The 114,753-nt window shown below is 57.8% G+C and carries 106 protein-coding genes and 4 pseudogenes (1 of these 110 running past the window's edge); 87 read left to right on the top strand and 23 right to left on the bottom strand.

Features of this window, described 5'->3' with window-relative positions:
• Window positions 1-465 carry the 3' portion of a LysE family transporter gene (locus ACKPCU_RS13825; protein WP_321347546.1) on the top strand. 165 nt of this gene lie to the left of the window's left edge, so 465 of the gene's 630 nt are visible here — the last part of the coding sequence; the start codon falls outside the window, past its left edge; the stop codon is at window positions 463-465.
• A 12-nt stretch (window positions 466-477) separates the two neighbouring features.
• Here the strand turns inward: ACKPCU_RS13825 and ACKPCU_RS13820 are convergent, their stop codons facing one another.
• Complete coding sequence (locus ACKPCU_RS13820; RefSeq protein ID WP_321347544.1) at window positions 478-1,365, bottom strand: AraC family transcriptional regulator; 888 nt, start codon at window positions 1,363-1,365, stop codon at window positions 478-480.
• A 176-nt stretch (window positions 1,366-1,541) separates the two neighbouring features.
• Between ACKPCU_RS13820 and ACKPCU_RS13815 the strand changes: the two genes are divergently transcribed.
• From ACKPCU_RS13815 to ACKPCU_RS13800, 4 genes are all read left to right on the top strand, one after another.
• A complete protein-coding gene (locus ACKPCU_RS13815; RefSeq protein ID WP_321347542.1) occupies window positions 1,542-2,441 on the top strand; it encodes a DMT family transporter in 900 nt (299 codons plus the stop codon).
• A 42-nt stretch (window positions 2,442-2,483) separates the two neighbouring features.
• Complete coding sequence (locus ACKPCU_RS13810; RefSeq protein ID WP_104737581.1) at window positions 2,484-2,735, top strand: hypothetical protein; 252 nt, start codon at window positions 2,484-2,486, stop codon at window positions 2,733-2,735.
• A 60-nt stretch (window positions 2,736-2,795) separates the two neighbouring features.
• Window positions 2,796-3,029, top strand: coding sequence for a DUF2789 domain-containing protein (locus ACKPCU_RS13805; RefSeq protein ID WP_104737580.1), 234 nt, complete (start codon window positions 2,796-2,798; stop codon window positions 3,027-3,029).
• A 170-nt stretch (window positions 3,030-3,199) separates the two neighbouring features.
• Window positions 3,200-4,405: a multidrug effflux MFS transporter gene (locus ACKPCU_RS13800; protein WP_321347539.1), complete on the top strand. Its 1,206-nt coding sequence runs from the start codon at window positions 3,200-3,202 to the stop codon at window positions 4,403-4,405.
• Window positions 4,406-4,415: 10 nt separating this feature from the next.
• Here the strand turns inward: ACKPCU_RS13800 and ACKPCU_RS13795 are convergent, their stop codons facing one another.
• From ACKPCU_RS13795 to ACKPCU_RS13765, 7 genes are all read right to left on the bottom strand, one after another.
• A complete protein-coding gene (locus ACKPCU_RS13795) occupies window positions 4,416-5,870 on the bottom strand; it encodes a methyl-accepting chemotaxis protein (RefSeq protein WP_321347537.1) in 1,455 nt (484 codons plus the stop codon).
• Window positions 5,871-6,083: 213 nt separating this feature from the next.
• Window positions 6,084-7,301: a beta-ketoacyl-ACP synthase I gene (gene fabB / locus ACKPCU_RS13790; protein ID WP_104737576.1), complete on the bottom strand. Its 1,218-nt coding sequence runs from the start codon at window positions 7,299-7,301 to the stop codon at window positions 6,084-6,086.
• 11 nt (window positions 7,302-7,312) lie between these two features.
• Window positions 7,313-7,828, bottom strand: coding sequence for a 3-hydroxyacyl-[acyl-carrier-protein] dehydratase FabA (fabA, locus tag ACKPCU_RS13785; protein ID WP_321347534.1), 516 nt, complete (start codon window positions 7,826-7,828; stop codon window positions 7,313-7,315).
• A gap of 343 nt (window positions 7,829-8,171) precedes the next feature.
• The gene (locus ACKPCU_RS13780; protein WP_321347532.1) at window positions 8,172-9,731 is read right to left on the bottom strand and encodes a class I adenylate-forming enzyme family protein; all 1,560 of its coding nucleotides are present in this window, start codon (window positions 9,729-9,731) and stop codon (window positions 8,172-8,174) included.
• Between the two features lie 148 nt (window positions 9,732-9,879).
• The gene (locus tag ACKPCU_RS13775) at window positions 9,880-11,808 is read right to left on the bottom strand and encodes an ATP-binding protein (protein ID WP_321347531.1); all 1,929 of its coding nucleotides are present in this window, start codon (window positions 11,806-11,808) and stop codon (window positions 9,880-9,882) included.
• Window positions 11,805-12,689 carry a hypothetical protein gene (locus ACKPCU_RS13770; RefSeq protein WP_321347529.1) on the bottom strand — a complete coding sequence of 295 codons (885 nt, stop codon included), beginning with the start codon at window positions 12,687-12,689 and terminating at the stop codon, window positions 11,805-11,807. Before ACKPCU_RS13770 ends, ACKPCU_RS13775 begins: the two co-directional genes overlap by 4 nt.
• A 77-nt stretch (window positions 12,690-12,766) precedes the next feature.
• The gene (locus ACKPCU_RS13765; RefSeq protein ID WP_321347526.1) at window positions 12,767-14,962 is read right to left on the bottom strand and encodes a TonB-dependent receptor plug domain-containing protein; all 2,196 of its coding nucleotides are present in this window, start codon (window positions 14,960-14,962) and stop codon (window positions 12,767-12,769) included.
• A 135-nt stretch (window positions 14,963-15,097) separates the two neighbouring features.
• Between ACKPCU_RS13765 and ACKPCU_RS13760 the strand changes: the two genes are divergently transcribed.
• The 7 genes from ACKPCU_RS13760 (at window position 15,098) to ACKPCU_RS13730 (ending at window position 21,077) form a co-directional block, all read left to right on the top strand.
• Window positions 15,098-16,138: an NAD(P)H-dependent glycerol-3-phosphate dehydrogenase gene (locus tag ACKPCU_RS13760; protein ID WP_321347524.1), complete on the top strand. Its 1,041-nt coding sequence runs from the start codon at window positions 15,098-15,100 to the stop codon at window positions 16,136-16,138.
• 9 nt (window positions 16,139-16,147) lie between these two features.
• Window positions 16,148-16,459 carry a DUF4389 domain-containing protein gene (locus tag ACKPCU_RS13755; protein ID WP_321347520.1) on the top strand — a complete coding sequence of 104 codons (312 nt, stop codon included), beginning with the start codon at window positions 16,148-16,150 and terminating at the stop codon, window positions 16,457-16,459.
• Window positions 16,456-16,926, top strand: coding sequence for a phosphohistidine phosphatase SixA (sixA, locus tag ACKPCU_RS13750; protein ID WP_321347518.1), 471 nt, complete (start codon window positions 16,456-16,458; stop codon window positions 16,924-16,926). The genes ACKPCU_RS13755 and sixA overlap by 4 nt, the downstream gene beginning before the upstream one ends.
• A gap of 112 nt (window positions 16,927-17,038) precedes the next feature.
• A complete protein-coding gene (locus ACKPCU_RS13745; protein ID WP_321347516.1) occupies window positions 17,039-18,730 on the top strand; it encodes an AMP-binding protein in 1,692 nt (563 codons plus the stop codon).
• The gene (locus ACKPCU_RS13740) at window positions 18,727-19,158 is read left to right on the top strand and encodes a hotdog fold thioesterase (protein ID WP_104737566.1); all 432 of its coding nucleotides are present in this window, start codon (window positions 18,727-18,729) and stop codon (window positions 19,156-19,158) included. The genes ACKPCU_RS13745 and ACKPCU_RS13740 overlap by 4 nt, the downstream gene beginning before the upstream one ends.
• A 117-nt stretch (window positions 19,159-19,275) precedes the next feature.
• Window positions 19,276-20,139: an alpha/beta hydrolase gene (locus ACKPCU_RS13735; protein ID WP_321347513.1), complete on the top strand. Its 864-nt coding sequence runs from the start codon at window positions 19,276-19,278 to the stop codon at window positions 20,137-20,139.
• A gap of 110 nt (window positions 20,140-20,249) precedes the next feature.
• Complete coding sequence (locus ACKPCU_RS13730) at window positions 20,250-21,077, top strand: DUF4892 domain-containing protein (protein WP_321347511.1); 828 nt, start codon at window positions 20,250-20,252, stop codon at window positions 21,075-21,077.
• 6 nt (window positions 21,078-21,083) lie between these two features.
• Here ACKPCU_RS13730 and ACKPCU_RS13725 read toward each other — a convergent pair whose 3' ends face one another.
• Entirely contained in the window at window positions 21,084-23,504 is a 2,421-nt protein-coding gene (locus tag ACKPCU_RS13725) for a penicillin acylase family protein (protein ID WP_321347509.1), read from the bottom strand.
• A 99-nt stretch (window positions 23,505-23,603) separates the two neighbouring features.
• Here ACKPCU_RS13725 and ACKPCU_RS13720 point away from each other — a divergent pair.
• The 39 genes and pseudogenes from ACKPCU_RS13720 to ACKPCU_RS13530 all read left to right on the top strand — a co-directional run.
• Window positions 23,604-24,195, top strand: a pseudogene (locus ACKPCU_RS13720) (patatin-like phospholipase family protein); the annotation flags it as partial.
• 185 nt (window positions 24,196-24,380) lie between these two features.
• Window positions 24,381-24,599 (top strand): annotated as a pseudogene (locus ACKPCU_RS13715) (patatin-like phospholipase family protein); the annotation flags it as partial.
• A gap of 79 nt (window positions 24,600-24,678) precedes the next feature.
• On the top strand, window positions 24,679-25,716 hold the full coding sequence (gene selD, locus ACKPCU_RS13710) for a selenide, water dikinase SelD (protein WP_321347506.1): 1,038 nt from the start codon (window positions 24,679-24,681) through the stop codon (window positions 25,714-25,716).
• Window positions 25,716-26,825: a tRNA 2-selenouridine(34) synthase MnmH gene (gene mnmH, locus ACKPCU_RS13705; protein WP_321347504.1), complete on the top strand. Its 1,110-nt coding sequence runs from the start codon at window positions 25,716-25,718 to the stop codon at window positions 26,823-26,825. The genes selD and mnmH overlap by 1 nt, the downstream gene beginning before the upstream one ends.
• 106 nt (window positions 26,826-26,931) lie before the next feature.
• Window positions 26,932-27,693: an SDR family oxidoreductase gene (locus ACKPCU_RS13700; protein ID WP_321347501.1), complete on the top strand. Its 762-nt coding sequence runs from the start codon at window positions 26,932-26,934 to the stop codon at window positions 27,691-27,693.
• A 240-nt stretch (window positions 27,694-27,933) separates the two neighbouring features.
• Entirely contained in the window at window positions 27,934-28,434 is a 501-nt protein-coding gene (locus tag ACKPCU_RS13695; protein ID WP_321347500.1) for a hypothetical protein, read from the top strand.
• Between the two features lie 668 nt (window positions 28,435-29,102).
• Window positions 29,103-29,816, top strand: a complete 714-nt coding sequence (locus tag ACKPCU_RS13690) for an NINE protein (protein WP_321347498.1) — start codon at window positions 29,103-29,105, stop codon at window positions 29,814-29,816.
• Between the two features lie 117 nt (window positions 29,817-29,933).
• Window positions 29,934-30,269 carry a carboxymuconolactone decarboxylase family protein gene (locus ACKPCU_RS13685; RefSeq protein WP_321347494.1) on the top strand — a complete coding sequence of 112 codons (336 nt, stop codon included), beginning with the start codon at window positions 29,934-29,936 and terminating at the stop codon, window positions 30,267-30,269.
• Window positions 30,270-30,364: 95 nt separating this feature from the next.
• Window positions 30,365-30,853 (top strand): hypothetical protein, encoded by a 489-nt coding sequence (locus tag ACKPCU_RS13680; RefSeq protein WP_321347492.1) that lies wholly within the window; start codon window positions 30,365-30,367, stop codon window positions 30,851-30,853.
• A 146-nt stretch (window positions 30,854-30,999) separates the two neighbouring features.
• On the top strand, window positions 31,000-31,629 hold the full coding sequence (locus ACKPCU_RS13675; protein WP_321347491.1) for a hypothetical protein: 630 nt from the start codon (window positions 31,000-31,002) through the stop codon (window positions 31,627-31,629).
• Window positions 31,630-31,904: 275 nt separating this feature from the next.
• Window positions 31,905-32,906: a hypothetical protein gene (locus ACKPCU_RS13670; protein WP_321347487.1), complete on the top strand. Its 1,002-nt coding sequence runs from the start codon at window positions 31,905-31,907 to the stop codon at window positions 32,904-32,906.
• A gap of 107 nt (window positions 32,907-33,013) precedes the next feature.
• Window positions 33,014-33,160 (top strand): hypothetical protein, encoded by a 147-nt coding sequence (locus ACKPCU_RS13665; protein ID WP_321347485.1) that lies wholly within the window; start codon window positions 33,014-33,016, stop codon window positions 33,158-33,160.
• Window positions 33,161-33,567: 407 nt separating this feature from the next.
• On the top strand, window positions 33,568-34,350 hold the full coding sequence (locus ACKPCU_RS13660) for a response regulator (RefSeq protein WP_321347483.1): 783 nt from the start codon (window positions 33,568-33,570) through the stop codon (window positions 34,348-34,350).
• Entirely contained in the window at window positions 34,347-35,405 is a 1,059-nt protein-coding gene (locus ACKPCU_RS13655; protein WP_321347481.1) for a sensor histidine kinase, read from the top strand. The genes ACKPCU_RS13660 and ACKPCU_RS13655 overlap by 4 nt, the downstream gene beginning before the upstream one ends.
• A 65-nt stretch (window positions 35,406-35,470) precedes the next feature.
• Window positions 35,471-35,942 (top strand): annotated as a pseudogene (locus ACKPCU_RS13650) (SDR family oxidoreductase); the annotation flags it as partial.
• 149 nt (window positions 35,943-36,091) lie between these two features.
• A complete protein-coding gene (locus tag ACKPCU_RS13645; protein ID WP_104737558.1) occupies window positions 36,092-36,556 on the top strand; it encodes a DUF4190 domain-containing protein in 465 nt (154 codons plus the stop codon).
• A gap of 86 nt (window positions 36,557-36,642) precedes the next feature.
• Window positions 36,643-37,356, top strand: a complete 714-nt coding sequence (locus ACKPCU_RS13640) for an NINE protein (RefSeq protein ID WP_321347478.1) — start codon at window positions 36,643-36,645, stop codon at window positions 37,354-37,356.
• 85 nt (window positions 37,357-37,441) lie between these two features.
• Entirely contained in the window at window positions 37,442-37,771 is a 330-nt protein-coding gene (locus ACKPCU_RS13635) for a hypothetical protein (RefSeq protein WP_321347476.1), read from the top strand.
• An 86-nt stretch (window positions 37,772-37,857) separates the two neighbouring features.
• On the top strand, window positions 37,858-38,193 hold the full coding sequence (locus ACKPCU_RS13630) for a carboxymuconolactone decarboxylase family protein (protein WP_321347475.1): 336 nt from the start codon (window positions 37,858-37,860) through the stop codon (window positions 38,191-38,193).
• Between the two features lie 3 nt (window positions 38,194-38,196).
• The gene (locus ACKPCU_RS13625) at window positions 38,197-38,478 is read left to right on the top strand and encodes a hypothetical protein (RefSeq protein WP_321347473.1); all 282 of its coding nucleotides are present in this window, start codon (window positions 38,197-38,199) and stop codon (window positions 38,476-38,478) included.
• A 167-nt stretch (window positions 38,479-38,645) separates the two neighbouring features.
• The gene (locus ACKPCU_RS13620) at window positions 38,646-39,110 is read left to right on the top strand and encodes a type II toxin-antitoxin system RatA family toxin (RefSeq protein WP_321347472.1); all 465 of its coding nucleotides are present in this window, start codon (window positions 38,646-38,648) and stop codon (window positions 39,108-39,110) included.
• A 77-nt stretch (window positions 39,111-39,187) separates the two neighbouring features.
• Window positions 39,188-39,676 (top strand): hypothetical protein, encoded by a 489-nt coding sequence (locus ACKPCU_RS13615; RefSeq protein WP_321347471.1) that lies wholly within the window; start codon window positions 39,188-39,190, stop codon window positions 39,674-39,676.
• A gap of 1,174 nt (window positions 39,677-40,850) precedes the next feature.
• The gene (locus ACKPCU_RS13610; protein WP_321347469.1) at window positions 40,851-41,927 is read left to right on the top strand and encodes an extracellular solute-binding protein; all 1,077 of its coding nucleotides are present in this window, start codon (window positions 40,851-40,853) and stop codon (window positions 41,925-41,927) included.
• A 446-nt stretch (window positions 41,928-42,373) separates the two neighbouring features.
• Complete coding sequence (locus ACKPCU_RS13605; protein WP_321347466.1) at window positions 42,374-42,949, top strand: DUF1444 family protein; 576 nt, start codon at window positions 42,374-42,376, stop codon at window positions 42,947-42,949.
• Window positions 42,950-43,304: 355 nt separating this feature from the next.
• A complete protein-coding gene (locus ACKPCU_RS13600; RefSeq protein WP_321347465.1) occupies window positions 43,305-43,733 on the top strand; it encodes a MarR family winged helix-turn-helix transcriptional regulator in 429 nt (142 codons plus the stop codon).
• A gap of 5 nt (window positions 43,734-43,738) precedes the next feature.
• Entirely contained in the window at window positions 43,739-44,587 is an 849-nt protein-coding gene (locus tag ACKPCU_RS13595; protein ID WP_321347463.1) for an alpha/beta fold hydrolase, read from the top strand.
• Window positions 44,588-44,635: 48 nt separating this feature from the next.
• Window positions 44,636-45,442: an SDR family oxidoreductase gene (locus ACKPCU_RS13590; RefSeq protein WP_321347461.1), complete on the top strand. Its 807-nt coding sequence runs from the start codon at window positions 44,636-44,638 to the stop codon at window positions 45,440-45,442.
• Window positions 45,443-45,559: 117 nt separating this feature from the next.
• A complete protein-coding gene (gene fos / locus ACKPCU_RS13585; protein WP_321347459.1) occupies window positions 45,560-45,958 on the top strand; it encodes a fosfomycin resistance glutathione transferase in 399 nt (132 codons plus the stop codon).
• A gap of 50 nt (window positions 45,959-46,008) precedes the next feature.
• Complete coding sequence (locus ACKPCU_RS13580; protein WP_321347457.1) at window positions 46,009-46,362, top strand: Mpo1-like protein; 354 nt, start codon at window positions 46,009-46,011, stop codon at window positions 46,360-46,362.
• Between the two features lie 125 nt (window positions 46,363-46,487).
• Window positions 46,488-47,261 (top strand): class I SAM-dependent methyltransferase, encoded by a 774-nt coding sequence (locus ACKPCU_RS13575; RefSeq protein WP_321347454.1) that lies wholly within the window; start codon window positions 46,488-46,490, stop codon window positions 47,259-47,261.
• Between the two features lie 57 nt (window positions 47,262-47,318).
• Complete coding sequence (locus ACKPCU_RS13570; protein WP_321347452.1) at window positions 47,319-47,720, top strand: GFA family protein; 402 nt, start codon at window positions 47,319-47,321, stop codon at window positions 47,718-47,720.
• Between the two features lie 533 nt (window positions 47,721-48,253).
• Window positions 48,254-48,760, top strand: coding sequence for an Lcl C-terminal domain-containing protein (locus ACKPCU_RS13565; RefSeq protein ID WP_321347450.1), 507 nt, complete (start codon window positions 48,254-48,256; stop codon window positions 48,758-48,760).
• A 123-nt stretch (window positions 48,761-48,883) separates the two neighbouring features.
• Complete coding sequence (locus tag ACKPCU_RS13560) at window positions 48,884-49,348, top strand: NUDIX hydrolase (RefSeq protein WP_321347448.1); 465 nt, start codon at window positions 48,884-48,886, stop codon at window positions 49,346-49,348.
• 55 nt (window positions 49,349-49,403) lie between these two features.
• Window positions 49,404-49,952: a GNAT family N-acetyltransferase gene (locus ACKPCU_RS13555; protein WP_321347446.1), complete on the top strand. Its 549-nt coding sequence runs from the start codon at window positions 49,404-49,406 to the stop codon at window positions 49,950-49,952.
• A 52-nt stretch (window positions 49,953-50,004) separates the two neighbouring features.
• Window positions 50,005-50,625 carry a hypothetical protein gene (locus ACKPCU_RS13550; RefSeq protein WP_321347444.1) on the top strand — a complete coding sequence of 207 codons (621 nt, stop codon included), beginning with the start codon at window positions 50,005-50,007 and terminating at the stop codon, window positions 50,623-50,625.
• A 54-nt stretch (window positions 50,626-50,679) separates the two neighbouring features.
• Window positions 50,680-51,174 carry a P-loop nucleotide/nucleoside kinase family protein gene (locus tag ACKPCU_RS13545; RefSeq protein ID WP_321347442.1) on the top strand — a complete coding sequence of 165 codons (495 nt, stop codon included), beginning with the start codon at window positions 50,680-50,682 and terminating at the stop codon, window positions 51,172-51,174.
• Between the two features lie 251 nt (window positions 51,175-51,425).
• The gene (locus tag ACKPCU_RS13540) at window positions 51,426-51,845 is read left to right on the top strand and encodes a GFA family protein (RefSeq protein ID WP_407651764.1); all 420 of its coding nucleotides are present in this window, start codon (window positions 51,426-51,428) and stop codon (window positions 51,843-51,845) included.
• A 68-nt stretch (window positions 51,846-51,913) separates the two neighbouring features.
• Window positions 51,914-52,546: pseudogene (gene catB, locus ACKPCU_RS13535) on the top strand (type B chloramphenicol O-acetyltransferase).
• Window positions 52,547-52,651: 105 nt separating this feature from the next.
• A complete protein-coding gene (locus ACKPCU_RS13530) occupies window positions 52,652-53,530 on the top strand; it encodes a diguanylate cyclase (RefSeq protein ID WP_321347440.1) in 879 nt (292 codons plus the stop codon).
• Between the two features lie 163 nt (window positions 53,531-53,693).
• On the opposite strand, the gene ACKPCU_RS13525 is transcribed toward ACKPCU_RS13530, so the two are convergent.
• Window positions 53,694-54,065 carry a hypothetical protein gene (locus ACKPCU_RS13525; protein WP_321347438.1) on the bottom strand — a complete coding sequence of 124 codons (372 nt, stop codon included), beginning with the start codon at window positions 54,063-54,065 and terminating at the stop codon, window positions 53,694-53,696.
• 80 nt (window positions 54,066-54,145) lie between these two features.
• Complete coding sequence (locus tag ACKPCU_RS13520; protein WP_211287085.1) at window positions 54,146-55,081, bottom strand: helix-turn-helix transcriptional regulator; 936 nt, start codon at window positions 55,079-55,081, stop codon at window positions 54,146-54,148.
• 222 nt (window positions 55,082-55,303) lie between these two features.
• Between ACKPCU_RS13520 and ACKPCU_RS13515 the strand changes: the two genes are divergently transcribed.
• The 3 genes from ACKPCU_RS13515 (at window position 55,304) to ACKPCU_RS13505 (ending at window position 64,650) form a co-directional block, all read left to right on the top strand.
• The gene (locus ACKPCU_RS13515; protein WP_321347433.1) at window positions 55,304-61,804 is read left to right on the top strand and encodes a YDG domain-containing protein; all 6,501 of its coding nucleotides are present in this window, start codon (window positions 55,304-55,306) and stop codon (window positions 61,802-61,804) included.
• A 79-nt stretch (window positions 61,805-61,883) separates the two neighbouring features.
• Window positions 61,884-63,512 (top strand): ShlB/FhaC/HecB family hemolysin secretion/activation protein, encoded by a 1,629-nt coding sequence (locus tag ACKPCU_RS13510; RefSeq protein ID WP_321347431.1) that lies wholly within the window; start codon window positions 61,884-61,886, stop codon window positions 63,510-63,512.
• Window positions 63,513-63,972: 460 nt separating this feature from the next.
• Window positions 63,973-64,650 carry a nitroreductase gene (locus tag ACKPCU_RS13505; protein WP_321347429.1) on the top strand — a complete coding sequence of 226 codons (678 nt, stop codon included), beginning with the start codon at window positions 63,973-63,975 and terminating at the stop codon, window positions 64,648-64,650.
• A 114-nt stretch (window positions 64,651-64,764) separates the two neighbouring features.
• On the opposite strand, the gene ACKPCU_RS13500 is transcribed toward ACKPCU_RS13505, so the two are convergent.
• Entirely contained in the window at window positions 64,765-65,337 is a 573-nt protein-coding gene (locus ACKPCU_RS13500) for a Smr/MutS family protein (RefSeq protein WP_321347427.1), read from the bottom strand.
• A gap of 239 nt (window positions 65,338-65,576) precedes the next feature.
• On the opposite strand from ACKPCU_RS13500, the gene prmB reads away from it, so the two are divergent.
• Entirely contained in the window at window positions 65,577-66,488 is a 912-nt protein-coding gene (gene prmB / locus ACKPCU_RS13495; RefSeq protein ID WP_321347425.1) for a 50S ribosomal protein L3 N(5)-glutamine methyltransferase, read from the top strand.
• Window positions 66,489-66,544: 56 nt separating this feature from the next.
• Here the strand turns inward: prmB and ACKPCU_RS13490 are convergent, their stop codons facing one another.
• The gene (locus ACKPCU_RS13490) at window positions 66,545-67,324 is read right to left on the bottom strand and encodes a hypothetical protein (protein WP_104737530.1); all 780 of its coding nucleotides are present in this window, start codon (window positions 67,322-67,324) and stop codon (window positions 66,545-66,547) included.
• A gap of 100 nt (window positions 67,325-67,424) precedes the next feature.
• Window positions 67,425-68,198 (bottom strand): sulfite exporter TauE/SafE family protein, encoded by a 774-nt coding sequence (locus tag ACKPCU_RS13485; RefSeq protein WP_104737529.1) that lies wholly within the window; start codon window positions 68,196-68,198, stop codon window positions 67,425-67,427.
• A gap of 207 nt (window positions 68,199-68,405) precedes the next feature.
• Here ACKPCU_RS13485 and aroC point away from each other — a divergent pair, with 207 nt between their 5' ends.
• The 4 genes from aroC to ACKPCU_RS13465 are packed head-to-tail and all read left to right on the top strand — an operon-like array spanning window position 68,406 to window position 71,404.
• Window positions 68,406-69,497, top strand: a complete 1,092-nt coding sequence (aroC, locus tag ACKPCU_RS13480; RefSeq protein WP_104737528.1) for a chorismate synthase — start codon at window positions 68,406-68,408, stop codon at window positions 69,495-69,497.
• Window positions 69,498-69,513: 16 nt separating this feature from the next.
• Entirely contained in the window at window positions 69,514-70,674 is a 1,161-nt protein-coding gene (locus ACKPCU_RS13475; protein WP_321347420.1) for an MFS transporter, read from the top strand.
• A gap of 13 nt (window positions 70,675-70,687) precedes the next feature.
• On the top strand, window positions 70,688-71,158 hold the full coding sequence (locus ACKPCU_RS13470) for a hypothetical protein (protein WP_321347418.1): 471 nt from the start codon (window positions 70,688-70,690) through the stop codon (window positions 71,156-71,158).
• 60 nt (window positions 71,159-71,218) lie between these two features.
• Window positions 71,219-71,404, top strand: a complete 186-nt coding sequence (locus ACKPCU_RS13465; RefSeq protein ID WP_104737525.1) for a PLDc N-terminal domain-containing protein — start codon at window positions 71,219-71,221, stop codon at window positions 71,402-71,404.
• 52 nt (window positions 71,405-71,456) lie between these two features.
• Here the strand turns inward: ACKPCU_RS13465 and ACKPCU_RS13460 are convergent, their stop codons facing one another.
• A complete protein-coding gene (locus ACKPCU_RS13460) occupies window positions 71,457-72,230 on the bottom strand; it encodes a ferredoxin--NADP reductase (RefSeq protein ID WP_104737524.1) in 774 nt (257 codons plus the stop codon).
• A gap of 101 nt (window positions 72,231-72,331) precedes the next feature.
• On the opposite strand from ACKPCU_RS13460, the gene ACKPCU_RS13455 reads away from it, so the two are divergent.
• Window positions 72,332-73,225 (top strand): LysR family transcriptional regulator, encoded by an 894-nt coding sequence (locus ACKPCU_RS13455; protein WP_104737523.1) that lies wholly within the window; start codon window positions 72,332-72,334, stop codon window positions 73,223-73,225.
• 140 nt (window positions 73,226-73,365) lie between these two features.
• On the opposite strand, the gene ACKPCU_RS13450 is transcribed toward ACKPCU_RS13455, so the two are convergent.
• The 3 genes from ACKPCU_RS13450 to ACKPCU_RS13440 all read right to left on the bottom strand — a co-directional run bounded on the left by ACKPCU_RS13450 (window position 73,366) and on the right by ACKPCU_RS13440 (window position 78,277).
• The gene (locus ACKPCU_RS13450) at window positions 73,366-73,902 is read right to left on the bottom strand and encodes a glycine zipper 2TM domain-containing protein (RefSeq protein ID WP_104737522.1); all 537 of its coding nucleotides are present in this window, start codon (window positions 73,900-73,902) and stop codon (window positions 73,366-73,368) included.
• 133 nt (window positions 73,903-74,035) lie between these two features.
• On the bottom strand, window positions 74,036-77,179 hold the full coding sequence (locus ACKPCU_RS13445) for a bifunctional diguanylate cyclase/phosphodiesterase (protein WP_321347414.1): 3,144 nt from the start codon (window positions 77,177-77,179) through the stop codon (window positions 74,036-74,038).
• A gap of 216 nt (window positions 77,180-77,395) precedes the next feature.
• A complete protein-coding gene (locus tag ACKPCU_RS13440; protein ID WP_321347412.1) occupies window positions 77,396-78,277 on the bottom strand; it encodes a LysR family transcriptional regulator in 882 nt (293 codons plus the stop codon).
• 148 nt (window positions 78,278-78,425) lie between these two features.
• Here ACKPCU_RS13440 and leuC point away from each other — a divergent pair, with 148 nt between their 5' ends.
• The 17 genes from leuC (at window position 78,426) to ACKPCU_RS13355 (ending at window position 97,295) form a co-directional block, all read left to right on the top strand.
• Window positions 78,426-79,853, top strand: a complete 1,428-nt coding sequence (gene leuC / locus ACKPCU_RS13435) for a 3-isopropylmalate dehydratase large subunit (protein WP_321347410.1) — start codon at window positions 78,426-78,428, stop codon at window positions 79,851-79,853.
• A gap of 11 nt (window positions 79,854-79,864) precedes the next feature.
• A complete protein-coding gene (leuD, locus tag ACKPCU_RS13430) occupies window positions 79,865-80,509 on the top strand; it encodes a 3-isopropylmalate dehydratase small subunit (protein ID WP_321347408.1) in 645 nt (214 codons plus the stop codon).
• 71 nt (window positions 80,510-80,580) lie between these two features.
• Window positions 80,581-81,663: a 3-isopropylmalate dehydrogenase gene (leuB, locus tag ACKPCU_RS13425; RefSeq protein ID WP_321347406.1), complete on the top strand. Its 1,083-nt coding sequence runs from the start codon at window positions 80,581-80,583 to the stop codon at window positions 81,661-81,663.
• Window positions 81,664-81,743: 80 nt separating this feature from the next.
• A complete protein-coding gene (gene asd / locus ACKPCU_RS13420) occupies window positions 81,744-82,856 on the top strand; it encodes an aspartate-semialdehyde dehydrogenase (RefSeq protein WP_321347404.1) in 1,113 nt (370 codons plus the stop codon).
• A gap of 109 nt (window positions 82,857-82,965) precedes the next feature.
• On the top strand, window positions 82,966-83,985 hold the full coding sequence (locus tag ACKPCU_RS13415; RefSeq protein ID WP_321347402.1) for an aspartate-semialdehyde dehydrogenase: 1,020 nt from the start codon (window positions 82,966-82,968) through the stop codon (window positions 83,983-83,985).
• A gap of 179 nt (window positions 83,986-84,164) precedes the next feature.
• On the top strand, window positions 84,165-87,113 hold the full coding sequence (locus ACKPCU_RS13410; protein WP_321347401.1) for a FimV/HubP family polar landmark protein: 2,949 nt from the start codon (window positions 84,165-84,167) through the stop codon (window positions 87,111-87,113).
• The gene (gene truA / locus ACKPCU_RS13405) at window positions 87,113-87,973 is read left to right on the top strand and encodes a tRNA pseudouridine(38-40) synthase TruA (RefSeq protein WP_321347399.1); all 861 of its coding nucleotides are present in this window, start codon (window positions 87,113-87,115) and stop codon (window positions 87,971-87,973) included. Before ACKPCU_RS13410 ends, truA begins: the two co-directional genes overlap by 1 nt.
• A 54-nt stretch (window positions 87,974-88,027) precedes the next feature.
• Window positions 88,028-88,642: a phosphoribosylanthranilate isomerase gene (locus ACKPCU_RS13400; RefSeq protein ID WP_321347397.1), complete on the top strand. Its 615-nt coding sequence runs from the start codon at window positions 88,028-88,030 to the stop codon at window positions 88,640-88,642.
• The gene (gene trpB, locus ACKPCU_RS13395; protein ID WP_321347395.1) at window positions 88,635-89,852 is read left to right on the top strand and encodes a tryptophan synthase subunit beta; all 1,218 of its coding nucleotides are present in this window, start codon (window positions 88,635-88,637) and stop codon (window positions 89,850-89,852) included. Before ACKPCU_RS13400 ends, trpB begins: the two co-directional genes overlap by 8 nt.
• A gap of 11 nt (window positions 89,853-89,863) precedes the next feature.
• On the top strand, window positions 89,864-90,667 hold the full coding sequence (trpA, locus tag ACKPCU_RS13390; protein ID WP_321347394.1) for a tryptophan synthase subunit alpha: 804 nt from the start codon (window positions 89,864-89,866) through the stop codon (window positions 90,665-90,667).
• Window positions 90,668-90,733: 66 nt separating this feature from the next.
• Window positions 90,734-91,633: an acetyl-CoA carboxylase, carboxyltransferase subunit beta gene (gene accD / locus ACKPCU_RS13385; RefSeq protein WP_104737509.1), complete on the top strand. Its 900-nt coding sequence runs from the start codon at window positions 90,734-90,736 to the stop codon at window positions 91,631-91,633.
• Complete coding sequence (gene folC / locus ACKPCU_RS13380; protein ID WP_321347390.1) at window positions 91,633-92,925, top strand: bifunctional tetrahydrofolate synthase/dihydrofolate synthase; 1,293 nt, start codon at window positions 91,633-91,635, stop codon at window positions 92,923-92,925. The genes accD and folC overlap by 1 nt, the downstream gene beginning before the upstream one ends.
• Window positions 92,918-93,499, top strand: a complete 582-nt coding sequence (locus ACKPCU_RS13375; protein WP_321347388.1) for an SPOR domain-containing protein — start codon at window positions 92,918-92,920, stop codon at window positions 93,497-93,499. Before folC ends, ACKPCU_RS13375 begins: the two co-directional genes overlap by 8 nt.
• Before the next feature lie 68 nt (window positions 93,500-93,567).
• A complete protein-coding gene (locus tag ACKPCU_RS13370; RefSeq protein WP_104737506.1) occupies window positions 93,568-94,050 on the top strand; it encodes a CvpA family protein in 483 nt (160 codons plus the stop codon).
• A gap of 48 nt (window positions 94,051-94,098) precedes the next feature.
• Entirely contained in the window at window positions 94,099-95,604 is a 1,506-nt protein-coding gene (gene purF / locus ACKPCU_RS13365; protein ID WP_104737505.1) for an amidophosphoribosyltransferase, read from the top strand.
• A gap of 46 nt (window positions 95,605-95,650) precedes the next feature.
• Complete coding sequence (locus tag ACKPCU_RS13360) at window positions 95,651-96,865, top strand: O-succinylhomoserine sulfhydrylase (protein ID WP_104737504.1); 1,215 nt, start codon at window positions 95,651-95,653, stop codon at window positions 96,863-96,865.
• Between the two features lie 151 nt (window positions 96,866-97,016).
• Window positions 97,017-97,295: a ComEA family DNA-binding protein gene (locus tag ACKPCU_RS13355; RefSeq protein WP_104737503.1), complete on the top strand. Its 279-nt coding sequence runs from the start codon at window positions 97,017-97,019 to the stop codon at window positions 97,293-97,295.
• 36 nt (window positions 97,296-97,331) lie between these two features.
• Here ACKPCU_RS13355 and ACKPCU_RS13350 read toward each other — a convergent pair whose 3' ends face one another.
• A complete protein-coding gene (locus ACKPCU_RS13350; RefSeq protein WP_321347381.1) occupies window positions 97,332-98,750 on the bottom strand; it encodes a methyl-accepting chemotaxis protein in 1,419 nt (472 codons plus the stop codon).
• A 319-nt stretch (window positions 98,751-99,069) separates the two neighbouring features.
• On the opposite strand from ACKPCU_RS13350, the gene rnd reads away from it, so the two are divergent.
• From rnd to ACKPCU_RS13325, 5 genes are all read left to right on the top strand, one after another.
• Window positions 99,070-100,218, top strand: a complete 1,149-nt coding sequence (rnd, locus tag ACKPCU_RS13345; RefSeq protein ID WP_321347379.1) for a ribonuclease D — start codon at window positions 99,070-99,072, stop codon at window positions 100,216-100,218.
• The gene (locus ACKPCU_RS13340) at window positions 100,215-100,508 is read left to right on the top strand and encodes a YcgL domain-containing protein (protein WP_321347378.1); all 294 of its coding nucleotides are present in this window, start codon (window positions 100,215-100,217) and stop codon (window positions 100,506-100,508) included. The genes rnd and ACKPCU_RS13340 overlap by 4 nt, the downstream gene beginning before the upstream one ends.
• A gap of 136 nt (window positions 100,509-100,644) precedes the next feature.
• Window positions 100,645-101,067 (top strand): MarR family winged helix-turn-helix transcriptional regulator, encoded by a 423-nt coding sequence (locus tag ACKPCU_RS13335; protein WP_321347377.1) that lies wholly within the window; start codon window positions 100,645-100,647, stop codon window positions 101,065-101,067.
• A gap of 36 nt (window positions 101,068-101,103) precedes the next feature.
• The gene (locus ACKPCU_RS13330) at window positions 101,104-102,168 is read left to right on the top strand and encodes an HlyD family secretion protein (RefSeq protein ID WP_321347376.1); all 1,065 of its coding nucleotides are present in this window, start codon (window positions 101,104-101,106) and stop codon (window positions 102,166-102,168) included.
• Window positions 102,169-102,178: 10 nt separating this feature from the next.
• Window positions 102,179-103,726, top strand: coding sequence for a DHA2 family efflux MFS transporter permease subunit (locus tag ACKPCU_RS13325; protein ID WP_188656500.1), 1,548 nt, complete (start codon window positions 102,179-102,181; stop codon window positions 103,724-103,726).
• A 15-nt stretch (window positions 103,727-103,741) separates the two neighbouring features.
• Here the strand turns inward: ACKPCU_RS13325 and ACKPCU_RS13320 are convergent, their stop codons facing one another.
• Window positions 103,742-104,143, bottom strand: coding sequence for an NINE protein (locus ACKPCU_RS13320; RefSeq protein WP_104739569.1), 402 nt, complete (start codon window positions 104,141-104,143; stop codon window positions 103,742-103,744).
• A 77-nt stretch (window positions 104,144-104,220) separates the two neighbouring features.
• Here ACKPCU_RS13320 and ACKPCU_RS13315 point away from each other — a divergent pair, with 77 nt between their 5' ends.
• From ACKPCU_RS13315 to ACKPCU_RS13300, 4 genes are all read left to right on the top strand, one after another.
• Window positions 104,221-105,582, top strand: coding sequence for a YcjX family protein (locus ACKPCU_RS13315; RefSeq protein ID WP_321347372.1), 1,362 nt, complete (start codon window positions 104,221-104,223; stop codon window positions 105,580-105,582).
• Window positions 105,579-106,607: a TIGR01620 family protein gene (locus ACKPCU_RS13310; protein ID WP_321347370.1), complete on the top strand. Its 1,029-nt coding sequence runs from the start codon at window positions 105,579-105,581 to the stop codon at window positions 106,605-106,607. Before ACKPCU_RS13315 ends, ACKPCU_RS13310 begins: the two co-directional genes overlap by 4 nt.
• Window positions 106,608-106,701: 94 nt before the next feature.
• A complete protein-coding gene (locus tag ACKPCU_RS13305) occupies window positions 106,702-107,319 on the top strand; it encodes a hypothetical protein (RefSeq protein ID WP_104739566.1) in 618 nt (205 codons plus the stop codon).
• Between the two features lie 53 nt (window positions 107,320-107,372).
• Window positions 107,373-108,167: an acyl-CoA thioesterase gene (locus ACKPCU_RS13300; RefSeq protein ID WP_104739565.1), complete on the top strand. Its 795-nt coding sequence runs from the start codon at window positions 107,373-107,375 to the stop codon at window positions 108,165-108,167.
• Window positions 108,168-108,207: 40 nt separating this feature from the next.
• On the opposite strand, the gene cmoB is transcribed toward ACKPCU_RS13300, so the two are convergent.
• Together cmoB and cmoA are read right to left on the bottom strand one after the other, a co-directional pair.
• Entirely contained in the window at window positions 108,208-109,176 is a 969-nt protein-coding gene (gene cmoB / locus ACKPCU_RS13295) for a tRNA 5-methoxyuridine(34)/uridine 5-oxyacetic acid(34) synthase CmoB (protein ID WP_321347367.1), read from the bottom strand.
• Window positions 109,173-109,913, bottom strand: coding sequence for a carboxy-S-adenosyl-L-methionine synthase CmoA (cmoA, locus tag ACKPCU_RS13290; RefSeq protein WP_104739563.1), 741 nt, complete (start codon window positions 109,911-109,913; stop codon window positions 109,173-109,175). The genes cmoB and cmoA overlap by 4 nt, the downstream gene beginning before the upstream one ends.
• 336 nt (window positions 109,914-110,249) lie before the next feature.
• Between cmoA and ACKPCU_RS13285 the strand changes: the two genes are divergently transcribed.
• Entirely contained in the window at window positions 110,250-112,244 is a 1,995-nt protein-coding gene (locus ACKPCU_RS13285) for a type IV pilus assembly protein FimV (protein WP_321347364.1), read from the top strand.
• Between the two features lie 51 nt (window positions 112,245-112,295).
• Here ACKPCU_RS13285 and lon read toward each other — a convergent pair whose 3' ends face one another.
• Window positions 112,296-114,698: an endopeptidase La gene (gene lon / locus ACKPCU_RS13280; RefSeq protein WP_321347362.1), complete on the bottom strand. Its 2,403-nt coding sequence runs from the start codon at window positions 114,696-114,698 to the stop codon at window positions 112,296-112,298.
• Between the last annotated feature and the right edge of the window lie 55 nt (window positions 114,699-114,753).

Raw genomic sequence — 114,753 nt, 5'->3', positions numbered from 1 at the left:
GTGGTCGCGGCAGGTGTCGGCGCGCTGCTGGCAACCTCGGCGCTGGCGTTCAGCCTGATCAAGTGGTTCGGCGTGCTTTATCTGTTGTATCTGGCGTTGCGCCAATGGCGGGCGCCGACCATGCAGGCGGATGAGACGCATGCGCCACGTGCACTGGGTCAGCCACTGACGCTGGTGTTTCGTGGTTTGCTGATCAATGCGAGCAACCCCAAGGCGGTGGTGTTCATGCTGGCGGTGCTGCCGCAGTTTCTGGATGTCTCTCAGCCATTGCTGAGCCAGTACCTGATCATGGGGCTGACCATGATTACCGTCGATCTGATCGTTATGGCGGGTTACACCGGGCTGGCAGCGCGGGTGCTTCGCCTGTTGCGCTCGCCACGCCAGCAGCGCCTGCTCAATCGTACTTTTGCCGGGCTGTTCGCCGCTGCGGCGGGGATGTTGACGCTGGTGCGTCGTACGGCCTGATGGTGGCGGGGCTCAGCGTCCCTGCTGCCAACGGTTGCGGTATTGCGACGGGCTGACGCCGGTGTGCTGGTGGAAGCGGTTGCTGAAGTGGGCCGCAGAGCTGAAGCCACAGGCGAGCGCGACCTGCAACAGATTGGCGGTGCTGTGGCGCAGCAGCTGTTGGGCTTTCATCAGGCGCTGTTGCTGTACGTAGCGGTGCGGTGGTACGCCAAGACTCTGTTTGAACATCCGTGCGAAGTGGTATTCGCTCAGTTGGCACTGGGCGGCCAGATCGGCCAGTTGCAGCGGCAGGTCCAGATGGCTGTCGATGTAGTCGCGGATATGCCGTATCTGCGCTGGTGCCAGCCCGCCCTTGATCGTTGGGTCCTGCCAGCTGACCTGGGTGTAGTGTTTGAGGACGTGATTGAGCAACAGATTGCTGGCGCTGCTCAGCGTCAGGCTGTCGCTACGGTCGTGCCAGTTGCTGGTCAGCAGAAAGTGGCGGTAGAGCAGGGCGATCTGCGGGTCGTCGGCAAACAGCTGTTCGTTGACGCTCAGCGCCAGCGGGCTGCGATCCCAGGTCTGTTCCGCCAACTGACGCAGATGGGCGTCAGTGAAATACAGGTGAACGAACGACAGCGGGCCGCGGATATTCCAGGTGGAGGCGTACTGCCGGGGCATCAGACACAGCCGATCCGGGCCGCCGCCGTTGTGCCAACCGTCGGTGCCCTTGAAGTAGGACTGATAGCCATCGGCGATATACAGGCTGAGGGTGTGATGATCGGCGTTTTCCAGGTCGATCAGGTCCTGCTCGTTGTACCAGGAGGCCAGCCCGACGCCGTTGCCAAGCCGGGTGCTGTCCTGCAGTCGGGTGTTGTGCCGACGCAGGCTGTCGAATACCTGAAAGCGTTCGTCTGACATTGTTTCCCCGCATGCTGTGGCTCGCCCCACATGGTATGCGGGCGACAGCGCTGCGCCAAGCGGGTAACGCGCCGCCGGGCAGAAATGCGCAGGATCGTGCAAGCGGGCGGCAAGGCCGTGCAAGCCGTTGTGCCGCACAGGGCGGATACTCGGCTGTCATTACCAGAGACTGCATCATGAACGCATTGCTGTACGCCGCTACCGTCCTGATCTGGGGCACTACCTGGATCGCCATTTCCATGCAGACCGGCGCGGTTGCGCCGTTGGTCTCGGTGTTCTATCGCTTTGCGCTGGCGGCGGCGCTGATGCTGGTGGTGCTGTCGCTGTTGGGCCGATTGCGGCGGATCGGAGGGCGTGATCATCTGTTCTGCATGCTGCAGGGCGTATGCGTGTTCGGGCTGAATTTTTACTGTTTCTATTCAGCCAACGCCTATATCAACAGTGGTCTGGAGTCGGTGCTGTTCTCGCTGGCAACCTTGTTCAACGCGGCCAACAGCGCGCTGTTTTTCGGTTTGCGTCCGGGCCGGCGCCTGCTCTGGGCCAATTTGCTGGGTCTGGTCGGCATCGTTTGCCTGTTCTGGCATGACCTGCAGTCGGCGCACCTCAGCGGTCAAGTGCTGACTGGCATTGGTCTCAGCCTGCTGGGCACCTATGGTTTCTCGCTCGGCAACATGATCAGCGTGCGCCATCAGCGCCGGGGACTGGACGTGCTTTCGACCAACGCCTACGCGATGGGGTACGGCGCGTTGGCGATGCTGTTGCTGGCGCTGGTGCGGGGTGATGCCTTTGTGGTCGATTGGAGCGTGACCTACGTTGGCTCGTTGCTGTATCTGGCCGTGATTGGTTCGATCATCGGCTTTGCGGCCTATTTTGCGCTGGTCGGGCGGATTGGGGCCGGAGCAGCGGCCTACGCTACCGTGCTGTTTCCGCTGATTGCGCTGGGCCTGTCGACGCTGTTCGAGGGCTATGAGTGGCGTGGTATGGCGGTGGTCGGGCTGGTGCTGATTCTGTTCGGCAATCTGGTGATGTTCTACCGCCCGCGACCCAGCGCCGCAGCGGTACCTGTCGGAGAGTGACTGTGCCATGCTTGGCCTGAGCAATAGACAAGAGCAGGATTCATGGATTATCTGATCATTGCGATCGCGACCCTGAGTGGTCTGTATTTTCACTGGTGGTTGTTTGTACGCATTCGCCGCTGGACCGATCGTGATCTCGCGCTGTCGATGGCTGGTGACGACCCAGCCTGGCGCGACTATATGCTGGCCAGCCTGGCCGAGGCGAAGCGGCAAAAGGTTCGTCGCAAGGATCTGGAAGCCTGGCTGCAGGCCGCTGCTGACCGCTATGATCCAGCTCCCCAGCAAGGAACTTGAGCCAAGCGGGCTACTCTGTGTAAACAGGATATGAGTTCAACCCCAGCAGGGAGAAACACGATGGAACTGCACCAGAAAGACCTCGGTACCTTGTTTGAACAGCTTGGTTTGGCGTCGGACGCAGAGAGCATTGATGCCTTTTTTGCCAGCCATTCGCTGGCACACGACACCCGCCTGGTGGATGCACCGTTCTGGACTCCATCGCAGTCGGCCTTTCTCAGCGAGCAGATGCGAGAGGATGCCGAGTGGGCACCTTTGGTTGATGAGCTGAACGCGCGTCTGCACGAGGCCTGAGCGGCGCGCAGCGATTGTCCCAGCGTGACGGGGCAGTCTGTGATAGCGACACAGCAGGGCAGTGGGCGGCATATTCTGGCATGATGAAAGCCTGCTGAATCACGCCGACTGTTTCTGCAACGGCTCGTGCGCGCTGTTGCACGGCAATTGCTATCACGGACACCCGTTACATGCCTTTTTACATTCTGCTCATTCTGGGTGGCTTGAGTGCCTTTGGTCCGCTCGCCATCGACATGTATCTGCCTGCCTTCCCGGCAATCGGGGCGGCGCTTGCGGCGGATACCGATCAGGTCCAGCTGAGCCTGTCTGTTTATTTTCTCGGTCTGGCCAGCGGCCAACTGATATATGGACCTTTGGCTGACCTTTATGGTCGCCGCGGGCCTCTGCTTTTTGGCATTGGTCTGTTTTGCCTCGCTTCGCTGGGTTGCGCGCTGGCGCCGTCTCTGGAGTGGCTGCTGGCTGCTCGCTTTGCCCAAGCGCTGGGTGGCTGTGCGGGCATGGTCGTTAACCGGGCGGTAGTGCGTGACCTGTGCGCGCCGATTGATGCAGCCAAGGCGTTTTCCCAGTTAATGCTGATCATGGGCGTGGCGCCGATTTTGGCGCCGTTGCTGGGTAGTACGTTATTGCTGATTGGCGGCTGGGAAAGCATCTTCCTGTTTCTGGCGCTGTTCTCGGCGATCTTCGCCTTGGCGGTCTATTTCTTCCTGCCGGAAACACTGCCGCAACACTTGACGCCACCGCCGCTGAAAACCTCCATCGGACGCTACCTTGAGTTGATACGGGAGCCACTGTTCATGTTCCATGCGCTGACCGGCGGGGTCGCGATGGCAGGCATGTTTGCCTACATCTCCGGCTCCCCCTATGTCTTCATGGAGCTGTTTGAGGTGCCGGCGGATCAATATGCCTGGCTGTTCGGCAGTGTTGCCACCTGTTTTATTCTGACTGCACAGCTCAACAGCCGCCTGCTGCGGCGCTGGACTCAGTTGCAGCTGATCAAACGCATGACCGCCGTTTACTTGCTGGCAACCTGGGCGCTGCTGCTGATTGCCTGGTTACGGCTGGACAGTCTGTGGTTGTTCATGCCGCCGCTGTACGTCAGCGTTGGTGTCATCGCCTTGGTATTACCCAATGCCTCTGCCTGTGCGCTGGCGGGGCATGGTCATCAGGCCGGTGTGGCCTCCGCCCTGATGGGTACCATGCAGTTCATTATCGCCGGGATTACCTCGGCACTGGTTGGCGTGCTGCACAACGACAGCGCTATGCCTATGGCGGGTGTTATGGCCGTATGTGGGGGGCTGACAGTGTTCATGGCGCTGATGGCCCGGCGGACATCGCAACGTCTCGCCGAGCAATCACAGGAGGGCGGCCTTGCCTGAGTTTGCCGAGTCAGGCCCAGGCTGGCCGGGTGCTTGCGCTGACTGTGGCGGCGCCACGCTGGGAGCCGCCTTCGGAGAGCAGTGCTGACAGCCGGATGTCAGCACCCAGGACGTATCGCAGCTGACCGCGTTCATCCAGCACCGGGGCAGATAGGGTGAAGCAGAATCCGTCAGTTGCGGCGGAGCGATAGACATCACTGATGAACGGCGAGAGCGTGTCGCGTACGTTCGAGAACCACGGGCGATTTGACCAGTTTTTGCCTCGCGCACTGCTGCCGCTACCATCTTTCAGGTCGGCGCTGAGAATATTCTCGCTGACCTGCACACCGTCGGCACCGACCAGGTAGAGCAGTTCAAAGCGTCCATCCTGCTCGATCCAGCGTTGCATAGCCTGTTCGGCGCTGGCACCACCGCGCGCCAGCTCATCGCTTGCGGCCATCTCGGTTACCCGCTGGCGAATGACTTGATGCACGCCCAACCTGAAGCCACCAAGGCCCTCGAGCAGGCGGTCTCCTTCACTGCGCACCGCCTCGCTGTGTTCCAGCACAGAGGAGGCCTTTTGCATCATTGAACTCGCCACGCCGGCGACGCTCTGAACGTCCTGGCTGACGGACCGCACCGCAGCACCAATCTGTTCGGCACCGCTGGCGATGCTAGCGATGCGCTGATCCAGCTGGCCCATGGCGGAGGTTGCTTCGCTCAGGCTGCGGTCCATGCTGACGATGCGCTCGCGGCCGGTGGCGACGGCGGCCTGCATCTGTGTACTGGCAGTGTTCAGGCTGTGCATGCCGCTGCGAAAGTTGTCGATGATCTCGGCGACCTTGTCGGTCGCCGCAGTGGTCTTGCCGGCCAGTGTCCGAACCTCATCGGCCACCACAGCAAAACCGCGACCCTGTTCGCCGGCTCGGGCCGCCTCAATGGCGGCATTGAGGGCGAGCAGATTGGTCTGCTGGGAAATGTTGGCAATCATGCCGATGACTTGAGTAACTTCTTCCAGCTGCTTGCCGATTTCGCCAATTTGGGCGGACAGTTCGGTCTCGCAGTTGTTGATGGTGTCGACCTGTCCAAGTACGTTGCTGCTGTCTTGCTCGCACTGGCGTAGCTGGGTGCTGACATCGCTGGATAGCTGGGAAACCGCTGTTGCTCCGGGCACCAGTTCGGAGTCAAGGGTGGTGCTGACCTGTTCGGTGGCGCTGGCAATTTCCTCGGATGACTGGGCCAGTTGCTCCCCGTGTGCGCGACTGTCGGCGGCTATGCGTGCCAGCTCGGGGGCGTGCGCGGCAATGCCGACGGCGGCATGCAGGCTCAGGGTAATGCGTTGCTGAAGGGAACGGGCAAACGCATTCAGGTGAGAAAACGCGCCGGAGTGTTGTGGCAAATCCGCCGCCAGATTCAGGTCCTTGAACAATGCATCGGTGCTGCTGCCCGACTCTCGACTGTAGCGGGCGATATTGAAGATCCCCATATAGGCTCCTTGCAGGCGGTTTGTGTCACTCTGCCATCATTTATAAGGAAGCAATAAGCACGCCATTTCGTGATGCCGGGCGGCTGAGGTATTTGGCGGGGTTGGCTCGGAGGGGGGGATGTTTATGGTGCAAGGGTAGAGGAAATCGCGCCTCTGTGGTGCGCAAAAAAAAGCCGCAGCGTGTCGCTGCGGCTTTTTTTCAGCGGATCAGGATCACGCGTCGTTCCAGCGCTTCAGGATCAGGGTGGCGTTGGTGCCACCGAAACCAAAGCTGTTGGACATGATCAGATCGACGGCCTGGTCCAGACGCTCACGCAGAATCGGCAGATCGCCCGCGTTTTCGTCCAGCTCCTCGATGTTAGCCGAGGCGGTCAGGAAGTTGTCACGCAGCATCAGCATGCAGTAGATCGCTTCCTGTACGCCAGCAGCGCCCAGCGAGTGACCTGACAGGCTCTTGGTGGAGCTGATCTTCGGTGCCTGATCGCCGAACACTTCACGGATCGCCTTCAGCTCAGCAACATCACCTACCGGAGTGGAGGTGCCGTGGGTGTTCAGGTACTCGATGGTGCCGTCGACGGTGGCCAGAGCCTGTTGCATGCAACGGACGGCGCCTTCACCGCTGGGTGCGACCATGTCGTAGCCATCGGAGGTGGCACCGTAGCCGACCACTTCGGCGTAGATCTTGGCGCCGCGGGCCAGCGCGTGCTCCAGCTCTTCAACCACGACCATGCCACCGCCGCCAGCGATGACAAAACCATCACGCTTGGCATCGTAGGCACGGGAAGCCTTTTCAGGCGTTTCGTTGTATTGAGTAGAGAGGGCGCCCATGGCGTCGAACAGCATGGTCTGCGACCAGTGTTCCTCTTCACCACCGCCAGCGAAGACGATGTCCTGCTTGCCCAGCTGGATCAGTTCGGCAGCGTGGCCGATACAGTGCGCGCTGGTGGCACAGGCAGAGGAGATGGAGTAGTTCACGCCCTTGATCTTGAATGGGGTCGCCAGACAGGCGGACACGGTGCTGCCCATGGTGCGCGGCACGCGGTATGGCCCGATCTTCTTGACACCTTTCTCACGCAGAATGTCGATCGCTTCCATCTGGTTCAGGGTGGACGCGCCGCCACTGCCGGCAACCAGGCCGGTGCGCACGTTGCTGACCTGATCCTCGGCCAGGCCTGCATCGGCGATGGCCTGTTGCATGGATAGGTAAGCGTAGGCCGCTGCATCACCCATGAAGCGCTTGACCTTACGATCAATGGCGGCTTCGAGGTCGATGTCTACGGAGCCGGAAACATGGCTGCGAAGACCCATTTCGGCGTACGAGGGATTGAAGCGGATGCCGGATTTGCCTGCTTTCAGACTGGCAGCAACGGATTCCAGGTCCTGGCCCAGGCAAGAAACAATGCCCATGCCGGTAATCACGACGCGACGCATAGTGATGATCCTCAGAAACTATCGGTAGAAGTGAACAGACCCACACGCAGACCTTCAGCGCTGTAGATCTCGCGACCATCGACGGCCACGCTGCCATCGGCGATGCCGAGGGTCAGGGCGCGGTTCATGGTGCGCTTGATGTGAATGGTGTAGGTCACCTTCTTGGCGGTCGGCAGAACCTGACCGAAGAACTTGACCTCGCCGGAGCCGAGTGCGCGACCGCGACCCTGGTAACCCAGCCAGCCCAAGTGGAAGCCAACCAATTGCCACATGGCGTCCAAGCCCAAACAACCTGGCATGACGGGGTCACCTTCGAAGTGGCAGCCGAAGAACCAGAGGTCAGGGGTGATATCCAGCTCGGCAACGATCTCGCCTTTGCCGTACTTGCCGCCGGTCTCGCTGATATGAGTAATACGGTCGATCATCAGCATGTTGGGGGCGGGAAGTTGTGCGTTTCCGGGGCCAAACATTTCGCCACGGCTGCATTTGAGCAGCTCTTCCCGGGTGTACGCATTCTGTTGTGTCATAGAGGCTCCTGCTCGTCCCCATCCTCGGGGCACTATTGATTCGGCTTGTTCTGTGTCAGCAAGCATCCGAAAGGGCGCGCGGCCAGTCATGATAGATGAGCTGGAGGGCGTTGGCTGTGCCATTGGCATGACCTAGGTCAAGCTTGTGCACTGTGTACGCCTGCCTGCACTGCGCTTTCGGTTGGCTGCTGAGCGTTTTTTGCTCGCGTAAGCTCAGACTCAGCGCCTGCCGAGAAAGTCACAACATCCACGTTTTGCGTGCGATGAGGCGTTGAGGATACCCGCGAAGGCGAGTCAGGACAAAGTTTCTGTGTCCTGACTCGCCTTCGCGGGAGGGTGCAGATCAGTCCAGCACGCCGTGCTCGGCGAGGAACTGGTCGCGCAGTTCGCGCTTGAGCACCTTGCCGATGGCGCTGCGCGGCAGCTCGTCGGCTATGATGACGCGGGTCAGACGCTGGGTCTTGCCGACGCGCTCGTTAAACCAGGCTTGTACCTGCGCTGTGTCTACGGTGCGACCAGAAGAGGGAACGATATAGGCGACCGGCGTTTCTCCCCAACTGGTGGACGCTACGCCTACCACGGTTACGTCTTGCAGGTCCGGGTGTTGGCGCAGCTCGGCTTCCAGATCACTCGGGTAAATGTTGAAGCCGCCGCTGATGATCATGTCCTTGCGGCGATCCATCAGGGTTAGGAAGCCCTCCTCATCGAAGCGGCCAACGTCGCCGGTGCGAATGAAGCGCTTGCCGGTGCTGTCGTACCACTCGGCTTCAGCGGTTTTTTCCGGCTTGTTCAGGTAACCGGCCATCATGGCGGGGGAGTGGCCGACCACCTCGCCGATCTCTCCGTGTGGCAGTTCGACGCCGTCTTCGTCGATCACGCGCATGTCGTGGCCGTCCAGCGGCATGCCTACGGTAGCCAGCTTGTCCGGATAGGTATGTGCAGCCAGCATGCAGGAGCCACCGCCCTCGGTCATGCCGTAGAATTCGATCAGGCCGCCCGGCCAGCGCTTGAGAATGTCGGCCTTGAGCTCGGCGTGGAAGGGTGCGCTGGTACTGAACTTCATGATGTAGCTGTTCAGGTCATAGCTGTCGAAGTCAGGGCGGGCCATGATGCGCTGATATTGCACCGGTACCAGCATGGTATGGGTGATGCGGTGTTGCTCAGCCAGCTTCAGGTAGCGCTCAGCATCGAACTTGGCCATCAGCACCACGGTGCCGCCCAGACCGATGCTCGGCAGGAAGGAGACCAGGGTGGTGTTGGAATAGAGCGGGGTGGAGATCAGAGTGCGGCAGTCCGGGCCGTAGCCGAACGGCAGGCCGCGCTGAATGTGCGACCAGCGCATGCCATGGGACTGGACGATGCCTTTCGGTTCGCCGGTGGTGCCGGAGGAGTAGATAACGTTGAAGGTCATCTCCGGGGCAATGTCTACTGGGGTTGGCTTGGCGCCATCTTCGGCCAGCCAGTCGTTGTAATGCCGCTCGGCGCCGGTGTTGTCCATGCTGATCAATGGCATGCTCAGACGATCCCGGACACCAGCCATGGCGCTTTGTACGCTGGCGTCGGCAAAGTACAGTTTGGCGGCGGAGTCGGCCAGCATGCCGAGCAGGCTTTCCGGCGTGGACGACGGCGCCAGCGGGGCAACCGTCACACCCGCGCGCAGGGCCCCGACAAACAGGACCGCGTAGTTGATCGAGTTGCTGCCACAGATTGCAATAGCGTCGCCTGCCAGCAGCCCATCTCGCTGCAGGGCCGCGGCAACGCGGTTGGCCTCGGCATCCAGCTGTCGGTAAGTCATCCGTTGCTCGCCTTCTATCAGCGCCGGGTGCTCGGCGCGCTCCTTGCCGTGGATGGCAATCAGGGCGGGTAGGGTTGTGTAGGGCGATTCAAGGGTAACGGTCGACATGATCTGGAAGCTCGAGATTATTAGGGTTGTGGGAGCAGGTTGCCTGTGTCGTCATGAGACAACCTTTACGGAGCGCACTAGTCTCCGCATTTGGTCAAGTTGAATCCAGCTCTCCAGAGCGCTTAATTGTTGATGAAATGTTAAGCGATCAGCCTGGTTGATGGTCCGTTGCGTGCATCCAGCGAGCGAGAGCATGTAGCAGGGCCTGGCGGTTTACGGGCTTGCTGAGGAAGTCCTGCATGCCCGCAGCTTCACAGTCTCGGCGGTCAACATCAAACGCGCTGGCCGTCAGTGCGACACAGGGCGTAGCTGTCCAGCTCTGCTCATTGCAATGCGCATGATAGCGGCGACAGGCTTCTAGACCGTCCATATCCGGTAGCTGTATATCCATCAAAATAGCGGCATAGCGATCTGCGCGCTCGCACAGCAGTTGCAGGGCCTGCTCGCCAGTGGCAGCAATGTCCACGCGGATATCCGCCTGTTTGAGCATGCCTTCGATGACCATCTGGTTAACCGGGTTGTCCTCGACCAACAGCACCGGCTGCGGTGCGCCGTGTGTCTGCACTGGTGGCTCATGCGGTTGGCTGCTGTTTGATGCTGTTTTTGCCCGCAGCGGAATGCTGAACACGAAGGTGGAGCCCTGGCCCTCATGGCTGCGTGCGGTGAGGTCACCACCCATCTTGCGGGCGAAGGTGCGGGCGATGGAGAGGCCAAGCCCGGTGCCACCGAATCGCCGCGAGGTGCTGCTGTCGGCCTGTTGAAATGCGTCGAACATACTCTCCAGTCGGTCGGGGGCTATCCCGATACCGGTATCGGACACTTCGCACTCAAGACTCAGCTCGTCGGTGCTGGTTAGCTGCCAGCTGGCGTTGACCGCAATCTGCCCCTGCTCGGTAAACTTCAGCGCATTGCCGACCAGGTTGACCAGAATCTGGCGAATCCGTGTCGGGTCGCCCACCACTTCCTCGCAGACCTCCCTGCCGGTCAGATTGCAGACCAGTTTCAGGCCTTTCTGCTGGGCGGTATGCTCGAAGACGTTGATCGAGGAACTGATCAGTTGTGGCAGGTTGAACGGGATTTCCTCTATTTCCAGCGCTCCGCGCTCGATGCGCGAGAAGTCGAGAATGTCATTGATGACCTTGAGCAGGTGGTCGGTTGACTCCCCGGCAACATGGACGTACTCACTCTGCTCGTTATTCAGCTCGGTGGTTTCCAGCAGTTGCAGCATGCCTAGCACACCGTTCATCGGGGTTCGCAGCTCATGGCTCATCATGGCAAGAAACTCCGACTTGGCGCGGTTGGCAGACTCCGCGCCTTCGCGGGCAGCAACCAGCTCCTGCATGGCGCGCTGTTGCTGACTTTCTGCGCGCTCAAGGGTCGTCGCCAGGCTGTTGATGTTGTGCATCAGATGGCCGATCTCGTGCTCGTCCCTGACTTCAAGCCGAGTATCCAGCTGGCCTTGCTGCAACTGCGAAATGGCCTGGCCCATACGCTCCATTGGATCGGCCAGCGCTTTGGCCAGACGGATAGCCAGCACCAGCGTTGCGACCAATACCAGGGCGGCCAGCACCAGCGTCTTCAGCAGAATGCCCTGTTGGCGTTCGATGAAGGCCGCATTGCCTAAGCCAACGTGTACCTGACCTAGGTATCGCTGTTGATCATCCCGCGCTGCCGTTGGCACATCGAGCAGGAACAGGTCGCTCTGCAAGGGGATACGTTGACGCGTGATGTCTGCCATAAATACCAGCAGCTCGTCTTCCTCGTCGTTACTGCGGTCCAGCCGCAGCAGCGGATTGCCCGCCCGGTCGTAGACTTGCACATAACGCACGTGAGGGACATTGAGCGCACCTTTGACGAGATTTTCCAGGGTGCTTAGATTCCCGCTGATGACCCCGTATTCGGCCGCGGGTGCCAACTGGTCGGCGATCAGCTGGCCGGTTACCTGCAGCTCCCGATTGACGTCGTCGAGTCGGGCAGTGGTGAAGAAGGTGAACCCGACCACGCCCATCAGCAGGGCCGGTAATGTCGCTATCAAAATCAAGCGACTGTAAATGGTTCCACGTTGCAGAAAGCTCATTGCGCTTGCTCCAGCTCGGCCAGACGGCTGGCGAGGGTGGCGTCATCCGGTAGCGGAATGCCCAGGGATCGTGCGACCTGGGCGTTACTCAGGACGGAAAAGTATTGCGGGTAGGTGGTGCCGCTGTCCGGCAGACCCCGGCTCAACAGTGCAGCCGCGCTGCGGGCCATATCGTCGGGGGTGCTGTAGGTTGTGCTGAGACTGCCCGCCTGGATAAACGGCGCGCTCGGACCAATTAGGACCTTGTTGCGCGAATAGCTCGTCAGCAGGATGCTCTTGAGGTTATCGGCGTTGTAGATTTGCGAGTCGTCAGTGCCCAGCAATATATCGCTGTCGGTAATGATGTCGACTAACTGACGGGTGAGGTTGTCTTCGGGGGTTACGTCGACACTGACCAGCTTTGCCGCGCTGCGCTCAGCTGCCAGCTGCCATTCGGACAACTGGTTACGGGTACTGGTACTGATCAGTATGCCCATCCGGCGTGCACCGGGGACCAGTAGCCGGGCAAGGGCCACCTGGCGAGCGGGCTTAGGGTTGGCCAGCAGGCTGTGAAAGCGCCGGCCTGCTTGCGGATAGTCCTGCAGGCTCTCACCAGTGATGTAGGTCGCCAGCGTTGGCAGGGCGTCGGACCGGCTCAACCTGTCATCCAGGCTACTGCGGCCCATAGTGATCACAGCATCGGTGCCGACCGGGATTGCCTCGCCCAGCGACAGGGTCACCAGGGTTGCGTCTGGCAGGGCCGTGCCCAGGGTGTCAACGAACCGTTGGGTCAGTGTTGAATTGCCCGGGACAATGACCGCGTACTGGGCTGCACTGGCCATGGGGGCCAGCAGCCAGCAGAGCAGCACGGCCGGAAGCCGTGCTGTCAGCCAGTGCCTCACGTGCTTGCTCCTGCGTCGGCAAAGGGGCATGTTGACAATCCGTGTCTGTGAAATGCGGGTACGCTCCGAGCGCTCACTCAGAACCTCAGGTCAGCCGTAAAATAGAACTGACTGGGGCTGTCATAGCGATTCTCTGACCAGGTCAAAGGTTCATCATCCAGCCGATATTGCCAGTTTGCTGCCAGCTCCAGGCTGGTATTGCCGCCGATATCAAAACGTTTGCCAATGCGGCCATCAAGACGCTCGAAGCGCCGCTCGTTGAGCAGGTCTGAACCATAGTAGATGAGGCTGGTTTCGATGCCGCCAGTCCAGCTCCGCAGCCAGGCTGCGGAGCCACTGTTGCGGGCTGTCAGGCGCTGATCAAGCCGGTTGCTGGCATAAAAATCGACGTAAGAGTAGGTAAGACGCAGGCGGTCGCTGGCGTTGACCCGCCAGTCTGTCTGAGTCTCAATGCCGCTGAATCGGGCGAAACTGCTGTTATCTGGTTCGAAGTTCACGACTTGCAGCGGCTGGCTGATCATGTTGTCGATTTCGTCGTAGAACGCCTTGATGTCGACGCTCAGGCCAAGCTTGTGGAACGAGCCGTTGTAGCCCAGCTCCCAGGAGCGCATTTCTTCCTGCTTGAGATTGCCCGGACCTTCTGCCAGTGCGTAGTAGGTATTGCCCGTGGTTGGAGCACCCGTCAGGTTGCTTGGGCGATAGGTCCAGTGGGCATTGTTTTCATACATGTCTGGCGAGCGGACAGCCTCGGAGTAGACGGCGCGCAGGCTATGGGTCGGGGCGATAAAGTACTGCGCCGCCAGGCGTGGCGAGAAAGAGAACCCGCTCAGCCTGTCCTGCTCCGCCATGGCGCCGGCGTGCAGCAGCCAGCGTTCACCCAGCCGGTATTCCAGATTGCCAAAGAGCTGGCCTACCGAATTTTCCACCTTGCCGCCGAAGTAGGTTTGCGATTTGGCCTGATCGTAGCGCACGTTCAGGCCAAAGACGGTACGCAGCGCTTCGGTGACCTGGAGGGTATTCTGGAGCTCGGCTTCGTAACGGGTTTCACGCAGGTTTTCGTTCAGGTTAAAGCAGGTCGGTGGTCCATTGCGGATGGCATTGTGCTGGGCGACGATGCTATCCACCAGCGGCAGGTAGGCGGGGTCGAGGCCGTCCTGGTTGACCAGCCAGTCACTGTAAAACGCCCGATCGCCCCAGTAACCGCGGCGGTTGCGCAAAATGTAGTTCATACGGCGTGTGTACACATTGCCGAGCAGATACAACTCTCGCATCTCGGGCGAAAACACAATGGGCGAATCACAGGCCAGCATCTGGCTCAACCGTTCCATGTGCTGGGCGTAGGTTTTGAGCTCGATCTGGTGGTTGGGGCTGATGTCGTTCTTCCAGTTGAGCTGGACGAAATAGTCGCGGGCGGTGATGTCTGAGTTCGAGTTCTGTTGCTGCTCCATCACCCGGTCAAACTCGTAGCTGGTATCGGTCGGCTCCGCCATCACCGAGTAGTCGTTGTCCCGCTGCTTGCTGCCTTCCTTGGCACCGAGCTGCCAGGTCACCGTCTGGGTGGCGGTCAGGTCAGTGGTGCCTAACAAATTGAAGGCATCGAGCCGCCGGCCATCGCGGTAGTCCTCGTTGTCGTCATCATGATCAAACCCGTCATCCTGCTTTCCAAACAGGCTCAGACGCGCTTGTGAGCTGCCAAAGCTGAAGCCCTGGCTGGCGTAGATGTCACTGACGCCGCGGTTGCCCCGGGTGATCTTGATGCGGCTACCCTGGCTGAACTCCGGACGGGTGGAGACGATGTTGATGACCCCCATCAGCGCGTTGGCGCCATAGGCCGCAGTGTTGGGGCCGCGGAAGACTTCAATGCGCTCGATATCTTCAACGGCCAGAGGAATGTCGGTCCAGTCAACGGTTGCCAGACCCGGGCGGTATACCGAGCGGCCATCGACCAGCACCTGCATGCGGCGCGCCTCGGTGATGTTGGTGCCATGGTAGTTGACGTTCACCACGTTGCCCGCGTTGTAGCCGACCATCATGCCTGGAACCAGGCGCATCAGCTCGGGCACGTCGCGCGCACCGGAGGCGCGAATCAGCTGACGGTCGATCACCGTCATACTGCCCGGAACCTCTGCTGGGCTCTGCTTCAAACGTGTCGCGCTAAGTACTGTCGGCAGCTTCATATCCCCCAGCAACAGCTCGTCATCGAACGGTTGGGCCTGAAGCGGAAGGGCAAGCCCTAGCAGGGCGATTGATAGCGTTTGGCGTGAAGCTGGCATAGGTGCTGGCACTTTGGTTTTGTTAGTTAAGCTAGTTCATTATTAACCAGCGAATGGGCTTTTTATACAGCCAAATCGCCCGATCTTGCGCGCTCGGCTTATACTGGCGCCAGATTCATTACTCAAGGATGTTGCATGACCGATCGCAAAGCTCCTGTCTGTGTTCTGGGTGGCGGCAGTTTCGGTACCACGCTTGCTAACCTTATGGCGGCTGAAGGCGTACCGGTGACGCTCTGGCTGCGTGATGCCAAGGTTGCCAGGCAGATTGCCGACAATCACGAGAACCCACGTTATCTGCCGGGTTTCCGGCTGGATGAAAGGCTGCAGGTGACCACCGATATCGACGCTGCCATTGCCTCCGCAGGGTTGATTTTTCTGGCGATCCCCTCAAGCGCCTTTCGCAGTGTCCTGCAGAGTGTCGGGCCGCTGCTGGCTGGCAAACAGGTCGTCAGCACCACCAAGGGCATTGAACAGCCGGGCTTTCTGATGATGAGTCAGATTGTTGAACAGGAGGCACCGGCCGCCCGGGTTGCCGTGCTGTCGGGGCCGAATCTGGCCAAGGAAATGGCGGCTGGCGAACTCACGGCCACCGTGGTTGCCAGCGAAGACGAGCAACTGTGCCACGCGGTACAGGCCGTTCTGGGCGGCCCCAATCTGCGGGTCTATGCCAGTCAGGATCGCTATGGCGTGGAACTGGGCGGGGCGCTGAAGAACGTCTACGCCATCATTGCCGGCATGGCCTCTGCACTGGGCATGGGCGAAAACACCAAGGCCATGCTGATCACCCGGGCGCTGGCCGAAATGACCCGCTTTGCCGTGCACATGGGGGCTAACCCTCTGACCTTCCTCGGCCTGGCCGGGGTTGGTGATCTGATTGTGACCTGTACCTCTGCGCAATCACGCAACTTCCAAGTCGGCTACGCGCTGGGTAAAGGTGAAACGCTGGAGGAAGGGGTTGCCCGACTCGGGCAGGTCGCTGAAGGGGTCAACACCCTCAAGGTGTTGAAGCAGAAGTCGGAAGAAGAGGGGGTCTATATGCCGCTGGTGACAGGCCTCCATGCCATTGTTTTTGACAAGCAGCCGCTGCCGGTTGTTATCGGCAAGTTGATGTCGGCTGAACAGAAAACGGATGTCGAATTTGCGGCGGTTATGTCCGCTGGTCCAATCAAGTCCTGAGGTGTTTTTGTGAACGCATTTATCGGTAACCTCTGCAGTGCTGATTTCTGGCTGCGCCTGGTATACGTCGTGGTCTTTGCTATCGCCTGGCAAGTGGCCGAAGTCGCCATCGCCGTGATCACGCTGATTCAGATCGGCTATCGCCTGTTTACTGGTGCGCCGGATGCCGACTGCGCCGGTTGGGGTAACAGCTTTTCCCAGTACGCTTGGCAGACCGGCCGCTATCTGACCGGCGTTACCGAGCAGAAGCCTTGGCCGTTCAGTGAATGGCCGGCTCCGACGGCACGTTGGACTTTGCGCTCGGAGGATGAATCGGCGTGAAGATATGGGTTTTGCGCCACGGCCAGGCGGCGGCGCAGGCCGCCACCGATGCGGAGCGGCCGCTGACTGCAGCGGGGCAGCAGGAGGTGCGACTGATGGCCTCCTTGCTGCAGGGACAGCCGTTAGACGCTATCCTCGCCAGCCCGTATCTGCGTGCCCAGCAGACGGCGGCGCTGGTCTGTACCGAGTTGGGTTACGAGCGGGGCGTTGCGACCGCGCCCTGGCTGACCCCCGACGATGATCCGTGCGAGGTACTGCGTTATCTCGCTGAGCGGCAGGAGCGCAACTTGTTGTTGGTCAGCCATCAGCCGCTGGTCAGCCAGTTGCTCAGCATACTGTGCGAAGGTCATCGGGGTGCCCACGTGCCGATGCCCACTGCGGCTCTGGCCTGTGTGGATACCGATTTTGTTGCTGCGGGCTTGGGCTCGCTGGTCCTGCACCGGACGCCAGCCGACCTGAGTGCCTGACTCAGGTGCTTGTCGGCCATCCCGGGCTGGGATAGTGTTCAGGTATTCGGGTGACGAGCTGTTACCGGAAACATGACTATCGATAACAATAACAATCCTAAAGGGGCACGGCATGGGCGCACTGACAACGCAACCAGAGACCGCGCTGGAGTCTTTTTTCCGGCAAGAAACCCTGCGCCCGCGCAGTCACTATCTCATTGAACCAGGGCCGGACGGCAAACTGGTCAAATACAGCTGGGCAGAGGTAGGCAGTCAGGCCCGCCGCGCTGCCCAGTATCTGTTGTCACTTGATCTCCCGACCGGCAGCCATATCGGACTGTTATCGAAAAGCTGCGCACACTGGATTATTGCCGATCTGGCCATCTGGATGGCCGGGCACGTATCGGTGCCGCTGCACCCCAGCCTGACGCCTGACTCGATACACAAGTTGATCGCACACGCCGATATATGCGCGCTGTTGGTCGGGCCGATAGAGTCTTGGCCGAAGGTCGCTGAGGGCATACCGGCCAGTCTGGCCTGTGTGGGTCTGCCGCGGGGCCCTTCAGGCGAACAGGTGGTTGGCTGGGCACAAATACTGGCGGAGCATGAGCCGCTGGCGGAGCCGGTCAGGCCGCAACCGGAGCAATTGGCGACCATCATCTACACTTCCGGCACTACTGGCATGCCCAAAGGCGTGATGCTCAGCTTTGCCAGCATGTTTCTGGCTGCAAGCAACTATCAGCGCCTGTTCAATATCTCTGCCACTGATCGGATGCTGTCGTTTCAGTCGCTCAGTCACATCGCCGAGCGGCAGTTTATCGAGGTCTCTTCGCTGCTTGGCGGGCAGCAGATCTATTTTGTCGAGTCGGGCGATACCTTTATCCGTGATGCTCGTCGCGCCCAGCCGACGCTGATGTTTGGCTCCCCCCATGTTTGGCAGCAATGCGTGCAAGGCTACGAGCAGGCCAGGTCGCCGCGCTGGACGCGTCTTTTGCTTGGTTTGCCAGTGATTGGACCGTGGCAGGCTCGACGCATTCTGGCCAGGCTTGGGCTCGACCAGATTCGCTACGCTGTCAGCGGTGCAGCCAGGCTGGCGCCGGCGGTGCAGCAGTGGTTTTCCCGCCTCGGACTGGTGGTGGTCGAAGGCTATGGTATGACGGAGAACTGCGGCTACTCGCATCTGGGCCGTCCGAGTCGGCCCAAGGAAGGGTACATTGGCTTGCCTAACCCTGGAGTAGAGTGCCGGCTGGGCGAGCACGGTGAGATTCTAGTGCGTAGCAAAGCGGTGATGATGGGGTACTACAAAGACCAGGCCCGCACCGACGAAGTTCTTGATGAAAATGGCTTCTTGCATACCGGTGATGTTGGTGAAATCGATCAGGAAGGGTTTCTACGCCTGACCGGACGGGTCAAGGACATATTCAAAACCTCAAAAGGGCGCTATATCGCGCCGGGGCCCATCGAACAGTTGTTGATGGACTTGCCTGAGGTTGACGAGGCCTGTGTGGTCGGCCAGGAACTGCCGCAACCGCTGGCACTGGTTCGCCTGGTTGCCGGTGCCAATGAGCGCTCCGATCTGACGCAGCGGGCGCTTGGCGAGGCCCTTAAGCGCGTGAATGCGACATTGCCCAGTAGCGAGCGGCTGGGCTGCTTGGTGGTGGTCGACACACCATGGGATGTGAGTGGAGGTTTCCGCACACCAACGCAAAAGCTGCGCCGCAATGTAGTTGAGGCAACCTGGCAGGCGTATTTTCATGACTGGCTGGTGGGTGGGCAGAGCGTCGTCTGGCACCAGTCGACGGAACAACCGCAGGAGAGTGCATGAGCAGTATCTGGAAGACCCCGATAGACCTTGAACGCCTCAACACGCCAACCCCAACTCTCAATAGCCTGCTCGACATCCGCATCGAAGCCGCCGGCGATGATTGGCTCAGCGCAAGCATGCCGGTCGACGAACGTACCCATCAGCCCTACGGTATTCTGCACGGCGGTGCCTCGGTGGTATTGGCTGAAACCGTTGGCAGCATCGCGTCCTATCAGTGCATTGATACCAGCCGCTACTACTGCGTTGGTCTGGACATCAATGCCAACCACCTCCGCGCAGTGCGCGCAGGCCGCGTGACTGCGGTTGCCAAGGCGGTGCATTTGGGCCGCACCACTCACGTCTGGGACATCCGCTTGCACGATGATGCCGGAAATCAGACCTGCATTTCGCGTCTGACTATGGCCATTGTGCCGCTGAAAGCGGAATAGAACAGGGCAAAAGCGCCAAATATAGACACGCATTCACGGATGTAGGGGCGCTTGTCTGGCGCTGGCTGGGCCGTTAGATTGCCTGCTGCATTTTTCCGTTACGGTCTCGGAGGCCTCATGCCAATCAGTAGTCACGAAATCCGTTTTTCCCTGCCGCACATCGAAATCGCCGGCAAGGTCTGGGGTGAACCGGGTGGCTTGCCCGTTATCGGGCTGCACGGCTGGCTGGACAATGCGGCGACCTTTGATCGCATCGCGCCAGCGCTGGAGGGCGTGCATCTGGTGGCGCTGGATTTGCCCGGTCACGGCCTGTCCGGCCACATGCCGGCGACCGGTTACAGCCTCTGGCAGCAGGCAGCCACGGTATTGCAGGTGGCCGAAGATCTGGGTTGGGAGCGCTTTGCACTGCTCGGGCATTCGATGGGAGCAATCATCAGTGGGGTATTGGCCGGCAGCTTGCCGGAGCGAATTATTGGTGCAGCGATGATTGACGGGCTAATGCCATTTACCTCGGAGGCTGATGATGCGCCGCGACAGATGGCGCGCTTTTTCAATTCCACCTTGCAGCTTGGCAGTAAGCGCAAGCCAGTCTATGACAGTGTCGAGAAGGCTGTATCGGCGCGAGTCCTGGGTGGTACCACGCCAATTTCACGTGATGCTGCAGCGGCGTTGGTGGAGCGTGGCCTGATGCCGCACGATGGTGGCTGGACCTGGCGGACTGATCCCCAACTGATGCTGCCGTCACCCTTACGCTTTACTCAGCGGCATGCAACCTCATTTATCGAAAACATTAGTGCGCCGACCTGTGTCGTGCTGGCCAATCAGGGTGTGATGCACAAGCATCCCGAGGTGCTGGCGCGGATAGACGCCTTTGAGCACTTGCAGCGGCACCGGGTGGAAGGTGGTCACCATCTGCACTTGGAGGAGTCGGCAGGTGACGTTGCGGCCATTCTGAAAGACTTCTATACAAGCTTGAGCTGACCGAGAGGTCGCCACGCGCTATTCTCTGGGCAGGTTCATTGCGCTGCCGATGCCTCGGTAGCCAATTCTGTGCGCGCTGACTGTTGCTCGGCGCGCTACTAGGGAGACGCATGGGTTTATCGGTTCGTACTCTGCCGCTGCTGTTAGGTGGCTTCATGCTCGCGGGCGGCACTACCGTTCATGCAGCGCAGGCGCTGGACCAACTGGTGGTCAGCGCTTTTCCCCACTCTCAGGTTACTAGTGAAGAGCTGTCGGCCCAGGTCGACCATCCGGTAGTCATCGGTAGCGTTCGTCGTATCAACAATCAGCTGCGCGCCGAGCGCGAGATCCGGGTAAACGGTGAACTGGCACAGGTGACTTGGGAGATCATCGACGGTTATACGCCCGAAGATGCGTTCCGCCATGTGCTGGCGCAACTGATCGAACAGCCGCATACGCTGCTGTATGCCTGTGATGGCCGTGAATGTGGCAGCAGCAGTCTGTGGGCTAATCAGGTGCTGCACAATGCGCAGCTGTATGGGCCGGAGGAGGGTCAGCGCTATATTGCTTTGCGACTTGACGGCGAGCCCCAGCGCTTTGTCTCACTCTACTCGATTACCCGTGGCAACCGTCGCAGTTATCTGAATATCGAGCAGACCACGCCCGCCGAAACGGTCGAGCAGGCGCTCTATCCTACGCCGTCGACGCTGCTCAAGGTGCTGCGTAGTGAAGAGAAGCTGGCCTTGCCGGCACTCGGTGACGATCCTGCACTCCTCGACAGCTGGAGCCGATTGCTGGTACGCATGATGCGGTTGGACTCGTTGCTGCGGGTGCAGCTTGATGGAGCAGATGCTCCATTGCTGGTAGGGGCACTGAAGGAGGCCGGCGTTGCTGCCCAGCGGCTGACGCTGGGCAGCCCAGAGCCGGCTTCGGGCGTCATTATCCGGCGGATTCGCTGATCGGGTTTAGCGCCGCCTGCTGTCCGGCTGCAGCTCCAGCCGGTCTGGCAGCGCCTGGATCGAGAGCCAGTCAAACAGCTGCGTGCGGTAGCGGCCCTCATTGAACATTTCTGCCTGGTCGTACGCATGGCCGTCCAGCGGGTTGCCGGACTGTCCCAGTGGGTTGATGCCGAGCGTTGCGTTCAGGTCAGACAGATCTATCAGTCTGCGGGTAGAGGGGCCGGCCTTGATCTTGTATCTCACTTCCCCTCGATCAAACACCATGTTGTTCAGCGTCTCGTTACCGCCGCTGACGGCGACTGGCTTGCTGTTCAGATACTCGCCAAAAGGGACGCGTTCAGCCAGCGCGTGAGCATGCTGCAGGCTCGTCAGGCGTGACCACTGCCATTGCTCCGGGTCGTCACCCAGGTCGGCGACCAGCCCGGCAATCGCATTCTGCCAAGCGTGTTGAATTGCTGAATGGCGACCGTCCAGACTCGGCTGCTGACGGTTGTCCCACCAGGGAGAGGTCGGTTTCCAGTAAAGACTGGCGAGGGTCTTTTCGGCCATAAAGGTGTTGCGGAAAAAACTGTAGCGCGGGCCCAGTTCGTCGGCAAAAAGGGCTTCTGACAGCGCGTCCTGCCAGCGCTGGAAGATGCTTGCAGCAGAACTGTTCTGATCGTAGCGCCCGTCCCAGCTCGCAAGCAGGCCAGCGGCCCTGGCGGCAGGCTCGCGCAGCTCATCCGGCAACTGCTCAAGGTCAAATAACGGCAATGCGTCGGCAATCATGCTGAGCGCGACTGGACGCTGGTCGTCAAGCTGGAACGCTTTGAAATCGGACAGATCAAATTGCTCCTTGCTCGCCAGCAGCTGTTCCAGCCGCAGAGCGCGGTCGGTTGGTGCGTAGTAGCCTGGCAGCTTGCGCCGCGGGTTGCGCTCCGGGTAGGGGTTGTTGGTGGAGAACAGGATCCCTTCGCGCGGATTGATCATGCGAGGGTTGCTCTCGAATGGCTGATAGCCGAGGAAGTCGTCGCGCCCTGAGCTGCCGTTGAGCAGTGAAAAAACGTTGCTGCTTTGCGGCCAGCGCTTGAGCTTGCCGATCGCCCACATGGCAATATTGTTGTCGGCGTCAGCGTACAGGAGGTTGAGGCCGGGGGCACCGTGCAGCGCTGCAGCGGCTTCAAACTCGGCCATACTGGTGGCGCGGGTGAAGCCGTAAAACGCTTGCGTGGAGTCGCTGTCGGGGTCGAGGAAACTCCAGAACAGGCTGACCGGTTGGCGTTCCATACTACCCGGCAGATCATTGATGATCGGTCCGTGGCGACTGCTGCGAGTGCGGATCAGGCGGTCTTCCTGGCCGCGAATCTTGATGACCTCCTCGTGCACCTGCAGCGGTTCCCAATGATCGACTGCCCAGACCTGTTCCGGATCATCCGGGTTGGTGCGCTCGCGGTAAAAGTCGACATCGTCGTTCATCAGCATGGTCAAGCCCCAAGCATGATGCCGGGTCTGGCCGAGCAGCGGGAAGGGGATGCCCGCCAGGAAATGGCCATAGACCTCGCTATCCGGAGTGCGGATATGGGCTTCGTACCAGACTGCTGGAGCGGCAAAACCGATGTGAGGGTCGTTGGCCAACAGCGGTGCACCGCTGGCGCTGTGGTCCGCATTGACGACCCACGCGTTGCTGCCAAGGAATTGGCCGGTGGGGATATTTTTCTCCACCTGGCCTATTTGCTCAAGCATCGGTGTCAGCAGCTCAATGTAAGGCTGGCCGGAGGAACGCAGCGGCGGCAGCTGATCTGGCCAGCTTGGCACCAGATCCCGGTAATGCCGCTCGCTCAGGGTGCCTCGGATGCTGTCGACTAGAGCATCCGTCTTGAAGGCTTCGGCAAAGGAATAGGCCATGTAGCCCATGGCGTTGGCAATGTCTTCGCTGGTGAAGTAATCCGGCCGGGTCATCAGTAGCCGGTACTCCAGCGGCATGCCACCGTGATCAATGTACTGGTTGATACCGTCCTGATACGCGTGCATCAGCTTTACATGAGGGCTGTCCGGTTGTGCCTCCAGCCGCTCGGCGTAGGCCCGGGCGTAGCGGCTGATGCCGAGAGTACGGAAAAAACGGTCGGTTGCGAAAGACTCGGCGCCAAACAGCTCCGAAAGTCTGCCGCCACCAATGCGGCGTAACAGGTCCATCTGAAACAGACGATCCTGGGCATGCACATAGCCCAGTGCGCGGTAGGCGTCTTCCTCGTTGCTCGCATCGATATGAGGGACGCCCCAGCCGTCGTAATACACCTCGACAGGTGCCTTAAGGCCCTCTAGCTTCAGTTCTCCTTCACGCCGCGCCTGTGCAGAATGGACTATCCACAGCACGGTCAGTGCGGCTATGGTCAACAGCAAGACAAAACAAAGCAGCAGTTTGAGGGAGCGGTTGATGCGAGCGTTCACGATGAGCCTTGTGCAGCAAAAAAAGGTTTCGGCATCATGAGCACGCCGGTGGGCTGCGTCAATCCGGTTCACCCTGGTTTGTGAAGGAGCAACAGCAAGATGGCACAGAGAGTCGCCCTGGTTTTGGGCAGTGGAGGTGCGCGGGGGTACGCGCATATTGGCGTGATCGAAGAGATCGAACGCCGGGGTTATGAAATTGCCTGTATCGCAGGCTGCTCCATGGGGGCAGTGGTTGGGGGGATTCACGCAGCTGGCCGGTTGGCCGATTACCGCGACTGGGTTTCCGGGCTGGATTATCTGGATGTCATTCGACTGCTGGACATTGGTTTTGGCAATCTTGGTGCCATTCGCGGCGAGCGGGTGTTCGGGCGAATCCGTGAAATGCTGGGCGAGATGGAAATCGAAGACCTGAATATCCCGTTCACGGCCGTTGCCACTGACCTGACCAACCAGCAGGAAGTCTGGTTCCAAAGTGGTTGCCTGCATCAGGCCATGCGCGCGTCGGCGGCAATTCCCAGTCTGTTCTCGCCGGTCAAGCAGGGGCACCGGGTGCTGGTGGATGGCGGCCTGCTCAATCCCTTGCCGATTGTGCCGGTTGTCTCTGCTCACTGTGATCTGATCATGGCGGTAAACCTTAACTCGACCGAAAGCACGCACTACCAGATGCCGGTGATCGAACGGCCGGCACCGATCCGTCAGCAATGGGATCAGTGGTTGGCGGCGATCAAGCCGTCCTGGCTGGGCCGTCGAGTGGATGAGGCTGACGGCGAACAGGATGATCTGGCGCTGATTGCGGCGGAGGCCGACGCCTCGATGGAGGTGATGCGTTCGCGTGATGAGGATCTGCATGCGCCGGTTGAGGTGGAGCCCCCACCCGGGCCGGCCAGCATGCTGGAGTTGGTCAACCTGTCGTTTGAGGCCATGCAGTCTTCGCTGACCCAGTACAAGATTGCCGGCTACCCGCCGGACGTTATCTTCAATGTGCCCAAGCGGCTATGCCGGTTCTTTGAGTTTTACCGTGCGCCGGAGCTGATCGAACTGGGGCGCATGGTGGCCAGCGACACGCTGGACCGTTTTGAGCGTCGCAATCACTAGGGCGCTGAAAATAGGCGTCGGGCCGCGTCACTGCTAGAATTCGCCGATTGATTTTGATGTCCAGTCGGTGGAGAGCAGCATGACCCAGAACATTCGTTTGACCGAGTACAGCCACGGCGCGGGTTGTGGCTGCAAAATTTCGCCCAAAGTGCTGGATGAGATGCTCTCGGTCGGGCAGCCCGGCCCTGCCTTCGAGGGCCTTTGGGTCGGCAACGACAGTCGCGACGATGCCGCCGTGTTTGGCCTGGATGACCAGCAGGGCATCGTCAGCACTACCGACTTTTTCATGCCGATTGTTGATGATCCCTTCGATTTTGGTCGTATCGCGGCCACCAATGCCATCAGCGATATTTACGCCATGGGCGGCACCCCCATGATGGCCATTGCGATTCTGGGCTGGCCGGTCAACCTGTTGCCGGCTGCGGTTGCTGGCCAAGTGCTGGCTGGTGCGCGCCAGGTATGCGCCGAGGCGGGTATGCCGCTGGCAGGTGGTCACTCCATCGATGCCCCCGAGCCGATCTTTGGTCTTGCCGTCACCGGTCGGGTGTTACGTAGCCAGCTCAAACGCAACGATCAGGCCAGGGCAGGGGCGCGACTGTTCCTGACCAAGCCGCTGGGTATTGGCATTCTCACCACCGCTGAGAAGCAGAAAAAACTGCGTCCCGAAGACGCGGGCGTAGCCCGTGACCTGATGTGCCGGCTGAACAGTCCGGGCCAGCGTTTTGCCTTGCTTGAAGGTGTGCAGGCCATGACCGACGTTACCGGTTTCGGCTTGCTTGGCCACCTGACCGAAATGGCCGAAGGGGCAAACCTCAAGGCGCGACTGCAGTTTGCGGCTGTACCCAGACTGCCGGCGGTCGACTACTACCTTGAGCAGGGCTGCGTGCCGGGCGGGACACTGCGCAACTTCGACAGCTATGGTCACAAAATCGGCGCGCTCAGCGAGCCCCAGAAGCAACTGCTCTGCGACCCGCAAACCAGCGGGGGACTGCTGGTGGCCGTTGCGCCGGAGGGTGAAGCCGAGTTTCTCACGCTGGCGGCCGAACTCGGGCTGGAGCTGGGCTGCATCGGCGAGCTGGTCGACTACGATCAGGGTCCGCGTGTCGAGGTGTTCTGATGCGTGACAATACCGATGACTTTCGCTCGCTGTTTCTCAATGATGTGCCGTTGATCGATGTGCGCGCCCCGGTCGAATACAGCAAAGGGGCCTTCCCTCAGTCGGTCAACCTGCCGCTCATGCAGGATGTGGAGCGGCAGAAGGTTGGCACCATGTACAAGCAGCAGGGGCAGGAAGCGGCCATTGCGCTGGGCCACAGTCTGGTCGGCGGTAAAGTCAAGGCGGAGCGGGTTGATGCCTGGCTGGAACACGTCAAGGCGCACCCAGAGGGCTACCTCTATTGCTTCCGCGGTGGCCTCCGCTCACAGCTGGTGCAGCAGTGGTTGGCCGAGGTGGGCGTGCAGTACCCGCGGGTCGTTGGCGGCTACAAGGCCATGCGGCGCTTTCTGATCGACACCCTGGACGCTGCCGCACTGGAGTGCTCGCCGATACTGGTGGCGGGCATGACGGGCACCGGCAAAACTGAAGTGATCACCGCGCTGGAAAACAGTCTGGACCTGGAAGGCCGTGCCAACCATCGTGGCTCCAGCTTTGGCCGGCACGCCACGCCGCAGCCAGCGCAGATCGACTTTGAAAATCGGCTGGCGATTGACGCACTCAAGCTGCGTGCCGCCGGCGTAACACAGATTGTGCTGGAAGACGAAGGCCGCATCGTCGGCAGTTGCTCGTTACCGCTGACGCTTTACCGGCAGATGCAGGAAGCGCCGCTGGTCTGGCTTGAGGATAGCTTCGAGAATCGCGTTACCCGCATTCTTGGCGATTACGTTGTCGACATGCTGGCCGAGTACAGCGCCCAGAACCCGGACGACGCGGAGGCGGCTTTTTCTGCATTTGAAACCTACTTGCTGGGCAGCTTGCAGCGTATTTACAAACGGCTCGGCGGTGATCGTTATAGCGAGCTGAACGCCCTGATGGAAACCGCACTCGGCGAACAGAAGCGCACAGGTGACGTGCACGCCCATCGCGGCTGGATCGAAGGTCTGCTGACCCATTATTACGATCCGATGTACATCTATCAGCGCGAGAACAAGCGCGCACGTGTGGTGTTCAGCGGCGAACAGGCGGCGATCATCGGCTGGCTGCGTGACCAGCATCAGCGCCAGGCATGATGTGTGAACAACAGACCTGACTTTGGTCGAGCCATGACTCAATGCGTTGCTAATATCCCGATCGTCCGGGCGCCGCAGGCGCTCTTGTAGAGTCAGGAGTTAACGTATGAGCATGGGATTTTCCGGCAAAGTGGTACTTGTCACTGGTGCTGCTGCCGGTATCGGCAAGGCTACCGCTATCGCCTTCGCCGCCGCAGGCGCGCGGGTTATCGTCTCCGATATCGATGCCAAGCAAGGTGAAGCGACTGCGCAAGGCATTCGCGACGCCGGCGGCGATGCGCGCTTCGCCGCTTGCAATGTCGCTGATGCTGAGCAGGTCAAAGCGTTGATTGCCAGTATTGAAGCCAATTACGGCCGGCTCGACTGTGCGTTCAATAATGCCGGTATCGAGATTGAGCAGGGCAAACTGGCCGATGGCGATGAGGACGTTTTTGATCGCATCATGGACGTCAACGTCAAGGGCGTCTGGCAGTGCATGCGCTTCCAGATTCCGCTGATGCTGAAGAACGGTGGTGGCTCCATCGTCAACACCGCCTCTGTCGCCGCCCTGGGCGCCGCACCTAAGATGAGCATCTACGCTGCCAGCAAGCACGCAGTGCTGGGGCTGACCCGCTCTGTGGCTGTTGAATACGCCAAGCAGGGTATTCGTGTCAACGCGGTCTGCCCCGCGGTAATTGACACCGACATGTTCCGCCGCGCCGCTGCCATTGAACCGCGCAAGGCTGAGTTTGCTGCTGCCATGCACCCGGTTGGTCGCATTGGCCGCGCCGAGGAAATCGCGGCTGCCGTGATGTATCTCTGCGGCGAAAATTCCGGCTTTACCACCGGTATTGCGCTGCCGGTGGATGGCGGTAGTACCTGCATCTGACAGACTTGCCCGGCAACTCGACGGCGACCCTTTTGCGGTCGCCGTGTTGGTATGGGCGCGCCAAATGCGGCTCCGCCAGTTGGACACGCCGAAGCTTTCAGGCGATTATCCGAGCAGCGCTGCACTTCCATGCAACAGGAGCAATCGCGCGCCGACATCGGGGCGCGAGAGGGCTGATCTGGCGTGGCAATGGACGCAGGAAAGGGCGTAACAGTTGCTGATGGCCATAGGAAGGAAGTCATGAGTCAGGAGCTTATCCCAGCCAGTTTGCCGCCGAGCACTGTGCTCACCGATGCGGAGAAACAAGCATTTGCCAGCAGGCGCAAGTCGCTGGTTTCTGAGTTGCGGTGCTTGTCCGGCATGCCTGAAGTTGTATTCAGCCTCAATCAGGACACCGTCTACAAACTGGCGATGACCCCGGAAGGCGCGCAGCTGTACCGCGATGCACAGGGCAACATTAAAGGCGTGTTTTACAAGGACGGTAAGATCGTCGAGCACGCCAAGTTTCAGGAAGTCGGCCCGTCGATGATGAAAGCAGCCAAGGCGGTCGGCGCGCAGGTGCTGCTGGTCAGCATCGCGATGCAACTTAATCGTATCGAAGAGCAAGTCTCGAAAGTCTTCAAAGAGTTTCACGGTGATCGTCTGGCGGAAATTGAAGCGGGCAAGTCGCTATTTAGTCAGGTTTGCGGCATGCAGGATCCAGTCAAGCGCGAGGGGCTTGCGTTGCATGCCATCGTGTAGCTGACCCGAGGGTTTGAAAAGACGGTCAGCGCGCTAGCCCGTCAGACTGCCGAACTCCCGGATCAGAAACTTTCCTTTTTCGACAACTGGGTCGGCAACACATCCTGCGGGCGAAGAGAAGCACCAGATTGCGATGGAGTCCTTCTCGGCATTTCTGAATGCCTTGCAGATCATGGCACGTTGTCATCTGTTCCTCGATGAGCGTGAGGTGGCTCTGCAGCTGGTTGACACAGGGCTCGGCAAAATCGAGAAGGCAGGGGTGGAGTTAGCGGCCGTTCGCGCGCGTCTGGCACCCAAGGTAAACAGTAGTTTCCCGGAGCAAAGTTGGAATCAGTATTATCGAATACCGCAAAACCTTTACCTCGTCGCACATCGCGGACCTTATCAACCCGCAGCACGATATGGTCGAGCTAGAAATCAGTCCTGCCGAAATCATGGGGAGCATGCATGCGTAACTGCGCAAAATGTGAAAGAGAATTGGAGGCTGGCAAAGCGGAGTATTGCCCGGCCTGTACCTCCACAAAATCAAAAAATCCTTGAGGTAGCAGGGCCGATAGCGTTAGCTGCAGCGGGCATCGCATTCAAGCTGTTGCGCAGGAAGTAGATGCGGCGCTGGCAGCGACGCCAGATGGAATCGACGGAAAAATACAACAAGACAGGGAGCGAGAATGGCTAAGTATTGTTCTGAGTGCGGTGCGGAGATTGTTGGCGAGGCACCTCAATGCCGAAACTGTGGTGCTGTTCGTAGTGACTTTGTTTACAAGAGTCGGGTTGCTGCTGCGGCGCTGGCCTTTTTCACCGGCCTATTCGGTATGCATCGGTTCTACCTCGGCCAGTGGTGGGGCGTTCTCTATCTGCTGTTTTTCTGGACTTATATCCCGGCTTTGGTGGCGTTTGTTGAGGGGATTGTAATTCTGTCCACCTCTCAGAAAGACTGGAATGACAAATACAACAAGGGCCTCTCGCTCGGTATTGAAAAGGGCGGTGTCGTCATCGTCGTTCCGCTCATCTTCTTGACCATCTTCAGCATTGGCACGCTTGCGGCTATCGCTTTGCCCGCCTATCAGGACTACACCCGTCGCTCGCAAATTCTTGAGTCGCATCAACTGGCAGAGCAGCTCAAACCCCTGGTGGAAGACTACTTGCAGCAGCACCAGGAGTGGCCGGAGAGGTACAGTCAGCTCGCTGCGGGTGACATTGTGATCCCTGAAATGGTGGAATCTGTACAGATTAATACCGGCGCCATTATTGTTTGGCCAGCTTCCAGCATTGGCGTAGACGGTTACATGATGTATTCGCCCCTGCGCTATGGCGAGGGGGTCAAGTGGCGCTGCACCGAGTCGACCGTGGAACCAAAGTACCTTCCCGGGGCCTGCCGCTAGGGGCGTCTCTGTTGCTGTCGTGCCCGCTGATGCGCGGCCGATGGCAGCCAGTGATTAACCGGGCACAGTGTTTGCTCACCCGAACAATATTCTTACAACAACAAGAGAACCTGCTAGATGAGCGATTACCAGTCCCGCAGCGATAAAGCCTACGCCAAGCAATTGATGCAGGCCGCCAACAAGGAAGCCACCGCCTTCCTCAATTTCAAGGCAACCGCCGAGCGCAAAGACGGCGCGATTCCAGAGAAATACCGCGAGCTGATGTCCATCGCCGTAGCGCTGTCGACGCAATGTTCCTATTGCATTGATGCCCACGTCGAGAACGCGGTCAAGGCGGGTGCCACAAAGGAAGAGCTGGCTGAAACAGTTTTTATCGCCTCTGCGCTGCGCGCCGGTGCTGCGGTGGGGCATGGGTTGCTGGCGATGAAGTTGTTTGAGGAACATTCGGGCTGAGCCTGAACCGCGTAGCCACACTGAATCAAAGCATCAGCTGAGAAGCAGTGGCTTGATGCCGCATGTCGTGCAAATTTGTCTATAAGGATGGACCCATGAAAACGGTTGCAGCATTACTCATAGTTACCGCGGCTCTTGCTGGCTGCGCATCGACAATGCTTGGTAGTTCGCCGGGCCAGTTTGTGATGTCTGGCCCCGTTAATGCCATTGCTCCTGAGCTGTCAATGCGCTGGCAGTACGGTCTTAAGCTTAACGAAGATCCGGAAACCCTCTCGCAGATCACTTTTTCCTGCGGGACGATTCCCGGCTCCAGCTTTAGCGTTAAAGGCTCTGATCTGGAGCGCAGAAACGACGGAGCGTGGTATGTAGATGGTCCGGTACTGCGCGTGTCCAAGGAGAGCACACCTTGGCTGTATGAGCGAGCAACTACGAGTGCGCAATGTACGGCATCGCTTATCCGTGTCGGACAGCCCGCGTCGAAGGTAACCGCGCAAGTTAACTTTGCCGCCGATACCAAACTCGCAACGTTATTGCAGTTGCATATGGCGCATGACTTCAACAGCAGAGCCCGGGCGAAAGACTGATCGGCAACTCAGGGGTGTGTTCTGGAACGTAGCGCCTGCCTCGGAAATCGCACAACTATCTGGCACCGACAAGGTGACACCGTTGTTCAGTTGCTCAGCCTGGGTGGCAGCCCCGTGAAGATGTAATGCAAAGGAGAGTGCAGGTTATGCGTATATTTTTTGCTGTTATGTGTGTGATTGTTCTGCAGGGGCTTGCTTATGCGCAGCCTGCTACCGACGAGTACGACTATTTTATGTCGGAAGAGCTGCACTTGCTGTCCTCAGCAGACGGTGCTGAGCTGATGTCACAAGTAAATATGGGCGTGAATTCGGCAGCGAAGATTCAGGCATTGCTGCCTGCGCAGCAGCTCGCAGAGTACCGTCGCATTTTCAATAGCGGTGTTGCGATGGCAGGTTTTCCGATGACCGAGACCCAGCAGCTCACTTTGAACGCGAGCATAAACGAGGCGTTGGCTGGGTCTACTCGAGTGTCGCTTGCCGAGTTGTCAGATGCTCAGACGGTGATGTATTCCGCGATCAGTGTAAACAAGCTCGATGAAGCGTCTGCCGTTATGGAAGTGCTGGTAGGCGTCGCTGATTGGCCGGCAGTTCGGGCGCGAAAAGAAGAGGGCCCGGTTGCTGCGTTGGCAAAGTCTACGGTCTGGGTCAGTGTTTTTCGGAAAAAACTGGTTTGGGATGAGGTGTCCCTTGAAGGGCAGTTGTCATACCCGAAGATCGAAGCGGACGTACTGGCGGCTTATCGAAGCCAAATTGATAAGGTGCTGCTGGCGTTCTGAATGCCAGCTTGGTTGGTGCTGCAGCTTCCTGTTTCGTACGGTGCTCATGCAGTCGCTAGTACGCATTTTTTCGCTGTGAGATCGTGTGCGTTTACTACTCGCGTTACCGATAGATAACGTTGTCGTTAAGCGGCGCGCGCGGCTCTCCGCCGTGTGGATTAAACCAAGTTGAGCATCGGGATAGGTCAGCTCACTGCAACATCGTTCAGCTCTTGAACGCCGATTGAGGGCAGCGCTCCGTCGCAAGATAAGTGAGCCAGAGAATTGAGGACGCCATGTACACAGATGAAGATTTGTACGCAGCAGTAAAGGACGGTGTGCTGGATGAAGCGGCAGTTGAGCGTTTCCGCAGGTTTGTGTCAGGCCGCGCCCATACCCGCCTGGTGGATGAAGAGAACTTCCGGCTGATATCCGGCTTTAACGACATCTTCGTCAGCATTGCGGCATTCATCCTGCTGGCGTCGGCGGGTTGGGTGTTTGGCCTGCAGTCGCCTGCATTGGGCTTCTGTGTGGTTGCGCTGCTGTCGTGGGGCTTGTCGGTATTCTTCGTCAAACGCCGCAAGCTCGCGTTGCCCGCGGTGTTGCTGTTGGCATCCTTTGTACTCAGTACGGTTGCGTTCCTGGTCTTCGCGCAGGTTGCTGCGGGAATAGAAAAGGACACCGCGATCATGGTTGCTACCGCCATCGGCGCGATTGCGGCGTGGGCGCATTGGCAGCAGTTTCATGTGCCGATCACCGTCGCTGCCGGTGTCGCCAGCCTGCTTGCGTTCCTGCTGGCGCTACTGATGCAGATTGAAGGCTTGCGCGAGTTCACCAACTACTTCCTCTGCTGCGCAGGGCTGGCCACCTTCCTGCTGGCGATGCGCTGGGACGCGCAGGACGTTGATAGAACCACCAGAAAGTCAGATGTTGCCTTCTGGTTGCATCTGCTGGCTGCCCCGTTGATCGTGCACCCGGTCTTTTCCGCGCTAGGGCTGTTCGACGGCAATGGCGGCTTGTTCAGCATCGCTGCAGTCATCTCCCTGTATCTGCTGCTGGCTGTGGTCTCCATCACCGTGGATCGCCGCGCGCTGATGGTGTCGTCACTGATCTACGTGGTGTACGCCTTCCGCGAACTGCTCGAGACCTATGGCTCGCTTAGCTCCAGCCTAGCAATATCAGGGCTGTTTATTGGCTCCATGCTGTTGTTGCTTTCAGCGTTTTGGCATCGCAGCAGAGAGGTACTGCTGCACGTGTTGCCGCAGGCGCTGGGCAGATACGTACCGCCAACGAGCTGAGCATCTAGCCTGACTGCTCCCAGCTATAGTGCGTGATTTACTGACGTTGGGTGTATTCAGCTACGCCAACTGGCTGGCCGGCCTGATTGGCGCAGACAGCAGGGCAGATGACCGCACTGGCCGCCGCCGGCACAACCGACCTGGCTTTGGCGGAGGTGGTAGTGGCGTTTATTGTGATCAGCGTCGTTGTCACCTCGCTGCTGGCAGTGGGTTTGGCAATCTGCAGCTTGCGGGCAGAGCGGCGTACCAACTGAGCTTCACCTGTGTAACCCCACTAGGAATAAATGCTTTACCCGTCAGGGAGCCAGCGCTATTTTCTTTATATGGCAAGCAGCCATGTCACAAGAGCCCAAGGATGGTGCCAAACTTCACTTCCTGTCTGTTCATCTATCCGCAACCTCAGTCGAGGCGGCGCGTCCGCACCTGCGCGCCCGACATTGGCGGGTAGGGGAGTGATTGAAACGTGAATATGAAGCGGTCAAGCGAATACGGATTTGGTAGGGTTGTCGCGCGCAATTTTTTGTTTGTAAAGGCTTTTGATTTTTAATGGGGCGGCGGGAGGTGTTGTTATGAGGAAGTCACTCATATGCAGTTATGAAGCTGTCGGTCTGATTAGCTGTTATACGGCGTACAATTAATATTGGGGTTTTAAATACTAATAATGGCTGAATTTATAAATATTTGGAGTAATTCTGGCTGGCTAGCTAATCTTGTCACGATCGTCCTGGGTGTAATTACTGTTTTTGGTGGGGGGTACTCAATTTATAGGAGGTTTAAGAGCTATCTTGAAAGTGAAAATGACTATAGTAGTGTTGTGAATTACGTTCGATCAAATTATGAATATGATTCGATAGCTATATTAAAAAAGAGAAAGGTCGCTATTATAGATGACCAGCCGGAGAACTACCCGGTCGATTATCTAAGAAGGAGTGGGTTTAATATTTCTGTATATGAAGAAGTGAGTTTGTCTAACTATTATTTTATAGATTCCTATGATCTGGTGTTTTTGGATATTACTAATGTCGTCAAAGAAGATCCGAAGCGTGGTGGGTTTGAGCTAATTAAACGGATCCGATCTGAGATGAATGGGATTGTAATAATTGGCGTTTCGTCCAAGAGATTCGACCCAACTCTAACTGAGTTCTTTAGACTAGCAGATGAGACAGCTAAAACCCCAATTTCTGAAAAAGATTGTGAGGAACTGCTTCTGGGTGCCTTAGAGAAGTATTATTCTCCTATCCATATTTCTGGAAAAATTGATGAGCTACTTAATGACAGCATGCTTTCGCAAAAGCACCATAAAAAAGCTCTTAAATTAATCGAAAGGTACATTAACTTGTCAGTGAGTGATGACTATTTTTATGGCGCTTTGTCGGGGCTCAATAAGAATCTTGATGTTTATAAGCTCCATAAAAAATGCCAATCGCTCAAGGATGTTTTATGACTGATGTGGTTTTTTTGATTCTTAACTCTAATCTTTTTTCCACTCCTTGGTCGATATATCTGGATGGCGAGCTTGTTCGTGGAAAAAAATTCTCACTTCCTAAGATATGTAATGACTGTTCAGAATTAGAGTGCCTTAAAGAAGAGGCTAAGGCAATTTGTAGCAAAGGAATGGAGTCAAAAAAAGACTTTGTTGGCGGTCGCCATCTAGTCATACCTGGGGTAAAGTCTGACAGTAAAAATAGAAAGGAAAAGACTCAATCAATAACTGATCAGTCATACAGGCAGTGGGTTAATGAGGTCAAAAGCCTAGTTGCTAATCTCGATCAAGAGGCTTTAAATATTAAATCAGAAACACTGCATTACTTTCATGATCCCGTGAAGTGGGCGGAGCAAATAAAAATAAATTCAGAAAAAATGATCGACTCTCGCAGTGGAGCGAATTTCCGGGAAAAATTTTCTTCAGCAAGCAATGAAGTAAAATCTGTTTATCAATCGGCAAAGCTGTTGGTAGATTCTATTCAAATGATTGACATATTCTTTAACCCTGAAAGCGCCACCTATGGCAGTACGGTTAAGACAAATATATATCGACTTTTTGATAAAGTGCAGGCAATATTGTTTCATTCAGAAGGTAAAAAGTACAACAAGCGGTTTAAGATGGTTGGAACCTCATACAAGGAAATACATCTTTATGAGTCGTTTCCGATTATTGCACTTTCCTTAACGCACAATGCTTTGAAGTACTCGAAAACTAGGGAAATAGAAATATTTATAGAGGACTCAGCGAGTAATGTGGATGTAGAAGTTATTTCGGTTGGGCCGGGGATTTCTGAGATTGAAAAACCTAGAATATTTGAAAAGGGATATCGTGGGAAAGCAGCTAATGTTATACATCATGATGGTTCCGGTATAGGGCTTTATGTAGCCCAGCACATTGCAGGTATACATGGGTTTAAAATAAATGTAGATAGTGAGGATTTGGGGTATTCAGATGGGGGGATTGCCATGGCAAAGAATACTTTCTCGTTCAAGGTTCCTGCACGAGGCGTATAACAATCGGCTGCACAGCGACCGATTTTCCACCGCTTCGCGGCTCCAAACCGGCGCGTGAGCGCGACGTTATCGTCTCCGATATCGATGCCAAGCAAGGTGAAGCGACTGCGCAAGGCATTCGCGACGCCGGCGGCGATGCGCGCTTCGCCGCTTGCAATGTCGCTGATGTGGAGCAGGTCAAAGCGTTGATTGCCGGTATTGAAGCCAATTACGGTCGACTCGATGTGCGTTCAATAATGCCGGTATCGAGATTGAGCAAGGCAAACTGGCCGATGGCGATGAGGACGTTTTTGATCGCATCATGGACGTCAGCGTCAAGGGTGTCTGGCAACGCATGCGTTTTCAGGTTCCGTTGATGCTCAAGAATGACGGCGGTTCTACCGTTAACACAGCATCGGTTGCTGCTTTGGTCGCCGCGCTGAAGATGAGCATCTATGCGCCAGTAAGTACGCCGTATTGGGTTTGACGCGCTCTGCGGCGGTTGAGTATGGCAAACAGGGGCTAAGGGGCAACGCGCTGCTGCCCTGCCAGCCTGACGGTAACAGCTTAGGCTGTTGCCGTCGTATGCCTCGCTCGTCACATTCCATATAATTGGTGGCCGCGTTCGCGCAGAGCCCATGATGCTCTGGCGTTCGTGACGTCGTTGTAGTATTTGAAATGGCTCTAATGGGAAAGGTGTAAAGAATATGAAAGGGACTGTACTGGATTTCAATTCCATCAGCGGGGGCGGTGTCATCAGCTGTGAGGCGGGCAATCGCTATACCTTTACGCGGCCGCAGTGGAAGAGCGCAACTGCGCCGGTGGCTGGTGCATCGGTAGATTTCGTCCCGGTCGGCAACGAGGCCACCGACGTTTACGGTGTTGCCAGTGTCACGCCGCAGGCTACTCCCCAGGCTGCTCAGCAACCTCAAGTTGCCACGACGTCTTCGCTGGCGATCATCAGCCTGGTATCGGGTATTGTTGGCTTGTTTATCTTTGGTTCTCTCATCGCAATCGTGTGCGGACACATTGCCAGATCGCAGATCAAGAACAGCGGCGGGACCCAGTCGGGTGACGGCATGGCGCTCACCGGTCTGATCCTTGGTTATATCGGTATTGCATTGTGGCTGCTGTGGTTTGTCGCTGTCGGAATGATCGCTGCTACGTCGTGATGTGCCAGGCGGCCAGGGTGATAGGGCGGCAAAAGGGCTCAGCACCCGATCAGGAATAAATAACAACAAAGGGACAGGGAAAGGGAATGGCCAAGTTTTGCTCTGAGTGCGGCGTGGAAATGGCCGACAAAACCCCTCAATGCCGTAGTTGCGGAGCTATCCAAAGCGATTTTGTCTACAAGAGTCGGGTAGCTGCAGGCGCACTGGCGTTGTTTACCGGCATGTTTGGCATACATCGCTTCTATCTCGGTCAATGGTGGGGCGTGTTTTACCTGCTGTTTTTCTGGACCTACATCCCGTCTTTGGTTGGGTTCATCGAGGGTGTTGTGTTCCTCGCAACCTCTCAGAAGAGTTGGAACGCAAAATACAATCAGGGGCTCTCGCTCGGCACGGAGAAGGGCGGCGTGGTCATTATTGCGCTGCTTGTTTTTCTGGTTATCGCCGGTATCGGCATACTTGCTGCCATCGCCTTGCCAGCCTATCAGGACTACACCTATCGTGCGAAACTACAAGACTCGCATAGTGTCGCGACGCAGTTGATGCCGATTGTCGAAGAGTACGTTCAGCAACATGATGCTTGGCCGACCAGTCTCAACCAGCTCCCCGTCGCTGATCTTGTCACTTCCGAATCGGTGGGCACCGTTGCGGTAAATTCCGGGGTGATCGTTGTGACGCCAGCCAAGGGTGTTGGTCTTAGCGGTTCCCTTATCTATGTGCCGTCGTTCTCGGGCTCCGGTATCTCCTGGAGTTGCACTGAATCCACGGTAGAAAGCCGTTATCTGCCGGCCAGGTGTCGCTGACATCATTGTTCTTTGCGCTGTGGCTTGTGCGACTTTTCCGCCGCTGAGTCCAAGTGCTTTCATGCTGAAATTTGACAGGTAATTTATGGACGAATTGAAACACTCCGGCATTGGTATCGCCTCATTTGTGCTTAGCATCGTTTCGGCGATTCTGATCTTTTTGCTCATCATTTTTGCCGGTGTGCTGGAGACCACCACGCCCGGCGGAATGGATGAGGAGTCCGCGGCGGCAATTGTTGTCGGTCTGCTGTTGTTCCTCTTTATGGGGATGTCGCTGGTCGGCTTTGGCCTGGGTATTGGCGGCCTGGTTCAGAAGGGGCGCAACAAGATATTCGCAATCCTGGGGACCGTGTTCTCCGGGCTCACCATCGTTGGTGCCGTACTGCTGTTGTTGCTTGGCATGTCAATGGCCTAATGGCCATGGCCACTGTGAGCGCGGGCAGGTCAGGGCGGCAGCTGTACCCTCGGCAGGATTGAAAACAACAACAAGGAAGGAACACCATGAGCGACTACCAATCCCGTGGCGACAAGGCTTACGCCAAGCAACTAATGCAGGCCGCCAACAAGGAAGCGACAGCCTTCCTTAATCTCAAAGCCAGCGCCGAGCGCAAAGACGGTGCCATCCCGGAGAAGTCTCGCGAGCTGATGTCCATCGCCGTCGCGCTATCGACGCAGTGTTCCTACTGCATCGATGCTCACGTCGAAAACGCAGTCAAGGCCGGCGCTACCAAGGAAGAACTGGCTGAAACTGTATTTATCGCTTCTGCGCTACGTGCGGGGGCTGCGGTGGGGCATGGCCTGCTTGCGATGAAACTGTTTGAAGAGCACGCCGGTTGAGAGATGGGTAGCACGCATTACAAAACCACATTCCTGGAAATGCACTCACCGAGTGCGCAGAAGCCTGTTCCGCTACCCGCTGAATTGACGGTGGTTGAGTGCGAGGAGCCGCAGTATCAGTTCAACAGGTTTCTCTACAACCTCGTTGGCGCTGAGTGGCAGTGGGGCGACCTGGACGACTGGAGCGATGAGCAGTGGCGTGAGGTCGTGGAAAGCAACTCACTGCGGACCTGGGTGGCTTACTACCGGGGAAGTATTGCGGGGTACTATGAGCTGTACGTTTGATCACCCCAACGCGCTGGCCAACTACATCGCGCGTGGCCTGTCGGTCTATCGCGAAGAAACGACGCCGCTATAGGTGCGCTACTAGCCAGGCAATCACCGCCAAATAGACGCCTGCTGCCTACGTCGGAAAATAGCATTGCTTGTGGTCCCGGAGGTTTGCTGTCTGCATGGCTATCGTTGAACTCGAACGTATCGTACACGCTCCGGTTGCCCGCGTTTATGAGGCATCGCAGGATTACGCTATTCGTTATCAATGGGATCCGTTCCCTGAAAAAATTGAATTGCTTGGCGGTGCTGGTGCTGTCGACGTTGCGATTGGTGTTAGAACGCTGGTGGTAGCCCGGTCTGGCCTGCGGATGGAAGTCGAGTTTGTGCAGGTGTCGCCACCACACCGTGCCGCAATCGTGATGGTCAGAGGCCCTCTTTTCCTTAAGACATTTGCCGGAAGCTGGGTATTCAAGCAGGTGGATCCAACTACAACACAGGTGACCTTTCGCTATTCAATTCAGATCAAGCCCTGGACTTTACCTAAACTGTCGGAAAGGTTGGCGTGCGGCTATTTCCGGCGGGTCGTTAAAGCCCGAGTGGAAGGCCTCAAGGCGTATTGCGAGGGTCTGCAGGGAGGGGGGTAATGCGAAACCGACTATATGCTACGGTGCTGTTTCTTTTCATATTAATAGTTGCGAAACCTGCGAGTGCATGCCGGAGCATGGCTGAGCTTAAGCTCGAAGACATTACGTACGCTAGTGTTGTCGTCGTCGGCAGGATCACGAATTATGAAATCATTTTGGACCAAGAAGCCCGGATGCATAGGGAGCGCACCCTTGCAAATTCCGAGTTGAGCCCGGAATACCGAGAACTCATATCAGGTCAAAAAAAATGGTTGACCGATTACGCACGCTTTAACGTCTTAGTGGATGAGGTTTTGCTCGGACAGGCGCCTGATGTCATTACCGTTACTTGGAATAACTCAACATTCGGCGAGCCGGAGAAAATGGGAGAAGGCCCATTTTTGATCGCATTGCGTGATCCTCATGCTGAAAGCCCTCCGCTTCGAGGCCCAAGCGCAACTATCGTGCAACCTCAAGAGCAAACATTGACCGTATTGCAGGCTCCCTGCGCAAAGGCTTTCATATTCTATACATTCAGTCCTGAGGCGTTAAAGGCGCGGGAGATTCTCTCCGGTTCCGAGGAGTGAGACTCGCTAAGTTATTATGGGGTAACCCGTATTTTAATTATTGGGCAAAACTAATTTTCTGGTGGAGTATGAAGCGATAGCGCAAATAAATTTGGCACAAATCAGATTTTTATGTCTGCTTCTTTGTGCGTGTATCGAGACGCTGGTGCGCGTGCCGTCCTCTGTTGGAATAATGTTGCTGAGACCTTCTAGTAAAGGTATTTTTTTGGGCGTAGTGAGTATATCCAAGTCTGTCACTTTGCTTGATTAAATGAAAAACGCTTTGGGTGTTGAATTGGTTGGTAATGGGGTCAGGCTATGAATGCGATGGTGTTGAATATAACAGGCTTTTTAAGCAGGGCTGCGCTTGTGGTGAGCCTCGCGACAGGTCGATATAAATGAACGACAAAACGCGAGATTTGATTGTACAAAAAAGTGCGTATGGATTCATGGGCTGTGTTTTTTTGCTCCTGGCTGTTTCGATAATATATGGGAAAGGCATGGGGCGGATGGTTCTCTTTACTATTGTGCCGATGTATTCACTATATTATGTGGTCATGTATAACCTGGTTTGCAGGGGGTATGACAGTGAAGTCAAGCGAATTTCAGCGTTCGGAACCATAGGTAGAGGTAAGTTTTTTGGGGTAATTTATTACCTTTCACTATTCATTGTTTCGGTTTTTTTATTTCTGGCTCTGGATGTTTTTTATAGTCTTCTATGAAATGACTCGCTGGCGCGACAGCAGCGTTACCTTTTGGGTCGCCGAGTTTCGCTACACTAGGTCGATGATTATGGCCTGCATTGGGGCCGTTGCTTCGATACACAGGTGCAGGTTGATTCATTATGCAGCCCCGTTGGCCGTATCCAAAAGATTACTGGATTGAAATAACAGGAACTTTATCAGTGAAGCTGACTGTGAATGCGAATAATGGGGGGCTGGCGATGCTCGAAAGTCAGTCTCTTTGGGATGAAGACGTTAAGTAAGTCTTCTGGCCGGTATCATTTTTGGTACTGCTTCACACTAAAAAAACGCGCAAGCTGATGCGGTCGGCGCTAGAGTCTAATATCACGGGCTTGGTTGATTGACGCCCTTGCAGTCGCAAGCCAAACATCGATTGCAAACAGGACGACATGCTCCATAAAAGCCAGCGTTGAGCTTTACGTCTTTCCAAGTAAAAAAATGAGGACTTACCTATGAAGTACCTGCTCTGCATCGTCGCCTTGTGCGCAGTGAGTCAGGCGCATGCTGAGGACGTGATTCGCGTCCTGAACTGGAATGACTACATTGAGCCGACGCTGCTGGAAAAATTTGAGCAGCAGTCAGGGGTTAGGGTCGATTACCAGACGTTTGAAGAGGGGCAGGAGCTCATGGAGGCGATGGGTAGTGGCGATGCTTACGACATCGTTGTGCCCTCTCATTACATGCTGAAGCAGTTGATCGCTGACCAGGCCCTGATGCCTATCGACAGCAGTCAACTGAAAAACTATGACAACCTGGATCTGTGGCTGGTATCTGTCCTCGCCAGTATTCCACGCGCCAGCGAACACGCAATACCCTACCTTTGGGGCTCCAACGGGCTGGCCGTTAACGTGCCCATGGCCGAAGCCGCGTTAGGCGAGAGCGTGCCGCACAGTTGGGGGCTTTTGTTCTCAGAATCCTATGCTTCCCGCCTTGCGTCCTGTGGTCTGGGCATGCTGGCAGCGCCAGAAGAAGTTGCCTCGGTACTCCTCAACTTCCATGGACGGCGTCTATCAGGCAGCACCGGCCGAAGAATTGCTCATGCCTTTGAGTCGATTGACTATCTGCGCAAAGACATGAGTGAGATTAATAACTGGGAACACGTTGAGGCACTGGCTAAGAATGAAATTTGTGTCGCGCTGACCTGGGGGGGCAACGCTCTGTTTGCGATGGAGGAGAACCCGGATGTGCAATTCTGGATTCCGGAGGCCGGTTCAAGCATTTTCATTGATACTCTGGCGATCCCCAGCAACGCCTCACGCCCAGACCTTGCCTACCAATTCATCGACTTTTTGATGGAGCCGGAAAACGCCATTCTCAATGCAAGCGCGTCTAACTTCTATCCGCCAATATCTGGCGATTCTCCAGAAATGCAGGCGTTCGAAGCAGCCAACCCATATCAGGTTATGACAGTTGAACAACGTCGCCGGAGTTACTTGCTTGAATCGCTGACTGAAGAACAGCAGTCCGCCGTTGAGCAGGCTTGGCAGCGTTTCCTCGAGGTGTCGGAGACGGCAGAGCCTGAAGCCTGAGAGTGGCATCCCACGCTGGCAGCTATAGCAACACCGCCAGCGTTTCTTAATATCGCCAGTTTATCCGCCGGGTTGACCATCGGCTTTAGCTCAGGAGCCTGTTGCATACCGGCGCATCGACGAGATGGGGCGCTAAAGGTCTTTTGGGGCAGGCCCTGCTAGATGGCGCAACCAGCGGAGCAGGGCGGTTGCGCCGCAACCTCTCAGCTAATCATGAGTGGTTTCTGTCCTTTACCAAAGCAGCAGGCGACGTTACTTTTTGCTCATGGCATGCCGCTGTGTCGCGACAGCCAAGGGATGACATCAATATCATTCATCTTCCATTGGCATATAGATAACGTCAGCCTTCGTGCTAGTTGTACGTCTGGTGAATGCCGTATCAGCGCATACTTCCGTGGCGTGCGAAATTTGCGAGCGCCATTAACACAGCGTTAAGAGACCAATCCATGTTTTCGTTCTTCAAGAAGAAGCCAAAGCCCGTCGACCCAACACCAGTGGTAGTTCCTCGAATTAAGCACAAGAACTTCCTTGTTGCCATTGACAGTATTCCTGGTATGACCGATGAATCTCGACCGGTGACTGAGGCGCTTGTTGGGGACTTGTATCTGTCCTATGCCATTGATATTGGCCCGAGTTACATATCGGTAACCCCCGCCAATCTGAGAGACCATAATCTGGCGCAAGCTGATTTACGTCGGCTGGCTGAGACAAATGGGCTTGAGGCTATGCGCAAGATTCACGTCGGGACGGACGGCACCATCCATGAGCTGGCTGCTCCTGAGAACATGGCTGCATGCACCATTCTTTATCCAGCGCTGTGGCAGCAAATCGAAAAGGAGATGGGCTGCCCGGTTGCAGTTGCCTTCCCACATCGAGATATCGTTCTATACGCACCAGCGGACTCCAAAGGTATTACGGCGCTCACTAAGGTGATTGGGCAAATGAATTTTGAAGATACTCATGCATTGTCCCGGTTGCTCTATCGCCCATCTCCGGCTGGCTGGAGTGTGGTTGCAGCCTGACAGTCCGCTCAACTTGACGGTGCCTTGTAGTTGGGCTTTGCGCAGCGCCCTGGCTAAATAGGTACCGGAGGTTTCTGATCCTGTAGTGAGCTTCTGGTATCTCGGCGCATGTTGTTCTCTCGTTTTTTCGCCGAACGGCTCGTAGGCGACTATCTCGGCACGTCTGAGTACATCCGCCTGTCATGCTCTTCTACCTGATACGTCGGTCGCAGGGGCAGCCAACCAGCCGCTGAGGTAGCAGGCGCCTGGGGGGGGGGCAAATGCGTTCCTGTTTGTTTTTTCTTGCCAAGTACTTGACTGCTCAATTATATAGGCGTTAAATTTGCGTGCTCAAGCATGTTGCAAGGAATTTGCTGTGTCCGATAAAAAAGAAAGCCGTCTGGTGAGCAGTGTCATTGGCCTCAACAGCAATATCCAGAAGAGGGTGGGCCGTGCGCTCTCCGTGCATGGTATTGGTGTCACCGAGTACCTCGTACTGAATCAACTGTATGTGGCACCAACGCAGACGATGCGCCGTAGCGACCTTGCGGAAGAGGTCGGTTTGAGTCCGTCGGGTATAACCCGCCTGATTAACCCTATGGAAAAAATAGGCCTGGTTAAAAAAGAAGAAAGCCCTCGCGATGCGAGGGTCAGCCTGGTGCGGTTATCGGCTGCGGGAAAGCAAGTTTACGAAGATGCCCAGGTTTCATTTGAGCAAGCCTCAGTCGCTCTGTTTGAGCCGTTGGACGATAAACAGATAGATGCGTTTATTGAACTGCTGAGTACGGTATCCAAAGGGGCTTGATAAACATGCGCAAGCTGGATTATAGGCAAGCTCTGATCGACCGTATTGGTGCTTCAGTTACTCAGGCAAACGTGATGGCCGGCTCGGTGAACACTGCCTATTTATCTGCTGGTGCTGGATTTCCGGTTATCTGCCTGCACGGCGGTGGGGCAGGGGCTGTTACCTGGTATCCATCCATTGGCCCACTGGCACAACATTTTCGTGTTGTTACACCGGACATTGTAGGTTACGGGGAGTCTGACAAACCCGATGCGAGCTATGACAGAGCCTACTTCGCTAGTTGGTTAAAGCAGTTTCTGAATGCCCTTGGCATCACTAAGGCTCATATCGTCGGGTTATCTCAAGGTGGCGCCATTGCCCTGCAATTTACCCTCGATAACCCGGAAATGGTGGACAAGCTTGTCCTCATCGATTCTGGTGGGCTAGGAGCAAAGTCGCCCTTGATGTCTATTGTCGGCATGCTGTGGCTGAATACCTTGCCATCGTTATGGGCAAATCGCTTTTATTCCCGTTATATCCTGTTTAACCCCGATAACCGTGATCCGAATCACGGACGCTATTCGGTTGAGGTGCTCAAGGCTGCGGGCGGCAAAAAGGCTTTTTCCCAAGGGCGAGGTGCAGCGGTCTCGGCCCTTACAGAAGAAGTACTACGCAAAATACAAAACAAGACTTTAATGATCTGGGGCGAAAATGACCGATTATTCCCCATTGAGTTTGCTGCCAAAGCCGTCGCGATAATGCCTGATGCTGAGCTGTATAGCATTAAAGATGCCGGGCACTTGCCTATGATGGATCAACCCGCGGTTTTCAATCGAGCTGTTGCGAAATTCTTGTTGGACAAAGCCGGCGTTTGATCCCGTTTCTATAAATTAATCGGTACGTGGCGGCAAGGAGCTAGCGTAATGCGACTTAAAGGAAAAAGAGTATTGGTAACCGGGGCTGCAAGAGGGATCGGTGAGTCGATCGCTGAGCTTTTTGCAGCAGAAGGTGCGATGGTTATTGTTTCAGACATCCAGGATGAACTGGGCCAGAAAGTCGCCGCCAAGCTCGGAGAATGTGCCAGATATATCCATCTTGATGTAAGCAAGGAAGCTGACTGGATTGAAGCAAGTCGACAGATCAGCGCCGAGTATGGCGGTCTGGACGTCTTGGTGAATAATGCGGGCATCGCCGGAATCCTGGAAACGTCTGGTCCACACGACCCGGAAAACCTGGATATTGATAGCTGGCACGCAGTCCATCAGGTCAATTTGGACGGTGTAGCACTTGGCTGCAAATACGGCATTCGGCTTATGAAGGCCTCGTTATCTGCAAGCATTGTTAATATCTCTTCAAGGTCAGGGATAATCGGCATCCCCTTTGCGACGGCCTATGCATCGAGCAAGGCCGCTGTCCGTAACCACACAAAATCTGTTGCGCTTTATTGTGCTGAAAAGCACTACCCTATCCGGTGTAACTCTATCCACCCCGGCGCCATTTATACGCCAATATGGGATGCTATGTTGGGCGAAGGTGAGCAGCGAGAGCGGGCAATAGAGGTTATCGCTTCTGAGATCCCTCTCGGGACCATGGGAGAGCCAAAGGATGTTGCCTATGCGGCGCTATACCTGGCATCGGACGAAGCAAAATATGTCACTGGGATTGAAATGAATATCGATGGTGGAATACTGGCAGGCAGCTCTGCTTCTCCGCCCAGTGATGATGTCTGACAACTCGTTTCGGTCTATTACAGGCCTGCGGCACGACGCCGGGGATAGCAATTCGCGGCTTTTATCCTAGTGTTATGAATTCAGTTGGGGGCAATGCGCCTTCTCAAGGTTTTGCGCATGATTACCGGCGTCAATCACATCACCTTCGCGGTTCGGGATCTGCAATCGTCGATCGCGTTCTACCGTGACCTATTGGGGATGAAGCTGCATGTTGTCTGGGACGCAGGCGCTTACCTAACGGCTGGCGATACGTGGCTATGTTTGAGCTTAGGTCAATCTCATCCGGCGAAGGACTACACGCATGTTGCTTTCAGCGTTAACGAGGAAGAACTCCGAAGGTTGCGCACAGCACTGAAGCAGGCCGGTGTCGTGGAGTGGAAGGAGAATGCCAGCGAGGGTGAGTCTATCTATGTACTCGACCCGAACGGCCATCGCCTCGAACTGCATTGCGGCACACTGGCGACACGTCTGGCTGAGCTGCAGAGCGTGCCTTACAACGGGTTGGTCTGGTTCTGAGGTGTGCAAGTCTACCCGACAACAGGGTATGAGCTAATCAGGGAGGAAATATGCGAATTGATGAATTACTTAAATGGCAGTGGGATGGGTATTCAAAATTTCACCAATCAAGGAGCAATTTATTGATTCATATTATATTTGTTCCTTTGTTTGTGATTGGCTTCATCCTGTTCTTGGTCTCGCTGGTTTTTTTAAAATGGCCACTAATGCTGTCGGCACTGCTATTGATGGTTGTGTCATTTGCTTTGCAAGGTGTGGGTCATGGCAAGGAGCAGCATTCTGCGGTGCCATTCTCCGGTTTCAGAAATGCAGTTTTGCGGATACTGTTTGAGCAATTATATACCTTTCCGAAATTTGTTCTTACCGGTGAGTGGTATAAGGCATTTGTTAAGTCGAACGCCTAGCGGCGCGCTTGACTTGGATGGCTAGATGAATCGGATTGGTTTTTGTGAATTTGGGAAGGTTGGCTGTTCTGTTGTGTCAATTTTTCGGTTTTGGAGTTATGTGTGCAGTGTTTATTAGGTGAAAAATGGACTATTTGAGTTTGAACAAAAGTGCGTGGGATAAACGCACGAAAATTCATGTTAAATCGGCGTTTTATGATGTCGACGCTTTTAAAAAAGGCAAGTGTTCGCTCAATCCCGTAGAGCTGGAGCAAGTAGGAGATGTTGAGGGCAAAACGCTGTTGCATCTGCAGTGCCACTTTGGTCAGGATACCTTGTCTTGGGCTCGGCTGGGTGCTGATGTTACTGGTGTTGATTTGTCGGCTGATGCGATAGCCGAAGCAAATTTGCTAAAACAATCGTTAGGCCTGCGCGCCACCTTTATTGAAGGTGATGTTGTGCGATTTGGTGCGGAAAATAGGCAGCAGTTTGATATCGTGTTTACGTCATATGGTGTGCTGTCATGGTTGCCGGATCTGGCCGGGTGGGCGGCGACCATTTCTGCTGCGTTGAAACACGGTGGTGAGTTCCACCTTGTTGAGTTCCACCCATTTAATGAGTTGCTGTCTGGGTACTCGTATTTCTCGACAGGCGAGCCCGATATCGAAGAAGAGGGCACATACACAGAAAACTGTGATGGAGCGACGTCTACAACGGTGACCTGGTCTCATTCAATCAGTGATGTTCTAAGTGCTCTAATCGGTGCTGGTTTGAGTGTTGAGTCCTTTACCGAATATCCATATAGCCCCTATAACTGCTTTGAGGGGCTGGATTTTGTTCCGGGCCAGGGGTACCAGATGTTGCATAAGGGTAATCAGGTCCCATTGTTATATGCGATTAAAGCGCGGAAAACTGCTTGATTATGTTGGTTTTTCGGCATGGGTATCTTATCTGCAGGCCAAACAAGGAGGTAGGGCATGGCTGATTATTTAGGTTCTTGTCTGTGTGGCGCGGTGACGTTTGAGATGACCGGCGCGTTTGAAAGCTTTTATCTGTGTCATTGCCAGCATTGTCAAAAAGATACCGGGTCGGCTCACGCAGCTAATCTATTTTCAACATCCGCTAGCTTATCTTGGCTGTCTGGTGCAGATGCTGTCGTGTCCTTTACCCTTGCTGGTACTCAGCATCACAAGAGTTTTTGCTCGTTGTGTGGTTCAGCATTGCCAAACACTCAGATTGCAGGGCTGCTCGTTGTTCCTGCCGGGTGTTTGGACACTGAGATCTCTATGCTGCCGACGGCACATATCTTTTGTTCCAGTAAGGCGGAGTGGGATGACGCTTTAGAAGCGGTGCCAGCCTTTGCGCGGTTGCCAGGCTGAACCACGATCCTGGGGCAGGCAATTGGTGGGGCTATATGTCGACCCTGCCGGACGCTCGGCGGCAGAGTGGATTGGTGGCCTTTGTCGCTAACTCAGTGCGGCACCGGACTGGTCGCCGCGTTGGGCGGTCGCAAGCGCATCATCTAATGCGCCCACTGACCTAGGCTCAGTCGCAGCTGGTACGCGATAAGGCCAGTGGGCATCCAGCGAAAGGCAATTGGATCTCCATGATTAGCTAAATCGATTAGACGTAGGCGCTGATATGACTGCCGCCAACCGGTATGATTAGGTGTAATGAGCCGCTCTAGGACGGGTGTTTCTTGTAACGACCTCAATTGCCGAGACGTTGTAGTCTGACCTCACCAGATACAAGGGAAGTCGGATCACTCAGGCTTTTTTGCTCATTCATATTTTGCCCTTGGCCGAGATTGTTCGATGCGAAATGCTCTGCGGCCTATCGCTCTGCTCCTTCGTGTTGGCATCCGCGACCTGCGTGTACGGATGCCTTTCCGCTAGATATCAGGTACTCAATCATGAAAAGCGTTAAAACATTTTCAATACTTGCGTTATGGCTGGCCTCAGGTGCGGCGTTGGCTGCCTGTGACGAAACTGACAGTGATCGTAGGCCATCGTCGCGGTTTGTCCTCAATGGTGGCGAAGCCTATGACCAGCAGACCGGATTAACGTGGAGCCGCTGCACTGCAGGTAGCGCCTGGTCGAGTGATGCTGGCTGTACCGGTGACGCGAAGCTCATGCGATTGGATGAAGCGAAACAGTTTGCGCAGGAGATGGGCGGCGGCTGGGGACTTCCAACGATTGCTGAGCTTCATAGCATCGTCGAACCGCAATGTGTCAATCCTGCGATCAACTCCACCGTGTTTCCAGCGGTGACCGATTTCGGAGAGGGGGCACCCTACTGGAGTGAAACCCACTTTGAGGAAATGCCCCAACTCATTTACTTCATCGATTTTCTCGATGGAGCGGTAGATGCGCACAGTGAAGGGTTTGCACTGGCTGTGCGTCTGGTACGTAGTGAATGACGGGTTTTGGATCTGACGCAGGCCCATCGGCCGCTGGGCAGGCCTGTGTATATAGTAGACAAAGGCAAGGCTGGGTTACGGAGAGTCGGTGCGGCGACGGCGATCGCCAAGAGGGGCTGTGAGATGGAGAGCGTGATGGACGTCAGAAAGTGCGCACGATTACTGATCGTAAATGAACTGGATCAGTTGCTTTTATTTGAATACAAAGATGAGCATTGCGCAGAGCCTTTCTGGGCGACTGCAGGCGGAGAGCTCAAAGAGGGCGAAACGTACCTGGAGGCAGCCAAGAGAGAGCTTTACGAGGAAACGGGGCTTGAGTGCGCGATAGGGGAATTGGTGCTGGAGCGTGAGGATGTTTTTGCCGTGGCATTGTCGGTTCCCGCTATATGGCAAGAGCAGTATTTTCTTGTTCAGTGCGAGTCGGAAGATGAGCTTTTCGCGGCCTCGTGGACCGAAGAAGAAAAGGCCACCATACAACGATGGGCCTGGTGGTCCCTTGAAGATATGCGCAGGAATAGGGCGCTTTTCAAGCCGCTTGTATTGACTGAGTTGCTGGAAACCGTTTTAGCGAGCAGGGGTAGTGCGTAACGACCTTCTGTGTATGTCTACTTGGGTTGGCTGCTTTTTTCTGGAGAGGCGATAGATGTGTCACAAGACTCCCGGTGACGTACTGAGTTCTGCACCGGGCGCAAAGACGCCAGGCTCTGCTTATAGTGGCGAGCGTAATGTTATAAAAATAAAAGATTATTCCTCAGATAAGGCAAGGGATATAGCGGACTTGTTTTACCAGTCTGTTCATGCGATTGACTCGTTGTTGTATTCGTCTGCGCAAAAAGCGGCCTGGGCTCCTGCGCCTGTTGACTATGAGATGTGGCTTGAGCGGTTGAATATAAAAAAGCCCTTTGTCGCGCTAATTGAAGGTCGCGTTGCTGGCTTTATCGAATTGGATGCTGATGGTCATATCGACTGTACCTATACTCATCCGGATTTTCAGGGGCGAGGTGTTGCCTCCGCGTTGTATGAGTATCTGCTTGCGCGTGCAAAGGCTAACAATATGGAACGCTTATACGTTGAAGCTTCACTCATTGCCAAGCCTTTCTTCGAGCGCCGTGGGTTTTCGGTGATCAAGGAAAATGAAGTTAAGCGAAATAAGATATCACTGGTAAATTTTTCAATGGAAAGGCTGCTGTAAATAATATTGGGTTGAGTGTTAACACATTTTTCAGATATCAAATGGCAAGGTTATGAAAGAAATAGCTCTATTTTCTGTTGCGTTGCTGCTGGGTGGTTGTGCATACGGCATTGTCGACCGCAGCAATGAGGTGCGTAATGCTGAGACCCTGGCAACCTGTTATGTCACAGTAAAGCCCGCCTTTCTGTATGAGGCTCGATGCGCAGATTTGGACGCGAGTGGTTTTGGAGGCAGCACGTTTTGTACTGGCATCCAGGGGTTTGATCCGGCGCCCTACGAGGTTGACCACCACACCCATCATTATGAGTATCCCAAGTCGTGGGCGGCGTACCTTGATGCAAAAAACACATGGGACGAAACGTTATTTAAAAAGCTCTTATTTGAAAAGCAACGAAGTATTATTGCCCCGGTTAACGTCGGTACAACATTAGATATTACCGGTGTCTATGAGTATCCGCGTGGCGAAACCGGACGGGTTCTTATCCTGAAAGCCATATTGACTAGCGGTGAGTTCAACGGTACTGAAGTTGAGCTTCCATCGCGTGGTGGCTTTTCTGATGCAGGGCCGGATTGGGTGCGGCAATGGACTTATCGGCCAGATCAAGGCATCGAGCTCTCTTCTGAGTATCTTGAGCCGTGTGACAATCAACCTGTCGACAATCGCGTCAAGTAACAGGCTGCAGTCAGTCTGGTTACAGCGCGGATGTCAGATACTAAGAGGTAGGTGATGAAATCAGGGGTATTAATATTTTTCTGCGGCAAAATGGGGGCAGGGAAGTCCACACGATCGCGCGAACTCTCCCGGGAACGAAATGCGGTACTGCTGTCGGAAGACGAGTGGCTTGCAGCCATTTACCCGGATCGCATTAAAACCTTGAACGATTACATAACGTATTCCGGGCTGCTAAAGCCCCAAATTAAGAAGTTGGTTCAGTCGATCCTGTCAACCGGAACTAACGTGGTAATGGACTTCCCGGCAAATACGGTTTCACAGCGGGCGTGGTTTAAGAGCATTTTTTCTGAAATTCAGGCTGCACATGAATTGATTTACATTGATCAGTCTGATGAGACCTGCTTGAAGCAAATCGCCAAACGGCGAATGGAGCAGCCTCAGCGGGCGGCAACGGACACTGAGGAAATGTTTGAGGTGGTTACCAGGCACTTTGTGGCACCCGCGCCAGAGGAAGGCTTCAACACCATCGTAGTTGCAGCCGAGCGCTAAGGAGCGTAGACCGTGCGCGAACAGGCACGTTTGTCTGATCTCGCGCTGAGACTGAAAGGGGCGGGGCTGCTGAGTTGTGCGCAAAGCCTTTTAGACAATCGGCCTGAAAATTCGCCGGTTGGACATCACAAGAAATACAAGTTTAAAGGAGGTACGTGGCATTTTTCTTGCTTTCTGGTTTAACCTCCGGGTTCGCAGGACGAGCTCAGTTTCTTCCTCTGGTTTGGCAATCAGTATAAAAGGGGCTGTTGATGAAAGGAGCATGTCTCTGTGGCAGTGTAACGTTCAAAATTGAAGAGCCAATACGAAACCTCTATCAATGTCACTGCTCGTTGTGCCGTAAAGCGACTGGAGCAGCGGCCAACGCTGCCACCTTTGTGCAACGTGCCGCTTTTCATTGGCTTTCAGGTGAAGGGCTTATAACGTCCTATAAAAGAAAAAGCGGTTTCCGAAGTGACTTTTGCTCTATCTGCGGAAGTCCGGTTCCCAATAATGTGTCGAATAGCTCAATGGTCTGGATCCCGGCAGGTTTGCTCGAAGAGCCTGTCGCGTCGCAGGTTTCTGTTCACCTGCATACTCGTTCTGCTGCGCCTTGGGAGCGGGAGTCTGCCGAGTGCATTCGGCTTGAAGGTGGTGCTGACAGCCTGGCGTCACTTAATAACTTGTTGTAGCCATTCTGGCGGCCGCCCAAGGCAGTGGCAGCGCCATAATTTTGCTGCCGGATTATGGTATGGATCGCATGGAAAATTATTTTGATAGCCCATTCAAAGGGAAATTACTCACGGAGCAGGTCAAGAACCCTAATATCCAGGTAGGTCGTTATAGTTATTATTCAGGCTACTACCATGGACACTCATTTGATGATTGCGCCCGCTATCTTCTGCCGGATCGTGATGATGTCGATAAATTGATTATTGGCAGTTTCTGCTCCATCGGAACTGGCGCCGCCTTTATCATGGCGGGCAATCAAGGCCACTGATACGACTGGGTTACGTCGTTTCCTTTTTTTTATATGAGTGAGGAGCCTGCTTTTTCTGAAGCCGTTGATGCCTTCCAGCCTGCGGGTGATACCGTCATAGGAAGCGATGTGTGGATTGGCTCTGAGGCAATGATCATGCCTGGCGTTAAGGTTGGGCATGGCTCAGTCATTGGCAGCCGCTCTCTGGTGACCAGGGATGTTGAACCTTATACGATCGTGGGAGGGAACCCGGCCAAAGCCATAAGAAAACGTTTTTCAGAGCAGGAGATTGCCCTGTTGCTGGAAATGCAGTGGTGGGATTGGCCGCTGGACGACATCAAAGGGGCGATGCCTTTTTTGTGTTCATCGGACATTGCAGGCCTTTATCGGGCCTGGAAAAACTCAAGTGCTTGACAAGCGGCTGCTGGCGTTCGCTCTAGGTTTGGTCGATATTTTCGGCGCCTAGCGATTAAAAGTCCGTCCCCCAACTGGGCGTCAGACCTGGAAAGAGACATCGATGTGGACACCTTAACGAATCATCAGTTACAGGCAAGTATTGTTGAGCTTGATCATGCCATTTATCTTCACGATCAGTGGTACAGGAATTTGTTGAGAACATTGGTTTCTCGCGTGCCACCAGATCAAGCAGATTTGCGTCTTGATGCGCACCTGCAGTGCCCTTTTGGAAAATGGCTTGAAGACCGTTCAGCTATCGTTTTTGACGAGGGCTTTGACTGTACGTCACTAAAAGGTGCGCACGAGACGGTACATAGCGTTGCGCGCGAATTCCTCCGATTGATTTCAGCTGGTTCGGTCATTCCGGTTGAAGAGTGGGATTACTTTGAGCGCTGTCGGGAAAAAATGCGGCTGGACATAATGGCAGCACGGCACAAGTTTGCCGAGGCTGTTAAAAATCGAGACCCACTTACTGAAATTGAAACCAGAGCTGGCCTGCTTGCAGAGCTTCGAAAACAGCAGGCTTTGGTGCAAAGGGGGGAACAAGCCTGCGCCTTGGCTATGCTCGATGTTGATCATTTCAAGAAAATAAACGACTCGTATGGTCATGCCGCTGGCGACCTGGTACTCGTTTCAATCGTGCAGTGTGTAAAGTCCTGTTTGCGCCCCTACGACCTGATCTACCGGTATGGCGGAGAAGAGTTCATCATTTGCATGCCGGGCACAACCATTACTCAGGCAGGGGAGGTAATGGAGCGCTTGCGTTCAGCCATCTCCAAGCTGCGTTTTGGTTTTGGTCAGGCTCAAGTGACGGCCTCCTTTGGTGTCACCGTTCTTGGCTCATCTCTATCCGTGGAAGAGTCAATAAGTTGTTCTGATCGGGCGATGTATGAAGCGAAGGCTACGGGTCGTAACCGTGTGGTGCTGCACCCTGAAGGTTGAGAGGCAAGACCCCGGGGCAGCATGCTTGATGGTGGTTCGATAACCTGGTGGGGCTGCTCAGTCTGCACCGCAGTCGGCAAGGTAAAGGTGTTGCTTCGTCGAAGAGCGTTACCGACCGCAGCGGCCAGAGTGAGAATGGCCGCTGCGGCTGCGGGTCGGGCGTTTAAAGCCCCAGATATTCGGCAATCAGAAACGCCTCGCCACGACCTTCGTGCTTGCCAAAGTAGCTGACGGCTTCGCGCTCGTCGTCTTCGATATAGCCCACCTCACAGTCGATGTCGTATTGCTGGGCCAGACTGTTGAACAGGTTCACTGGCGGGTTGAGGTGAACTGGCTTCTTTATCGGTTGGCTGATGCCCAGTTGCCAGTCTTCACAGTCGTCGCTTTCACAGTCGTTGATCAGGGTTACCGTGGTTGCTGTGTTCTCATCAGCATATACCTGCAAGGCGGCTTGCAGCTCGGGCAGATTCTGTTTGAGCTTTTTTTCCTGCTTTTCATCAAGACGGTCGCAGGCGATGAGAATGTACACGAGCATGGTGGTTACCCAGGTTGGAGTCAGGTGGCACTCTAGCACAGGACGATTCAGCCTTTCCCTGCACACCGTCAGATAGTGCCTTATCCGCTGCTGGATGCACCTCTTCGCAGTGTCCGTGCCGGCGTTTCCCCGAAGCGTGCTCGGTAGGCGCGAGAGAAGTTGCTGACGTGGCTGTAGCCAACTCGCTCGGCAACCTCACGCACGGGCAATTCGCCTGTTTCCAGCCAGCGGTTGGCTGTACTCATGCGTTCATTGCGCACGTACTCAGCGCAGCTCAGCTGGAATTTTTGCCGAAACAGTTGATCGAGGCGGTTCTCGGACAGACCTGCCATATCGGCCAGATTGGCCAGGGCCAGGGCGCCATCCAGGTTGTTTTCGATGTGCGCGATGATGTCGCTCAGGGCCTGCTTTTCCCAAACGATAATGCGATCTTCTGTATCGTTTTCCTCGCAGAACAGCTCGATGATTTCGGCAAGGAACAGGTTTGCAATACCTTCGAGCTTCAGTAGTCGGGTGCTGCCTCTGGCGTGGTTGTCGAACAGGTTGCTTGCCAATTGACGTAGGCGCGGGCTGGGCGAGAATGATTGGCCCAGCTGGAAGTCGCCAAACGCGCTGTCATGGAACAGCGACAGACGCTCCGGCAGTTGGCCGTTGAAGCGCGCTTGCAGTGGTGCCAGGGTCGACGCTACGCCCACATGGCGAATGAGCTGCCCCTTGAACAGATGAAAGCGGCTGCCTGATGGGTCAACCCGCATCAACAGTGCCGAATCCGGTGTCAGCGTAAAGGTTTTGCCGTCGGGGTAGGCCAGTTCGGAGCGGCCCTGCAGATGCAGCGCAGAGCCGATCCACGGCTCGCTGAAACTGTTCTGTACCTGCACGGAACAGTCTTCCAGCGCCTCATATTCCATCCGGTAGAGCACTATGCCACTGGCGAATTCCAGACGTTCCATACGACCGCGAATGCCCGGCAGGTCGATTGCCTGACCACCGCTCATGTCTGCCTTAACTAGTGGCACCTCCGTGCCGCTTCCGTGTTTTTTTATCATGGCTGAATACTACCGGAATTCACCGGTTTGGCAGCCAATACGAGGGAAATGATAAGAACTCGGAAAATGATATATCCGCCAAGTGGTTCTCAACCGCACTGATCTCTACCCTACAGCCCAAACGGAAATCATCACGCAGGGGAGCTGTCATTGCCCAATCCGGGCCGGACATCCCCCGGGGAAGGGAGCGCCATGAATCACATCTTCAAAACCGTTTTCAATGCTGCGCTGGGCGTTTGGCAGGCCGTATCCGAGTTGGCTCGTGGCTGCGGCAAGGGGCGAGGTAAGCAGGGCAGCGGCACACTACGAGGCGGGCAATGGCGGGGCGCTCCTGGCGTTTTGCTGTTGCTGTGCGCGGCGCCCGGCACCGTGCTGGCGGCCAGCCTGCCGCAGAATGGTCAGGTGATTGCTGGCGATGTGTCCATCAGCCAGCCCAGTGATCACACGCTCACCATCGAGCAGGGCTCAAACAAGGCCATTATCGACTGGCAGTCGTTCAGCATCGGTGAAGGCAACACCGTCAACTTCGACCAACACAGCAGCTCCGCCGTGGCGCTGAACCGCGTTACCGGCAACGACCCCTCGGCGATTTACGGCAACCTCAATGCCACCGGCAAGGTGTTTTTGGTCAACCAGAACGGGGTGCTGTTTGCCGAAGGGGCCAACGTTAACGTCGGCGGCCTGGTGGCCTCCACGCTGGATATCGACAATCAGGATTTTGTCGACGGCAACTACCGTTTTGAGGGCAGCGGTAATCAGGCGGTGATCAACCGTGGCACCATCCATGCCGATGGCGGCGCTGTGGTGATGCTCGGCGGGCAGGTGAGTAACGACGGGGTGATCCGCGCCAACCTGGGCAATGTCGCCATGGCCGCTGGGGAAAAAATTCAACTGGATTTTGCCGGCGACGGTTTGATCAACCTCACCATTGAACAGGGCAAACTCAATGCCCTGGTGGAAAACCACGGCGCGATCCAGGCCGATGGCGGCAGTGTCTACCTCACCACCCACGCCGCGGATCAGGTGCTCGATTCGGTGGTTAACAACAGTGGGCAGATTCGTGCGCAGACCGTGGCCGAACGCGACGGCAAAATCGTGCTGCTGGCGGATATGCAAAGCGGCACCGCCACTATCGACGGCACGCTGGACGCCTCAGCGCCCGACAGCGGCGATGGCGGCTTTATCGAAACCAGCGGCGCTCACGTCACTATCGCAGACAGCACACAGATCACCACGCAGGCTGAACATGGCGACACCGGCACCTGGCTGATCGACCCCAACGACTTCACCATCGCCGCCAGCGGCGGTGACATCACCGGCGCCACGCTGAGCAACCAGCTTGCCAGCACCGACGTCGAGATCCAGAGCGTCAATGGCGCCACCGACGGCAACGGCGATGTTTTCGTTAATGACAGCGTCAGCTGGAACGACAACACCCTCACACTCAGCGCCGAGCGTGATATCCACGTCAATGAGTCCCTTAACGCCAGCGGCACCGCCGGTCTGGCGCTGAAATACGGGCAGGGCAGCAGCGATGGGGTGATTAACGGCACCGAAGCCCAATACCGGGTCACGGCGCCCATCAATCTGGCCTCCACTGGCAGCTTCAGCACCCAGCTGGGCAGTGCTGGTTCTGTCATCGACTACACCATCATTACTGATGTAAACGCCTTGCAAGACATCAACAGCGGGCTGACCGGCTACTATGTGCTGGGCGCGGATATTGATGCCAGTGCCACCGCAGGCTGGAACAGCGGTGCGGGGTTTAATCCGCTTGGTAGTACTTACAGCAATAGTTTCCAGGGCGTGTTTGATGGCCTGGGGCATGTGATCAGTGGCCTGTTTATTAACCGGGGAGCCACAGACTTTGTCGGCCTGTTTGGCTACACCGATGGCGCAGCGCTGCGTCAGGTGGGGTTGGAGAACGTCGATATTACGGGCCGGGATTACGTCGGCGCTCTGGTGGGCGGGCAATACAATAGTCGTGTCAGCCAGTCCTATGTCAGTGGCTCAGTGAACGGGGAGTACCGCGTTGGTGGTTTGGTCGGTGACAGCTTCGCTAATAGTCGTATTAGCCAGTCCTATGCCACCGCTGCGGTGACGGGGACGTTAGAGGTTGGCGGTCTGGTCGGGCATCAGTTTGATGGCAGCATCAGCCAGTCCTATGCCACCGGCGCGGTGACGGGGAGTAATCAGGTTGGCGGTCTGGTCGGGCTTCAGAACGGTGGCAACATCAGCCAGTCCTATGCCACCGGTGCGGTGACGGGGGCGGCTCAGGTTGGCGGTCTGGTCGCGTATCAGGACCCTATTTACAGCTCTATCACCAACAGCTACTGGAACACCGAAACAACCGGCCAGGCAACGAGCGCTGGCGGTGGCACGGGCCTGACCACCGAACAAATGTTCTCCGCCGACAGCTTCACCGGTTTCGAGTTTGGCGAGGTGTGGGGCAATGCTGGTGATCAGACCACGCCGTATCTACTGGGGCTGTCGGGCAATCAGGTCTTTAACCGCCATGACTTGCCCACGGGTGCCATCACCGCAAGCAATCGCCCCGACGCCTATAACGTCATCCTCACTCTGCAACAGCTGCAAGCTATCAACAGCGGTCTGACCAGCAACTATGTGCTGGGGGCGGATATTGATGCCAGCGCCACGGCAGGCTGGAACAGCGGTGCCGGGTTTGTGCCGATTGGGGATGACGCCAATCGATTTAGTGGCGTGTTCGATGGGCTGGGGCATGTGATCAGTGGTTTGTTTATTGATCGGAATGCATCCGACCATACAGGTCTGTTTGGCTTCACCAACGGCGCAACCCTGCGCCAGGTGGGGTTGGACGGTGTTGATGTTAGGGGGAGTCGCTATGTTGGCGGCCTGGTTGGGTATAGCAGGTACAGCAACATCACCCAATCCTATGTCAGCGGCGTGGTTCAGGGCCTGGAAAATGTCGGCGGTCTGATTGGTCATCAAGAAGATGGCGGTATCACTCAGTCTTATGCCACCAGTCGTGTGCAAGGAAGTAAAAACGTTGGCGGTCTGGTGGGCTGGTCGGAAGGTGCCCTCATCCGTGAGTCATATGCTGTTGGCTCAGTTGCTGGCGATGATTGGATTGGCGGTCTGGTCGGTTTAAACCGTGGCGGCATAAGGAATTCCTACGCGACAGGCGCGGTGGAAGGGGGCACGAACGTAGGTGGGCTGGTTGGCCAAACCTTCTTCGCGATTGTTGACAGCCACTGGGATAGCGCCTCCACCGGGCAGATTGGGAGTGGGGCATCTGGCGGCGTGGCTGAGGTGACGGCCTCTAACCGCTACAACCACAGCGCCTATCAAAATCTCGGCACCTGGGAGCAGCTATACGGCGACGTGTATATAGCCAAAGACGGCAGCGGCAATCCCACCTGGGCCATGATCGAAGGCTCCACCCGGCCGTTTTTGTACAGCGAATACAGCACCACCATTCGCAACGCCCACCAGTTGCAACTGGCTGCGCTGGATCTGACGGCAGACTACACCCTTGCAGCTGATATTGATGCCGGCATTGCCAATGGCAGCAATGACTCGGGCATGTGGAGCACTGCGGGGTTTGATCCCATTGGTGATTTAGCCAATCGATTCGGCGGCGGCCTAGATGGTCTTGGGCATGTGATTGGTGATCTGTTTATTGATCGGCGAGCCACAGACTATGTTGGATTGTTTGGCTACACCGATGGCGCAAGGCTCCGCCATGTAGGGCTGGAAAATATCGATATTACCGGGCGGAGCTATGTTGCGGGTTTGGTTGGTAATAAATTTGATGGTGATATCAGCAATGCCTATGTGACAGGGAGGGTGACTGGCGCGGAGAAACTTGTGGGCGGCCTGGTCGGTATGCAGTGGGGCAGCAATGCCAGCATCAGCGATGCCTATGCGACAAGCACGGTGACTGGTGGGGGAGATTTTGTTGGCGGCCTGATAGGTTTTCAGGAGGTAGGCAGCCATGTCAGCCACTCCTATGCGACAGGAACGGTGATTGGGGGTAGAGCGGTTGGTGGCCTGATTGGAGCCCAAAGGAACAGCAGCGTCAGCCAGTCCTATGCCACGGGCGCGGTGACAGGCGCTGACCGGGTCGGTGGCCTGATAGGTTTTCAGGCGACTAGTACCATCAGTGATAGCTACTACCTGCTCACGGGTGACCGCACCGTCGAAGCGACAGCGGGGTTGATCACTACCCTGGGCGGCGTCAAGGTGGCAGATAACGTTTCGGGTGCCACCCTGAGCCTGAAGGCCAGCGGCGATGTTAACGTCAGCGACAGTGTTTCACTGGAAGACAATGCACTGCTGGTCGAGGCCGAAGGCGATGTTCACCTCGCGGCGGGCGCTGTGCTTTCCTCTGATGCGGCGGGCGATGCTCTGGTGCTGAGCAGTAACGCGTTTATTAACGAGGCCGGGAGTGCTGCTGTACAGACCAGCCATGCAGATGGTCGCTGGCTGATCTACAGCGATAACCCGGATGACAACACCTTTGGTGGTCTGGCCAGCGGTAATCAGGCGCTCTGGAATACCAGCTGGAGTGGCTCGCCAGCTGTCACGGCACCGGGCAACCGCTATGTGTTTGCCATGCAGCCCACCCTCACGGTCACCGACAATGTTAACTACACCAAAACCTACGGTGACATATTCCCCACGCCGGTTGCCGGCACCGATTACACACTGAGCGGGTTTGTGGACGCTGGCATTTACGGCAATGTGTTCACGCAGGACGACGCCAGCAACATCGGTGCACCCACCCTTGTCTCGGCAGGTGCGGCCGCAAGTGCGGACGCGGCTGACTATGCCCTGACCTGGCAGGTCGGTGATCTGGACGCTACGGGTTACAACGTCGACCTGACCGCTACCGGCGGTACTCTCACGGTGACACCGAAAGTCATTGATCTGATTAACGCCATTGCTCAGAACAAAGTTTACGACGGCTCCACCGATGCGGATGTGACTGCCGATCTTAGTGGTGTCATCGGCGGCGATGATCTGCAACTGGCCCTCGCCGGGGCGTTTGATAACAAAAACGCCGGCACCGGCAAAACCGTGACCGTCAGCGGCTTGCTGTCGGGCGCGGATGCCGGTAACTACGCCCTGTCGGCGAACAGCGTCACGACCACCGCCAGCATCAGCGCCAAGGTGATCGATCTGATCAATGCGGTGGCGCAACACAAGGTTTACGACGGTACGACCGATGCGGATGTAACTGCCGGTCTTGGTGGCGTCATCAGCGGCGATGATCTGCAACTGGCCCTCGCCGGGGCGTTTGATAACAAAAACGCCGGCACCGGCAAAACCGTGACCGTCAGCGGCGCTCTGTCGGGCGCGGATGTGGGCAACTACACCCTGTCGGCAAACAGCGTCACGACCACTGCCGACATCAGCGCCAAGGTGATCGACCTGATCAATGCGGTGGCGCAACACAAGGTTTACGACGGTACGACCGATGCGGATGTGACTGCCGATCTTGGTGGCGTCATCAGCGGCGATGATCTGCAACTGGCCCTCGCCGGGGCGTTTGATAACAAAAACGCCGGCACCGGCAAAACTGTGACCGTCAGCGGCGCACTGTCGGGCGCGGATGTGGGCAACTACACCCTGTCGGCAAACAGCGTCACGACCACTGCCAGCATCAGCGCCAAGGTAATCGACCTGATCAATGCGGTGGCGCAGCACAAGGTTTACGACGGTACGACCGATGCGGATGTGACTGCCGATCTTAGTGGTGTCATCAGCGGCGATGATCTGCAACTGGCCCTCGCCGGGGCGTTTGATAACAAAAACGCTGGTACCGGCAAAACCGTGACGGTCAGCGGGATGCTGTCAGGCGCGGATGCCGGTAACTACGCCCTGTCGGCGAACAGCGTCACGACCACCGCCGACATCAGCGCCAAGGTGATCGACCTGATCAACGTCGCAGCGCAAAACAAAATTTACGATGGCACCACCGATGCGGATGTGACGGCGGGGCTGGGCGGAGTGGTCAGTGGGGATGACCTGCGGGTGAACCTGAGCGCCTGGTTTGCTGATGCCGAGATTGGCCAGGGCAAGACCGTGACCGTCAGCGGGGTGCTGGATGGCGCTGATAGCCATAACTACCAGCTCAATAGTCCAATTCAGATTCTGGCCAGCATTCTGGCTTACCTGCCTCCGCAGGGATACCAAGAGACGATCGACTATCGAGCCCCGCAACAGGGCGCTGGGCAAGCGTTGCCGACGCCGGAGCAACAGGCGCTGCAGCTTGAGGTGCAGGGCGATGGTCTCAATCTTTCCGGGTTGGGTGGCGCGGTCACGTTGACGGTTCCCGCTGCTCCGGGGAGGCCGCTGGCCTTGCGGCTGAACTCGTCGCAGCTGCAAGCGGCGGGCCTTTCAGGTGATGAGCCCGGCAGGACGGATGCTGCCACTCAGGGCTTGCTGGGGGCGCTGGCGGCCTTCCTGAAAGCCAACCCTGAGGCGCGGGTTCAGTTGATGGAACAGGCTGGCGAGGTTGGAGCGAACGTAGTCGATCCGCAACGTTTTGTCGTCCACGCGCAGTCTGTTGCCAAGCTGCTGCAGCGCTTTGGGGTGTCGGCCGAGCAGCTGCAGGCCGGCGCAGCGGATAAGCCGCAGCCGTTCGGCACTGACACTCTGCAGTTGGCCATGGCGGTTAATCGCCGCGCTGACGCTCAAGCCGAATAGATCAGACCGATCAGAGGGATAACGCCAGGTCCAGTGTGGCCTGGCGGTTGTTGTCATGGAATAAATCGAGGGAATCGCAGTGAGTACAAAAGGGTTGGGGTTGTTGGCTGTCTGCTGTTGGCTGCCGTCCACTGCCGCGATGGCGCAACAGCCGCCGCAGGCTGGCGACAGTTTACGCATACTTGAAGATCATGCACCGGCGTTGCCAGCCCCTGCAGACCCGGTGTTGCAGGCGCCCACAGAGGTGCCTGCAACAGCGCCGCAATCCGACGTTCGCATTCCGGTGCAGCAGTTCCGGATTGAAGGCAATCGCACACTGCCGACGGATGCGCTGCTGGCGCAGTTGGCCGATCTGGAGGGGCAGACGCTGACGTTGGCCGAGCTGTATCAGGCTGCGGAGCGCCTTACGCTTTACTACCGTCAACAAGGCTACCTGGTGAGTCGGGCCTATGTGCCTGCACAGGAAATTGGTGAAGACGGTGTGATTACGCTGGCGATAGCCGAAGGGGAGTATGGCCGGGTAACGCTGGACAACGCGAGTCGCCTGCGCGACGCGCTGCCTGCCGCGACGCTGAGCGGGCTGGAGGCTGGCGATGCGGTAAAGCTCAAACCGTTGGAGCGGCGTCTGCTGTTGCTCAATGACGTGCCGGGTGTACGCGCGACATCATCGCTCGCTGCAGGAGCCAAGCCGGGGCAGTCTGATCTGGTGGTGGCGCTGGAAGATGAGCCGCTGGTCAGTGGTGCGGTGACGCTCGACAACTACGGCAATCGCCACACCGGGGCGTATCGTCTGGGCGGAGAGCTGTACTTGGCCAACCCGTTGGGGTTTGGTGATGCTTTCGCGCTGTCTCTGTTGGGCTCCGATGAACAGCAACTGTACTATCAGGCACGCTACGATGTGCCGGTCAGCCCGTGGGGGACGCGGGCGGGTATTGTGGCCTCAAAAATGGATTACGAACTGGGTGGCGATTTTGACGACCTGGACGCGACCGGGACCGCGGACACCGTGGGTGTGTTTGTCAGTCACCCTTGGGTCCGCAGTCGTACGCTGAACTTGCGCAGCACCTTGCAGGTGGACCGCAAGGACCTGACTGACGAACTGTTCGATGGCTTGATCGTTACCGACAAGACGTCTGAAAGTGTCTCGCTGGGATTGTCCGGTGATTGGCGCGACAGTCTCGGTGGCGGTGGCGTAAATGCGTTCAGCCTGAACTGGGTGCATGGGCATCTGCGTGGCGACAGTTCCGACCTTGGCAGCTATGACAAGCTGCAGTACTCGCTGCTGCGCCTGCAGCGGCTCGCGGGGCCATTCAGTCTGTACACGGCGATTCAGGGGCAGGTGACCGATGGCAACCTTGATAGCTCAGAGCATTTGTCGCTTGGCGGGCCCTATGCCGTTCGCGGTTATCCCGCGGGTGAGGCCAGCGCGGATGAGGGGGTTATCGGTACTGTTGAGCTGCGTTATCAGTGGCGGCCGCAGTGGCAGTTCACGGCGTTTGTGGATGGCGGCTATGCTCGCCTGGAACGTCACCCTCAGCAAGACGGCGACTACCATCGCAATCTGAGCAGTGTGGGGGTGGGGGCGCAGTGGCAACTCCACCCGCAACTGACGCTCAGTGCTACCAGCGCATGGCGCAGCGGCGAGCATCCCACCAGTGACACGGAGCGAACACCACAGGTGTGGGGGCGTATGCAGTGGTCGTTCTGACCTGATACGTGACCAGCTGATTGGGGAGTTCTGTTGTTACTGCAGAACTTTCCTCTCGTCGGCGCAAGAGCAGAAGGCGTCATTTGGTCGATCCTCAACGTTCTAAGTAGTCAACTTAGCAATCCGATGAAAAGCGCCAGCGTTTTACGGCTTGTGCTCATGACATGTTCACCGAATGCCAGGCTGGTTTGTGAGTCTTCAAACTTCCCGATTGATGGCTGTTGACGGAGTGGGGAGGTTATATGAGTACTGCGACTCAATTGGCTGCGTGCGTGGTTACTCCCTTTGTTCGCTCTGCGGTGTGTGCTTGTAGCGGCTCGCCTTACGTTATCCATCTATTTGATATTCATCCATTTCAACTGGCTGACCCGCGCCAGCTGCATGCTGTGCTGTGCTAACGTCCGCTGCCAATGGCCCCGACGCATGTACGTCGGGCGGGACCTGTCGTGGGAGAACAACAATGAATTACGATGATGTGGTGCTGGGTCGGCGCAGTATCCGGGCGTTTAAACCCGAGCCGGTTCCGCGCGAGGTGCTGGAAGAGGTGATTGGCTTGGCGACACGGGCGCCATCATCGATGAACTCCCAGCCCTGGCATCTGCATGTGCTGACCGGTGAGCCGCTGGATCGCATTCGGGCCGAGAATACCGAACGGATGATTACCGGCGTGAAGCCCTCAAAGGAAACCCGCGATTCGGGTAGCTATGAAGGCCAGCACCGTCAGCGTCAGGTCGAGATTGCCGTGCAGTTGTTCGAAGCCATGGGGATCGCTCGCGATGACAAGGAGAAGCGTCAGGACTGGGTGCTGCGCGGTTTCCGTCAGTTTGATGCGCCGGTATCCATCGTCGTGACCTACGACCGTCAACTGCGCGAGGGTGATATCGCTCAGTTTGATTGCGGCGCGCTGGTGAACGGCCTTGTCAACGCGGCCTGGTCGCGTGGTCTTGGATGTGTGGTGAACAGTCAGGGCATCATGCACTCGCCGGTGGTGCGCGAGCATGCAGGCATTCCGGATGATCAGGTGATCATCATCTGTGTGGCGATGGGTTATCCGGATGAGAGTTTTCCGGCCAATGCAGTGGTGTCGCGTCGGCGCGAAGTGACGGATGTAGCGCGTTTTGTCGGTTTTGTAGAGTAGTCTTGGTGTGACACGATGACGGTGGACACCTTCTGGGGGTGTGTCCACCCTGCAACGCGGTCAGCTGACAAGGAGGCGCTTGCCAGGCTAAACGCCCTCGCTTGCAGCTGCTTGTCAGTCGTCCCTTCCTTCAAGCATGGTTCTGCGCAGCAATACATAGACCGAGCCTGTGCCGCCGTGGCGTGGGATGCACGAGGTGAATGCGAGGACGCTGTCGTGCTGGCGTAGCCAGGTGTTCACGTGGCTTTTCATCATGGGCTTGCGCCCGTCCAGGCGGCGGGCCTTGCCGTGGGTCACGCGTACACAACGAACTTCATGTTTAACCGCTTCGGCGAGAAACGCCCAAAGCTGTTCGCGGGCGCGCTCGATGGTCAGGCCGTGTAGATCGATTGAGCCATCGAAAGGGATATGCGCCTGTTTCAGCTTGCGCAGCTGGGATTCCTGAACACCGTTTGCAGCCCAGGCCAGCTCCTGTTCGGGGTCCACGTCGATGACAAACTGATCGGACAAGCCGTCGACCACCACCTCGTTTTGCTTGACGGTAGCGCGCTGGCGACTGGCGGCGATGTTTGCTCGGTCGCGACGCGCCTTGCCGACATCGGCCTGCTGATGCTTGATGGGCCTGGCGCCCTTGACGGCCTGACGGAACAGGTCGAGATCGTCGTCGGAGAAAGAGTCCTGTGTCATGCTGCTATTCGTTAGGCAAAGAACGGAGTTTAACAGCAGCTGACCGGTGAAATACCAACTGCGTTGTGATCCCGGCAAAAAACGACGCCAGTGCGGCGCCGATCATCCATCTCCGCTGTATTTGGCGCGGTGTCATCCTCCTGCGTTTTTCGCTGGTAGGTTAAGGTTTTTTTATCGCCTGCTGGTCGCTGGCGCAGGGCAGGGTAGAATGGCGGCTTGAACAGAACAAGGATTGACCCATGAGCGAACACGCTGCGTTGCAGAGCATTCAGGATCTCGTCCGCTGGGGCGTGAGCCGCTTCCATCAGGCTGAGCTGTTTTTTGGCCACGGCACCGACAACGCCTGGGATGAGTCGCGGCTGCTGGTCTTGCACGCACTCTACCTGCCCTGGGAAACCCCGCTGGATTACATGCAGTGCCGGGTGACCCATGAGGAGCGCGATGCTGTAGTTGCGTTGCTTGAGGAGCGTATTCGCCTGCGAATGCCGGCGGCCTATCTGACGGGCCATGCACGCTTTGCCGGTCTCGACTTTGTGGTAGATGATCGAGTGCTGGTGCCACGCTCGCCGATCGCGGAGCTGATTGAAGGGCGCTTTGAACCCTGGCTGGAGCGCGATCCGGAGCGCATTCTTGACCTGTGTACCGGCAGCGGATGTATTGGCATTGCCTGTGCTTACACCTTCCCGGAGGCTGAGGTAGTGCTGGCGGACCTGTCGTCTGATGCGCTGGCGGTAGCTGAGCAGAATATCGAGATGCACGAGTTGGGCGAGCGGGTAGAAGCGCGCTGGTCTGACGGCTTTGATGGGTTGGCTGGTGAGCGCTTTGATCTGATCGTCAGCAATCCGCCCTATGTGGATGCCGAGGACATGGGCTCGCTGCCGGACGAATACCGCCACGAGCCGGAAATGGGCTTGGCCGCCGGTGAAGACGGGCTGGACCTGGTGCGCCGGATGCTGGCGGAAGCGGCGGACTACCTGACTGAGGACGGTGTGCTGGTTATTGAGGTTGGTAACAGCATGGTGCACGTGATGGCGGAGTGGCCCGAGGTGGACTTTGAGTGGGTCAAGTTCCGTCACGGAGGGCACGGTGTGTTTGTACTGAGTGCGGAACAGTGCCGTCACTTTCAGTCACTGTTTGCCGAGAGTCTCTAAGGTTTTGGCTATCTCTGCGCGGCGCTCGCTGCGCAGATCTTCATCTAAGTTTCCGCTCAGCGCAGGACCACCCACAGCAGCATCAGCGCCTGAAAAATCGAAAAGGCAATCAGGCAGCCGATGGCAAAACGGTTGCCCAGGTCCGAACGCTTGTAGCTGGCGATGGCCGCTTGTAGCTGATTGATGCGGGTTTCCTGCTTCTGGTTCAGGGTTTCGTTTTCGCGTAGCTGAGCCAGCAGGGTGTTGATTTGCAGCGGCTGAATGCGCTCAGTGTTCCAGCTGCCGATCAGGTCGTTTACCCGATTGGCCTGGGCCAGGGCAGCACCCGCCTCGCCGTCAATGGGAGTGATGTTGAAGCCGGCACGGTTGAGAATGGCATCGCGTGCGGTACGGGCGTCCTCAGTTGGGGAGGCGCTGCTGTGCAGGGTGATGGGCGTGACGGCATAGTCTCCGCAGTAGCGCTGACACCAGTGAATTAGCTGGGCCAGCATGAAGGTGCCAAGGCCACGCTGGGCAGGCACGATCTGCACGCCATCCACCGGGCCGAAGCGCACACGCTTGCGCTTGTGATCGACCAGTACTTCCACGCGGTTGCCTGCCTCCGGCAGTGGCTCACCCTCAAAACGCACTTGCAGACGCAGCAATTCCAGTGAAGCGATGCTTTCCTGGGTTACGGCGATCTGGGCAAGGCGCTCGGGATGCACCAGCACGCGGGCCTTGAAGATCGGTTTCAACTGGACCCAGTAAGAGTCCGATGGCTTGGCGCGGGCGAACGGATCCTTCGGGGCGGTCTGCTCCGTCTCAGGGATGTCGTCCAGCGTGTCGGTCGGGCTCATTCGATGGTCCTGGATACTGCGGATACAAGGTGATGCATGACTCCTCTGTTTTATCGGCTATTTGCGTTTTTTCTGCAATGCAATCGCGCTTTTCGTTTGGTCATGCTAGCCAGTTGCGCACGGCCTCCCAGGCCAGTCGAGCGGCGAGCAGTGTCAGCACGATGTTAAAAAGGCGGCTGAAGTGGTGATCGCTCATGCGCTTGAGCAGGTGCAGGCCGAGCCAGGTGCCTACTGCTCCGGCGGCAATCATTGCTGCAATCAGGGCTAGCCATTCACGAAAGATGAACCCAGCAGCGCTGAAGGCGAATGCCTTGGGCAAGTGCTGCAAGGTCATTGCGGCGGCAAAGTTGGCAACGGTCTGTAGCCGCTGGTGCGCCTGTTGCTGCTTGATAAAGGCTGCTACCAGCGGACCGGTTGCGCCAACAAACAGGCTGAGAAAACTGGTGGCAGTTGAGGCTAGCAGGGTGCCAATCGGGCCGGTGGCGACCTTTGGGATCGCTGGGCCCCAGCACAGAACAATGATGAATAGCGCAATGCTGAGCTGCACCACGGCCAGTGGCAAACGTACCAGCAGCAGGCTGGCAGCAAAGGCGCCGAGAATGACGCCGGGAGCGAACCAGGCGATTACCCGCCAGTTGATGTGGCGCCAGGTCATCAGGGCGCGGTTCGCGTTGGAGCCTAGCTGGACCATACCGTGCACCGGAATAATCGCGGCTGCCGGCATGACCAGTGCCATGATCGCCAGCAACATCACGCCACCACCGGCGCCCATTGCCGCAGTGATGGCTGAGGTGAGGGCGGCTGCCAGAATCAGCAGCAACGCCCAGTGCGGGGCAAGGTTCTCGGGCAGCAGCAGCGGCAACAGCTCGCTCATCGGGTGGCTCCGGTGAAAAATGGGAGGATATCGCTCATCTGGAATGACCACGTTTCTCCCTCCGTGATTGGCGGCTTTACAGGCAGCAACAGGCGGGCGAACCAGACGGCAACAGGCCCTAAGCCTAACGGGCGGACTTCAGACTGTCACCGCTATCGGCCAGCGGGTATACTGCCGCACTGCCCATGTTCAGCTCAGGTTCTTGGTATGTCTGGAAACACGCTTGGTACTCTTTTCACTGTTACCACGGCTGGCGAAAGCCACGGTCCGGCGCTGGTCGCCATTGTGGATGGTTGCCCTCCAGGCCTGCCATTGTCGAGCGAAGACCTGCAGCGCGATCTGGACCGCCGCAAGCCCGGCACCAGTCGTCACACCACCCAGCGTCAGGAGCCCGATGAGGTCGAGATCCTGTCCGGTGTGTTTGAGGGCGTGACCACCGGCTGCCCGATTGGTCTGTTGATTCGCAACACCGATCAGAAGTCCAAGGACTACTCTGCGATCAAGGACCTGTTCCGTCCGGCCCACGCTGATTACACCTATCACCACAAATACGGTCTGCGCGATTACCGTGGCGGTGGCCGTTCTTCCGCCCGCGAAACGGCGATGCGTGTCGCCGCCGGTGCGATTGCCAAGAAGTATCTGGCGACTCTGGGGATTCAGATTCGCGGTTACATGAGCCAGTTGGGCCCGATCGAGATTCCATTCAAGAGCTGGGACGGCGTTAACGACAACGCATTCTTCAGCGCTGACCCGGACAAGATTCCCGAACTGGAAGCCTACATGGATCAGTTGCGCCGTGATCAGGATTCGGTCGGTGCCAAGATTACTGTCGTGGCCGAAGGCGTGCCGCCGGGGCTGGGCGAGCCGATTTTTGACCGTCTGGACGCGGAGCTGGCCTATGCGCTGATGAGCATCAATGCGGTGAAAGGCGTCGAGATTGGTGCCGGTTTTGCCTCGGTGGCTCAGCGCGGCACCGAACACCGCGATGAGCTGACCCCGGAAGGCTTCCTCAGCAATCAGGCGGGCGGCGTGCTCGGCGGTATCTCTTCCGGTCAGCCGATTGTCGCGAGCCTGGCACTGAAACCGACCTCCAGCATCACCACACCTGGCCGCTCGATCGACGTAAATGGTCAGCCGGTGGACGTGATTACCAAGGGCCGTCATGACCCCTGCGTTGGCATCCGCGCGACTCCCATCGCCGAGGCGATGATGGCGCTGGTGCTGATGGATCACCTGCTGCGCCACCGAGCGCAGAACGCCGATGTGAAGGTGACGACCCCGGTACTGGGTCAGCTTTGAGTCGGCACGGTCAGCCGTGAGCGCGGTTGCAGGTTCACCTCTGCCGTACTGGCGGCTGTCCGGCTTCTACTTCGCCTATTTCGCCCTGCTGGGCGGAGTAGCGCCCTTTCTCTCGCTGTATTTCGAATCCCTAGGCTTTGAACCCGCGCGTATTGGCGAGCTGGTCGCGATCCCGATGCTGATGCGCTGCGTTGCACCCAACCTCTGGGGTTGGCTGGGCGATGCGACCGGTCAGCGATTGCTGATTGTGCGGGTGGGCGCGCTGCTCACTGCGCTGACCTTTGCCGGTATCTTCTGGCGCCAGGACTACTGGTGGCTGGCGGCGATCATGGCACTGCACAGTTTCTTCTGGCATGCCGTGCTGCCGCAGTTCGAAGCCATTACGCTGGCCCACCTGGGCAGCCAATCTTCCCGCTACAGCCAGCTTCGTCTTTGGGGTTCGGTTGGCTTCATTCTCACCGTGGTGCTGCTGGGCTTGCTGCTGCAGCGCGAGGGGATGGGTGTTTACCCGATGGCCATGCTCGGCATCATGTTGCTGATCAGTCTGTGCAGCGCCTTGGTGCCGTCGCCACCGCAGCACGTCGCTGCCACGCAGGAGCACACCGACGGTTTCCTGCAACGGCTGTGGCGGCCGGGCGTGCCGGCGTTCTTCCTTTGTGTGGCGCTAATGCAGCTGTCGCATGGGCCGTACTACACCTTCCTGAGTATTCATCTGGAAGCGCTGGGTTATGGGCGCGGGCTCATCGGTGCGCTCTGGGCGCTTGGGGTGGTGGCAGAGATAGTGCTGTTTCTGGTCATGCGCAGGGTGCTAGCCGTATTCAGTTTGCGCAGGCTACTGGTTGCGAGTTTTCTGATTGCGTCGTTGCGCTGGCTGCTGCTCGGCACGTTGGCTGATTATCTGTCTGTGCTGATCTTTGCGCAGGTGCTGCACGCGGCCACCTTTGGCGCCTTCCATGTGGCCGCCATTCACTTTGTTCAACAGCGATTTGGCGAAAAGTATCAGGGACAGGGGCAGGCGCTTTATGCGACGCTTGCCGGGGTAGGCGGTGCTCTAGGCGCGCTCTATTCCGGCTATGTCTGGCAGGAAATCGGACCGGCGCTGACCTTCGCTGTAGCGGCAGCGTCGGCATTTTCCGCTGCGCTGATTCTTGCTTTGCGACTGCGCGAAGACGACTGAATACGGGGGATTGATGAGCATACTAGCGGTCTATGAGAGCAGCGATCTGCGTTGCCCGCGACGGGTCCTGACCCATGTCGAGGACATTCGGCGCGCGTTGGACGCGCTGGGGTTGTCGTTAGCCACAGATGCTGTCGAGGCCTCCGCTGCCGTTGCCAGTCGTACTCATGACGCGCACGGATTGCCTGCCTATCAGCAGGTCGAAGAGCAACTGACTGAAGACAATATTTTCAGTTGTGGTGCTGTTGAACGGCAGGTGCTGGCCGGGCAGCTGCGGCTATGTCTCGGCGGAGCTGACTGGGCGCTGGTGGTTGCGTTGCGCGCAGGCGATTGCATCCGGCTACCCCACGGACTGGAACAGTGCATTTTGCCTGCTGCCGGAGTTGCCTGCTGCTGGAAAGACAGTGCCGCCGATGAGTCTGCCCTGATCTATCATCCACTGGAGGCGCCAGCGCTGGCTGGTTTGCTACCGTTGGATATCTGATTTTCCTGTATGTTCTATAGTGTGTTGGACACACCAACGCCAAGGGGGAAGGCAATGAATATGGGAACAGGTGGCGGTCTGCTGGGGCTGCTGATTTTGATTGGGGATATCTGGGCCATCATCAATATTTTGCAGAGTCGGTCCGAGATGGGGATGAAGCTGTTGTGGGTATTGCTGGTGGTGTTCCTGCCGTTGCTCGGGTTGATTATCTGGTTCTTTGCCGGCCCGCGCGGTAGCAGGGCTTAGACAAAGGCCCCGATGCGCAAGCATCGGGGCCTTTTGGTTACGCCAGTCCGTTTTATTTCTCGACGAAGGCGCGCTCAATAACGTAGTGCCCTTGGTCGCCGTGGCGTGCTTCCTTGAAACCGTTGGCGTCGAGAATCTCGCAGCAGTCCTTGAGCATGCTCGGGCTGCCGCACAGCATGAAGCGGTCCTGTTCCAGATCAAACTGTGGCAGGCCGATGTCGGAGAACAGCTTACCGTTGCTCATTAGGTCGGTCAGGCGACCCTGATTGCGGAAGGGCTCGCGGGTCACCGTCGGGTAGTAGATCAGCTTCTCGCGTACCAGATCACCGAAGTATTCATTGTTCGGCAGGATGTCGTTGATCAGCTCCTGATATGCCAGATCGCTGACGTTACGGCAGCCGTGGGTCAGGATCACCTTGTCATACTGCTCGTAGGTTTCCGGATCCTGGATGATGCTGATAAACGGCGCGAGGCCAGTGCCGGTGCTGAGCAAATACAGGTTACGGCCGGGGATCAGATGATCCAGTACCAACGTGCCGGTCGGCTTTCGGCTGATCATGATCTGATCGCCTTCGTTAATGTTCTGCAGGCGCGAGGTCAGTGGGCCGTCGGGCACCTTGATGCTGAAAAACTCCAGCGTGTCTTCGTGGTTCGGGCTGGCGATGCTGTAGGCGCGCATCAGCGGGCGACCTTCGACTTCCAGACCGATCATGATGAAGTGCCCGTTCTTGAAACGGAAACCAGGATCACGGGTGGTCTTGAAGCTGAACAGGGTATCTGTCCAGTGGTGCACGCTGAGTACTTTTTCGGTGTTGAAGCCTGACATGACGCCTCCAGAAGTGAACATCTCTTGGCCGGCGAGTCTACGCAGGGTTAATCTATCGGTGAAACGAATAATTCATATATGGCTATTCGGAAAAATCGATTATGAAGTACACCCTGCGCCAGCTTGAAGTCTTTCTCGCCACTGCCTTCCATGAAAATCTCACCCGCGCGGCGGCCAGTCTGTCGATGTCGCAGTCGGCGGCGAGCAGCGCGTTGAAGGATTTGGAGAGCCAGTTTGATGTACAGCTGTTTGACCGGGTGGGCAAGCGCCTGCAGCTGAACGAGTTGGGCGAGAGCATTCGACCCCGAGCCGAGGCGCTATTGGAGCAGGCCCGTGGCCTGGAGAGCGCGCTGGCGCGGCATCAGGAGCTTGGCCATTTGCGGGTTGGTGCGACGCTCAGTATCGGTAACTATCTGGCGGTTGAAATCATGGCTCGTTACATGGGCGAGCAGGCGGGGGCGCGGGTCGAACTGGAGGTCGCCAACACCGAAGCCATTGTGCGCAAGGTGGCAAACTTCGAGCTGGATCTCGGGCTGATCGAAGGGGAGAGTCGTCATCCGGACCTGGAGATGATTCACTGGCGGGATGACGAACTGGTGGTGTTCTGCGCGCCGGATCACCCGCTGGCCGGCAAGCCCTGGCTGACCGACGACGATTTGCTGAGCGTTGCCTGGATTGTCCGTGAACAGGGCTCTGGCACCCGGCAGCACTTCGAGTGGGCGATGCACGGTCTGTTGCCCGAGTTGAACATCAAGCTGGAGTTGCAGCACACAGAGGCGATCAAGCGGGCGGTCGAAGCAGGGCTGGGTGTGGGCTGCCTGTCAGAGATTACCCTGGTCGATGCGTTTGAGCGCGGCCGGCTGGTGCCGCTGCCCGTTCCCCATCGCGACTTTCATCGGCGTTTTTACTTCGCCCTGCACCGGCAGAAGTTCCGCAGTGCAGGGGTGGAGCGCTGGCTGGAGTTGTGTCGTGAGAGTACAGAGGGGTTGGCGTAGGGCCGCGGCATGCCGTGGCCGGTCTTTCTGGTGTGCGTTGGGGCAGCGGGCGCGACATGTCGCGCCCCTAAAGCTTTCGTGGAAGGCAGAAAAAAGCCGCAACGCTTGCGCGCTACGGCTTCGTTTACCGCCAGCAATGATCAGTTGCTGCTCAGCACCAACTCTCCGTCTTTCAGCGGAATGGTGTCGCCGGGCTTGTGGTCCATACGAACGGTACCGGTTTCGTCGCCGATGCGGTATTTGACGTTGTAGCCCACCACTTCATCGTGGCTGTCGTAGACTGTCTCACAGCGGCGCTCTGTGGTGGTGTACGTGCTGTTGTTCTGCATGTTTTCCTGGATGCGGTTACCGGCGTAACCACCAGCGGCAGCGCCAGCGACCGTGGCGATTTTCTTGCCGTTACCGCCGCCGACCTGATTACCCAGCGCACCGCCGACGACCGCGCCGGCTAGGGTGCCAAGAATGCGGTTCTGGTCCTGTACCGGCTTTTGCCGGGTGACGGCGACATCGTTGCAGACTTCACGCGGGGTGCGCTGGGTCTGAGTGATCTCGGCAACATCAAGAACGTCAGCCTCGGTGGGTGTTCTGTCTGCGAACGCGGTATAGCCTGCAATAGCGCCGCCGGCAGTTGCCACTGCAGCGCCGACCAGAATGCCCGTCAACATAGACTTGTTCATCGTAAGTACTCCTTGTTGCCTATGATTGTTACTCCGCAAACGCACGCGGCTCATGCAGATATCGACTGCTCACCATGCGGTCGGGTTCCCTGTGACCCCCGCCATGCGTCGGGTTTGTGACGGAATTGGCGCTTCAGTGTTGTTGTTCGAAGCCGCCAGTTAAAAGCAGGGTGCGAAAGCTGTGTTCGTCGATCGGGGGGCTGAACAGGTAGCCCTGGAACTGATTGCAGCCCTGGGCGTGGAGGAAGTTGAGCTGTTCACGGGTTTCTACACCTTCGGCAATCAGGTCCATGTGCAGGCTGGATGCAATGGCGATGATGGCTCGAATGATCTCGGCGTCGTTGACGTTGTTGGTGGAGTCGCGCACGAAGGACTGGTCGATCTTCAGCAGATCAACCGGCAGTCGCTTGAGGTAGCTGAGTGACGAGTAGCCGGTGCCGAAGTCATCGATCGAGAAGTGCACGCCGTGGCTGCGTAGCTCGTTCATCTTGTCGATCGTATCGCTGATGTTCTCGATGACGATACCTTCGGTGATTTCCAGGCTCAGGCAGCGAGTCGGGATGGCATGCTGGTGTATGGCGCCCATGACGTCATCAACGAAGGTGGAGTGACGGAACTGGCGAGGGCTGATGTTGACGCTGAGACAGAACGTCTCCGGGTCGATCAGTTGATCAGCCAATAGTCCGGCGATGCATTGGCAGGCCTTGTTAAGAATCCAGCGTCCAGCATCAAAGATCAGGCTGCTCTGTTCCAATACGTCGATAAAGGTCGCCGGTGCGATGACGCCGCGCCGTGGGTGGTGCCAGCGCAACAGTGCTTCGGCGCCAAGGATCTTTTGGCTGCCGTAGATCACCTGTGGCTGGTAGTACAGCCTGAACTGGTCGGTGCCAAAGGCCTTGCGCAGTTCCGACTCGATAGCCAGGCGCTCACTGGCGACGGTCTGCATGGACTGCTCAAAAAAGGCAATACCATCACGGCCATCTTCCTTGACCCGGTACAACGCAATGTCGGCGCGTTTTAGCAGGTCTTCTGCGCTGTCGCCGTGCTCGGGGATCAGGGCAATACCGATACTGGCACTCAGCTGCAGTGCATGGCCTTCGACCTGCATTGGCTCGGAGATGGCATCCAGCAGCTCCCGTGCAGTCTGCTGTACTTCCTGGCGCAAGAGGGTGCCCGTGCTGTTGAGCCCGCTGAGCAGGACAACAAACTCATCCCCACCGAGTCGCGCTACGGTGTCCTCGGCGCGCACTCGGCCGAGCAGTCGGTGGGTGACCTCCTGCAGAACGGCATCGCCGCAGGAGTGTCCGAGCGAGTCGTTGATATGCTTGAAGTGATCCAGGTCGAAGAACAACAGGGCGCCGCGCAGGGCATGGCGCTGGTACAGTGCGTTCAGCTGGCTAAGGCGATCACTGAGCAATAATCGGTTGGGCAGATTGGTAAGGGCGTCGTGGTAGGCCAGGTGCTTTACCTTGGCTTCAATGCGTTTTTGCTCGGTGACATCGCGGGCAGTCAGCAGTACGCAGTCCTGTCCCTCGACCTTCAGTGGCTGGGCGGAAACAGCTACCGTCCGTTCGGCGGCGTCCCGGGTGCGCAGCCCCAACTCCTGGTGGTAGACCCCGCCGTGCAGCTCCATCTGGAGGATCAGTTCGTCAAGTTGGTCCGGTTCTACCCACAGGCCCAGTTCAGCGGCACTGCGTCCAACGGCATCCTGTTCATGGTAGCCGGTCAGGCGGCAGAAGCCTTCATTGACTTCCAGGTAGCGTCCGGACATTCGCTCGCTGATGGTGATGGCATCAGGGCTGCCTTTGAAAGCCCGGGCGAACTTGTCTTCAGAGGCGCGCAAGGCCGCTTCCGCCTGGGTGCGTGCGGTAATGTCGCGGAAGCTGAACAGCACGCATCTCTGGCGGTTGATACGCAGGCAGGTGGTGGAGGTTTCGCAGAGCAGTACGTGCCCGTCGCGGGTGGCGAAGGTGCAAACCCTTTCCGATAAGTCCTCGCTGCCTCGGGCCGCTTCGTTCAGCCCGGCGTCGGCTGGCTGATTGCTCCACAGGCCGGCCTGTTGGGGGGTATTTCCGACCAGATCGAGCAAGGGATAACCGAAGGTACGGGAAAAGCTCTGGTTGACCTCGATAATGCGCTGACTGTCGCAGTGGATCAGGCAGTAGGCGTCAGGCGCGCTTTGAAACAGCATAGAGAACTTGGCTTCGCTTTCGACCAGCGCAGTCTGGCTTTTGCGCTGATCGGTGATATCCATCACCGTGCCGATGATACGGGCAGGTTGTCCGAGCGAGTCCAGATGCAGAGTGGCTGTTGCCTGCAGCCAGCGCACGCTCTTGCCGTGCGGCACTCGGTAGGTCAGGCGGTAATGGGTTTGATGGCCCCGACAGATGGTGACCAGTGCGCGCCGGATAGCTCGTTTGTCCTCACTGATGATTTGTCGCATAAACGCACGCGCAGAGCCCTGCCAATCGTTTGCAGCGAGACCGTGCAGTTCGGCAGCGCGGGCGGAGCAGTGGAGGGTGTCGCTGCCCAGCTTCCAGTCCCAGATACCCATCTGCGCAGCGTCGAGCGCCAGGCGCAGGCGTTCCTGGCTGTCTCGGAGCGCTCGATCCCTACTTTGCTGTTGGCCAGAAAGGAGGATGGTCACAATCAGGTTGTGTCTATTTCGCAGCAGCACGGTTTCGGCGTGCAGAAACACGTCAGCGCTCTGGCCACCGGGCAGACGGATTCTCAGTTCCTCTTCCTGCAGAATGTCGCCATTGGCGAGCCTGGTGTGCAGGCGGTCGCTGACCGATTGCGGCAGTAATCCGAGTTCTGCAACGGTACGTCCCTGACATGCGCTATTACTCATGCCGCTGAGACGTTCGAAGGGCGGGTTGACCTGGAGAATGCGGCGGCTGGACAGGTCGATCATCATCTGTGCGGCGCTGTTGTCGGAGAATTCACTGCTATAAGCGGGGTCGCTGGGGACAAGGGGTAACAAGCTGATCAGCAATTGCTGTCCGCCGTTGCAGTCGACCCTGTCCATGCTCAGGCGGCAGCGCTGTAACCCGCCGTTGCGGCCGAGCAGGCTGACAGAGCGGTTGCGCAGGCAGTTGTTGCGGTCAAGCTCGCTGAGCAGGGCGCGCCATTGTGCCGGGCGGCCCCAGAGCGGAAAGCTGGCAGCGTCCTGGCCGAGAATGTGATCGCTATGCCACTGGAACTGCTGAACGAAGGCGTTGTTGAGGTCGATGATTCGATTGGTTCGCTGCTCGATCATCAGGGCAGGACAGGGCATGCCATGGAACAGCACGTTAAAGGGAAGCCCTGATGCGAAAAGTGCATCCGGTGGGGAAGTGCCTGTGTTGCCTGGCATGGTTTTCTGATCCATTCAGTGGGGCCTGCTTGCCCCGATGCCGCTGCAGGCCCGCGTGTTGCTGAGCTGTTCGGCTAATTCCTTCTTGCTTGAAGATAGTCCTGCTCCTGCGGTTGAACAAGTAACCGAAAGTCGGAATCAGCTTGATTGCCGACGGGCGTCGCGCAGCAGGTCGATCAGCGCGCGGGCAGCGTTGGACTGGGTGCGTCCGCTGTGCCAGATGCAACCGAGTTCGCGTTGCAGGTGCACGCCCGGCAGTGGCAACACACTGACTTGGCTGTCGAGCATGCTGCGCGGTAACACGCTCCAGGCCAGGCCGATGGAGACCATCATCTTGATGGTCTCCATGTAGTTGGTGCTCATGCTGATCTGCGGCTGGACGTGATGACGCTCGAACAGGTCGCTAACGACCTTGTGGGTGAAGGTGTTGGTGCCGGGAAAGACCGCCGGGTAGTCGGCCAGTTGTGCCAGGTCGAGCGATTTCTGGCGCGCCAACGGGTGCTCGGGGGCGATGACAAAGTCGAGCGGATCATGCCAGATCAGCTCGCTCATCACCGGCGGCTCGATCTCGGGGGCCAGGGTGATCACAGCCAGCTCGATCTCGCCGTGTAAAACCTTGTCGTAGGCGACCTCGGAGTCAAGAAACTGAATGTCGAAGGAGACTTGTGGGTGACGCCGGGTGAACTCGCGCAGCACCGGGGGCAGGCGATGCAGGCCGATGTGGTGGCTGGTGGCGATGCTCAGACGGCCGGAGACTTCGCTCGATAGATTGCTCAGCGCACGGCGCGTATCATTCAGCAGGCTGAGCACCTGTTCGGCGCGTGGCTTGAGGGCCAGTCCTGCCTCGGTCAGCGATACATGACGGGCAATGCGATCAAACAGCCGTGCATCGAGTTGCTGCTCAAGCATGGCTATGCGTTTGCTGACCGCAGGTTGGGTCAGGTGTAGCTGCTCGGCAGCGCGGGAGAACGAGCCAGTCTCGGCGACGGCAAGAAAGGCCTGCAGGTTGGCGGTGTCCATGTCGTATTCCAGTTGGCTATCCGTTTTATAAATAATATTCCTTTGTTTTATCTCTGGGTAAAATTTATTCTGTACCCAGTGAAAGAGTCGCCGCAGGGCCTGCAGTTGCAGGGGACGGTGGCCACAGTCTGATGCCCAGGAGTAACCCATGTCTGCGAAAACGCTTTACGACAAGTTGTGGGATAACCATCTCGTCAAACAACGGGATGATGGTTCTGCATTGATCTATATCGATCGTCACATTCTCCACGAAGTGACCTCGCCACAGGCGTTTGAAGGGCTGCGACTGGCTGGCCGCAAACCCTGGCGCATCGACGCCAACATCGCCACCCCGGATCACAACGTGCCGACCACAAAGGCTGAGCGTCAGGGTGGTCTGGAAGCCATCGCGGATGAAGTCTCGCGCATCCAGGTCAAAACTCTGGATGAGAACTGCGACGCCTTCGGCATCCTCGAATTCAAGATGAACGACGTGCGCCAGGGCATCGTCCACGTCGTTGGTCCGGAGCAGGGCGCAACCCTGCCGGGCATGACGGTGGTCTGTGGTGACTCGCACACCTCTACCCACGGCGCCTTTGGTGCGCTGGCACACGGTATTGGCACCTCCGAGGTCGAGCACGTGCTGGCAACCCAGTGTCTGGTCGCCAAGAAAATGAAGAACATGCAGGTACGGGTTGAAGGGCAGTTGCCCTTCGGTGTCACCGCCAAGGACATCGTGCTGGCCGTGATTGGCAAGATCGGTACCGCGGGCGGCAACGGTCACGCGCTGGAGTTCGCCGGTAGTGCGATCCGCGATCTCTCGGTCGAGGGCCGCATGACCCTGTGCAACATGGCCATTGAAGCGGGTGCGCGTGTGGGCATGGTTGCGGTTGATGAAAAGACCATCGAATACGTCAAGGGTCGTCCGTTTGCGCCGCAGGGTGCCGAGTGGGATCGTGCGGTCGAGGCCTGGAAAGATCTGGTCTCTGACGCTGATGCGCACTTCGACACCATCATTGAACTGCGTGCTGAAGACATTAAGCCTCAGGTCAGTTGGGGTACCTCGCCGGAAATGGTGCTGGCTGTTGATCAGAACGTGCCGGACCCGGCCGCCGAGAGCGATGCCGTCAAGCGTGACTCCATCGTGCGTGCGCTCAAGTACATGGGCCTGACTGCCAGCCAGCCGATCACCGACATCAAGCTGGATCGCGTGTTTATCGGCTCCTGCACCAACTCGCGGATCGAAGACCTGCGCGCAGCAGCGGCCGTGGCCAAGGGTCGCAAGGTGGCAGCCACCGTCAAGCAGGCGCTGGTCGTTCCGGGTTCTGGTCTGGTCAAGGCGCAGGCCGAGAAGGAAGGGCTGGACAAGATCTTTATCGAAGCCGGTTTTGAATGGCGTGAGCCCGGTTGCTCCATGTGCCTGGCGATGAACCCGGATCGGCTGGAAAGTGGCGAGCATTGTGCGTCCACCTCCAACCGCAACTTCGAGGGGCGTCAGGGCAACGGTGGGCGTACCCACCTGGTGAGCCCGGCAATGGCTGCGGCCGCTGCGGTGACCGGTCGTTTCATTGATGTTCGCGAATTGATGCAGGCCTGAGGAGAGTCGAGATGAGAGCCTTTACCCAACATACCGGCCTGGTCTGCCCGCTTGATCGTGCCAACGTCGATACCGATCAGATCATTCCGAAGCAGTTTTTGAAATCGATCAAACGCACTGGGTTCGGTCCGAACCTGTTTGACGAGTGGCGCTACCTGGATGTCGGTCAGCCGAATCAGGACAATTCCAAGCGTCCAATCAACACGGACTTTGTGCTCAACTTTCCGCGTTATCAGGGCGCCAGTGTGTTGCTGGCGCGTGAAAACTTCGGCTGTGGCTCTTCCCGCGAGCACGCGCCTTGGGCGCTGGACGAGTACGGCTTCCGTACGGTCATCGCACCGAGCTTCGCCGATATTTTCTACAACAACAGTTTCAAGAACGGCCTGTTGCCGATCATCCTGCCGGATGAGGTGCTTGATGAGCTTTTCGAGCAGTGTGAAACCACTGAAGGCTATCAACTGACGGTGGATCTGGAAGCGCAGACGGTGACCCGTCCTGACGGCAAACAGTACGCCTTCGAAGTTGATGCCTTCCGCAAGCATTGCCTGCTCAACGGCCTGGATGATATCGGCCTGACCCTGCGCGATGCCGATGCGATCAGCGCCTTCGAAGCCGGTCACAAACAGCGTCAACCCTGGCTGTTTCACAACGGCTGACAGGTTCCGCACCTGAACAACGGGTGCACAGCGGGCTGCGCTGTGCACCATGAATGATTATGAGGATACACATGAGCAAACAGATTCTGATCCTGCCGGGCGATGGTATTGGTCCGGAGATCATGGCCGAAGCGGTCAAGGTGCTGGAAGTGGCCAACAGCAAGTTCAATCTCGGCTTCGAGCTGAGTTTCGACGACCTGGGTGGTGCTGCCTACGACCGCTATGGTGTGCCGTTGGCCGACGAAACCCTCGACCGCGCTCGCGCCGCTGACGCGGTGTTGCTGGGTGCCGTTGGCGGCCCGAAGTGGGACACTATTGATCCGGCGCTGCGCCCCGAGCGTGGCCTGCTGAAGATTCGCTCCGAGCTGGGTCTGTTCGGTAACCTGCGCCCGGCCATCCTGTATCCGCAGCTGGCGCAAGCCTCGACCCTGAAGCCTGAAGTGGTTTCCGGTCTGGATATCCTGATCGTGCGCGAGCTGACCGGCGGTATCTACTTCGGTAAGCCACGGGAGCGCACCACACTGGAAAATGGCGAGCGTATGGCCTACGACACGCTGCCTTACAGCGAAAGCGAAGTGCGCCGTATTGCCAAGGTCGGCTTCGACATGGCGATGGTCCGCGACAAGAAGCTCTGCTCGGTCGACAAGGCCAACGTACTGGCGTCCAGTCAGCTGTGGCGTGAAGTAGTCGAAGAAGTAGCGAAGGATTACCCGGAAGTCGAGCTGTCGCACATGTACGTCGACAACGCGGCGATGCAACTGGTTCGTGCGCCCAAGCAGTTTGACGTAATCGTTACCGACAACATGTTTGGCGACATCCTGTCCGACCAGGCGTCCATGCTCACCGGCTCCATTGGCATGCTGCCGTCGGCGTCGCTGGATGTGAACAACAAGGGCATGTACGAGCCGTGTCACGGCAGTGCGCCGGATATCGCCGGCCAAGGCATTGCCAACCCGTTGGCGACCATCCTGTCGGTCTCCATGATGCTGCGTTACAGCTTTGCGCAGGTAGCGGCAGCTGATGCCATTGAGCAGGCGGTCAGCCAGGTGCTTGATCAGGGCCTGCGCACCGGTGACATTCAGTCCGAAGGCTGCCGCAAGGTCGGCACCGTGGAAATGGGTGATGCCGTAGTAGCAGCACTGAAAAACCTGTAATCTGTTTGACTATCCATTTACGCCCGGCTTCGGCCGGGCGTATGTGTCTTTGAATCTGTTACCCCACGGGGGTTGTTGTTATGAAACAAGTTGGTTTGGTTGGTTGGCGTGGCATGGTCGGCTCTGTGCTGATGCAACGCATGCGCGACGAGAATGATTTTGCTGACATTGATCCGGTGTTTTTCACCACGTCCAACGTGGGCGGCAAGGGCCCGGATATTGGTAAAGACATTCCCGCGCTCAAGGACGCTTTTGACCTTGAAGCACTCAAGCCGATGGACGTCATCATTACCTGCCAGGGCGGTGACTACACCAGTGAGGTGTATCCCAAGCTGCGTGCTGAGGGCTGGAAAGGTTACTGGATCGACGCTGCGTCCACTCTGCGCATGGAGGACGAGGCGGTTATCGTGCTGGATCCGGTCAACCGTCGTAACATCGATCAGGCGCTGCGTGACGGGGTCAAGACGTTCGTTGGTGGCAATTGCACCGTCAGTCTGATGCTGATGGGTCTCGGCGGCCTGTTCGATCAGGGGCTGGTCGAGTGGATGAGCGCGATGACCTATCAGGCCGCGAGTGGTGCTGGCGCACAGAACATGCGTGAGCTGATCAGCCAGATGGGTGCGATCAACGCGTCGGTTGCCGATCAGTTGGCTGACCCGGCCAGTGCGATTCTGGAAATCGACCGTACTGTTGCCTCGACTCTGCGCAGTGAGTCCTTTCCCGCTGACAACTTTGGCGTGCCGCTGGCTGGCAGCCTGATCCCGTGGATCGACAAGCAACTGCCCAACGGCCAGAGCCGTGAAGAGTGGAAGGCGCAGGCCGAGACCAACAAGATCATCGGTCGCAGCGGTCGCCCGATCCCGGTTGATGGTATCTGCGTGCGCATCGGCGCCATGCGTTGCCACAGCCAGGCGCTGACTATCAAGCTGAACAAAGATGTGCCGCTGGCGGACATCGAGTCCATGCTGGCTGAGCACAACCCGTGGTCCAAGGTGATTCCCAATACCAAGGAAGATACTCTGGTTGGCCTGACCCCGACTGCTGTTACCGGCACGTTGAGTGTACCGGTTGGTCGTCTGCGCAAGTTGAACATGGGCTCGCAGTATCTGTCGGCCTTTACTGTCGGTGACCAGCTGCTGTGGGGCGCCGCCGAGCCGCTGCGCCGCATGCTGCGAATTCTGCAGGAAGGTTGATCGCGGCTCGTCTGGCGCGTTTCGCGTTTGCGGTAACGATCAGGGCATCCCGTTTCGTCGGGATGCCCTTTGTGTTTATGTAATGCATGAAATAGATGAAGGGCAGGGTATGAGCAAAGCATCAGGTGTGGCGATTGTCGGTGTCAGCAGTCTGGCGGGTGATATGCTGGTCAATATGCTGGACGAGCATGAGTACACGTTCTCCTCCGTCGCGCTGGTTGATGTTGACGACGAGGCGGGTGAGCGCCGCATGATCAAGGGCCAGAGCGTCCGGGTCGAAGCGCTCTCAAGCTTTGATTTCTCATCGGTTGCGGTTGCCATTGTGGCAGGTGAGCGCGAATTCGGTCTGCAATGCATCGGCAATATCCGTGATGCCGGAGCGCTGGTTGTGGATACAACCGGACTGCTGGCCGGGCAGGGTGCTAGCGTTGTCGCCGGGGTCAATACGGCTGCTCTGGCCGATGCGGTCGGCCGCCGAGCGGTGTCCTGCCCTGATGCCCAGGTCGTGCAGAGCGCGCTGGTGCTGCAAGCGCTGGCGGGGATGTCGACGCTGCAGCGCGTGAGTGTTTCTACCTACCAATCGATGTCCACCCACAGCAAAGCGGCGGTGGAAGTACTGGCCATGCAGACCGGTCGACTGCTCAATGGTCAGCCGATTGAGAAGGGCGGTGCGCTCGACAAGCAGGCGGCGTTCAATTTGCTGCCGTGCACCAGCGATATTGACGCATCCGGTGCCAGCCGCGAGGAGCGTGATCTGGTAAATGGTGTTGTTGACGTCCTCGGGTTGAAGGATGTGCCAGTGCTGGCAAGCTGCGTCATGGTGCCGCTATTTTACGGTACCGCCCAGATGATGCAGGTCACCACGGCTGAGCCGCTGGACAGTAAAAAGGTGGGTAACATCTTGCGGCGGGTCAAGGGAATCAAGGTATTGGACAAGGAAGGGGCAGGTGGTTTTCCAACGCCAATAACGGATGCGACCGGGTCTGACGAAGTCTGGGTGGGACGTATTCGTCAGGATGTGGCCGAGCCGAACACTACTCATTTGTGGATTGTGTCTGATAATCTGCGAAAAGGTGTCGCACTTAACAGTCTGGCGGTAGCCGACTTATTGATAAAAGACTATTTGTAATCGATACTTGCTAGTGTTTTTGTATCAAGCAGGTTAGGTTTTGCAGGACAAAGACCGTTTGGGCGTTACGTTGCAGCTGCAACATGCTCGGGCCGGGTGGGGAGCCTTTGGCGTAGGCCAGTCTGAGCAACAGGGTGCGTTGAGACGTGAAAAAACGATAAGAGCAAAGGATTTTCGCTATGGTTCGTAAATTGGTTATCGCTGTCGCCGCAGCAAGTGCCGTGATGTCATCCGGAATGGTTCACGCGTTGGGGGTAGGCGATATCCATCTGAACTCCGCGCTGAATCAGCCGCTGGATGCCGAGATTGATCTTACGCAGGTTCGTGACCTGTCCGGTGATGAAATCCGGACGATGCTGGCATCGCCTGATGACTTCGGGCGGGCTGGCATTGACCGAACTTTCTTCCTGACCGACCTGAAGTTCCAGCCAGTCGTAAAGCCTAATGGCCGCTCGGTCATTCGCGTCACATCAAATCGCCCCGTCAATGAGCCGTTCCTCAACTTCTTGATGGAAGTGCGCTGGCCCTCCGGGCGCGTGCTGCGTGAGTTCACCATCCTGCTTGATCCACCGATGTATCAGCCTGCGCCGGTTGTCAGCAGCTCCAACGTCAGCGCACCGGTCTCTTCTTCTACCGCGCCTCAGGTGGCATCGGCCCGTCCGAGCCCGGAAGGACTTGCTTCTGCCGCTGCGGTATCGGCGCCGGCTTCGGCAGCACCTTCATCGTCTTCTTCCACGCGCCCAGCCGCAGCGGCTCGCGATGGACAGTTGACGACTACGCGTTCTGACACGCTGTGGGAGCTTGCGCTACGTAACCGTCCGCAGGGTGCAAGCGTTCACCAGACCATGCTGGCGATTCAGGATCTGAATCAGAGCGCCTTCGTTAACGGTAATATCAACCAGTTAAAGGCCGGGCAGACGTTGACGCTGCCGAGCGCTGAACAGGCGACTGGTCGTACCAACGCTGAAGCCATTGCCGAGGTCGCTGCACAGAATAAAGCCTGGCGTGATCGGCGCCGTGCGCCAACGGCTGCCCAGGCGCAGGCGCCGCAGCTGGATGCCCGCGAGCGTCAGTCAGCTGGTGCTGCTCCCGAGGCGGTAGACGGACAGGATTCGTTGCGTCTCGTGTCGGGCACCGAAGGTGCAGCCGCTGAAGCGGCTGGCGACCAGAGTGCAGAGGAAGGCGGTCAGCAACTGCGTGACGCACTGGACCGAACCAAGGAACAGTTGGATGCTGCTGAGCGCGAAAAGGCAGAGATGACCGATCGCCTGGGCGACGTACAAGACCAGCTCGAAAAACTGCAGCGTCTGCTGGAACTGAAAGATGCGCAGTTGGCCGCGTTGCAGCAACAGGTTGCTGAAGCCGGTGGCGATGCGGCTGTGACTGCTGACGCTGGTGAGCCGGAGGTCGTCGCTGAGGCCGAGCAGGAAGCGGCGACAGAGGGGGCTGCTGCGACTGAGATGGACATTGCGGCCGAGGCAGAGCCGGTCGACGAAACCGTCGCCGTAGAGCCTACTGCAGAAGAAGTGGATCCGGCTGAAGAGCCTGCGAGCGAAGAGCCCACTGAGCCAGCTGCCGAGCCAGCGCCGGTTGAAGCAGCTGCTGAAGCGGAGCCGACCCCAGAGCCGGCACCTGTTGCACCGGTTGAGCCAGCCCCGGCGGCGGAACCGGCGAGTGATCCGATGTCGGTCATCAAGGGCCTGATGCAGAATCAGATGTTGATGATCGGTGGTGGTGTTGTCGCTGTCCTGCTGTTGTTGCTGCTGCTGATGTCGATATCGCGCCGTAACGCCCGTCGTGAAGAGGCCATGGCTGATAACTTTATTGCCGATGCCGCTGGACAGGATGCCGACCTCAACGAGGATAGTGACGATTTCAATGTGGCCCTGGCCGATGCGGAAGACCTGGATGCTGGTGATGAGCTGGATCTGGCTGCTGATCCGTTGGTCGAGGCCGATGCGCTGCTCGCTTACGGCAAGCCTCAGGAAGCACGAGACGTGTTGGTGGCGGCTGTTGCAGCCGATCCTCAGCGGGAAGAGTTGCGCTTGAAGTTGATGGAGGTCGAGGGGCTGCTGGATCACAGCGAAGGCTACCTTGAGCAGCGTGCTGTCGTTGTTGCCGCTGATCCCCAGTCAGCCCGCGTTGCTGAGCTTGATGCACGCTTCCCCTTGATGGCTGCTGCAGCGGCCGGTGCTGCGGCTGCTGCCGCGCAGTGGGATGAAGGTGGTTTGTCAGAGTCCGATTCGCTGACTGCAGGTGCCGATGGTGAGGCAAGCGAAGCGGATGACGACATGGACTTCGATTTCAGTGAGTTTGATCTTGGTGGTGACTCTGCTGCGCCTGCGGCCGATATTCCATTCGAAGCGGTTGCTGAAGAGCCGGCTGCCGAAGCCGAGGCCGATGGCTTTGATCTCGACTTCGACCTGGAAGACAGCACGCTCGAAGCCGCGGCTGAGAATGGCGAGCCGGCCAGTCCTCCAGCCTTTGAGCCCGAGCTGCCGAGTGACGAAGTAAAGAGCATTGAGTTGGACGATTTTGAACTCGATGATGATGGATTGGAACTGCCGGACGAGGAAGGTCAGTCGGCACAGGATTCTGCCGCACCGTCGCTGGAACCTGATTTTGACTTGGCGATGACAGATGAGCTGCAAGCAGATGACCTGATGGCTGACTTCGCTGCGCTGAGTGATGAATCGCCTGAGGCCGGTGACGCTGAGCTTGGTGAGGTCTCGCTTGAGTTGTCCGACGAGGCGAGTGCACTGTCGGATGAGAGCGCTACCGAGTTCGACCTGCCTGAGGATCTTGTGTTGCCTGAAGATGTTGAGTTGCCAGCTGAGGCAGAGTTGCCGCTTGAGGATTTTGAATTGCCGGAGCTGGATGAAGGTACGCTGACTGGTGATGACGCTTCGCCAACCCCGCTGGCTGTTGATGCGCTCGACGACGAAGATGACGAGTTTGACTTCCTGTCTGGTACTGATGAGTGCGCGACCAAGCTGGACCTGGCCCGCGCCTATATTGATATGGGCGATCAGGAAGGGGCTCGGGATATCCTCAACGAGGTGATCGAAGAGGGCAATGACCAGCAGAAGCAGGAAGCTCAGAGCATGATGGAGCGTCTGGCTGATTGATGAGTGAAAATGAAGTAGCTACTGCGGCCGCCCCTGAGGCGGCCGCAGTTGTTTCAAGGGTGGCGGCCTGTGTTGAATACAAGGGCACGGCTTATCGTGGATGGCAGCGTCAGCAACCGGGTGTTCCGAGCGTCCAGGAAGCTGTTGAGAAGGCGCTTAGCCGTGTGGCCAATCACCCGGTACAGATATTCTGCGCCGGGCGCACTGATGCGGGCGTCCATGCGTCTTGTCAGGTCATTCATTTTGACAGCGACGCGGTCCGTTCGCCGCGAAACTGGATTCACGGTGCCAATGCCAATTTGCCGGCGGATATTTCACTTAGTTGGGTAACGCCGATTGGCCTGGACTTTCATGCGCGTTTCTCTGCTGTTGCCCGGCGTTATCGCTATGTGATCTATAACGACCCGATTCGCCCGGCTCACCTTGCCCACGAAGTAACCTGGAATTATCGCCCGCTGGATGTCGCGCGTATGCGCGCTGCCGCCACGGCGCTGGTAGGCACTCATGATTTTACGTCGTATCGCGCGGTGGGCTGTCAGGCCAAATCGCCGATCAAGACTATCCACCACCTCGAGTTGCTGGAGTTCGGCCGTTTTATCGTGCTGGATATTCGTGCGAATGCATTTCTGCATCACATGGTGCGCAATATTGCCGGGGTCTTGATGCAGATTGGCTGCGGTGAGCAACCGGTGGAGTGGGCACAGCAGGTGCTTGACGTGCGTGATCGGGCGCAGGGTGGTCTGACTGCGCCAGCCTACGGTTTATATCTGGTCGATGTGACCTACCCTGATTCCTTTGTTTTGCCGGAGCGTTATCTCGGGCCGCATTTCCTGTCAGCACTGCCTGATGTGGCGAACTGACGCCCATGCCTCGATCTGCTAACATCGAGCCCCTTATCGGCAGAGCTTAGGTCCATGGCACGCATAAAAATTTGCGGAATTACCCGGGTCGAGGACGCATTGGCGGCGGCTGAGGCCGGTGCTGATGCGATCGGGCTGGTGTTTTACGCGCCCAGTCCTCGAGCCGTTGATGCCCGTCAGGCCGCTCACATTGTGGCCGCGTTGCCACCGTTTGTGACGACTGTCGGGCTGTTTGTGGACGCTGAACCGGATGCCGTGCGTGAAGTGCTCTCTCAGGTTCCACTCGATGTGCTGCAGTTTCATGGCGACGAAACTGACGAGTATTGTCGGCAGTTTGGGAGGCCTTTCCTGAAAGCCGTCCGGGTGCAGAATGCCGAGCAACTGACCGACGTTGCGGCCCGTTGGCCTGGCGCCAGCGGCATCTTGCTTGACAGCTACAAGCCGGGCGTACCGGGTGGTACCGGCGAGGTATTTGACTGGCGCCTGGTGCCGGTCAAGCGTGACTGGAACCTGGTATTGGCCGGGGGCCTAACAGCAGACAATGTGCATCAGGCGATCCGTGAAATGCGCCCTTGGGCCGTTGACGTCAGTGGTGGCGTTGAGGCGAGCAAGGGCATCAAGGATGTGGCAAAAATTAACGCGTTTGTACAAGAGGTGAAGCGTGTCTGACTCCAACCCCATCGATTATTCCGCGGTCCCTGACGCGCGCGGCCACTTTGGCCCCTATGGCGGCCGTTTTGTCTCCGAGACGTTGATGGAGGCGCTGGACGAGCTGGAGAATGTGTACCGCAAGCTGTCTGCCGATCCCGAGTTTCAGGCCGAATTTGATCGTGATCTGGCCCACTACGTTGGTCGCCCGTCGCCGCTGTACTTTGCTGAGCATCTGACCGAGAAGGTTGGCGGAGCAAAGATCTATTTGAAGCGCGAGGACCTTAATCACACCGGCGCGCACAAGGTGAATAACACCATTGGTCAGGCACTGCTGGCCAAGTTTATGGGCAAGCCACGAGTGATTGCCGAAACCGGTGCCGGTCAGCACGGCGTCGCTACTGCCACCGTCGCGGCACGTCTGGGCCTGAAGTGTCAGGTTTATATGGGCGCGGAGGATGTGCGTCGCCAGGCGCTGAACGTTTACCGTATGAAACTGCTTGGAGCGGAAGTCATTCCCGTCACCTCCGGCTCCCGCACGCTGAAAGACGCGATGAACGAAGCTATGCGTGATTGGGTGACCAATATCGACGACACCTTCTACATTATCGGCACGGTTGCCGGGCCACACCCGTATCCGGAACTGGTGCGTGATTTTCAGTGCGTGATTGGTCGCGAAGCGCGTCAGCAGTGCCTGGAGCAGGCCGGCCGCTTGCCCGATGCACTGGTCGCCTGTGTTGGCGGTGGCTCCAACGCTATTGGCCTGTTTCATCCGTTCCTTAACGATGAGAGTGTCCGTATGTACGGCGTCGAGGCGGGTGGTCACGGTATCGAAACCGGAGAACACGCAGCGCCACTGAGCACCGGCAAGCCCGGTGTTCTGCACGGCAATCGGACGTACCTGATGTCCGACGAGGCGGGGCAGATCATCGAGACGCATTCCGTGTCCGCGGGCCTGGACTACCCGGGTGTTGGTCCCGAGCACAGCTGGCTGAAGGATATCGGCCGGGTTGATTATGTCGATGCAACTGATGATGAGGCGCTGCACGCTTTCCGTGAGTTGACCCGCGTCGAAGGTATCATGCCGGCGCTGGAGTCCAGTCATGCGGTTGCTTACGGTATGAAGCTGGCGGCAACCATGAGCCCGGACCAGATCATCGTGATCAACCTGTCCGGTCGTGGTGACAAGGATATTCACACCGTCGCCGGTATTGACGGCATCAGCATTTAAAAGAGACGTTCATGAGCCGAATTGAAGCCCGTTTTTCCGCTTTGCAGGCTGCTGGTCGCAAGGCGCTTATCCCTTACATTACTGCTGGTGATCCGACGCCGGAGGTGACGCTGCCGCTGATGCACGACCTGGTCGCGGCGGGTGCCGATGTTATCGAGCTGGGCATTCCGTTTTCCGATCCGATGGCCGATGGTCCGGTTATCCAACTGGCGATGGAGCGTGCTCTGGCGCATCACGTTAGCCTGAGCCAGGTACTCGAGATGGTGCGCCAGTTCCGCAGTCGCGATGCTGAAACGCCGGTCGTGTTGATGGGCTATCTGAACCCGATCGAGAAAATGGGTTACGAACAGTTTGCCAAGGCTGCAGCCGATGCCGGGGTTGACGGCGTGTTGACCGTTGACCTGCCGCCGGAAGAGGCGACTGACGTTGTTCCTCTGTTCAAGGCTCAGGGGCTGGACACTATCTTTCTGCTTGCGCCGACTACAACGGCTGAGCGTGCGCGCAGGATTTGTGAGCAGGCAAGCGGTTATGTCTATTATGTTTCTCTGAAAGGTGTGACCGGGTCCAGTGCTTTGGACGTCACCGATGTAGCTAAGAAACTGGACATGCTGCGCACGGTGACCGATCTGCCGATTGGTGTTGGCTTTGGTATTCGTGATGGCGCCACGGCAGCAGCGGTGGCCGAGGTCGCGGATGGTGTGGTGGTGGGCTCGGTGCTGGTCAGTCAGATTGCCGCCAATGCGGAGAATCCGGACCAGGCACGAGCGGCTATCGCCGCGATCGTGGCTGAAATGCGCAGTTCAATGGACCGCTGAACAATGCTCTGTGCCTTCGTTTGACGAAGGGCAGGCTGACAAGACAATTTCAGAGAAGGAAAGGCGATGAGCAACTGGTTGGTGGACAAACTGATTCCCTCCATCGTGCGCTCCGAAGCACAGAAAAGCAGCGTACCCGAGGGGCTCTGGCGTAAATGCCCGTCCTGTGATGCGGTGCTGTACCGGCCCGAGCTGGAGAAAAATCTGGATGTCTGCCCAAAGTGCAGCCACCACTTGCGCATTGGTGCACGTCGTCGTCTGGATATCTTTCTCGATCCGGAAGATCGCACTGAGTTGGGAGCAGAGCTGGAGCCGGTAGACCGTCTCAAGTTCCGCGACAGCAAGAAGTACAAGGATCGTCTTGCCGCAGCCCAGAAGGCAACCGGCGAGAAAGATGCGCTGGTCGTCATGCAGGGTAAGCTCAAGGGCGCGCCTATTGTAGCCAGCGCGTTCGAGTTCAACTTTATGGGTGGCTCGATGGGCAGTGTGGTCGGTGCACGTTTCGTGCGTGGCGCTGAGGCTGCACTGCGTGATCGTGTGCCCTACGTCTGCTTCTCTGCCTCGGGTGGTGCGCGCATGCAGGAAGCGCTGTTCTCACTGATGCAGATGGCAAAGACCAGTGCCGCGCTGGCGCGTCTGCGTGAAGAAGGCATCCCGTTCGTCTCGGTTATGACCGATCCGGTTTATGGCGGTGTGTCGGCAAGTCTGGCGATGCTGGGCGACCTGAATGTGGCTGAGCCCAATGCGTTGATCGGTTTTGCCGGCCCGCGTGTTATCGAGCAAACCGTGCGTGAGAAGCTACCTGCCGGGTTCCAGCGCAGTGAGTTTCTGCTAGAGCACGGGGCACTGGATATGATCGTGTCCCGCATGGAGATGCGCGACCGACTGGCCAGCCTGCTGGCCATGATGACTGGCGCACCGGCACCCGCTCCGGCACCTGAGGCAGAGGTTGCCGACGAGGCCTGATGTCGCAACGTAGTCTTGCCGAATGGCTGGCCGTGCTGGAGGCCTTGCATCCCAGCGAAATCGACATGGGGCTGGATCGAGTACGTGCGGTCGCGGAGCGACTGGGCGTGCTCCGTCCGGCCCCGCGTGTTTTTACCGTCACCGGTACCAATGGCAAGGGGTCGACCTGTGCCGCACTGGAGTCGTTGCTGCGAGCCAGTGGTATGCGCACCGGATGCTACACCTCTCCGCATCTGCTCCAATACAATGAGCGCATCCGTCTAAATGGGGACTTGGCAGACGATCAGTCGATCTGTGCCGCCTTTGCTGCCATTGACCAGACGCGTGGTGATATTTCCCTGACTTACTTTGAGTTCGGCACGCTGGCTGCGTTCTGGTTGTTCCAGCGTGCCGAGCTGGATGCTGTCGTGCTGGAGGTTGGTCTGGGCGGGCGCCTAGATGCGGTCAACGTGGTGGATGCGGATGTGGCGGTAGTCACCAGCATCGGCCTGGATCATCAGGAATACCTGGGCTCGACCCGTGAGTCGGTCGCGTTCGAGAAGGCTGGCATCATGCGCGCAGGGCATCCGGTTGTCAGTGGCGAGCGAGACCTGCCTGCGACCTTCACCGATGCGGTTACCCGGCTTAACTGTCAGCTGTATGTGCGTGATCGCGATTTTGCGGTTCAGGCAGTCGGTGATGGTAACTGGGTCGTCGAAGGCGTTGACGGGGCTGGCAAGGCGCGGCGACTCCAGCTGCCTGCAGTTGGCCTGCCGCGGGATAATTTGGCTGTGGCGCTACAGGCGTTTTGGGCAGCCGGTCTTGACCTTGCTGATGCGCAAATCGGCCTAGCCTTGCAGTCTGCCAGCGCTACTGGGAGGCTGGAAGCGCGGCAGGTAATGTGGCATGGCAGCTGTCGTGATCTGCGACTGGATGTCGGTCATAACCCGCATGCTGCACGGTTTCTGGCAGAAAGTCTGCGTGCCGATGCGACGCGTCACCGGGTAGCGGTGTTTGGCTTGCTGGCTGACAAGGACCTTGATGGCGTGGTGGCTGAACTGCACGGGATGTTTACGAAGTGGTTCACCGCACCCTTGCCAAGCCCTCGGAGCAGACCGGCTCAGGTGTTGAGTGCGGGACTGACTGCGGCTGGCGAGTGTGCTCTGAGCTGTCATTCTATTGCGCAGGCGATCGAGCAGGCCCTGGATAGCACCGATGCAGGTACGGAAGTTGTGATATTCGGGTCGTTTTTCTCCGTCGCCGAAGCCATACTCTGGCTATCTGAACATGCCGGAGTATCTGAGGATGGATGAAGGTCTGAAGCAACGCATCATTGGCGCTGTTGTGCTGATCATTGCCGCGGTGGTGTTTTTGCCGATGTTGCTGTCGGGGCAGGACGAGACCGTGCAGGTTGAAGTCGAAGTGCCTGAGGCGCCGGTTCTGGATTCGCAACTGATGGAGCCTGTTGCACCGGCCGCATTGTCGGAACCGGCGTCTGTACCGGAGATGCCTGCTTCTCTGTCAGAGGCTCCACCAGACGTGCCTGCTCCTGCTGTTGCCGAGTCTGCTCCGGCCCCGGCTGTGGAGCCGGAGCCCGAGGCTGAGCAGCCGGCGCCTGCTGCTGTAACCGCTACGGGCGATTGGGTAATTCAGTTGGGCAGCTTTTCGAGCGCAGCGAATGCTGAAGGCCTCAGCAAGGACCTGCGTACCCAGGGGTACAACGCTTATACCCACAGCGCAACGGTGCAGGGCAAGCCCATCACCCGGGTCTACGTCGGCCCGCTGGCCAGCCGCGAGGCGGCGAATCGGCTGCGTGACGAGCTGGAGCGCAAGCGCGGTAGTAAAGGGTTTGTTGTCGCTTTTGATGCGGACAGCGGTCGAGACTGATTCTGCTGTTTCGATGGGCGGTGCAGCTCTGCTAGAATGGCGGCCTTTGTAGAACAGGGTACTTAATCGTGTCTTTGACCTGGGTTGACTGGGCTATCGTTGCCATCATTGCAGTCTCGGCCCTGATCAGCCTGACCAGAGGCTTCGTCAAGGAAGCACTGTCCCTGCTGACGTGGATTATTGCAGGACTGGTTGCCTGGCTGTTCGGTGGCGCACTTGCTGAGCTGCTGGTGCCCTACATCGAAACTCCTTCCCTGCGGGTTATCGCCGCGTGCTCCATTCTATTTGTCATGACGCTGTTGCTGGGCGGGCTGGTTAACTATCTGATCAGTCAGTTGGTCAAGGCAACCGGTCTCAGCGGTACTGACCGCTTTCTTGGCATGGTTTTCGGCGCAGCGCGTGGTGCGCTGCTGGTGGTAGTCGCAGTCGGTTTATTGAGCCTGGCCCCCGTTGAGGCGGATGCCTGGTGGCGTGAATCGGTGGTGATTCCCCATTTTCTGCTGGTCGCTGACTGGTCGAAAAATCTCATTCTGCAAATGGCGGGTCGCTGATCCGGCACTCCCGGACAGAGCCGCCCTTAATCGAGAAGGTACTCAGGCATGTGTGGCATTGTTGGCATAGTGGGCAAATCGAACGTCAATCAGGCGCTCTATGATGCCTTGACCGTCCTGCAGCATCGCGGCCAGGACGCCGCCGGCATTGTAACCAGCGATCAGGGGCGGCTGTTCCTGCGCAAGGATAACGGGCTGGTACGTGATGTGTTTCATCAACGCCACATGCAACGTCTGATCGGCCAGATGGGCATCGGTCACGTCCGTTATCCGACTGCAGGCAGCTCCAGTTCTGCCGAGGCGCAGCCGTTTTACGTGAACTCCCCCTATGGTATTACGTTGGCGCACAACGGGAACCTGACCAACGTTGAGCAGCTGTCGCGTGAAATCTACGAGTCTGACCTGCGTCACGTGAATACCACCTCCGACTCCGAAGTGCTACTGAACGTATTTGCCCATGAGCTGGCCGTGCGTAACAAGCTGCAGCCCACTGAGGAGGACGTATTCGCTGCCGTCAGTCAGGTGCATAAGCGTTGCCGCGGTGGTTATGCGGTGGTGGCGATGATCACTGGATACGGCATCGTCGGCTTCCGAGACCCCAACGCAATTCGGCCGATTGTCTTTGGCCAGCGTCATACCGACGAAGGTGTCGAGTATATGATTGCATCCGAGAGCGTGGCGTTGGACGTGCTGGGCTTCACCCTGATTCGTGATCTGGCACCGGGTGAGGCTGTTTACATTACTGAGGATGGCCGCCTGTATACCCGCCAATGCGCGGAGAGTTCACAGTACTCGCCGTGTATTTTTGAGCACGTTTATCTGGCGCGGCCTGACTCGCTGATGGACGGTGTATCGGTCTACAAGGCGCGTCTGCGCATGGGTGAGAAGCTGGCAGACAAGATCCAGCGCGAGCGCCCCGACCACGGCATCGATGTAGTCATTCCGATTCCCGATACCAGCCGCACCTCGGCACTTGAGCTGGCCAACCAGTTGGGCGTCAAGTTCCGTGAAGGGTTCGTCAAGAACCGATACATCGGTCGTACCTTTATCATGCCAGGCCAGGCTGCACGCAAGAAGTCGGTGCGCCAGAAGCTGAACGCTATCGATCTCGAGTTCCGCGGCAAGAACGTGTTGCTGGTCGATGACTCGATCGTGCGCGGCACCACCTGCAAGCAGATCATTCAGATGGCCCGTGAAGCGGGCGCGAAGAAGGTGTTTTTCTGTTCCGCTGCACCGGCAGTGCGCTACCCGAATGTGTACGGCATCGATATGCCGAGTGCTCACGAATTGATTGCTCATGGCCGTACCACAGACGAGGTTGCCGAGCTGATCGGCGCAGACTGGCTGATCTATCAGGATCTTGATGACCTGAAAGATGCTGTTGGTGGTGGCAAGGTCAAGATCGAGCACTTCGATTGCGCGGTCTTCGATGGCGAATACGTGACTGGCGACGTCAATGAACAGTATCTGGACCGTATCGAGCAAGCGCGCAACGACGCTGCCAAGTCGACTGGCCAGCGAGTCAGCGCGATCATCGATCTGCATAACAACTGATGCTGAGTGGCGGCGCGGGCTGCCACTGGATGAATGAGGTTCTCGAATGACCGAAGAATGGCAGGCCGGCCGACTGGACAGCGATCTGGACGGCGTTGGCTTTGATACCCTGGCGGTGCGCGCCGGTCAGCGTCGTACACCGGAGGCAGAGCACGGCGAGGCGCTGTTCCTGACTTCCAGCTACGTGTTTCGTAGTGCTGCTGACGCCGCAGCGTGTTTTGCCGGTGAGACCAGCGGCAATGTTTACTCACGCTATATGAATCCGACCGTACGGACCTTCGAAGAGCGTATTGCGCTCATGGAAGGCGGCGAGCAGGCGGTTGCTACCGCCTCCGGTATGGCGGCCATTCTGACAACGGTGATGAGCCTGTGCTCGGTCGGCGATCATATTCTGGTATCGCGCAGCGTATTCGGCGCTACTGTCACCCTGTTTGAAAAGTACTTCAAGCGCTTTGGCATTGAAGTGGATTACGTGCCGTTGACGGATACGGCGGCCTGGCGCGTGGCCTGCAAACCGAACACTCGGATGTTCTTCATGGAGTCTCCGTCCAATCCGCTCGCTGAGCTGGGTGACATCGGCGCGCTCGGCGCGATTGCCCGTGAGCAGGGGGCTTTGCTGGTGGTCGACAACTGCTTCTGTACGCCGGCGCTGCAGAAGCCGCTGGCATTGGGCGCGGATATCGTCGTGCATTCTGCCACCAAGTACATTGATGGTCAGGGCCGCAGCATGGGCGGGGTGGCGGTCGGCCGTCGTGAGCACATGCAGGAGCTGGTGGGCTTTTTGCGGACGGCTGGACCGACCCTCAGCCCGTTCAATGCCTGGGTATTCCTCAAGGGGCTGGAAACGCTGCGCCTTCGTATGCGTGCCCATTGCGAGTCGGCGCAGCAGATTGCCGAGTGGCTTGAGCAGCGCCCGGAAGTTGAATGTGTTTACTACGCGGGTTTGCCGTCACATCCGCAGCACGCACTGGCCAAGGCACAGCAGAGTGCTTTTGGTGCGGTGGTGAGCTTCGAGTTGAGGGGTGGGCGAGAGGCTGCCTGGCGTTTCATCGATGCGACCCGGCTGGTTTCCATTACTGCCAACCTGGGCGACGCAAAGACCACTATCACTCACCCGGCGACCACCACCCATGGCCGTCTGAGTGTCGAGGCCCGCGAAGCGGCGGGTATCCGTGAGGGCCTTATTCGTCTGGCTATCGGGCTGGAGGAGCTCACAGATATCAAGGCTGATCTACAGCGCGGTTTCGACGCCCAGAGCTGAGTTGTTTGCGCGGTTGCGTGTTTGGTCACATCAAGGCCGGAGAGTCATTCGCTCTTCGGCCTTTTTGGTTTAGCGTCCTTCGTGCCGCAGGGATACCGCTGGAGTGATGTTCCTTCAGTGCGGCGTTTATTAATTACACGGAGGAAGATATATGCGTCGTCTTGTTGCTGCATTGGGCCTGGCCCTGAGTGTACTGCTGGTATCGCCGAGCTGGGCGCAGGAAGCGTCCGGGCCTACGGTCAATATCAACACCGCAGGGGCTGCCGAAATTGCCGAGGTATTGCAGGGTGTGGGGCAGGCCAAGGCTGATGCCATCGTCGCCTATCGCACCGAGCATGGCGCCTTTGCCTCGGTAGAGTCTCTGGCGGAGGTGAAGGGTATCGGGGCCAGCACGCTGGCAAACAACCAAGGACGGATTGTCTTGGAGTAGCGGTTGTGACGGCGCCTTCGGGCGCCGTCAGTTGTTTCAGGTTCGCAGACGGCTGACGGCTTCAGTCAGTTGATGTGCCAGCTTGGCCAGTTGGTCACTGGTATCAGCGCTTTGTGCAGTTTGCTCTACGGTGCGCTCGGTGACGTCGCGAATCTCCACTACGCTCTGGGTGATGGCATCGGCAGCCATACTTTGTTGCTCTACCGCCGAGGCTATTTCGCTATTGCCCTCGCTGATCTGACTCACGGCGTCAGCGATCTCCTGCAATGATTCACCTGCGTCTGCAACTTGCTGCACTGAGTCGTGGGTCAGGCTGGCACTGGCCTGCATGTCTTCAACGGCAACCTCGGTTCCACCCTGCAGCGCCTCGATCATGCGCTGAATATCATCCGTCGAATTTTGCACTCGCTGGGCCAGCGCGCGCACCTCATCTGCCACGACAGCGAAACCGCGGCCAGATTCACCAGCGCGTGCTGCTTCAATGGCGGCGTTCAAAGCCAGCAAATTGGTTTGTTCGGCAATCTCGCGAATGACACGCACCACGCCACTGATCTCCTGACTGTGGGTCGACAGCTGGTGCATGTGCTCGGTGCAACGGTCAATACTGGTGACCAGCCCAGTAATGGTTTTGCGAACCTGATAGACCTGATCACGACCACGGGTTGCGAGGGTATTGGCTTGATTCGACTGGTCGCGGGAAAGTGACGTGCTGCCCGCAATGTCCTGCACGGTAGCGCCCATTTCATTTACTGCGGCGGCGACCTGGTCGGTTTCCCCCTGCTGGACGATCATTCCGTCTCGCATGCGGATCATGGTGTCGGCCAGCCCGCGGGAGCGCTGATCGAGCTCCAATGCTGCCTGGCGAACCGCGCCGACGACTTTCTGTTGCGCTTCCTGCATTGCATTGAATGCGCGCGCCATGGAGCCGACCTCGTCATGTGCACTGCAGGGCGCGCGGAGGGTCAGGTCGCCGCTGTTCTCGACGGCCAGCATGACGTCGCGCAGGGTGATGATGTGGCGAGTAATGAACAGAATGAGTAATTGGGAGAAAAACAGCACCATTAGCATAAGGACTGTCACTACCCCTGCGTAGAGAGGCGCGCGCTCTATCAATAGAGCTATGAAGCCCAGGTGCTCGACGGCCAGCGCTCGGCCATCACTGGCGGTCCAGGCACCGGTGTATCGTTGTTGATCGGAGCCTAACTGGCTTGCTTCCAGCCATCGCCCCGGTGCCGGTTGTGCGCCATTTGGCAGTGTAATCCAGTTTAGTCCGTGAACCTTGCCGTTGGCTGGTTGTTCGCTGGCGAGTACCTGAGCCAGTTCCTGTCGCGTTTGCTCAATACTGTGCTGCTCAACCCAGATGGCGACCAGTACGAGCATCAGAGTCGCAGCGAAGGCGACGCCGTTTAATGCCCAGAACTTGAATTTTAGCGGCAGGTTCTTGAAGGATTGCATGCATACTCCAAAGCATGTTTGAACAGTTGACCGTCCAGGCACGCGGAAAAAGGGCGCCAGTATCTGTCGTCACTCTGATATATCGGTTGATCCCGGTCAAACTTGAAGCTTTCCCGCGGGGTAGACGCTACGGCAGGGCGCGAGCGCATCGGTTATACTGCGTGCAACTTCAGGGCCTTTCCTTTGACGTGTGCGAAAAATCGCCACGCAGCGTTACCGGATCTGCCCAGGGAATCACCATTGCCTGTGCCCCATCGCCCGACTTGGCGAGGTTTTTCGTTTCTTGACGAAGCGGAGCAGGCCCCAGGAAAGACTGCACATGACCCCTGCGCTGACGCAACCTGTGATGATTGACGACGATGCCGAGCTGGCTCGTAGCTGTACCCAATGGCGAAAGCTGCCCTTTGTTGCGGTGGATACCGAGTTCGTTCGCACTGAGACCTTTTACCCTATTGCGGGGCTCATTCAGATCGGTGACGGCGAACGTGCGACCTTGATTGATCCTTTGAAGATTACTGATTGGTCGCCTTTTGTTGCCCTGTTACAGGACCTGTCGGTGGTAAAGGTATTGCACGCTTGCAGCGAAGACTTGGAGGTCTTCTCCCGCCTGTGTGGTGCGATGCCGGTTCCGCTATTCGATACTCAGCTTGCAGCAGCCTTTCTCGGGATGGATTTCTCGATGGGGTACTCGCGTCTGGTCAGTGCGCTGCTGGATATAGACCTGCCGAAGGATGAGACGCGTTCAGACTGGTTGCAGCGGCCGTTGAGTGAGGCGCAGATTGAGTATGCTGCGCGTGATGCCCAACACCTGGCCGAGATTTACCATATTCTTGGGCCCCGTATTGCGGATGCAGGGGTTGCTGACTGGCTGTTTGCGGACACCGCAGAGCAGGTTGCTGCTTCCGGCCAGAGCATTGATCCCGATCTCGCCTACACCCAGGTCAAGCAGGCGTGGCGGTTAAAACCCGCTGAGCTAGCAGTCCTGCGCGTGCTTGCGGCCTGGCGTGAGCGCGAGTCCAAGGCGCGGAACGTGGCCCGTAACCGGTTGCTGCGCGAGCGCACTCTGTGTCCTTTGGCCCAGCGTCAGCCCGACACCCTTCAGGCCCTTTCGCGTATTGAGGACATGCATCCGCGCACGGTGCGCCATGAGGGTGAGACGTTGCTCCAACTGATCCGCCAGGGCCGTGCTGTTGCACCTGCTGAGTATCCGCAGACCCTGCCGGAACCGCTGCCGTCTGCTGCAAACCGCCTGCTGAAGGTGTTGCGCAAGGTTGGGCAACAGGAAGCAGAGAAGCGGGGGATTGCCGCCGAAATCATGCTGCGCAAGAAGGTGCTGGAGGCCATGGTGCGCACCGGTTTCCCCAATGGCCCTTATCGGCTGCCCGATGAGCTGGTTGGCTGGCGTCGTGAGCTGATGGGCGAGGCATTGCTCAAGGCCGCCAACAGTGCGGTGGAGGTAGTTGAATGAAGGTTTTGTGTTCCATTTTCCGCAGCACCAAGAAACAGGGTATGTACCTGTACGTGCCGCGTGAAAAAGGGCTGAATGATCTGCCAGACGCCTTGCTACAGCTCTTTGGCAAAGGCGAGCACGCTATGGATCTGGTGCTGCACGAAGAGCGCAAGCTGGCACAGGAGGATATCCTGACGGTACTGGATAACCTCAGGGAGCAGGGCTTTCACCTGCAGATGCCGCCGCAGGAGGACGACTACATTCAGCATCTGCCGCCGGAGTTGCTTAATCGCAATGACCCGGTCTAGCGTCTGAACTGCGTCCTTTCAAAAAGCCGTCGCCATCGCGACGGCTTTTTTGTTTGTGCGCCCGACGTCTGGTTGTTGACACATTTTGTAACCAAGTCATATTGTATGCATTGCTTACTATAAGTGGTGCTTTCATATGCTTGCCAAGCCCCGATTCGGCTTTCTGATCGCCGATGTCTATCGCCTGCTCAGGCGCACTTTTCAGTCAGAGCGCGGTGACCACTCCCTCACTCAGGCGCAGTCGCGTGTGCTGGTTTACATCGCCCGCAGCCAGGGTGTCCGCCAGGTTGAGCTGGCGGAGGTTCTGGAAATCAAACCAATTACGTTGACCCGTCTGCTTGATCAACTGGAAGCGCTGGGGCTGATTGAGCGGCGCAAGTCCCCCATCGACCGTCGCGCGTTCCAGCTATACCTGCGCCCCGCAGCAGAGCCTTATATCGCGATGTTCGAACAGCTAAGCGAGTCGATCACGGCAAGGGTGCTTGATGGCCTGAGTGATGACGAGATCGCCGTACTGATGAAGGCGCTCACCCATATCCGCGAACGCCTGCTCGTCTGAGCAGGACTCTGATCGTGACCTACGGAAGTTCATTGCATGACTGACAATACCGATAACCCGAAAACTCCTCGAACCGCTTCGTCCGGCAGGCGGCGTTTCTTGCTGATGTTCGTGCTGCCGGGCTTGCTGCTGACGGGAGGCGCGCTTTTTTACCTCAATGGCGGACGCTATGTCGAAACCGAGAATGCCTACGTGCGCGCCGACAAGGTGCCGGTGAGCGCAGAAGTTTCCGGCATGGTCACCGACGTGCTGGTAAAGGAAAACCAACTGGTCGAGACCGGGCAGCCGCTGTTCCGTATCGATGCCGCCCCGTTTGAGATCGCCGTCAGTAAGGCTGAAGCGCAGCTCGCCCAGGTGCGTACTGATTTGGCTGCGCTCAAGGCCAACTACCGGGAGACCCAGGCACAACTGGTGCTCAAGCGCACTCGCGCCAATTTCGCCGGCAGGGAAGAGCAGCGCCAGTCGAGCCTGTTGAGCAAACAGTACATTTCTGCTGCTGCTTTTGATGATGCGCAGCAGGCCAACGATTTGGCGCGTCAGGAAGTGACTGTGCTGCAACAGGAGCTGGAGCGCCTCGCACAAATGCTGGGCGGCAGTGTCGACACGCCGGTTGAGGAGCACCCGCGTTATCTTGCTGCTCAGGCAGAACTGGACGAAGCAAAGTTGAATCTGCGCCGCACCACGGTCTTGGCATCGTTGCCGGGGATTGTCAGCAATCTACCGAAGCCAGGCCAATATCTGCATGCGGGCAGCATCGCTGCGTCACTGGTCGGTTCGGAGAATCCTTGGGTGGAAGCGAATTTTCCGGAAACCGATCTGACCTACGTTCGCCCCGGGCAGGATGTTGAAGTGCATATTGATGTCTATCCCGACGTGGTCTGGCATGGGGTGGTTGAAAGTCTCAGTCCTGCTACGGGTTCCGAGTTCTCGGTTATCCCGGCGCAGAATGCCACTGGTAACTGGGTCAAGATCGTGCAACGGGTACCCGTTCGCATCCGCCTGCAGCCCGAGGAAGGCAGCCCGGCGCTGCTGGCAGGGCTGAGTAGCCTGGTTGAGGTGGATACCGGTCATCGCCGCAGCCTGCTTGGCTGGTCGTTGTGAGGCTACCGGCATGAACGCGGAAGCGGTGCAGGGTGATAACGTGGCGATGAGACGTGGCTTGATTACGTTATCGGTGATGCTGGCGACCATCATGCAGGCGCTGGATACCACGATTGCCAACGTCGCGTTGCCCCATATGCAGGGCAGTATGGGGGCCACCCAGGACCAGATTTCCTGGGTTCTGACCTCGTACATCGTGGCCGCAGCCATCTGTATGCCGCTGACCGGCATTCTCAGCAGTCACTTCGGACGCAAGCGGGTGCTGCTCAGTGCGGTGGTAGGGTTCACCCTGGCTTCGATGCTGTGCGGTGCAGCCCAGAGTCTTGATCAGATTGTATTGTTTCGTTTGCTGCAAGGTGTTTTCGGCGCTTCTCTGGTGCCGCTATCGCAATCGGTCATGCTTGATACCTACCCGCCAGAGAAACACGGCTCGGCGATGGCTGTGTGGGGTGTTGGGGTGATGGTTGGTCCCATTCTCGGGCCATCGCTGGGCGGCTGGTTGACGGAGTACTACAACTGGCGCTGGGTGTTCTACATCAATGTGCCATTTGGCATTCTGGCCTGGCTGGGGCTGGTTGCCTTTCTGCCGGAAACCGAGACCAACCGTGGTCGGCGTTTTGATCTGACGGGGTTCTTGCTTCTGGCGCTGGGTATCGGTGCGCTACAGATGATGCTGGACCGGGGAGAGACTCTGGACTGGTTTGCCAGCTCTGAAGTCTGGATCGAGGCGGTTCTGGCCGTACTCGGTATGTACCTGTTTGTGGTGCATATCATGACCCGCCGCGAGCACCCCTTTCTTGAGCCGCAGATGTTCAGGGACCGCAATCTCTCGGTCGGGCTGATGATGATTTTTGTTGTCGGTATCATCCTGCTTGCGACCATGGCGCTGTTGCCACCTTTTCTGCAGAACCTGAAGCATTATCCGGTGATCGATGTGGGGCTGGTACTGGCGCCCCGTGGCGTCGGCACCATGGTTGCGATGATGATCGTCGGCCGGTTGTCGGGACGGGTGGATGCGCGCTGGCTGATCGGGTTGGGCTTGGGGTTGACCTGTTTTTCGCTGTGGGAAATGACGCTGTTCAATCTGGATGTCAGTCGCTTCGATATCATTCGAACCGGCATTACCCAAGGCTTCGGCCTGGGGTTTGTATTCGTGCCGCTGTCGACGCTGGCGTTCAGCACGTTGATGCCACGTTATCGCAACGATGCCACGGCCCTGTTCAGCCTTGTTCGCAATATCGGCAGCAGCATCGGTATTTCGGTTGTGGTGACCTTTCTTGCCCAGCGTACGCAGATCAACCATGCGGCGTTCAGTGACTACATCAACCCGTTCAGCCAGGCATTGCAGCAGGCCGTGGAGCAGGGGGCTTACAGTCTGGATTCGGCAGCAGGGTTGGCAAGGATAAATGGTGAAGTAACCAGGCAGGCCGCGACACTCGCCTACCTGCAGGATTTTCGCCTGATGATGTGGATCACACTGAGTGCGTTTCCGTTACTGCTGCTGTTGAAGCCGACTCGGCGCCAAAGTGCGATGAGCGCCGAGCCCGTCGAGCTCTGAGTGATGGTGCGCCGCTTACCACTCGCGGCGCATGTTTTCGACGGAAATCTGCTCGTTCAGAGTCCAGTAGTCATAGAGCACGCCCACCAGGAACAAGCCGCCGGTAAAGAAGTAGATGATTGCGGTGATCCATTTGCCCATGTACAGGCGGTGAGCACCGAAGACCCCTAGGAACGTCAGCAGGATCCAGGTCAGGTTGAAGTTGATTGGGCCGGTACGGAACCGGCGATCTGCCTCGCGGTCCATGCTGGGGATCAGAAAGAGATCGATGATCCAGCCGATGAAAAACAGCCCCAACGTGAAAAACCACAGGGTCCCGGTCCAGGGTTTTCCGTAGTAGAAGCGGTGCGCCCCCATGAACCCGAATATCCAGAGCAGGTAACCGATTGCCTTGCTGTGAGTATCCGAATATGCCATGCGGGGGGCCTCTCTCCAAAAAAGTGGGTATGTAATACTGGTCATAGACCATAAACGATTTGTGGAGTGCCTGCAGCGTGCAAAATAAAAGTGCGAACTGGTTCAAGCAAGTGGCACAGCGCGCTGAGGCGCTCGGGCAGCAGCGGCTGCGCGTAGGGGTGACGGGGCTTAGCGGCGCTGGCAAAACCACCTTTATAACCAGCCTGATCAATCAGCTGGAGAATCATCGCAAGGGGTTGCTGGCCAGACGCGCGCCCTTTGACCGACTGGAGTCCGTACGCTGGCAGCGTGAAAGCGTCGAGCAGCCTTTCCCTTATCTGGAATCCCTTTCTGCCCTGTCGTCGAATCCTGCCCGTTGGCCCGAGTCGACAGCGGACCTGTCCCGGGTGGTCATTGATCTGCGTTTTCGGCCTCAGGGCTTGCTGCGCAAAGTGCAGCCGGTAAAGCAGCTGCGACTGGAGATTCTTGACTATCCCGGTGAGTGGTTGCTTGATTTGCCCCTGCTGCAGCTGGATTACGGGCAGTGGTGCGAACAGATGGCCGACTGGCTCGAGCAGGAGCCGCGGCGTTCGCTTGCTGGCCCCTTGCGTGACCAACTGCTGGAAGTTGATCCGGCGGCGCCAGCAGACCTGCAGCAACTCGCTGACTTGAAGGCAGCCTGGTCTGACTTTCTAATGCGCTGTCGAACAGAGGCGGGTCTGTCGCGTAATCAGCCGGCGCGGTTCCTGCAGCCCGGCAGCGATGTGGCTGCCGAGATGCTGGAGTTTGTGCCACTGCTGCGGGCCAATCGGCACAGTATTGCGCCCGCGGATAGCTGGTTTGGCATCTGCTCGGGACGGTTTGACTACTACCGTGACTTCGTTGTCCGTGCCTTCTACGACGAACATTTTCGCCACCTGGATCAGCAGGTGCTGCTGGTTGACATGCTCGGACCCATGGATGCGGGTGAGGCGGCGCTGGTTGATCTGCGTGATGCCATGGAGGCGGTGCTGTCGAGCTTTGATTACGGACGTAGCGGGTTACTGGCGCGACTGCTGCGTTTTCGGCCGCGTATTCGTCGGCTGGCATTCTGTGCAACCAAGGTAGACAAGGTCAGCCCCGAGCAGCAGCGCGCGGTACAGCAATGTCTGGAAGACCTGCTGCTTGATCGCTTGGCTGAGGTTCGCCATGGCGGCGTTGAAGTGCGCGGTCTGCCATTGTCGGCAATCCGTGCCACCCGTCAGGAAGGTGACAACCTGATTGCCGGGCTGGAGGGGCAGGACGGTTGGGTACGCTACCGGCCGGGTAGTATTCCTGCCCATCTGCCCCAGTCGCTGCAGCTGGATAGCCCCGAACTGCTGCCGCTCAGACCACCGCCTGGCCTGCATCGCAGTGAGCCGTTTCCGCACTACCGAATGGACGATCTGGTGGCCTGGATCATCGAGGGGGCGCAGTTGTGAGCAGTGAAAAGAAAACGCGAATTCTGGATAGTTGGCAGGAGGAGCTGAATGAGCAGGCCAGGCGCACGACCGAGGTGCTGGACCGCTCCAATACCGTGCCTGGTGCATTCGCCGAGCCTGCCACACCTGAGCTGCCATCGACCTTGAATGCCCCGCCAGCGAGCCGCTGGCCCGGGCGCTTGCTGGCCCTTGGTGTGACCACCGCTTTGGGTGGCGCTGCCCTGCAGTGGGGGCAGTGGAGTTGGGCCGCCTGGCAATGGCAACCGCTATGGGGCGGGCTGGTTGGCGGGCTGGGCGTGGCGCTCGCGGGGAGCGGCCTGTTCGCATGGCGCGACCTGCGCAGACAGCGGCTACGCCTGAGTGCGCTGGAGCAGCTGCGTGCGGAAATGCAGCAAGCCCTGCGTGAGCATGACCAGCGCCTGGCTGTCGACTGGCTCGATCGGTTGCAGCAGGTTTATGCGGATACCCCCCTGCTCGCGAGCCTGCAACAGGCGTGTGCCGGCCTGGACGGGTCGCACACAGCCGAAGAGGTGGCGCGGCGGCTCAATCTTCAGTTTTACCAGCCAATTGATGTTCAGGCTCGTCAGATCATCCGGCAAGAGTCGGTCACCACCGGTGTACTGGTTGCTTCCAGCCCCTGGGTGGCCGTTGACCTGTTGTTGGTGGTGTGGCGGAATATTCGCCTGATGCAGCGAGTGGCGGTCTGCTACGGACTGCCGATTGGTCGCTTCAGTCGCTGGCGTCTGGCGCGTCACGTGTTGCGCAATATTGCCTTGGCCGGTGGTACTGAGGTTGCGATGAGCGCGTTGAGTGACTCTCTGCTATCCGGTTTGCTGGAAAAGGTTGCGGCGAGAATCGGGCAGGGTGTGGGAGTGGGTTTGTACAGCGCACGCCTTGGTCATTTTACCCTTGATCTCAGTCGTGCGGCGCCGTTGGCAGAACAGCAGCAGCTTATCGAGGACAATCGAGGTATTGTCAGGATGATGAAGGAGCGCCTCGGGCGCAGTATCGATGGGAGCTTATAAATCTCGACGTCGCTGGCTGGCTGAACGCTGGCTTGCTCGACAACAGCAGCGAATGGCGCGGCACCAGAATGTAGTGTCGGCGAGGCTTCGGGGCGTGCGCGATCAGTTGCTGCCAGCCAGTTGGGCAGCGCGTATGGCACGTGTTCCCGAGGTGGCTGAGGGCGAAACCGTGCGGTGGCAGCCGGGGGAGGGCTCCAGCAGTGCCGAGCTGTTGGTCTGGGTACGTCGGCTGCAGCCCTATCAGCGACGCTGGCTGGCTACCCTGCTAGATGCCTCAAGCGCCGGGGCGGTGACTCTGGTTGAGGCGGTAGAGCGGCTCCAGCTTGATTGGCGCAGTCAGCTCAATCCGCTGAAAACCCATCGCGAATATGCCGAGCAACTGGCGACGCTGGCGCATCTGCTGGGCGTTCCGGCGGCGGCAACGTCGGCTTATCTTGAGAACGAGCGCCGCATCTTTTCAGCAATTGATGAGTTGCTGTTCGGTTCCCTGCCGCTACGCCTGCGCGCTGAGCTGGCTAGCCAGCATCCGACTGGCCAGGGCTTTTATGTTAACTGGTGGTATGAGCGGTTAATGGCCCGCGCCGGGGAAAGCAACTATGACCTGGCGGGCGCTGGAGTGGCGGATTGGCCGGACGTGCCGGCGGCCTGGGTGGCGCTGGGTTGGCTGTCTGGCTTGCGGTTGGCAGGGCAGAGTGAGAGCGCTGGTCAGTGAGGGGGCTGCTGGCCTAACATAGCCGGCTTTGTCATTTCTCAGGATCTCGTTCGATGAACTTCTCTGCTCTGCTTCAGGCCTTTGATCAGTCCTCCAACGCCACTGTCACTATTCCTCCAGAGTGGGCTCAGGGCCGTGCCGGATACGGTGGTCTGGTCGCAGCGCTGGTGCTACGCGGCATGCGGTCGAGCCTGTCTGACGCTCGACCGGTGCGGTCGCTGGCGATCACCTTTGTTGGTCCGGTTCAACCGGGCGAGCCGGTGCAGGTACAAACGGAAATTCTGCGCGCAGGGCGGGCTGTCACCCAGGTGCTGGGGCGCGCGGTGCAGAACGGTCAGACGATGTGCATCGTCCAGGGCAGTTTTGGGGCTGGCCGCGAGTCCAGCGTGAATGTGGTTGCCGAGCCGGCACCCGAGGCGCCTGCCGCCGCCGATTGCCAGCGTACGCCATACGTTGAGGGCATGATGCCTAACTTCCTGCGCTATTTTGATACGCGCTGGACCTTCGGCGACTACCCGTGCACGAATAGCCGCAAGCGCGAGATGGGCGGCTGGATGCGCTTTGACGAGACCTTCGAGCACTTCGATGAAGTGCATCTGGTCGGTCTGGTTGATGTCTGGCCTCCGGCAGTGCTACCGCACCTGAAAGAGCGCGCGCCAGCCAGCTCATTGACCTGGACCATTGAGTTTGTGCAGCCGCAGCCGGCTATCGGCGTGGATGACTGGCTGCTTTACAAGGCCACCATCGAGCATGCCCGCGATGGCTACGGGCACTGTGCTGCAATGGTCTGGAACAAGACTGGAGAGCTGGTGGCGATCAGCCGTCAAACAATCGCCGTGTTTGGCTGATCGTTAGCGCGCCTGAAATACGGGGTGGCGACAGGCCGGGTCAGGTTGGTCGCTGCCCTATCAAGGTGGCGCGCAGAGGGGCTGGATGGCCTTCGATTGTTTTGTTGCTGTCGTTGGGGTCGAGAAAGGATGGCAGTGAGTTAAATCGCATCCAGTCAGTGCTGCGCTGCTCCTCAACGCTGGTCTGATTGAGGTCGACGCAGCGCACGTCCTTGAAACCCGCACGCCGCAGCATGCGCTCCAGCATGGGCACCGACGGCAGGAACCATACGTTGCGCATCTGTGCGTAACGGTCTTCCGGCAGCAAGCAGTGGTTTTCATCGCCTTCGATGACCAGCGTCTCGAGTACCAGCTCGCCACCGGGGCGCAGACAGGCCTTGAGCTGCAGCAGGTGGTCGATAGGGGAGCGCCGGTGGTAGAGCACACCCATCGAAAACACGGTGTCGAAGGCGTTGGTTGGCTCTGGTAGGTCTTCGAGGGTGAAGGGGAGTTGCCAGACCGGGGCCTTGGGCAAATAGTGCTTCACCGCTTCGAACTGGTTGAGAAACAGCAGGTTCGGGTCGACACCGATTACCATCGCGGCGCCAGCGTGCCACATGCGCCACATGTAGTAGCCATTGCCACAGCCAATGTCCAGCACCCGGCGACCGCGCAGGTCGATATGCGGTGCTACCCGTTCCCACTTCCAGTCTGAGCGCCACTCGGTGTCGATGTGCACCCCGAACAGGTGGAATGGCCCCTTGCGCCAGGGATGCAGCCCCTGCAGTGCATCATACAACTGCTGCTGTGTCTGGGTGTCCAGCGGCGGGGCATCGAGCGCGACGCTGTGACTGAAATCGTGCCGTACGCCATCCAGTGGCGGCAGATTGCGCAGACTGTGTTGCCAGCGTTCCAGGTCGCCATGTTGCAGCTCGGCCAGTCGGGCCTGCAGCCCTTCTGCGAGCGGCGCATGCCAGCTGGCCAATGGTGAGTTCTTCAGGGTATCGAGCAGAGGGCTGTAATCAATCACGTATGGGCAATCATCGAGCAGAAGTTAAGACACTGAAACCACAGGTGACTGTGGCTGAAGCCGGCGTCGCGCAACCGCTGCTGGTGCACCTCGAGCGGATCCGGGCGCATCACGTTTTCAATTGCGGTGCGTTTCTGGGCAATTTCCAGCTCACTATAGCCGTTAGCGCGCTTGAACGCGTAGTGCAGTGACTCCAGTGCATTTTGGGTCTGGCTGTCGGTGAAGTTGAGCTTCTCTGACAGTACCAGCACGCCGCCGGGCAGCAGTGCCTTGCGGATACGCTGCAACAGCGCCAGGCGCTGGTGCGTGGGAATGAACTGGAGGGTGAAGTTCAGCACGACCATTGAGCAGGGTTGCAGCGTCAGAGCGTTAATGTCTGCCGTAATGACCTCTGCAGGAATGGCCTCTTCGAGCATTGCGTCCTGAGCACTGAGGTATTCTCGGCAACGTTCGCTCATGGCTTCGGCGTTGTCGACGGCGATGATGCGGCAGCCGTTCAGCGGCAGGTGGCGGCGCATTGACTGGGTGGCTGCGCCAAGGGAGCAGCCGAGGTCATAAATCAGAGTGCCGGGTTGTGCATACTGCCCGGCGATGACGCCAATGCTCTCGATGATCGTTGGGTAGCCAGGCACTGAACGCTTGATCATGTCCGGAAAGACGCGCGCGACGGCGTCGTCGAAGCGGAAGTCATCGACCTTACTGATGGGGCTGGCAAACAGCTTGTCTACCTCGGACATGGCGGAATCCCGGGTGGCATCGTGAGGGGGCGCATTTTAACCGAAGTCGGCTGCCTTGACAGGATGGACTGCTGATTGCTTGACTGCAGGATAGAATGTGTACTGCGTCACGCGGCCAAAATATTGGCTTTGTGTACCTTGTGCGGTCTTTTTGTATTGTTTTCTGACATTAGGCAATGGCTCGGCATTCGTTTCCGCGCAGCTAACTGGCATACTAGTGGCCTGGTGGCTTTACGCAGGACAGGAAGTCTTCGGCAACGGGTCGCTGTTCACAAAAGCAATGGATGCACGGGTGTCCGGTCCTGATCGGAGCCCTCAGTTAAATGAGGAAAGGGTATGGCAGTTAAACGCCAGATAGTCCTGGGCGCTGCTTCGCTGGCAGCACTGTACGCGGGGGTGGCAGGAGCGCTGGGGCTGGGTACACTCCAGCTTGAATCGGCACTGAATCAACCGCTCAATGCCGTCATCGAGTTGCAGGGAGCTGAAGGGCTTGGCCCGGAAGATGTGGTGGTAAGGCTGGCGCAAACCACAGATTTTGAAAACGCTGGCATCGATAAGCCGTATTTCCTCAACGACCTGCGTTTCACCCCGGTGCTGCAGAATCGCCGCTTGACGGTTCAGGTTCGCTCGAGTCAGCCGGTACGTGAACCCTATCTGAATTTTCTGGTGGAGCTGCGTCGTCCCAACGGCCGTATGCTGCGTGAATACACGGTGCTGCTTGATCCGCCGCTATATGGATCGAGTGCGCCAGCGGCGGTCAGCAGTGCGCCGGCTGCCGCTCCGGTGCGTTCTTCCCCCAGTGCCCCGGTCGCTGCCGCTCCGCGTCAGCAGCCGGTGTTACCAAATTTGACGCCGCAACCGGACGCGGGCAGCTACACCACTGTTTCCGGCGACTCGCTGTGGGGAATCGCCGAGCGCAGTCGCCCGGTATCGAGTGTCTCTGTCCGCGAGACCATGACCGCGATTCATGCGCTCAATCAGCAGGCTTTTGTGGATGGCGACATCAACCGTCTGAAAGTCGGCCAGACGCTGGTTTTGCCAACGGCAGCGCAGCTGGGTGTTACTGATGGGCAGGCTCCCGAGTCGGAGCCGGCTGCTGCGCCCGCGCCCGCAGCACCATCCGCACAGGACAACGCGCAGCAGCAGGTTGCCGATGTCTCTGCCGAAGATGTCGGTGAGACGCCCGCTGAGGCACCGATGACTTCCGCAGCCGGTGACCAGGGGCGCCTGCGTATTGAGGAGGAGGCCGTCAGTGACTCCGAGGCAGAAGCGGCGTTGTTGGCATCCCGACTGAACGAGCTGGAAGGCCGTTTTAACACCCTGCTAAGCGAACTCGATAGCCGTGATCGCCAGATTGCCGCGCTGCAGGCTGAGCTGGATGTACTGCACGCCGCCCGGGAAGCCGAAGAAGCTGCCGCCACTCAGACTCAGGCCGGCGGCACGCTTGGCAGCGGTGATGGTGGTGATGCCGTATCGCCGACAGGGAGTGATGATCCCGCCGCCGGTGCAGTGGCCGCTGAGGTACCGGCTGCTTCCGAGCAGTCCGGTTCGTCCTTCGCCTGGTGGTCTGTGCTGCTCGCAGTATTGGCGTTTCTGATTGGTTGGGTTGTGGCACGTACGCGCGGCAAGGGGCAGTCAGCGAAACACCGGGCTCCGTCAACACCGACTGCCCCGGTTGGGCGACCGGTGTTTGCCGATGCTACGTCGTCTGAGCCTCGGGTTGCTGCCTCTGCAGCACCGGCTGCGACTGCAGCTGCTGTGGTTGGTGCAGCGGCCGCAGACGAGCAGAACGATCTGGGCGGAATCGAGCTGTATATCACTTACGGCCGTTTTGCCGAGGCGCGTGATGCCCTAGACAAGGCGATTAGTGAAGAGCCCGAACGTCTTGAATTGCGCTTCAAGCAAGCCCGGGTGATGGGCGAACTGGGCGATTCAGAAGGTTTTGCGGAGCAGGCTGAGGCTATTCAACGGCTCGGTGGTGACATGCAGCGGGTCGATCAACTGCGGTTGCGTTTCCCGCAGCTCGACCAGGCGACTGCGCCGGTTGATACTGTTGAGAATGTGCTGGACTCGGAGCCGGTCGATGGTGATCTGGCCGATTCGCAACTGAATCTGAATGATTTCACGCTGGACCCTGACTGGGACCTGATCGAGGGCCTGACGCCGGCGCCTGTGCGCAAGAATAACCGGCTGGATCCTATTGCAATTGATGATGAGGCGTTCGAAAGCAGCTTGCACGAGTTTCCAGAAATCGAGGAGCTGGATGATCTGGATGAGCTCGATCATCCCGACCGCGTCAGTACGCTCGATAGCGAGCAGGACAAGCACTGAGTAGTAATTGAGCAAAAAAGGCGACCTGATGGTCGCCTTTTTTGTGTCCGCTCAGGCAAACAGGTGCTTGGCGACATCGCGGAAGTGGGTGGCAAAGTGAACGGTCATACCTTCACGCAAGTACTCCGGCAATTCCTCGTAATCGCCTTGGTTCGCTGCCGGCAGAATCAGTTCGTGAATACGCTGGCGACGTGCGGCAATCACCTTTTCGCGAATACCGCCCACGGGCAGCACGTGTCCTGTGAGGGTGATCTCGCCGGTCATAGCCAGGCCGCTGCGCGGTGCCTGCTGGCGGGCCAGTGAAAGCAGCGCGCTGGCGATGGTGATTCCGGCGGAAGGGCCATCCTTGGGTGTTGCTCCCTCCGGCACGTGCAGATGCACGAACGCTTCATCGAAAAAGCTCTGGTCTGCCTTGTAGTCGGCGAGGTTGGCGCACAAATAGCTGTAGGCGATTTCTGCCGACTCTTTCATCACATCGCCCAACTGACCGGTCAGCTTGAAGCCACGGTTGAGGGTATGAATGCGGGTTGCCTCGACGGGCAAGGTGGCGCCGCCCATCGAAGTCCAGGCCAGGCCGGTGATGATGCCGGTGCCCTTGAGCTGTTTCTCGGTGCGGAATGCCGGCGTACCGAGCAGTCGCTTCAGGTCTGCCGGTTTGATGCTGATACGCGTTTCCGGTTGCTCCAGCAGTTGCACCACGGATTTGCGGACCAGCTTGCCTAGCTGTTTGTCGAGGTTGCGCACGCCAGCTTCGCGAGCGTACCCCTCGATCACCTCACGCAGTGCCTTGTCGGTAATCCGCAGTTGGCTCTTGCGCAGGCCGGCGCGTTCCAGCTGGCGTGGCCAGAGGTGGTGCTTGGCGATTGCCAGCTTTTCCTCGCCGATGTAGCCAGACAGGCGAATCACATCCATGCGGTCGAGCAGCGGGCCGGGAATATTGTCGAGCGTGTTGGCGGTACAAACAAATAGCACGTTGGATAGATCCAGCCGCAGGTCCAGATAGTGATCGAGGAACTGGCTGTTTTGTTCTGGATCAAGCGTTTCCAATAGCGCCGATGCCGGGTCACCCTGATGGCTGGCGCCCAGCTTGTCGATCTCGTCCAGCATGATGACCGGGTTCATCACTCCAACGTCCTTCAGAGCCTGGACGAACTTGCCAGGCATAGCTCCGATGTAGGTCCGTCTGTGTCCCTTGATCTCGGCTTCGTCGCGCATGCCGCCAACGCTGAAGCGATAGAAGGGGCGATCCAGGCTTTCGGCGATAGATCGGCCAATACTGGTTTTCCCGACGCCGGGCGGGCCGACCAGCAGGATGATTGAGCCGGAGATCGAACCTCGAAACGCGCCGACGGCAAGAAACTCGAGAATGCGGCTTTTGACGTCTTCCAGGCCATCGTGGTCGCGATCGAGAATACGTCGTGCGTGCTTGAGATCAATCCGGTCGGGATGGGTGATACCCCAGGGCAGGGCGGTCGCCCAGTCCAGATAGTTACGAGTCACCGCATACTCGGGGGAACCAGTCTCCAGCACAGACAATTTGTTCAACTCGTCATCAATACGCTGTGCGACCGCATCCGGCAGGGTTTTGCCCTCAAGACGCTGACGGAACTGTTCAACGTCCGCAGTACGGTCATCCTTCGACATGCCGAGTTCTTTCTGGATGATCTTGAGTTGCTCCTTGAGAAAGAACTTGCGCTGGTGTTCTCCCAGATTGCGGTTCACCTCTGCGGTAATTTCGCCCTGTAGCCGGGCAACGTCGATTTCCTTTTTCAGCAGCACCAGTACCTTTTCCATCCGGCGCAGGACGCCGACGGTATCAAGCACGTCTTGCAGCTCGCCGCCTTTGGCTGAGGTGAGCGCGGCGGCAAAGTCCGATAGCGGTGACGGGTCGTTTGGGCTGAACCGGTTCAGGTAATTCTTCAGCTCTTCGCTGTATAGCGGGTTGAGTGGCAGCAGCTCCTTGATCGCGTTGATCAGGGCCATTGCATAGGCGCGCACCTCGTCGCGCTCATCGGCGGGCGAGCGGGGGTATTCAACCTCGACCAGGTAGGGTGGCTTGCGACTCAACCATTGGGTAATGCGCACTCGAGTCAGGCCCTGGGCGATGAACTGGATCTTGCCGTCCTCGCGCACGGCGTGGTGCATGCGTACCGCGCAACCGGTAGTGGGCAGCTGGGACGGGTCAAGCTTGCCATCCGCAGGCAACGGGCCGTCAACATAGAACAGGGACAGGGCCTTGTGCTGTGTGCTGGCTACGCGTTCGATGGTTTCGTGCCACGGGTTGTCATTGACCACGACGGGCATGACCTGGGCAGGGAAGAATGGCCGATTGTTGATCGGCAGCAAGTACAGTTTGTCCGGTAGGTTCTGCTCGGGCAGAACAAGCCCGGTGCCTTGGGCCTCATTGGCATCCTCGGCGACGTGTTCAATGTAATCGGTATCCTGATTGCTCATCGGCTCACCTTGTATGTGCGGCTCATGGACAAGAAATGGCGACGGCGCCGGGCGA

It is taken from the genome of Halopseudomonas oceani (genome assembly GCF_963677335.1).
GTDB classification, from domain to species: Bacteria; Pseudomonadota; Gammaproteobacteria; order Pseudomonadales; family Pseudomonadaceae; genus Halopseudomonas; species Halopseudomonas oceani.
The sequence above is the reverse complement of the archived record's forward strand: the minus strand, read 5'-3'. Positions and strand labels throughout refer to the sequence as shown.

Bases quoted from the DNA above. Each gene is read 5' to 3' on its own strand.
- ACKPCU_RS13820 (WP_321347544.1), bottom strand. From the start codon at position 1,365: ATGTCAGACGAACGCTTTCAGGTATTCGACAGCCTGCGTCGGCACAAC.
- ACKPCU_RS13815 (WP_321347542.1), top strand. From the start codon at position 1,542: ATGAACGCATTGCTGTACGCCGCTACCGTCCTGATCTGGGGCACTACC.
- ACKPCU_RS13810 (WP_104737581.1), top strand. From the start codon at position 2,484: ATGGATTATCTGATCATTGCGATCGCGACCCTGAGTGGTCTGTATTTT.
- ACKPCU_RS13805 (WP_104737580.1), top strand. From the start codon at position 2,796: ATGGAACTGCACCAGAAAGACCTCGGTACCTTGTTTGAACAGCTTGGT.
- ACKPCU_RS13800 (WP_321347539.1), top strand. From the start codon at position 3,200: ATGCCTTTTTACATTCTGCTCATTCTGGGTGGCTTGAGTGCCTTTGGT.
- ACKPCU_RS13795 (WP_321347537.1), bottom strand. From the start codon at position 5,870: ATGGGGATCTTCAATATCGCCCGCTACAGTCGAGAGTCGGGCAGCAGC.
- fabB (WP_104737576.1), bottom strand. From the start codon at position 7,301: ATGCGTCGCGTCGTGATTACCGGCATGGGCATTGTTTCTTGCCTGGGC.
- fabA (WP_321347534.1), bottom strand. From the start codon at position 7,828: ATGACACAACAGAATGCGTACACCCGGGAAGAGCTGCTCAAATGCAGC.
- ACKPCU_RS13780 (WP_321347532.1), bottom strand. From the start codon at position 9,731: ATGTCGACCGTTACCCTTGAATCGCCCTACACAACCCTACCCGCCCTG.
- ACKPCU_RS13775 (WP_321347531.1), bottom strand. From the start codon at position 11,808: ATGAGCTTTCTGCAACGTGGAACCATTTACAGTCGCTTGATTTTGATA.
- ACKPCU_RS13765 (WP_321347526.1), bottom strand. From the start codon at position 14,962: ATGCCAGCTTCACGCCAAACGCTATCAATCGCCCTGCTAGGGCTTGCC.
- ACKPCU_RS13760 (WP_321347524.1), top strand. From the start codon at position 15,098: ATGACCGATCGCAAAGCTCCTGTCTGTGTTCTGGGTGGCGGCAGTTTC.
- ACKPCU_RS13745 (WP_321347516.1), top strand. From the start codon at position 17,039: ATGGGCGCACTGACAACGCAACCAGAGACCGCGCTGGAGTCTTTTTTC.
- ACKPCU_RS13740 (WP_104737566.1), top strand. From the start codon at position 18,727: ATGAGCAGTATCTGGAAGACCCCGATAGACCTTGAACGCCTCAACACG.
- ACKPCU_RS13735 (WP_321347513.1), top strand. From the start codon at position 19,276: ATGCCAATCAGTAGTCACGAAATCCGTTTTTCCCTGCCGCACATCGAA.
- ACKPCU_RS13730 (WP_321347511.1), top strand. From the start codon at position 20,250: ATGGGTTTATCGGTTCGTACTCTGCCGCTGCTGTTAGGTGGCTTCATG.
- selD (WP_321347506.1), top strand. From the start codon at position 24,679: ATGACCCAGAACATTCGTTTGACCGAGTACAGCCACGGCGCGGGTTGT.
- mnmH (WP_321347504.1), top strand. From the start codon at position 25,716: ATGCGTGACAATACCGATGACTTTCGCTCGCTGTTTCTCAATGATGTG.
- ACKPCU_RS13700 (WP_321347501.1), top strand. From the start codon at position 26,932: ATGAGCATGGGATTTTCCGGCAAAGTGGTACTTGTCACTGGTGCTGCT.
- ACKPCU_RS13695 (WP_321347500.1), top strand. From the start codon at position 27,934: ATGAGTCAGGAGCTTATCCCAGCCAGTTTGCCGCCGAGCACTGTGCTC.
- ACKPCU_RS13690 (WP_321347498.1), top strand. From the start codon at position 29,103: ATGGCTAAGTATTGTTCTGAGTGCGGTGCGGAGATTGTTGGCGAGGCA.
- ACKPCU_RS13685 (WP_321347494.1), top strand. From the start codon at position 29,934: ATGAGCGATTACCAGTCCCGCAGCGATAAAGCCTACGCCAAGCAATTG.
- ACKPCU_RS13680 (WP_321347492.1), top strand. From the start codon at position 30,365: ATGAAAACGGTTGCAGCATTACTCATAGTTACCGCGGCTCTTGCTGGC.
- ACKPCU_RS13675 (WP_321347491.1), top strand. From the start codon at position 31,000: ATGCGTATATTTTTTGCTGTTATGTGTGTGATTGTTCTGCAGGGGCTT.
- ACKPCU_RS13670 (WP_321347487.1), top strand. From the start codon at position 31,905: ATGTACACAGATGAAGATTTGTACGCAGCAGTAAAGGACGGTGTGCTG.
- ACKPCU_RS13665 (WP_321347485.1), top strand. From the start codon at position 33,014: ATGACCGCACTGGCCGCCGCCGGCACAACCGACCTGGCTTTGGCGGAG.
- ACKPCU_RS13660 (WP_321347483.1), top strand. From the start codon at position 33,568: ATGGCTGAATTTATAAATATTTGGAGTAATTCTGGCTGGCTAGCTAAT.
- ACKPCU_RS13655 (WP_321347481.1), top strand. From the start codon at position 34,347: ATGACTGATGTGGTTTTTTTGATTCTTAACTCTAATCTTTTTTCCACT.
- ACKPCU_RS13645 (WP_104737558.1), top strand. From the start codon at position 36,092: ATGAAAGGGACTGTACTGGATTTCAATTCCATCAGCGGGGGCGGTGTC.
- ACKPCU_RS13640 (WP_321347478.1), top strand. From the start codon at position 36,643: ATGGCCAAGTTTTGCTCTGAGTGCGGCGTGGAAATGGCCGACAAAACC.
- ACKPCU_RS13635 (WP_321347476.1), top strand. From the start codon at position 37,442: ATGGACGAATTGAAACACTCCGGCATTGGTATCGCCTCATTTGTGCTT.
- ACKPCU_RS13630 (WP_321347475.1), top strand. From the start codon at position 37,858: ATGAGCGACTACCAATCCCGTGGCGACAAGGCTTACGCCAAGCAACTA.
- ACKPCU_RS13625 (WP_321347473.1), top strand. From the start codon at position 38,197: ATGGGTAGCACGCATTACAAAACCACATTCCTGGAAATGCACTCACCG.
- ACKPCU_RS13620 (WP_321347472.1), top strand. From the start codon at position 38,646: ATGGCTATCGTTGAACTCGAACGTATCGTACACGCTCCGGTTGCCCGC.
- ACKPCU_RS13615 (WP_321347471.1), top strand. From the start codon at position 39,188: ATGGCTGAGCTTAAGCTCGAAGACATTACGTACGCTAGTGTTGTCGTC.
- ACKPCU_RS13610 (WP_321347469.1), top strand. From the start codon at position 40,851: ATGAAGTACCTGCTCTGCATCGTCGCCTTGTGCGCAGTGAGTCAGGCG.
- ACKPCU_RS13605 (WP_321347466.1), top strand. From the start codon at position 42,374: ATGTTTTCGTTCTTCAAGAAGAAGCCAAAGCCCGTCGACCCAACACCA.
- ACKPCU_RS13595 (WP_321347463.1), top strand. From the start codon at position 43,739: ATGCGCAAGCTGGATTATAGGCAAGCTCTGATCGACCGTATTGGTGCT.
- ACKPCU_RS13590 (WP_321347461.1), top strand. From the start codon at position 44,636: ATGCGACTTAAAGGAAAAAGAGTATTGGTAACCGGGGCTGCAAGAGGG.
- fos (WP_321347459.1), top strand. From the start codon at position 45,560: ATGATTACCGGCGTCAATCACATCACCTTCGCGGTTCGGGATCTGCAA.
- ACKPCU_RS13580 (WP_321347457.1), top strand. From the start codon at position 46,009: ATGCGAATTGATGAATTACTTAAATGGCAGTGGGATGGGTATTCAAAA.
- ACKPCU_RS13575 (WP_321347454.1), top strand. From the start codon at position 46,488: ATGGACTATTTGAGTTTGAACAAAAGTGCGTGGGATAAACGCACGAAA.
- ACKPCU_RS13570 (WP_321347452.1), top strand. From the start codon at position 47,319: ATGGCTGATTATTTAGGTTCTTGTCTGTGTGGCGCGGTGACGTTTGAG.
- ACKPCU_RS13565 (WP_321347450.1), top strand. From the start codon at position 48,254: ATGAAAAGCGTTAAAACATTTTCAATACTTGCGTTATGGCTGGCCTCA.
- ACKPCU_RS13560 (WP_321347448.1), top strand. From the start codon at position 48,884: ATGGAGAGCGTGATGGACGTCAGAAAGTGCGCACGATTACTGATCGTA.
- ACKPCU_RS13555 (WP_321347446.1), top strand. From the start codon at position 49,404: ATGTGTCACAAGACTCCCGGTGACGTACTGAGTTCTGCACCGGGCGCA.
- ACKPCU_RS13550 (WP_321347444.1), top strand. From the start codon at position 50,005: ATGAAAGAAATAGCTCTATTTTCTGTTGCGTTGCTGCTGGGTGGTTGT.
- ACKPCU_RS13545 (WP_321347442.1), top strand. From the start codon at position 50,680: ATGAAATCAGGGGTATTAATATTTTTCTGCGGCAAAATGGGGGCAGGG.
- ACKPCU_RS13540 (WP_407651764.1), top strand. From the start codon at position 51,426: ATGAAAGGAGCATGTCTCTGTGGCAGTGTAACGTTCAAAATTGAAGAG.
- ACKPCU_RS13525 (WP_321347438.1), bottom strand. From the start codon at position 54,065: ATGCTCGTGTACATTCTCATCGCCTGCGACCGTCTTGATGAAAAGCAG.
- ACKPCU_RS13515 (WP_321347433.1), top strand. From the start codon at position 55,304: ATGAATCACATCTTCAAAACCGTTTTCAATGCTGCGCTGGGCGTTTGG.
- ACKPCU_RS13505 (WP_321347429.1), top strand. From the start codon at position 63,973: ATGAATTACGATGATGTGGTGCTGGGTCGGCGCAGTATCCGGGCGTTT.
- ACKPCU_RS13500 (WP_321347427.1), bottom strand. From the start codon at position 65,337: ATGACACAGGACTCTTTCTCCGACGACGATCTCGACCTGTTCCGTCAG.
- prmB (WP_321347425.1), top strand. From the start codon at position 65,577: ATGAGCGAACACGCTGCGTTGCAGAGCATTCAGGATCTCGTCCGCTGG.
- ACKPCU_RS13490 (WP_104737530.1), bottom strand. From the start codon at position 67,324: ATGAGCCCGACCGACACGCTGGACGACATCCCTGAGACGGAGCAGACC.
- ACKPCU_RS13485 (WP_104737529.1), bottom strand. From the start codon at position 68,198: ATGAGCGAGCTGTTGCCGCTGCTGCTGCCCGAGAACCTTGCCCCGCAC.
- aroC (WP_104737528.1), top strand. From the start codon at position 68,406: ATGTCTGGAAACACGCTTGGTACTCTTTTCACTGTTACCACGGCTGGC.
- ACKPCU_RS13470 (WP_321347418.1), top strand. From the start codon at position 70,688: ATGAGCATACTAGCGGTCTATGAGAGCAGCGATCTGCGTTGCCCGCGA.
- ACKPCU_RS13465 (WP_104737525.1), top strand. From the start codon at position 71,219: ATGGGAACAGGTGGCGGTCTGCTGGGGCTGCTGATTTTGATTGGGGAT.
- ACKPCU_RS13460 (WP_104737524.1), bottom strand. From the start codon at position 72,230: ATGTCAGGCTTCAACACCGAAAAAGTACTCAGCGTGCACCACTGGACA.
- ACKPCU_RS13455 (WP_104737523.1), top strand. From the start codon at position 72,332: ATGAAGTACACCCTGCGCCAGCTTGAAGTCTTTCTCGCCACTGCCTTC.
- ACKPCU_RS13450 (WP_104737522.1), bottom strand. From the start codon at position 73,902: ATGAACAAGTCTATGTTGACGGGCATTCTGGTCGGCGCTGCAGTGGCA.
- ACKPCU_RS13445 (WP_321347414.1), bottom strand. From the start codon at position 77,179: ATGCCCTGTCCTGCCCTGATGATCGAGCAGCGAACCAATCGAATCATC.
- ACKPCU_RS13440 (WP_321347412.1), bottom strand. From the start codon at position 78,277: ATGGACACCGCCAACCTGCAGGCCTTTCTTGCCGTCGCCGAGACTGGC.
- leuC (WP_321347410.1), top strand. From the start codon at position 78,426: ATGTCTGCGAAAACGCTTTACGACAAGTTGTGGGATAACCATCTCGTC.
- leuD (WP_321347408.1), top strand. From the start codon at position 79,865: ATGAGAGCCTTTACCCAACATACCGGCCTGGTCTGCCCGCTTGATCGT.
- leuB (WP_321347406.1), top strand. From the start codon at position 80,581: ATGAGCAAACAGATTCTGATCCTGCCGGGCGATGGTATTGGTCCGGAG.
- asd (WP_321347404.1), top strand. From the start codon at position 81,744: ATGAAACAAGTTGGTTTGGTTGGTTGGCGTGGCATGGTCGGCTCTGTG.
- ACKPCU_RS13415 (WP_321347402.1), top strand. From the start codon at position 82,966: ATGAGCAAAGCATCAGGTGTGGCGATTGTCGGTGTCAGCAGTCTGGCG.
- ACKPCU_RS13410 (WP_321347401.1), top strand. From the start codon at position 84,165: ATGGTTCGTAAATTGGTTATCGCTGTCGCCGCAGCAAGTGCCGTGATG.
- truA (WP_321347399.1), top strand. From the start codon at position 87,113: ATGAGTGAAAATGAAGTAGCTACTGCGGCCGCCCCTGAGGCGGCCGCA.
- ACKPCU_RS13400 (WP_321347397.1), top strand. From the start codon at position 88,028: ATGGCACGCATAAAAATTTGCGGAATTACCCGGGTCGAGGACGCATTG.
- trpA (WP_321347394.1), top strand. From the start codon at position 89,864: ATGAGCCGAATTGAAGCCCGTTTTTCCGCTTTGCAGGCTGCTGGTCGC.
- accD (WP_104737509.1), top strand. From the start codon at position 90,734: ATGAGCAACTGGTTGGTGGACAAACTGATTCCCTCCATCGTGCGCTCC.
- folC (WP_321347390.1), top strand. From the start codon at position 91,633: ATGTCGCAACGTAGTCTTGCCGAATGGCTGGCCGTGCTGGAGGCCTTG.
- ACKPCU_RS13375 (WP_321347388.1), top strand. From the start codon at position 92,918: ATGGATGAAGGTCTGAAGCAACGCATCATTGGCGCTGTTGTGCTGATC.
- purF (WP_104737505.1), top strand. From the start codon at position 94,099: ATGTGTGGCATTGTTGGCATAGTGGGCAAATCGAACGTCAATCAGGCG.
- ACKPCU_RS13360 (WP_104737504.1), top strand. From the start codon at position 95,651: ATGACCGAAGAATGGCAGGCCGGCCGACTGGACAGCGATCTGGACGGC.
- ACKPCU_RS13355 (WP_104737503.1), top strand. From the start codon at position 97,017: ATGCGTCGTCTTGTTGCTGCATTGGGCCTGGCCCTGAGTGTACTGCTG.
- ACKPCU_RS13350 (WP_321347381.1), bottom strand. From the start codon at position 98,750: ATGCAATCCTTCAAGAACCTGCCGCTAAAATTCAAGTTCTGGGCATTA.
- rnd (WP_321347379.1), top strand. From the start codon at position 99,070: ATGACCCCTGCGCTGACGCAACCTGTGATGATTGACGACGATGCCGAG.
- ACKPCU_RS13340 (WP_321347378.1), top strand. From the start codon at position 100,215: ATGAAGGTTTTGTGTTCCATTTTCCGCAGCACCAAGAAACAGGGTATG.
- ACKPCU_RS13335 (WP_321347377.1), top strand. From the start codon at position 100,645: ATGCTTGCCAAGCCCCGATTCGGCTTTCTGATCGCCGATGTCTATCGC.
- ACKPCU_RS13330 (WP_321347376.1), top strand. From the start codon at position 101,104: ATGACTGACAATACCGATAACCCGAAAACTCCTCGAACCGCTTCGTCC.
- ACKPCU_RS13325 (WP_188656500.1), top strand. From the start codon at position 102,179: ATGAACGCGGAAGCGGTGCAGGGTGATAACGTGGCGATGAGACGTGGC.
- ACKPCU_RS13320 (WP_104739569.1), bottom strand. From the start codon at position 104,143: ATGGCATATTCGGATACTCACAGCAAGGCAATCGGTTACCTGCTCTGG.
- ACKPCU_RS13300 (WP_104739565.1), top strand. From the start codon at position 107,373: ATGAACTTCTCTGCTCTGCTTCAGGCCTTTGATCAGTCCTCCAACGCC.
- cmoA (WP_104739563.1), bottom strand. From the start codon at position 109,913: ATGTCCGAGGTAGACAAGCTGTTTGCCAGCCCCATCAGTAAGGTCGAT.
- ACKPCU_RS13285 (WP_321347364.1), top strand. From the start codon at position 110,250: ATGGCAGTTAAACGCCAGATAGTCCTGGGCGCTGCTTCGCTGGCAGCA.
- lon (WP_321347362.1), bottom strand. From the start codon at position 114,698: ATGAGCAATCAGGATACCGATTACATTGAACACGTCGCCGAGGATGCC.